General features: G+C 72.1%; 101 protein-coding genes and 1 tRNA gene (2 of these 102 running past the window's edge). 57 read left to right on the forward strand and 45 right to left on the reverse strand.

Annotation, left to right across the window (positions count from 1 at the left end; translation table 11 throughout):
• Together ACFE7H_RS06610 and ACFE7H_RS06615 are read left to right on the forward strand one after the other, a co-directional pair.
• Positions 1-840 carry the 3' end of a transglycosylase domain-containing protein gene (locus ACFE7H_RS06610; RefSeq protein WP_375400432.1) on the forward strand. It extends 1,542 nt beyond the left edge of the window, so only the last 840 of its 2,382 coding nucleotides appear in the window; its start codon lies off the left edge, out of view; the stop codon is at positions 838-840.
• A 41-nt stretch (positions 841-881) separates the two neighbouring features.
• On the forward strand, positions 882-1,724 hold the full coding sequence (locus ACFE7H_RS06615) for an NAD(P)H-binding protein (RefSeq protein WP_375400433.1): 843 nt from the start codon (positions 882-884) through the stop codon (positions 1,722-1,724).
• Between the two features lie 18 nt (positions 1,725-1,742).
• On the opposite strand, the gene ACFE7H_RS06620 is transcribed toward ACFE7H_RS06615, so the two are convergent.
• Complete coding sequence (locus ACFE7H_RS06620) at positions 1,743-2,624, reverse strand: transposase (protein ID WP_375400434.1); 882 nt, start codon at positions 2,622-2,624, stop codon at positions 1,743-1,745.
• A 155-nt stretch (positions 2,625-2,779) separates the two neighbouring features.
• Between ACFE7H_RS06620 and ACFE7H_RS06625 the strand changes: the two genes are divergently transcribed.
• The 3 genes from ACFE7H_RS06625 to ACFE7H_RS06635 all read left to right on the forward strand — a co-directional run bounded on the left by ACFE7H_RS06625 (position 2,780) and on the right by ACFE7H_RS06635 (position 5,553).
• On the forward strand, positions 2,780-4,012 hold the full coding sequence (locus ACFE7H_RS06625) for a CAP domain-containing protein (protein WP_375400435.1): 1,233 nt from the start codon (positions 2,780-2,782) through the stop codon (positions 4,010-4,012).
• A gap of 128 nt (positions 4,013-4,140) precedes the next feature.
• On the forward strand, positions 4,141-4,407 hold the full coding sequence (locus ACFE7H_RS06630; RefSeq protein WP_375400436.1) for a hypothetical protein: 267 nt from the start codon (positions 4,141-4,143) through the stop codon (positions 4,405-4,407).
• Positions 4,408-4,485: 78 nt separating this feature from the next.
• The gene (locus ACFE7H_RS06635) at positions 4,486-5,553 is read left to right on the forward strand and encodes an aromatic acid exporter family protein (protein ID WP_375400437.1); all 1,068 of its coding nucleotides are present in this window, start codon (positions 4,486-4,488) and stop codon (positions 5,551-5,553) included.
• A 24-nt stretch (positions 5,554-5,577) separates the two neighbouring features.
• Here ACFE7H_RS06635 and ACFE7H_RS06640 read toward each other — a convergent pair whose 3' ends face one another.
• Genes ACFE7H_RS06640 through ACFE7H_RS06655 form a run of 4 tightly spaced genes read right to left on the reverse strand, consistent with a single transcriptional unit; the run spans position 5,578 to position 11,916 of the window.
• The gene (locus tag ACFE7H_RS06640) at positions 5,578-6,255 is read right to left on the reverse strand and encodes a response regulator (protein WP_375400438.1); all 678 of its coding nucleotides are present in this window, start codon (positions 6,253-6,255) and stop codon (positions 5,578-5,580) included.
• Entirely contained in the window at positions 6,252-7,502 is a 1,251-nt protein-coding gene (locus ACFE7H_RS06645) for a sensor histidine kinase (RefSeq protein WP_375400439.1), read from the reverse strand. Before ACFE7H_RS06645 ends, ACFE7H_RS06640 begins: the two co-directional genes overlap by 4 nt.
• Positions 7,499-8,233, reverse strand: coding sequence for an HAD-IA family hydrolase (locus ACFE7H_RS06650; protein WP_375400440.1), 735 nt, complete (start codon positions 8,231-8,233; stop codon positions 7,499-7,501). The genes ACFE7H_RS06645 and ACFE7H_RS06650 overlap by 4 nt, the downstream gene beginning before the upstream one ends.
• 5 nt (positions 8,234-8,238) lie before the next feature.
• The gene (locus ACFE7H_RS06655; RefSeq protein WP_375400441.1) at positions 8,239-11,916 is read right to left on the reverse strand and encodes a TM0106 family RecB-like putative nuclease; all 3,678 of its coding nucleotides are present in this window, start codon (positions 11,914-11,916) and stop codon (positions 8,239-8,241) included.
• 113 nt (positions 11,917-12,029) lie between these two features.
• Here ACFE7H_RS06655 and ACFE7H_RS06660 point away from each other — a divergent pair, with 113 nt between their 5' ends.
• Both ACFE7H_RS06660 and ACFE7H_RS06665 read left to right on the forward strand, forming a co-directional pair.
• Positions 12,030-15,461 (forward strand): SNF2-related protein, encoded by a 3,432-nt coding sequence (locus tag ACFE7H_RS06660; protein ID WP_375400442.1) that lies wholly within the window; start codon positions 12,030-12,032, stop codon positions 15,459-15,461.
• 2 nt (positions 15,462-15,463) lie between these two features.
• Complete coding sequence (locus tag ACFE7H_RS06665; RefSeq protein ID WP_375400443.1) at positions 15,464-16,354, forward strand: EI24 domain-containing protein; 891 nt, start codon at positions 15,464-15,466, stop codon at positions 16,352-16,354.
• On the opposite strand, the gene ACFE7H_RS06670 is transcribed toward ACFE7H_RS06665, so the two are convergent.
• Entirely contained in the window at positions 16,320-16,964 is a 645-nt protein-coding gene (locus ACFE7H_RS06670; RefSeq protein ID WP_375400444.1) for a hypothetical protein, read from the reverse strand. The two genes, ACFE7H_RS06665 and ACFE7H_RS06670, sit on opposite strands and share 35 nt — an antisense overlap.
• A 65-nt stretch (positions 16,965-17,029) precedes the next feature.
• Here ACFE7H_RS06670 and ACFE7H_RS06675 point away from each other — a divergent pair, with 65 nt between their 5' ends.
• Positions 17,030-18,571, forward strand: a complete 1,542-nt coding sequence (locus ACFE7H_RS06675; protein WP_375400445.1) for a carboxylesterase/lipase family protein — start codon at positions 17,030-17,032, stop codon at positions 18,569-18,571.
• A gap of 13 nt (positions 18,572-18,584) precedes the next feature.
• Here ACFE7H_RS06675 and ACFE7H_RS06680 read toward each other — a convergent pair whose 3' ends face one another.
• Together ACFE7H_RS06680 and ACFE7H_RS06685 are read right to left on the reverse strand one after the other, a co-directional pair.
• Positions 18,585-19,676, reverse strand: a complete 1,092-nt coding sequence (locus ACFE7H_RS06680) for a Gfo/Idh/MocA family protein (RefSeq protein WP_375400446.1) — start codon at positions 19,674-19,676, stop codon at positions 18,585-18,587.
• A 7-nt stretch (positions 19,677-19,683) separates the two neighbouring features.
• Positions 19,684-20,916 carry an MFS transporter gene (locus ACFE7H_RS06685; RefSeq protein ID WP_375400447.1) on the reverse strand — a complete coding sequence of 411 codons (1,233 nt, stop codon included), beginning with the start codon at positions 20,914-20,916 and terminating at the stop codon, positions 19,684-19,686.
• Positions 20,917-21,133: 217 nt separating this feature from the next.
• On the opposite strand from ACFE7H_RS06685, the gene ACFE7H_RS06690 reads away from it, so the two are divergent.
• From ACFE7H_RS06690 to ACFE7H_RS06705, 4 genes are all read left to right on the forward strand, one after another.
• Positions 21,134-22,693, forward strand: a complete 1,560-nt coding sequence (locus tag ACFE7H_RS06690; RefSeq protein WP_375400448.1) for a hypothetical protein — start codon at positions 21,134-21,136, stop codon at positions 22,691-22,693.
• A 96-nt stretch (positions 22,694-22,789) separates the two neighbouring features.
• Positions 22,790-24,460, forward strand: a complete 1,671-nt coding sequence (locus tag ACFE7H_RS06695) for a carboxylesterase/lipase family protein (RefSeq protein WP_375400449.1) — start codon at positions 22,790-22,792, stop codon at positions 24,458-24,460.
• 212 nt (positions 24,461-24,672) lie between these two features.
• The gene (locus tag ACFE7H_RS06700; RefSeq protein WP_375400450.1) at positions 24,673-24,906 is read left to right on the forward strand and encodes a hypothetical protein; all 234 of its coding nucleotides are present in this window, start codon (positions 24,673-24,675) and stop codon (positions 24,904-24,906) included.
• An 84-nt stretch (positions 24,907-24,990) separates the two neighbouring features.
• Positions 24,991-25,980 (forward strand): aldo/keto reductase, encoded by a 990-nt coding sequence (locus tag ACFE7H_RS06705; protein WP_375400451.1) that lies wholly within the window; start codon positions 24,991-24,993, stop codon positions 25,978-25,980.
• 45 nt (positions 25,981-26,025) lie between these two features.
• Here the strand turns inward: ACFE7H_RS06705 and ACFE7H_RS06710 are convergent, their stop codons facing one another.
• Positions 26,026-27,558 carry an MFS transporter gene (locus tag ACFE7H_RS06710; protein ID WP_375400452.1) on the reverse strand — a complete coding sequence of 511 codons (1,533 nt, stop codon included), beginning with the start codon at positions 27,556-27,558 and terminating at the stop codon, positions 26,026-26,028.
• A 103-nt stretch (positions 27,559-27,661) separates the two neighbouring features.
• On the opposite strand from ACFE7H_RS06710, the gene ACFE7H_RS06715 reads away from it, so the two are divergent.
• Positions 27,662-28,366, forward strand: coding sequence for a TetR/AcrR family transcriptional regulator (locus ACFE7H_RS06715; protein WP_375400453.1), 705 nt, complete (start codon positions 27,662-27,664; stop codon positions 28,364-28,366).
• A 171-nt stretch (positions 28,367-28,537) separates the two neighbouring features.
• Here the strand turns inward: ACFE7H_RS06715 and ACFE7H_RS06720 are convergent, their stop codons facing one another.
• The 4 genes from ACFE7H_RS06720 to ACFE7H_RS06735 form a co-directional block, all read right to left on the reverse strand.
• Positions 28,538-30,139: a DUF222 domain-containing protein gene (locus ACFE7H_RS06720; protein ID WP_375400454.1), complete on the reverse strand. Its 1,602-nt coding sequence runs from the start codon at positions 30,137-30,139 to the stop codon at positions 28,538-28,540.
• Positions 30,140-30,251: 112 nt separating this feature from the next.
• A complete protein-coding gene (locus tag ACFE7H_RS06725) occupies positions 30,252-30,599 on the reverse strand; it encodes a hypothetical protein (RefSeq protein WP_375400455.1) in 348 nt (115 codons plus the stop codon).
• A 112-nt stretch (positions 30,600-30,711) separates the two neighbouring features.
• Positions 30,712-31,077: a PIN domain-containing protein gene (locus ACFE7H_RS06730; RefSeq protein ID WP_375400456.1), complete on the reverse strand. Its 366-nt coding sequence runs from the start codon at positions 31,075-31,077 to the stop codon at positions 30,712-30,714.
• Complete coding sequence (locus tag ACFE7H_RS06735) at positions 31,074-31,322, reverse strand: AbrB/MazE/SpoVT family DNA-binding domain-containing protein (RefSeq protein ID WP_375400457.1); 249 nt, start codon at positions 31,320-31,322, stop codon at positions 31,074-31,076. The genes ACFE7H_RS06730 and ACFE7H_RS06735 overlap by 4 nt, the downstream gene beginning before the upstream one ends.
• 197 nt (positions 31,323-31,519) lie before the next feature.
• Between ACFE7H_RS06735 and ACFE7H_RS06740 the strand changes: the two genes are divergently transcribed.
• Positions 31,520-31,981, forward strand: coding sequence for a phage tail protein (locus ACFE7H_RS06740; protein ID WP_375400578.1), 462 nt, complete (start codon positions 31,520-31,522; stop codon positions 31,979-31,981).
• Between the two features lie 12 nt (positions 31,982-31,993).
• Here ACFE7H_RS06740 and ACFE7H_RS06745 read toward each other — a convergent pair whose 3' ends face one another.
• The 3 genes from ACFE7H_RS06745 to ACFE7H_RS06755 form a co-directional block, all read right to left on the reverse strand.
• Positions 31,994-32,905, reverse strand: a complete 912-nt coding sequence (locus ACFE7H_RS06745; RefSeq protein WP_375400458.1) for a 5'-3' exonuclease H3TH domain-containing protein — start codon at positions 32,903-32,905, stop codon at positions 31,994-31,996.
• Positions 32,906-33,004: 99 nt separating this feature from the next.
• The gene (locus tag ACFE7H_RS06750) at positions 33,005-33,196 is read right to left on the reverse strand and encodes a type II toxin-antitoxin system VapC family toxin (RefSeq protein ID WP_375400579.1); all 192 of its coding nucleotides are present in this window, start codon (positions 33,194-33,196) and stop codon (positions 33,005-33,007) included.
• Between the two features lie 3 nt (positions 33,197-33,199).
• The gene (locus ACFE7H_RS06755; protein ID WP_375400459.1) at positions 33,200-33,451 is read right to left on the reverse strand and encodes a hypothetical protein; all 252 of its coding nucleotides are present in this window, start codon (positions 33,449-33,451) and stop codon (positions 33,200-33,202) included.
• 78 nt (positions 33,452-33,529) lie between these two features.
• Here ACFE7H_RS06755 and ACFE7H_RS06760 point away from each other — a divergent pair, with 78 nt between their 5' ends.
• From ACFE7H_RS06760 to ACFE7H_RS06790, 7 genes are all read left to right on the forward strand, one after another.
• On the forward strand, positions 33,530-33,760 hold the full coding sequence (locus ACFE7H_RS06760; RefSeq protein ID WP_375400460.1) for a type II toxin-antitoxin system CcdA family antitoxin: 231 nt from the start codon (positions 33,530-33,532) through the stop codon (positions 33,758-33,760).
• Entirely contained in the window at positions 33,753-34,139 is a 387-nt protein-coding gene (locus ACFE7H_RS06765) for a type II toxin-antitoxin system VapC family toxin (RefSeq protein ID WP_375400461.1), read from the forward strand. The genes ACFE7H_RS06760 and ACFE7H_RS06765 overlap by 8 nt, the downstream gene beginning before the upstream one ends.
• Before the next feature lie 102 nt (positions 34,140-34,241).
• Positions 34,242-36,908 carry a phosphoenolpyruvate carboxylase gene (locus ACFE7H_RS06770; RefSeq protein WP_375400462.1) on the forward strand — a complete coding sequence of 889 codons (2,667 nt, stop codon included), beginning with the start codon at positions 34,242-34,244 and terminating at the stop codon, positions 36,906-36,908.
• A gap of 33 nt (positions 36,909-36,941) precedes the next feature.
• Positions 36,942-37,430: a hypothetical protein gene (locus ACFE7H_RS06775; protein ID WP_375400463.1), complete on the forward strand. Its 489-nt coding sequence runs from the start codon at positions 36,942-36,944 to the stop codon at positions 37,428-37,430.
• 307 nt (positions 37,431-37,737) lie between these two features.
• Complete coding sequence (locus tag ACFE7H_RS06780) at positions 37,738-39,150, forward strand: DUF222 domain-containing protein (RefSeq protein ID WP_375400464.1); 1,413 nt, start codon at positions 37,738-37,740, stop codon at positions 39,148-39,150.
• A gap of 194 nt (positions 39,151-39,344) precedes the next feature.
• Entirely contained in the window at positions 39,345-39,641 is a 297-nt protein-coding gene (locus ACFE7H_RS06785) for a hypothetical protein (RefSeq protein ID WP_375400465.1), read from the forward strand.
• Positions 39,641-40,234: a YbaK/EbsC family protein gene (locus tag ACFE7H_RS06790; RefSeq protein WP_375400466.1), complete on the forward strand. Its 594-nt coding sequence runs from the start codon at positions 39,641-39,643 to the stop codon at positions 40,232-40,234. The genes ACFE7H_RS06785 and ACFE7H_RS06790 overlap by 1 nt, the downstream gene beginning before the upstream one ends.
• A 52-nt stretch (positions 40,235-40,286) precedes the next feature.
• Here the strand turns inward: ACFE7H_RS06790 and ACFE7H_RS06795 are convergent, their stop codons facing one another.
• The gene (locus ACFE7H_RS06795) at positions 40,287-40,982 is read right to left on the reverse strand and encodes a response regulator (protein ID WP_375400467.1); all 696 of its coding nucleotides are present in this window, start codon (positions 40,980-40,982) and stop codon (positions 40,287-40,289) included.
• Complete coding sequence (locus tag ACFE7H_RS06800) at positions 40,979-42,187, reverse strand: sensor histidine kinase (protein ID WP_375400468.1); 1,209 nt, start codon at positions 42,185-42,187, stop codon at positions 40,979-40,981. The genes ACFE7H_RS06795 and ACFE7H_RS06800 overlap by 4 nt, the downstream gene beginning before the upstream one ends.
• A 191-nt stretch (positions 42,188-42,378) precedes the next feature.
• Here ACFE7H_RS06800 and ACFE7H_RS06805 point away from each other — a divergent pair, with 191 nt between their 5' ends.
• Positions 42,379-42,903, forward strand: a complete 525-nt coding sequence (locus ACFE7H_RS06805) for a hypothetical protein (RefSeq protein ID WP_375400469.1) — start codon at positions 42,379-42,381, stop codon at positions 42,901-42,903.
• A 60-nt stretch (positions 42,904-42,963) separates the two neighbouring features.
• Here ACFE7H_RS06805 and ACFE7H_RS06810 read toward each other — a convergent pair whose 3' ends face one another.
• The 4 genes from ACFE7H_RS06810 to ACFE7H_RS06825 are packed head-to-tail and all read right to left on the reverse strand — an operon-like array spanning position 42,964 to position 45,262.
• The gene (locus ACFE7H_RS06810; RefSeq protein WP_375400470.1) at positions 42,964-43,311 is read right to left on the reverse strand and encodes a type II toxin-antitoxin system PemK/MazF family toxin; all 348 of its coding nucleotides are present in this window, start codon (positions 43,309-43,311) and stop codon (positions 42,964-42,966) included.
• Positions 43,298-43,537, reverse strand: a complete 240-nt coding sequence (locus tag ACFE7H_RS06815) for a hypothetical protein (protein ID WP_375400471.1) — start codon at positions 43,535-43,537, stop codon at positions 43,298-43,300. The genes ACFE7H_RS06810 and ACFE7H_RS06815 overlap by 14 nt, the downstream gene beginning before the upstream one ends.
• Positions 43,538-43,566: 29 nt before the next feature.
• The gene (locus ACFE7H_RS06820) at positions 43,567-44,757 is read right to left on the reverse strand and encodes an MFS transporter (RefSeq protein ID WP_375400472.1); all 1,191 of its coding nucleotides are present in this window, start codon (positions 44,755-44,757) and stop codon (positions 43,567-43,569) included.
• Between the two features lie 58 nt (positions 44,758-44,815).
• Positions 44,816-45,262: a hypothetical protein gene (locus ACFE7H_RS06825; RefSeq protein ID WP_375400473.1), complete on the reverse strand. Its 447-nt coding sequence runs from the start codon at positions 45,260-45,262 to the stop codon at positions 44,816-44,818.
• Between the two features lie 179 nt (positions 45,263-45,441).
• Here ACFE7H_RS06825 and ACFE7H_RS06830 point away from each other — a divergent pair, with 179 nt between their 5' ends.
• Both ACFE7H_RS06830 and ACFE7H_RS06835 read left to right on the forward strand, forming a co-directional pair.
• Entirely contained in the window at positions 45,442-46,644 is a 1,203-nt protein-coding gene (locus ACFE7H_RS06830; RefSeq protein ID WP_375400474.1) for a sensor histidine kinase, read from the forward strand.
• A 98-nt stretch (positions 46,645-46,742) separates the two neighbouring features.
• On the forward strand, positions 46,743-47,384 hold the full coding sequence (locus ACFE7H_RS06835; protein ID WP_375400475.1) for a response regulator: 642 nt from the start codon (positions 46,743-46,745) through the stop codon (positions 47,382-47,384).
• A gap of 39 nt (positions 47,385-47,423) precedes the next feature.
• Here the strand turns inward: ACFE7H_RS06835 and ACFE7H_RS06840 are convergent, their stop codons facing one another.
• From ACFE7H_RS06840 to ACFE7H_RS06855, 4 genes are read right to left on the reverse strand one after another with little or no spacing between them, the layout of a single operon-like run.
• Positions 47,424-48,677 carry an alpha-hydroxy-acid oxidizing protein gene (locus ACFE7H_RS06840; protein WP_375400476.1) on the reverse strand — a complete coding sequence of 418 codons (1,254 nt, stop codon included), beginning with the start codon at positions 48,675-48,677 and terminating at the stop codon, positions 47,424-47,426.
• 13 nt (positions 48,678-48,690) lie between these two features.
• Positions 48,691-50,727, reverse strand: a complete 2,037-nt coding sequence (locus ACFE7H_RS06845) for a bifunctional aldolase/short-chain dehydrogenase (RefSeq protein ID WP_375400477.1) — start codon at positions 50,725-50,727, stop codon at positions 48,691-48,693.
• Positions 50,724-51,596 carry a class II aldolase/adducin family protein gene (locus tag ACFE7H_RS06850; RefSeq protein ID WP_375400478.1) on the reverse strand — a complete coding sequence of 291 codons (873 nt, stop codon included), beginning with the start codon at positions 51,594-51,596 and terminating at the stop codon, positions 50,724-50,726. The genes ACFE7H_RS06845 and ACFE7H_RS06850 overlap by 4 nt, the downstream gene beginning before the upstream one ends.
• Positions 51,593-53,170: a rhamnulokinase family protein gene (locus ACFE7H_RS06855; protein ID WP_375400479.1), complete on the reverse strand. Its 1,578-nt coding sequence runs from the start codon at positions 53,168-53,170 to the stop codon at positions 51,593-51,595. The genes ACFE7H_RS06850 and ACFE7H_RS06855 overlap by 4 nt, the downstream gene beginning before the upstream one ends.
• A 109-nt stretch (positions 53,171-53,279) precedes the next feature.
• Between ACFE7H_RS06855 and ACFE7H_RS06860 the strand changes: the two genes are divergently transcribed.
• The gene (locus ACFE7H_RS06860; protein WP_375400480.1) at positions 53,280-54,041 is read left to right on the forward strand and encodes a DeoR/GlpR family DNA-binding transcription regulator; all 762 of its coding nucleotides are present in this window, start codon (positions 53,280-53,282) and stop codon (positions 54,039-54,041) included.
• A 15-nt stretch (positions 54,042-54,056) separates the two neighbouring features.
• On the opposite strand, the gene ACFE7H_RS06865 is transcribed toward ACFE7H_RS06860, so the two are convergent.
• A complete protein-coding gene (locus tag ACFE7H_RS06865; RefSeq protein WP_375400481.1) occupies positions 54,057-54,827 on the reverse strand; it encodes an SDR family oxidoreductase in 771 nt (256 codons plus the stop codon).
• Between the two features lie 307 nt (positions 54,828-55,134).
• On the opposite strand from ACFE7H_RS06865, the gene ACFE7H_RS06870 reads away from it, so the two are divergent.
• From ACFE7H_RS06870 to ACFE7H_RS06895, 6 genes are all read left to right on the forward strand, one after another.
• The gene (locus tag ACFE7H_RS06870) at positions 55,135-56,796 is read left to right on the forward strand and encodes an APC family permease (RefSeq protein WP_375400482.1); all 1,662 of its coding nucleotides are present in this window, start codon (positions 55,135-55,137) and stop codon (positions 56,794-56,796) included.
• Positions 56,793-57,626 (forward strand): urea amidolyase associated protein UAAP1, encoded by an 834-nt coding sequence (locus ACFE7H_RS06875; protein WP_375400483.1) that lies wholly within the window; start codon positions 56,793-56,795, stop codon positions 57,624-57,626. The genes ACFE7H_RS06870 and ACFE7H_RS06875 overlap by 4 nt, the downstream gene beginning before the upstream one ends.
• Positions 57,627-57,633: 7 nt before the next feature.
• Positions 57,634-58,320, forward strand: coding sequence for an urea amidolyase associated protein UAAP2 (locus tag ACFE7H_RS06880; protein WP_375400484.1), 687 nt, complete (start codon positions 57,634-57,636; stop codon positions 58,318-58,320).
• A 142-nt stretch (positions 58,321-58,462) separates the two neighbouring features.
• Positions 58,463-62,179: an urea carboxylase gene (gene uca, locus ACFE7H_RS06885; protein ID WP_375400485.1), complete on the forward strand. Its 3,717-nt coding sequence runs from the start codon at positions 58,463-58,465 to the stop codon at positions 62,177-62,179.
• Complete coding sequence (locus tag ACFE7H_RS06890) at positions 62,176-63,876, forward strand: allophanate hydrolase (protein ID WP_375400486.1); 1,701 nt, start codon at positions 62,176-62,178, stop codon at positions 63,874-63,876. The genes uca and ACFE7H_RS06890 overlap by 4 nt, the downstream gene beginning before the upstream one ends.
• Positions 63,873-64,499: a TetR/AcrR family transcriptional regulator gene (locus ACFE7H_RS06895; RefSeq protein ID WP_375400487.1), complete on the forward strand. Its 627-nt coding sequence runs from the start codon at positions 63,873-63,875 to the stop codon at positions 64,497-64,499. The genes ACFE7H_RS06890 and ACFE7H_RS06895 overlap by 4 nt, the downstream gene beginning before the upstream one ends.
• 166 nt (positions 64,500-64,665) lie before the next feature.
• On the opposite strand, the gene ACFE7H_RS06900 is transcribed toward ACFE7H_RS06895, so the two are convergent.
• Genes ACFE7H_RS06900 through ACFE7H_RS06910 form a run of 3 tightly spaced genes read right to left on the reverse strand, consistent with a single transcriptional unit; the run spans position 64,666 to position 68,177 of the window.
• Positions 64,666-65,325, reverse strand: a complete 660-nt coding sequence (locus ACFE7H_RS06900; protein WP_375400488.1) for a response regulator — start codon at positions 65,323-65,325, stop codon at positions 64,666-64,668.
• 49 nt (positions 65,326-65,374) lie between these two features.
• Positions 65,375-67,399 carry a sensor histidine kinase gene (locus ACFE7H_RS06905; RefSeq protein ID WP_375400489.1) on the reverse strand — a complete coding sequence of 675 codons (2,025 nt, stop codon included), beginning with the start codon at positions 67,397-67,399 and terminating at the stop codon, positions 65,375-65,377.
• Between the two features lie 31 nt (positions 67,400-67,430).
• Positions 67,431-68,177 (reverse strand): hypothetical protein, encoded by a 747-nt coding sequence (locus ACFE7H_RS06910; RefSeq protein WP_375400490.1) that lies wholly within the window; start codon positions 68,175-68,177, stop codon positions 67,431-67,433.
• A 133-nt stretch (positions 68,178-68,310) separates the two neighbouring features.
• Between ACFE7H_RS06910 and ACFE7H_RS06915 the strand changes: the two genes are divergently transcribed.
• The 5 genes from ACFE7H_RS06915 to ACFE7H_RS06935 all read left to right on the forward strand — a co-directional run bounded on the left by ACFE7H_RS06915 (position 68,311) and on the right by ACFE7H_RS06935 (position 75,377).
• Positions 68,311-69,369 (forward strand): ROK family protein, encoded by a 1,059-nt coding sequence (locus ACFE7H_RS06915; RefSeq protein ID WP_375400491.1) that lies wholly within the window; start codon positions 68,311-68,313, stop codon positions 69,367-69,369.
• Positions 69,366-72,170, forward strand: coding sequence for an alpha-mannosidase (locus ACFE7H_RS06920; protein ID WP_375400492.1), 2,805 nt, complete (start codon positions 69,366-69,368; stop codon positions 72,168-72,170). Before ACFE7H_RS06915 ends, ACFE7H_RS06920 begins: the two co-directional genes overlap by 4 nt.
• Before the next feature lie 149 nt (positions 72,171-72,319).
• Positions 72,320-73,882, forward strand: a complete 1,563-nt coding sequence (locus ACFE7H_RS06925) for an APC family permease (RefSeq protein ID WP_375400493.1) — start codon at positions 72,320-72,322, stop codon at positions 73,880-73,882.
• A 7-nt stretch (positions 73,883-73,889) separates the two neighbouring features.
• The gene (locus tag ACFE7H_RS06930; protein ID WP_375400494.1) at positions 73,890-74,672 is read left to right on the forward strand and encodes an MBL fold metallo-hydrolase; all 783 of its coding nucleotides are present in this window, start codon (positions 73,890-73,892) and stop codon (positions 74,670-74,672) included.
• A 312-nt stretch (positions 74,673-74,984) separates the two neighbouring features.
• Positions 74,985-75,377, forward strand: a complete 393-nt coding sequence (locus ACFE7H_RS06935) for a RidA family protein (RefSeq protein ID WP_375400495.1) — start codon at positions 74,985-74,987, stop codon at positions 75,375-75,377.
• A gap of 36 nt (positions 75,378-75,413) precedes the next feature.
• Here the strand turns inward: ACFE7H_RS06935 and ACFE7H_RS06940 are convergent, their stop codons facing one another.
• From ACFE7H_RS06940 to ACFE7H_RS06950, 3 genes are read right to left on the reverse strand one after another with little or no spacing between them, the layout of a single operon-like run.
• Positions 75,414-76,343 (reverse strand): hypothetical protein, encoded by a 930-nt coding sequence (locus ACFE7H_RS06940; protein ID WP_375400496.1) that lies wholly within the window; start codon positions 76,341-76,343, stop codon positions 75,414-75,416.
• Positions 76,344-76,387: 44 nt separating this feature from the next.
• A complete protein-coding gene (locus ACFE7H_RS06945) occupies positions 76,388-77,008 on the reverse strand; it encodes a TetR/AcrR family transcriptional regulator (RefSeq protein WP_375400497.1) in 621 nt (206 codons plus the stop codon).
• A complete protein-coding gene (locus ACFE7H_RS06950; protein ID WP_375400498.1) occupies positions 77,005-77,943 on the reverse strand; it encodes a hypothetical protein in 939 nt (312 codons plus the stop codon). The genes ACFE7H_RS06945 and ACFE7H_RS06950 overlap by 4 nt, the downstream gene beginning before the upstream one ends.
• Before the next feature lie 174 nt (positions 77,944-78,117).
• Between ACFE7H_RS06950 and ACFE7H_RS06955 the strand changes: the two genes are divergently transcribed.
• The 5 genes from ACFE7H_RS06955 to ACFE7H_RS06975 all read left to right on the forward strand — a co-directional run bounded on the left by ACFE7H_RS06955 (position 78,118) and on the right by ACFE7H_RS06975 (position 84,609).
• Positions 78,118-78,861: an SDR family oxidoreductase gene (locus ACFE7H_RS06955; RefSeq protein WP_375400499.1), complete on the forward strand. Its 744-nt coding sequence runs from the start codon at positions 78,118-78,120 to the stop codon at positions 78,859-78,861.
• A gap of 75 nt (positions 78,862-78,936) precedes the next feature.
• On the forward strand, positions 78,937-81,669 hold the full coding sequence (locus ACFE7H_RS06960) for an alpha/beta fold hydrolase (RefSeq protein WP_375400500.1): 2,733 nt from the start codon (positions 78,937-78,939) through the stop codon (positions 81,667-81,669).
• A 239-nt stretch (positions 81,670-81,908) separates the two neighbouring features.
• Positions 81,909-82,064, forward strand: a complete 156-nt coding sequence (locus ACFE7H_RS06965; protein WP_375400501.1) for a hypothetical protein — start codon at positions 81,909-81,911, stop codon at positions 82,062-82,064.
• On the forward strand, positions 82,061-82,960 hold the full coding sequence (locus ACFE7H_RS06970) for an ABC transporter permease (protein WP_375400502.1): 900 nt from the start codon (positions 82,061-82,063) through the stop codon (positions 82,958-82,960). The genes ACFE7H_RS06965 and ACFE7H_RS06970 overlap by 4 nt, the downstream gene beginning before the upstream one ends.
• Before the next feature lie 155 nt (positions 82,961-83,115).
• Entirely contained in the window at positions 83,116-84,609 is a 1,494-nt protein-coding gene (locus ACFE7H_RS06975) for a carotenoid oxygenase family protein (protein ID WP_375400503.1), read from the forward strand.
• A 58-nt stretch (positions 84,610-84,667) separates the two neighbouring features.
• Here ACFE7H_RS06975 and ACFE7H_RS06980 read toward each other — a convergent pair whose 3' ends face one another.
• The gene (locus tag ACFE7H_RS06980; RefSeq protein ID WP_375400504.1) at positions 84,668-85,363 is read right to left on the reverse strand and encodes a thymidylate synthase; all 696 of its coding nucleotides are present in this window, start codon (positions 85,361-85,363) and stop codon (positions 84,668-84,670) included.
• A gap of 87 nt (positions 85,364-85,450) precedes the next feature.
• The gene (gene pdxH / locus ACFE7H_RS06985) at positions 85,451-86,089 is read right to left on the reverse strand and encodes a pyridoxamine 5'-phosphate oxidase (RefSeq protein WP_375400505.1); all 639 of its coding nucleotides are present in this window, start codon (positions 86,087-86,089) and stop codon (positions 85,451-85,453) included.
• Between the two features lie 95 nt (positions 86,090-86,184).
• Between pdxH and ACFE7H_RS06990 the strand changes: the two genes are divergently transcribed.
• A complete protein-coding gene (locus ACFE7H_RS06990) occupies positions 86,185-87,504 on the forward strand; it encodes a GNAT family N-acetyltransferase (protein ID WP_375400506.1) in 1,320 nt (439 codons plus the stop codon).
• A 100-nt stretch (positions 87,505-87,604) separates the two neighbouring features.
• Here ACFE7H_RS06990 and ACFE7H_RS06995 read toward each other — a convergent pair whose 3' ends face one another.
• The 3 genes from ACFE7H_RS06995 to ACFE7H_RS07005 form a co-directional block, all read right to left on the reverse strand.
• On the reverse strand, positions 87,605-87,943 hold the full coding sequence (locus ACFE7H_RS06995) for a hypothetical protein (RefSeq protein ID WP_375400507.1): 339 nt from the start codon (positions 87,941-87,943) through the stop codon (positions 87,605-87,607).
• A gap of 98 nt (positions 87,944-88,041) precedes the next feature.
• Complete coding sequence (locus ACFE7H_RS07000) at positions 88,042-89,091, reverse strand: NYN domain-containing protein (RefSeq protein ID WP_375400508.1); 1,050 nt, start codon at positions 89,089-89,091, stop codon at positions 88,042-88,044.
• An 87-nt stretch (positions 89,092-89,178) separates the two neighbouring features.
• On the reverse strand, positions 89,179-89,550 hold the full coding sequence (locus tag ACFE7H_RS07005; protein WP_375400509.1) for a hypothetical protein: 372 nt from the start codon (positions 89,548-89,550) through the stop codon (positions 89,179-89,181).
• A gap of 148 nt (positions 89,551-89,698) precedes the next feature.
• Between ACFE7H_RS07005 and ACFE7H_RS07010 the strand changes: the two genes are divergently transcribed.
• The 3 genes from ACFE7H_RS07010 to ACFE7H_RS07020 all read left to right on the forward strand — a co-directional run bounded on the left by ACFE7H_RS07010 (position 89,699) and on the right by ACFE7H_RS07020 (position 93,022).
• Positions 89,699-90,298 carry a PadR family transcriptional regulator gene (locus tag ACFE7H_RS07010; protein WP_375400510.1) on the forward strand — a complete coding sequence of 200 codons (600 nt, stop codon included), beginning with the start codon at positions 89,699-89,701 and terminating at the stop codon, positions 90,296-90,298.
• A gap of 2 nt (positions 90,299-90,300) precedes the next feature.
• Positions 90,301-91,821: an MFS transporter gene (locus ACFE7H_RS07015; protein WP_375400511.1), complete on the forward strand. Its 1,521-nt coding sequence runs from the start codon at positions 90,301-90,303 to the stop codon at positions 91,819-91,821.
• A 247-nt stretch (positions 91,822-92,068) separates the two neighbouring features.
• Positions 92,069-93,022, forward strand: coding sequence for a hypothetical protein (locus ACFE7H_RS07020; RefSeq protein WP_375400512.1), 954 nt, complete (start codon positions 92,069-92,071; stop codon positions 93,020-93,022).
• Positions 93,023-93,086: 64 nt separating this feature from the next.
• On the opposite strand, the gene ACFE7H_RS07025 is transcribed toward ACFE7H_RS07020, so the two are convergent.
• From ACFE7H_RS07025 to ACFE7H_RS07035, 3 genes are all read right to left on the reverse strand, one after another.
• Positions 93,087-93,401: a hypothetical protein gene (locus ACFE7H_RS07025; protein ID WP_375400513.1), complete on the reverse strand. Its 315-nt coding sequence runs from the start codon at positions 93,399-93,401 to the stop codon at positions 93,087-93,089.
• A gap of 158 nt (positions 93,402-93,559) precedes the next feature.
• A complete protein-coding gene (locus ACFE7H_RS07030) occupies positions 93,560-94,981 on the reverse strand; it encodes an amidohydrolase family protein (protein WP_375400514.1) in 1,422 nt (473 codons plus the stop codon).
• Between the two features lie 100 nt (positions 94,982-95,081).
• A complete protein-coding gene (locus ACFE7H_RS07035) occupies positions 95,082-96,050 on the reverse strand; it encodes a hypothetical protein (RefSeq protein WP_375400515.1) in 969 nt (322 codons plus the stop codon).
• Positions 96,051-96,328: 278 nt separating this feature from the next.
• Between ACFE7H_RS07035 and ACFE7H_RS07040 the strand changes: the two genes are divergently transcribed.
• Together ACFE7H_RS07040 and ACFE7H_RS07045 are read left to right on the forward strand one after the other, a co-directional pair.
• A complete protein-coding gene (locus tag ACFE7H_RS07040) occupies positions 96,329-97,732 on the forward strand; it encodes a DUF222 domain-containing protein (RefSeq protein WP_375400516.1) in 1,404 nt (467 codons plus the stop codon).
• 103 nt (positions 97,733-97,835) lie between these two features.
• Complete coding sequence (locus tag ACFE7H_RS07045) at positions 97,836-99,239, forward strand: arginine deiminase (protein WP_375400517.1); 1,404 nt, start codon at positions 97,836-97,838, stop codon at positions 99,237-99,239.
• A gap of 268 nt (positions 99,240-99,507) precedes the next feature.
• Here the strand turns inward: ACFE7H_RS07045 and ACFE7H_RS07050 are convergent, their stop codons facing one another.
• Both ACFE7H_RS07050 and pta read right to left on the reverse strand, forming a co-directional pair.
• On the reverse strand, positions 99,508-100,662 hold the full coding sequence (locus tag ACFE7H_RS07050) for an acetate/propionate family kinase (RefSeq protein WP_375400518.1): 1,155 nt from the start codon (positions 100,660-100,662) through the stop codon (positions 99,508-99,510).
• Entirely contained in the window at positions 100,659-102,878 is a 2,220-nt protein-coding gene (pta, locus tag ACFE7H_RS07055; RefSeq protein WP_375400519.1) for a phosphate acetyltransferase, read from the reverse strand. Before pta ends, ACFE7H_RS07050 begins: the two co-directional genes overlap by 4 nt.
• A 251-nt stretch (positions 102,879-103,129) precedes the next feature.
• Here pta and ACFE7H_RS07060 point away from each other — a divergent pair, with 251 nt between their 5' ends.
• From ACFE7H_RS07060 to ACFE7H_RS07070, 3 genes are all read left to right on the forward strand, one after another.
• Complete coding sequence (locus ACFE7H_RS07060) at positions 103,130-104,041, forward strand: DnaJ domain-containing protein (protein ID WP_375400520.1); 912 nt, start codon at positions 103,130-103,132, stop codon at positions 104,039-104,041.
• Positions 104,042-104,188: 147 nt separating this feature from the next.
• Complete coding sequence (locus ACFE7H_RS07065; protein ID WP_375400521.1) at positions 104,189-105,061, forward strand: SDR family oxidoreductase; 873 nt, start codon at positions 104,189-104,191, stop codon at positions 105,059-105,061.
• Between the two features lie 13 nt (positions 105,062-105,074).
• Positions 105,075-105,605: a DUF1810 domain-containing protein gene (locus ACFE7H_RS07070; RefSeq protein WP_375400522.1), complete on the forward strand. Its 531-nt coding sequence runs from the start codon at positions 105,075-105,077 to the stop codon at positions 105,603-105,605.
• A 72-nt stretch (positions 105,606-105,677) separates the two neighbouring features.
• Here the strand turns inward: ACFE7H_RS07070 and ACFE7H_RS07075 are convergent.
• A tRNA-Leu gene (locus tag ACFE7H_RS07075) sits at positions 105,678-105,765 on the reverse strand.
• An 88-nt stretch (positions 105,766-105,853) separates the two neighbouring features.
• Between ACFE7H_RS07075 and mgrA the strand changes: the two genes are divergently transcribed.
• From mgrA to ACFE7H_RS07095, 4 genes are all read left to right on the forward strand, one after another.
• A complete protein-coding gene (mgrA, locus tag ACFE7H_RS07080; protein ID WP_375400523.1) occupies positions 105,854-106,882 on the forward strand; it encodes an L-glyceraldehyde 3-phosphate reductase in 1,029 nt (342 codons plus the stop codon).
• An 8-nt stretch (positions 106,883-106,890) separates the two neighbouring features.
• Positions 106,891-108,186, forward strand: a complete 1,296-nt coding sequence (locus ACFE7H_RS07085) for a M20/M25/M40 family metallo-hydrolase (protein ID WP_375400524.1) — start codon at positions 106,891-106,893, stop codon at positions 108,184-108,186.
• A gap of 60 nt (positions 108,187-108,246) precedes the next feature.
• Positions 108,247-109,302: a pirin family protein gene (locus tag ACFE7H_RS07090; protein WP_375400525.1), complete on the forward strand. Its 1,056-nt coding sequence runs from the start codon at positions 108,247-108,249 to the stop codon at positions 109,300-109,302.
• A 158-nt stretch (positions 109,303-109,460) separates the two neighbouring features.
• A complete protein-coding gene (locus tag ACFE7H_RS07095; RefSeq protein ID WP_375400526.1) occupies positions 109,461-110,336 on the forward strand; it encodes an undecaprenyl-diphosphate phosphatase in 876 nt (291 codons plus the stop codon).
• 166 nt (positions 110,337-110,502) lie between these two features.
• On the opposite strand, the gene ACFE7H_RS07100 is transcribed toward ACFE7H_RS07095, so the two are convergent.
• Positions 110,503-111,462, reverse strand: coding sequence for a PAC2 family protein (locus ACFE7H_RS07100; protein WP_375400527.1), 960 nt, complete (start codon positions 111,460-111,462; stop codon positions 110,503-110,505).
• Between the two features lie 238 nt (positions 111,463-111,700).
• Here ACFE7H_RS07100 and ACFE7H_RS07105 point away from each other — a divergent pair, with 238 nt between their 5' ends.
• The 3 genes in view from ACFE7H_RS07105 to ACFE7H_RS07115 are tightly spaced (at most 4 nt apart) and all read left to right on the forward strand, a layout consistent with a single transcriptional unit that may run on beyond the window.
• The gene (locus tag ACFE7H_RS07105; protein ID WP_375400580.1) at positions 111,701-112,339 is read left to right on the forward strand and encodes an HAD family hydrolase; all 639 of its coding nucleotides are present in this window, start codon (positions 111,701-111,703) and stop codon (positions 112,337-112,339) included.
• Positions 112,336-113,337, forward strand: a complete 1,002-nt coding sequence (locus ACFE7H_RS07110) for a tRNA (adenine-N1)-methyltransferase (protein ID WP_375400528.1) — start codon at positions 112,336-112,338, stop codon at positions 113,335-113,337. Before ACFE7H_RS07105 ends, ACFE7H_RS07110 begins: the two co-directional genes overlap by 4 nt.
• A 4-nt stretch (positions 113,338-113,341) precedes the next feature.
• On the forward strand, positions 113,342-114,235 hold the 5' portion of the coding sequence (locus ACFE7H_RS07115; protein WP_375400529.1) for an FKBP-type peptidyl-prolyl cis-trans isomerase. Its footprint extends 75 nt past the window's final position; 894 of the gene's 969 nt are visible here — the first part of the coding sequence; it begins with the start codon at positions 113,342-113,344; the stop codon falls past the right edge of the window.

Consider the following 114,235-nt stretch of genomic DNA (forward strand, 5'->3'; position numbering starts at 1 on the left):
TGTGACATCAGGGACATGGCGGCAGCGTTCGACGTCCATCCAGCCGGCGGCGGCAAACTCACGCCGCGACCATCGATGGTCATCGGGGCTTCCGATCTGATCTCTCCGCTCACCATGACGACGGCGTATGCCGGCATGGGGAATCAGGGGAAGACCTGTACTGCGATCGCGATCGACAGGGTGATCGACAGGGCAGGCAATTCGATCGCGGTACCGAAGACGTCGTGCAAGCAGTCCGTGGACAAGCAGGTCGCCATCGCGGCCGCCTACGCGTTGCGCGGAGTGATCACCAGCGGAACCGCTGCCGGTGATCAGACCTCCGACGGGATCTACGAGTTCGGTAAGACGGGTACGACGGACAACGCGAAGCAGACGTGGTTCGTCGCCACCACGAACAAGGTCGCGACGGGTGTCTGGATCGGCAACATCAAGGGCGACGTGGATATGTACCACAACTTCAGCCTCCCGTACTGCCCGGTGAAGGGCTCGAATCAGGCATCCCTCGAACGGCACTGCGTGTGGCGAGGCATCCAGACCGAGGTCAACAAGATCTATGGCGGCGCGACGAGCTGGCCGCAGCCCGAGCCGCAGTACCTGGGTGGCGGGGGAAGCTTCGCTCCCACCCCGAACGACCCGTCGAATGACGGGACGGTCCCGACCGTGACCGGGCAGAGCGAGGGTTCGGCGATCGCTGCGATCACCGGCCAGGGCATGAGCTACGTGATCGCAGGCGCCGTGAAGTCGGGCAAGCCGCGCGGCACCATCGTCAGGCAGTCGCCGTCGGGCGGCTCGAAGGCGAACGGCCACGTGACGGTGACCATCTACCCCAGCCGCGGCTGACCCGCGGGAACAGCAACCGCGCACGGGCGATTGCACCGCGCATGAGTGTGCTCGCAGTCACCGGTTCCTCCGGCGCCGTCGGCGGTGCCGTCGCGCGGGCCCTCGGGTCCGCCGTCGATCGGCTGGTGCTGCGCGATCCGGCGAAGGCGCCCGCGCTAGCCGGAGCCTCGCCCGCGGTCGTCACGGCCGCGTACGGCGACCACGTCGCCTCCGTCGCCGCCCTGACCGGCGTCGACCTGCTCTTCATGGTGTCGGGCGCGGAGGCGCCGGACCGTCGGGCGCAGCACCGCGACTTCATCGCCGCCGCCGCCGAGGCCGGCGTGCAGCACATCGTCTACACGAGCTTCAGCGGTGCCGCGCCGGACGCCGTGTTCACCCTGGGCCGCGACCATTTCGACGCCGAGCAGGCGATCCGCGACAGCGGCATGACCTTCACCCTGCTGCGCGACCAGCTGTACAGCGACTTCTTCCCCCTGCTCGCGGACGATGAAGGTGTGATCCGCGGGCCCGCGGGCTCCGGCCGGGTGGCAGGCGTCGCGCGGGCGGACGTCGCGGATGCCGCGGCCGCGGTGCTGCGCGACTCGGCCGCGCACGCCGGCGCGGTCTACACCCTCACGGGCCCGGAGGCGATCACCCTGACCGAGGCGGCAGCGAGGATGTCCGCGGCGCTCGGCCGGCCCTTCTCGTTCGTCGACCAGACCGAGGACGAGGCGTATGCCTCGCGCCGCGTGTTCACCACGGAGCAGTGGCAGTTGGACGCCTGGGTCAGCACCTACACCGCGATCCGCGACGGCACCGCGAGCGCGGTCTCCGCCGACGTCCCGCGCCTCACCGGCCACCCCGCCCGGATGCTGGAGCAGGCGATCCGCCCACCCGCAGCCTGAAGCGCGCGCACGTCCAGGTCACACCGCGCGGGCCTGCTCGGCGGCATCGGTGGCGCGGTCGGCCTCGCGGCGGGCGGCGCGCAGCGTTGTGCGGGCCGCGTCCAGGTCGTCCTCCGCCGCGTCGGCGGCCGCCTCCGCTGCGCCCAGCCGACGACGCAGGTCGGCCACCTGCCGGCGCAGGTCGTCGGCAGCCGCGAGCCGATTCGCCGAGGTCTGCTCCGCTTCGGCCACCGCCGTCTCGGCCTGCGCCAGTTCCTGCCGTGCGGCCTCCGCCTGTTGATCGGCCTGCCGGGCCAGCTCCTCGGCCCGGCGCCGCTCCGCCGACACCCGCATGGGCGCCGCTGGCGCGGACGGAGTCGCCGCCGCGGGAGAGTCCGCGTCGACCGCGACCGCACCGGCGACATCGGCGGGCTCGATCCCATCCGCCGACACTCCACGGACCAGCCGGCCGGAGCGCACTGCGGACGCCGCGGCACCGTCGAGCACCGCGGCGGTCAGGGTGCGCTCCACCTCGTCGAGCACCGACTGACCCGGCGCGCGATCCCCGCCGAGCGCCGCGGCGCGCTGGACCAGCTCGGCGACCAGGTGGCGGCGGTCGGCGGCGAGCGTTCGCAGCAGGGCGGCATCGCCCTCGTCCTGCGCCGCGCGCAGGCGGTCGCCCAGCGCGACGAGCGCCTCCACGCCCGCCTCGCGGACCACCGCGTTCACGAGTGCCGCCGCGGCGGTCGGGCGAGCCAGTCTTCCGACGGCGTCGGCAAGCGGACGGTCCCCGCCGTCGCGGATCTCCCGGACGCGGGCCGTCCGCTCGGCGATGAAGCCGGCTGCCGGGAGCGCATACAGCTCGTCGGCGATGGCGCGCAGGCGGGCTGCGGGGTCGGTCGGGGCCGCTGCTGCGCTCATCGTCACCGATTCTCGCGGTTCGCATTCGGCCTGCGCGGCACGCCGTGCAATGGCCGAAACGCGGCGCGGCGACGACGGCAGAGTGACACCACCCGATCCGACCGCGACCCCGACGGGGTTCGCGACGGAACGCGGGTTCACGAAGGAGGCGCTCGATGCGGATCCGCCCACTCGTCCTGACCGCCGCGATCGCCGCCGCGTTCGGGCTGATCGTCCCCACGGCGACCGCCGCCCTGGCCCAGCCGCCCTCGGGCGCGACCGCACCCGCCGCGGTGATCGACCGCAGCAGCCGCGGCGCCGTCGCCCATGAGTACCGGGCGCACTACGCCCCGGCGATGCGCGTGCCCATCGGCTGGACCGGATCGATCGCCGGCTGCCGCGCCGGCACCGACTCGGCCGCTCAGGCCGCCGCGACCCAGTCGGCGATCAACTTCGCCCGTCGCCTGGCCGGCCTCAGTCCCGCCACGCTGCGTGACTCCTACTCGGCCAAGGCGCAGCAGGCGGCGCTCGTGTACGCCGCGAACCGCGCCCTGACGCACAGCATCCCGTCGTCCTGGAAGTGCTTCACGAAAGCCGCGAAGCAAGCGGGGGCATCGTCGGACATCGCGCTCGGCGTGGCGGGAGCGAAGGCGATCGGCGCGTACCTGGGCGATGCCGGCGACAACAACCGCGTCGCCGGGCACCGGCGCTGGATCCTCTACCCGTCCGCGCGCGTGTTCGGCAGCGGATCCACCGCCACCTCGAACGCGCTGTGGGTGCTGGGAGACCGGGCGGCCGCGGGGCACTACCGGGATCCGGCATGGGTGGCGTGGCCGAGCGCCGGCTACTTCCCGAGCCAGCTGGAACCGGCCGGCCGCTGGTCGCTGACGAGCGACCGGTACGGCGACGACTTCCGCGCCGCGACCGTGACGGTCACCACGGCGACCGGAACCGTCCTGCCCGTGCACCTGGAGAAACCGGTCACCGGCTACGGCAACGCGACCCTGGTCTGGGAGATCCGCGCCCCGGTGAAGCCCGCGTCGTGGCACACCCGGTCCATCACCGTGCAGGTGTCGAACATCCACCGCGGGACGACCGTGCTCGGCCACCGCTACACGGTGCGGCTGTTCAACCCGATGGCACTGAAGCCCGCCACGGCGGCCACCGTGACCGGCACCGCGACGGTCGGCTCGACACTGACGGCGGTACCCGGCCGCTTCTCGCCCGCCGCCACCGGCTTCGGCTACCAGTGGTATCGGGGCGCGACCGCGATCGCCGGAGCTACCCAGGCGACCTACACGCCCGTACCGGAGGACGCCGGGCAACCCCTGAAGGTGAAGGTCACCGGCATGCGGACCCACTACCGCGTCGCGGGATCCATCGCGCTCACGGCCGTCGTGCAGCCGTAAGCCGCAGCCGCAGACCCGCCGGGTACCCGACGGACTCACAGCCAGGTCAGGGCCGACGGATACCGCTCGTGCGGCTTCGTCCGGGGCGTGTCGGTCAGGCTGGGGTCCTCGAACAAGCCGGAGCCCCCATGACCGCCACCCGAGCACAGCAGCGCGATCCGGATCCCGACCCGCTGCGGCCCGCGCCACTGCTGCCCGTCGCCCTCCGCCCGGGGTTCTCCCTCGGGCAGGGTGTCGCCGCACTCGTGATGGCGGTCGGAATGTTCCTGCTGCTCGGTTCCGACGCCCGCGTGCAGCCACTCGGCGTCGTACTGCTCACCGCAGGGATCGTTGCGCTCGCCGCCGTCGAGACCGTCCGGGTGATGCGTCGCCGCGCGCTGCTGCGCGCGAACTAGGCGGCCCCCGCTCGCCGCGGCACCGCGCAGCGCCGGCCGAGCCCTCCCGCCGCCTCCGCCGTCCATGAAGATGGCGGAGTGCCCCTGATCCCGACGCCGATCACCGCCCGGTTCCTCACCGCCGGGCCGCTCACCGCCGCCGTGCGCGCCCCGCAGCGCACGGCGCTGCTGCAGGTGGCCAAGACCGGCGCCGCGGTCGCACTGTCGTGGTTCATCGCCGGGGCCGCACTGCGGGTGGAGCTGCCGATCTTCGGCGCCATCGCCGCACTGCTCGTGGTGCAACCGAGCGTGAACCAGTCGTTCGGCCGGGCCGTGGAGCGGAGTCTCGGAGTGATCGCCGGCGTGCTCGTGGCGCTCGGTCTGTCCCTGCTCTTCGGCCGACCGGGATGGCTGCTGCTCGTCGCGGTGCTCGTCGTCCTGCTCGGCGCTTGGGCTGTGCGACTCAACCCCGCCGCAGCCAACCAGGCCGCGATCAGCGCCCTGCTCGTACTGGCCCTGGGCGCGACGACCCCGCAGTACGCCCTCGACCGGATTCTGGAAACCCTGATCGGCGCCGTCATCGGTGTGGTGATCAACCTGGCGATCGCACCGCCGGTGCTGCTGGTCCCCGCGCACCGCGCCTCCGCCCGCCTGGCCGGCGAACTGGCCGACGCGCTGGACCGCCTCGCGGGGGCCTTCGCGGCGACTCCTCCGCCCGGCGACCTGCTGACGCAGGCGCGCTCGCTGCGGCAGGGGAGCCACGCTGCGAAGACCGCGCTGCAAGCGGGCCGAGACAGCCTGACGTTCAACCCGCGGCGCCGGCGGCTGGACGAGAAGCTGCGGGCGGACGACGACCTCTATGCGCGGCTGGAACCGATCGTCACGCAGGTCATCGGGATGACCCGCACCGTGCACGACCACGGCGTGACGGCGCTCGCCGACGGTCCGCTCGGCGCCCGGATCGCCGAGGAATGTCGGCGGGCCGCCCACGATCTGCGGCTGCTGGCCGACCGGGCGCCGGGAGCGTCCGCGCCGCCGGCCGCCGATCTGAGCCTGACCAGCCCGATCGCGGTCCTCGACGTACCGCCAGCGGAGTGGGTGGTGGCAGGAGCGCTTCTGGAGGATCTGCGCCGTGTCCGCGAGGAGATCGTCGCCGATACGCCCTGATCAGGGACGTGTTCAGGGGCGGGTTCAGCCCGTCCCGGAGGAGGGTGTGGGCACGACCAGGCCGCTCTCGTACGCGACGATCACGGCCTGCGCCCGGTCGCGCAGCCCGAGTTTGCCGAGCACGCGGCTGACGTGCGTCTTCACGGTCTGCTCGGCGATGGTCAGCACGGCGGCGATCTCGGTGTTGCTGCGGCCCCGGGCGACCTCCACCAGCACCTCGCGTTCCCGTTGGGTCAGCGACGCCAGCGCCGGTGGCGGTGCCGTGCGCTGTTCGGGTGTCGTGGCGACCCGTTCGAGCAGGCGGCGGGTGACGCTCGGCGCGAGCAGGGCGTCACCGCGGTGAACGACCCGCACCGCCGCCACCAGGTCGGCGGGCGGGGCGTCCTTCAGCAGGAACCCGCTGGCTCCGGCTCGGATCGCCTCCAGCACGTACTCGTCGATGTCGAACGTCGTCAGCATCACGACGCGCGTCGCCGAGCCGGGCACGGCCAGGATCTGCCGCGCCGCCGCCAATCCGTCGAGCACCGGCATGCGCACGTCCATCAGCACGACGTCCGGAGTCGTCTCTGCGGTCAGCGCGACCGCCTGCTCGCCGTTCTCCGCCTCGCCGACCACCTGGATGTCGGGCTGGGCCGTGAGGAGCGCCGCGAAGCCGGCGCGCACCATCCCCTGGTCGTCCGCGATCAGCACCCGGATGGTCATCGCAGCGCTCCAGGGCGGGCGGCGGTGTCCTGCAGCGGACCGCCGGTGAGCGGATGCAGGGGCAGTACCGCGTGCACGGCGAACCCCCCGTCGGCCGTCGCGGCCGCGGTGACGGAGCCGCCGACGCTGGCTGCCCGCTCGCGCATGCCGATCAGGCCGTGTCCGATATCGGTGCTCGGCGCAGCGTGGGCGGCGGGTGTCGTCGCCGGCCGCTCGTTCCGCACGTCGACGGTCACGCAGTCGCCGTCGCGGATGCAGGCGACCTGCACCGCAGCGCCGGGAGCGTGCCGGATCGCGTTGCTGAGCGCCTCCTGCACGATGCGATAGACGGCGAGCCCGGTCACATCGGCCATCTGGGCGTCCGGGTTCTGCGGCGCTTGGAGCGACACGACCATGCCGGCTCGCTCCGCCTGCGCCATCAGGTCGGGCAGGTCGGTGAAGCCCGGCTGCGGAGTGCGGGGCGCGGCGTCGTCGCCGTCGCGCAGCACGCCGAGCAGTCCGCGCATCTCGTCGAGTGCCTGCCGCGACAGTTCGCCGAGCTGCTCGAACTCGGCGATCGCCTGCTCCCCGAAGTCCGGGTGCCGGAACCGTGCGGTCGTCGACTGCACGGTGATGATCGACATGCTGTGCGCGATCACGTCGTGCAGTTCCCGCGCGATGCGCGCCCGCTCCTCCATGAGCACCCGGCGCGAGGCCTCGCCGGCACTGACCTGGCGCTCGCGGATCAGCAGGGCGCGGATGCGATGCCACTGCGCCAGCACGACCGCCACGGCGATGGCGGCGCCGGCGACGCCGCCGAAGATCACGACGTTCACCGCGGGCGCTCCGGCGTCTTCGGGCCGCAGCACGGCGGCGAGCACCGCGGACGCCCCTATCGCGGTGAGCCAGTAGAGCAGGGTGAGCGGCACGCTGGCGAGCAGGCCGACGACGAAGAACACCGTGGTCTGGGTGACGATCGTGATGACCCACCACGGCCAGGGCGAGGAGGTGCCGGAGGTCAATGCCTGCAGTGTCGCCGCCGCGCCGATGGACAGCACCGCGGCCAGGTTCGGCCGCACCACGGCCAGCGGGACGCAGCCGGCGTGCACCAGTGCCAGGCCGAACACGACAGCGACCGGCAGCCCGTAGGCGCCGGCACCCATGGGCGTCTCGATGAACAGCAGCGTGACGCCGGCGAGCATCGCCACGACGATTCCGGCGGCCCGCAGGTGCACGCGGCCGAACACGGACAGGACGCGAGGAATCACACTCCCTCCTGCGCGCTGGAGCTCGGAGCAACCCGGGCGGTCGCGGAAGCGGCGTGGTCGTCGATCCGCACCGAGACCCGCAGGCCGTCGGGGCCGGCCACCACGCTCACGTCCTCGAGCGATGCTGCGACGGCATCGGCCTGCAACACCCCGTGGCCGAGGGTGCCGATCACGCCCAGGGTCGCGCAGCCGGCCGCGCGCCCCGCCTGCAGTCCCGCGGCGGCGTCCTCGACGACCAGGCAGTTCCGCGGCGCGAAGCCGAGTCGGGCGGCGGCAGCCAGGTAGGGGGCCGGGTCGGGCTTGCCGCGCTCCGTGTCCGAGGCCGTCACGAGTACGCCTGGTCGGATGTCGACGACGCTGAGCCGCGCTGCGGCGAGGGGCGCGCTGCACGAGGTCACGACCGCCCATCGGTCGGCGGGCAGCGATGCGAGCAGCTGCGGCACGCCCGCCAGGCGGACGATGCCGGCGGTGTCGGCCACCTCGGTCGCCTCGATGTCGGCGAACGCGGCATCGACCTGCGCTGCGGGCAGGTGTTCCCGCACGATGTCGCGGGCGGGACGACCCTGCTGCGCCGGGGGAGTGGCGAAGTGCACGCCCCACCGCTCCGCCCAGGTGGCCCAGGACCGCTCCACCGCCGGGGTGGAGTCGATCAGGGTGCCGTCCATGTCGAAGAGCACTGCCTGCACGCTGAAGGTGTGGACGGTGTGAATACGGGTGGTCTCGTCGGGCACGGCCCTCACGGTAGGGCCTGGGTCGCGCCCCGGCCGTCGCGGCCGACGAGTCGCAGGAAGGCGCTCAGATCCGCCAGGGCCGGCGCCGTGGTCGGCAGGGTGTCGGCGAGGGCGGGGGAGTGGATCAGGTACGCGGCCCACTTGGCGCGGGAGATCGCGACGTTCAGGCGGTTGCGCAGCAGCACGAAGCCGATGCCGCGCGGCACCTCGGCGGCCGACGAGGCGGTCAGCGAGACGATCGCGATGACCGCCTCACGGCCCTGGAACTTGTCGACCGTACCGACCTCGATGTCGGGGTAGCCGGCGGCGGCCAGGTGGGTGCGGATCAGGGCGACCTGCGCGTTGTACGGCGCGACGACGATCAGATCCGCCTGGGTCAGCGAATCGCGGCTGCGGGGACCGTCCGACCAGGGCAGCCCCAGGTGCGCAGTCACCAGGCGCACGACCTCGGCCGCCTCCGCAGTCGACTCGCTGGCGTCACCCGCATGGACGACGGGGACCGGATGCACCCCCGGGGCGATACCGGGCAGGTCGCGGTCGGTCGTCTCCGGCAGCTTGGACCGCAGCCGGCCCTCGTAGGAGAGGTCGGAGACCGCGGCGCAGAGCGCCGGGTGCATGCGCCAGCTTTGCGCGAGGAAGAACCCGAGCGGCGCCGGCAGCACATCGTGACCGGCGGAGAGCCAGCCGAGGGCGGAGGCGTCGACCGGCTCGGGATGCCGCCCCTGGCTGACCTGGGGCAGCTGTTGCGGATCGCCGAGCAGCAGCAGGCGGCGGGCGGACACCGCGACGGCGACCGTGTTCGCCAGCGAGTACTGGCCCGCCTCGTCGATCACCAGCAGGTCGAGGGCGCCGCGGGGGACCTTGGTCGCGTTCGCGAAGTCCCACCCGGTACCGCCGAGGACGCAGCCGCTCTCGGCGTGCTGCGCCAGGAACGGCCGCACGTCGCTGTTGCGATGCAGCGCCGTCCACGCCGGGCCAGCAGGCGGCTCGGCCGTCGGGTCGGCCGCCTCGATCTGCTGCGCCTGCTGCGGCCGCTTGCCGACGAGTGCTGGATCCAAACCGGCATCGATCACCCGCTGCAGCAGGTTCTCGACCACGGCGTGAGACTGCGCGACCACGCCGATGCGCCAGTGGTACCGCTGCACGAGCTGCACGATCACGTGCGCGCCGACCGTCGTCTTGCCCGAGCCGGGCGGCCCCTGCACCGCGACGTAGGAGTCGTCGAGCCGCGACACCGCGGCCACGATGGCCGCCGCCGGATCGGCCCTACCCGGATCGGCTCCGGCCGGCCCGTGCAGTGCTGCCCCGCCACGCAGCCGGGGCGGGGAGCGGCGCAGCACGTCGAGGACCGCGTCGTCCCCGCCGCCGGGCGTTCCACCCGCACCGAGTGCACCCGCCACCCCCTCGCCCCAGTCCAGGATCGCCTCGCGCTGCGCGGCGGTGCGGATCGGGGGAGGGGGAGTGAGGGCGACGGGCAGCTGCTGCCACCCTTCGAGCGGCCCGTGCTCGTCCTGGCCGGCGACCTCCTGCAGGACCACCTCGAGCCGGCCGTCGGCGAGCAGAGCGACCTCGCGGACGATTCCGCGGCCGTGCTCGCCGCGCTGCCCGCTCGGCACGGGGTCGCAGCCGGCCGGCACCGGTTCGTCGTACATGACCGAGCGCGTGTCGCCAGGAGCCAGCGTGCTCCCCGTTGCGAGCCGGCCGACGAGCACCACCACTCGGCTGTCGGAGCGGCGCCCGGGCTCGCGGGCCCACTCCGTGCGAACCGCGGCGTACTCGACGATCAGCACGTCGCGCTGCTCGGCCCACTCGTCCAGCGGGCTGATCTGCCGGTTGAAGTGCTCCCACCAGTACGACTTGGCCTCGCGCCGGTGGTACTCGATGGCCGCCGCGGCCAGGGCGATCGCCGTCTGGTCGGCGGTGCGGTCGGCGGCGTCCACGCCCTCGATCGCCGCCAGCAGCGCGTCGCGGGCGGCGTCCTCCCGGCGCGCGATCGTCTGCTCGGCGGCGTCGCGGGCCGGGGGAGCGATGCGCCGCGGCACGCCGTGCTCGTCGGCGCGGGCCAGCAGCCAGTCGCGTAGCCGCAGGGTCGAGACGCAGTCGTACCGGTTGTAATCGGCGATCTCGGCCAGCAGCGCATCGGCCTCGGCGGTGCGGCCCGCGCCGCGCAGCTCGGTGACGCTGACGTAGGCGTCGACCGACCCGGCTCCGGTGGTCACCTCGCTCTGCCGCAACTCGCCGCCCATGTACAGCGGCTCCAGCTTCTTCAGCGAATAGGAGCGGTCGGAGATGCGGATGCTGCGCGTGACGATCGGGTACAGGTCGACCAGCACATGCTCGCTGAGCAGCTCGTCGAGGATCGCCTCGCCCACCCCGTATCGCGCGCACAGTTGCTGCAGGTGGCTGCGCTCGTAGTCGGCGTAGTGGTAGACGTGCAGACCGGGGTGACGATTCCGGCGATCGGCGACGTAGTGCAGGAAGTCGAGCAGCGCCTGCCGCTCGCCGCTGCGGTCGTGCGCCCAGAACGGCCGGAAGTGCTCGCGCCGCTCATTTCGATGCGCGCGGTCCTGGTCCGACACGTCGTGATCGACCACGCCGAACAGGTAGTCGAGTCCCCATGTGGTGTCGTCGTCGGTCCAGAGCGGGTCGCCCTCGAAGTCGAAGAAGATGTCGCCGGCGTCCGGCGCGGGCAGCGCGGCGAGCCCCGACGCGTCGCGCACCTCGGCCAGCACCCGGTGCGGCGCTCCGGGAACGTCGGGCGGCGCGGCGAGCTGCATGCGGGCCTGGCCCTGCAGCGAGCGGAGAGTCGCGTCCGGCAATCCCTCGACCGGTCCGGCCGCGATCGCAAGCCGGTCGATCGTGGTGATGCCGGCGGCCAGCAGCCGATCGCGCTGGTGGACCGTGAGTCGGCCGACCAGCAGCACGTCGCGGGTCGCCTCGATCTGCACGGCGCACTCGGCGCAGCGGGAGCAGGCGCGCACCGACGGGTCGTCCCAGGCGATCGGCCCGGTCGCCGCCAGACGCTCGGCGATCAGATCGTCCAGGCGCTGCTGCCGCAGGGCGTGCACGGGCACGATGTCGGTCAGCCGGTGGGTGCTGACGGTGCCGTCGCCCAGCATCAGGTCGGCCTGCGGCGCGACGGGGACCCCCAGCCGGCGCAACTGCTGCGCGTAGGCGGCGATCTGCAGCAGCGCGGTCACCTTCGCGCGGCGGGCCAGCTTGGTGTCGACGACGCGCCAGCGGTCGCCGTCGGTGTCCCCGTCGGTGTCGGTGTCTCGCATCAGGAAGTCGGCGAAGCCCAGGAACGCGCCGTCGAAGAAGGTGCCCTGGAAGACCACGTCCGCGCCGTCGTGGATGGCGTCCAAGGTCTGCTGCTGCGCCGCGGAGAGCGCCGCCGGATCGGTGGAGTCAGCCGGCCTGGCGATCTGCGCGACGCCGCCGGGCGATCCGGGCACATGGTCGCCGTGCAGCGCCACGAGCCGCCGCAGTTCGCGCAACTCGTGCTCGTCGCCCAGCAGGGCCGCGCGCCGGTTCAGCGCATCCTCCGGCTCCTCGACCGCCGTGACGCGGCCGAGCTTGGCATCGAGCCGCCGCATCAGCCCCCACTCGCACTCCACCGACGCCTTCAGGTCGGAGGCGCTGCGCACCACCCGCGGAGCCGCGGGCGCATCGAGGACGAACACGATCCCGCAGTGTGCCCCACCCCTCCGACACCCGCCGGAGGGTGCACCCCGGACCGGTATCCTGGTTGGTTCCGCCTCGACGAAAGGGCCCGTCCATCTACTCCGAGTCCGGTGTGGCCCAGTTCGTCGGCCTGTCCACGTTCACGCGGGCCGACGCGTACCAGCGGCAGGGTCGGGTCTCGGACACCCGCTGGAGCACGGACCGCACCATCCTGACCGGCTCGGTCAAAGGCGCCGGCCGCTCGCCCTACTCCGCTCGGGTGCGCATGCGGGTCGCCGGCGGCGGGCCGGAGCCGATCACCGGCCTCTGCAACTGCCCGGTCGGCGACCGCTGCAAGCACGTCGGCGCCCTGCTGCTGGAGGCGGTGCGCACGCCGGTCCCGACGGTCCGGCCGGCGGTCAGCGCGCCGTGGCGCCGCGCGCTCGACCCGATCCTGGAGGGTCTGGACCCGCGCGACACCGGCGCGGCGCTGGGCCTGCAGTTCGAGTTGCAGCCGGACGGCATGCTGCGCCCCGCGCCCGGCAGGTTCGCCCGGTCGCAGCCCCGCACCCCGACGCCGACCGTCGCGGTGCGTCCCGTGCAGCTGGGTCCGAGTGGTCGGTGGCGCCGCACCGGCATCTCGTGGCGCGAGATCGCCAGCCCCACCAACCTGCGCGACTACGACGACCGGCAGGCCGCCCTGTTGCGCGAGCTGCACCTGCTGCTCTCCGACGCGTCCACGCAGTTCAGCCCGGACACGTGGCTGTCGCTGGACAAGTGCCGCAGCGCCGGACTGTGGGCGCTGCTGGAGCAGGCGGGTCAGGAGGGGGTCGGCCTCGTGACCGGCGGCCGCACGCAGACCGCCCTGACGATCGCCGCGCAGCCGATCACGCCGGCGATCGACTTCTCCCGCACCGGCGACGAGCTGGTGCTGCGCCGCCTGCTCGCCACCGGCGGCCTCCACGGCCTCCCGACCGGCAGCCCCACGGGTACCCCGCTCGCGACCCCGTTCGCCCTGATCGGCGACCCCGCGATCGGGCTGGCGACCTGGCAGGCGGTGGCCGGCGCACCGCTGGCCGACGCGGTGCTCACCCTGGCGCCCTTCCCGGCGCCGGTCGCCGCCTCCGCCCGGGCGTTCCTGCGGCTGGACGAGCCCATCCGCGTGCCGAAGGCCGAGGAGGCGGTGTTCCTCACTGAGCACTACCGGCGCCTGGCGACACTGCTGCCGATCGTCTCGCGCGACGGCTCCTTCGTGCCGCCGCGGGCGCCGGTCGCCACCCTGGGCCTGACCGTGCAGCACGGCGCCGACGCCGCCGTCACGGGCTCCTGGTGGTGGCGCTACACGGTCGACGTGCCGGACGGCGCGCCCGGCGACGCCCGCCCGCAGCGCGTCCCGTTCGAATCGGACGCCGCCGGCCGGTTCCGCGACGCCGCCCAGGAGCGGGCGTTGCTGTCCGCGCTGCCCGCCGTCGGCATCACGCCGTCCGGCACGCCCGACCTGCTGGTGCCGGCCGCCACGCGGCTGCGCGAGCATTTCGAACTGACCGGCATGGCCGCCATCCACTTCGTCAGCGAGGTGCTGCCCGCGCTCCGCGAACTGACCGGACTGGAGTTGGAGGAGCGGGGCGTGGCCGCCGAGTACCGGCCCGCCGACTCCGCCCCCGTCGTGTCGGTCGGCACCGTCGCCCGCGCCGGCGACCGCGACTGGTTCGACCTGCAGATCGACGTCCGCGTCGGCGACGAGGCGGTCCCCATCGCCGACGTCATCCGCGCCCTCGCACGCGGCGACGACTACATGATCCTGCCCGGCGGTGTCTACTTCCCGCTGGAGGACGACGCCTTCGCGAAGCTGCGCGACCTGATCGCGGAGTCGCGCGAGCTGGCCGAAGGGCCCGGGGAGTCCCTGCGCATCTCGAGGTTCCAGAGCTCCCTGTGGGAGGAACTGGCCGAGCTCGGCATCGTCGCCAAGCAGGCGGAGGCGTGGCGCAGCATCGTCGCCGGGCTGACCGCCGCCGGCACCGAGGCGGGACTGCCCGAGCGTGCCTTGCCGGCCTGCTTCACCGTGCAGCTGCGCCCGTACCAGCAGGCCGGCTACGACTGGCTGTGCTTCCTCTACGACAACGGCCTGGGGGGCGTGCTCGCCGACGAGATGGGCCTCGGCAAGACCGTGCAGTCCCTGGCCCTGATCGCCCGCGTGGTCGAAGAGGCGGCCGGGCGAGCAGCTGAGCAAGTGGCTGAGCAGACGGCTGAGCAGACGGCTGAGCAGTCAGCCGGGCAGGCCGCCGAGCAAGCAGCCGCCCCCGATGGCAGCGCCGCCGCCACGCACCCCCGGTTCCTCGTGGTCGCGCCCACCAGCGTCGTGCCCAACTGGGTCGCCGAGGCCCAGCGCTTCGTCCCCGGCGTGCGGACGGTCGGCATCACCGAAACGACTCGCAAGAGCGGCCGCACCCTGCGCGACACGATCGGCGACGCCGACCTCGTCGTCACCTCCTACGCCCTGTTCCGGCTGGACGCGCCCGCCTACGAGCAGCTCGGCTGGGCCGGGATGCTGCTCGACGAGGCCCAGTTCGTGAAGAACCGCACCTCCGCCACCCACCAACGGGTCCGCGCCATCGACGTGCCGTTCAAGCTGGCGATCACGGGGACGCCGATGGAGAACTCCCTGATGGACCTGTGGTCCGTGTTCTCGATCGCCGCGCCGGGCCTCTTCCCGTCGCCGACCGGCTTCGCGGAGTTCTACCAGCGGCCGATCAGCCGCGACGGCGACGCGGACCGGCTCGCCCAGCTGCGCCGGCGCATCCGCCCGCTGATGCTGCGCCGCACCAAGGACCTGGTCGCCGCCGAGTTGCCGCCCAAGCTGGAGCAGACCCTGGAGGTGGAGCTGAGCCCCCGTCAGCGCGCCGTCTACGACCGCTACCTGGCGCGTGAGCGGCAGCGGGTGCTCGGGCTGATCGGCGACTTCGGCAGCAACCGGTTCACGATCTTCCAGGCCCTCACCACGCTGCGGCAGGCGGCGCTCGACGCCGCCCTCGTCGATCCGCAGTACGAGGGGGTGCCCTCCACCAAGCTCGACCTGCTCGACGAACTGCTCTCCGACGCCCTGGCCGAGGGGCACCGGGTGCTGGTGTTCAGCCAGTTCACGCGCCTGCTGCAGCGGGTGCGCCGACGCCTCGATACCGCCGACATCGGCTACGCCTACCTGGACGGCAGCACGCGCAGGCGGGGCGAGGCGGTCGACCGGTTCCGCTCCGGCGACGCCGACGTGTTCCTGATTTCGCTGAAGGCCGGCGGCTTCGGGTTGAACCTGGCCGAGGCGGACATCTGCATCCTGCTCGACCCCTGGTGGAACCCGGCGGCGGAGGCGCAGGCCATCGACCGCGCACACCGCATCGGACAGACCCGCCAGGTGTACGTGTACCGGCTGGTGGCGAAGGACACGATCGAGGAGAAGGTGATGGCGTTGAAGGCGTCCAAGGCCGAGCTGTTCGACGCCGTCATGAGCGACGCGGGCGCCGCGGCGACCGCCGGCATCAGCGCCGACGACGTGCGCGAGCTGCTCGGCTGAGCATGCGCACGGCCCGGGGCAGCACTCATCGACGCAGCGCCGCCCGCCGGGCTGCCGCGGGTGTGGGCGACCTGCTGCGCGGGTTCCGGCTGTGGGGCGGGTCGCCGAGGCTGATGCTGCTGGGCGCGGTTCCGGCGCTGCTCGTCGCCGCGCTGGCCGCCGGCGTGCTGATCGTGGTCGTGCTGGCACTGCCGACGCTCGGCGGGGCCGTCACCCCGTTCGCGGCCACCTGGGTCGAGCCGTGGCGGGGCGCGGTCCGCGTGCTCGCGAGCGCGGTGATCCTCGTCACGACGGTCGTTCTCACGGTCCTGACCTTCACCGCGGTCACCCTGACCGTCGGCGACCCCTTCTACGAGCGGATCTCCCGCCGCACGGAGGAGCGATTGGGCGACGCGCCGCCCGATCGGCACGACCCGGCGCTGGCCGGGCTGCTGCGCGCGGTCGGCGACGGCCTGAGGCTGTTCGTCGGCGGCCTGCTGGTCGCCGCGCTGGCGGTCGCGCTCGGGCTGATCCCGGTCGTCGGCACGATCGCCGGGGTGGTCGTCTCGGCGGTGCTCGGCGGCCGGCTGCTCGCAATCGAGTTGACGGCGCACGCGTTCGATGCGCGCGGGCTCGGACCCCGAGAGCGTCGCCGCATGCTCGCCACCGACCGCGCCCGCAGCATCGGCTTCGGCGCCGCCGCCTACCTGCTGTTCCTGGTGCCGTTCGCGGCCATCGTCGCGATGCCCGCCGCCGTCGCCGGAGCGACGATGCTGGCCCGCGCCGTACTGGCCGACGCCGCCCTGCTGACCCGCTCTGCCCTGCCGACCGACTCTGCCGTGCTGACCGACTCCGTCGCGCTGACCGACGCCGATGGGCTCACTCCGGCGCCCGGCACGCCGACACCGTCGTGATCACGCCGTTGACGGCGTAGCGGATGGAGGCGACCGGGCCGCCGTCGCCCGTCACCGCCGCGAAGGTGCCGGTCGGATCGCTGACCGTCGCCCGCTCCGTCGTCAGCCCGAGCGCCTGCCAGTACGAGTCGAGCGTCGCCAGGTCGGTGTTCGGCGAGACGCTGGCCGGCCCCTCGTCGGTCCACTCGGATTGCAGTCCCAGCCCGCCGCCGGCCACGGTGCAGGAGCGTCCCCGCAGGACGGTGGTCAGCTTCCACGGAGTCGACCCCAGCCGCCGCTCGCTGTCCGCCCTCAGCGCCTCCGCCCGCCGCACCGCCGCCGCGTCTTCGCTCGGGCCGGCCGACGGCGTCGACGCCGCGCTCGATCCGGACGGTGTCGGCGTCGCACCCGTCTCGGATTCAGAAGACTGCGCCGCCGGTCCCGCCGCCGGCCCACTCGCGGAATCAGCCCGGCCCGCGGCCCGCAACCCGACCACGACCAGCACCGCGACGACCACGAGGAGCACGCCGAGGATCCACCACACGGCAGCGGACCGACCCGGACCCGGGTTACGGTCCGGCCCACGGTCGCCGGGCTCGCGGTCGCCGGGGGAGAGGTGCCGGGCCGCCATCGCACGAATCGTAGGGCCGCACGCCGCTCAGGTTCACCCAGAAGGTGATGGCGCAGGCTGATGCCGTGCCTGCGACGCCCGTTCACCCGGACGACCGGACGGTCGTGGCGACGACGCTCGGCCGCGTCCGCGGTCGCCGTGAACACGGGATGCTCGCCTGGCGAGGCATCCCGTACGCCGCCCCGCCGGTCGGCGACCTGCGGCTGCGCGCGCCACGGCCCGCCACGCCGTGGGACGGTATCCGCGACGCGACGACCGCAGGCGCGGTGCCGCCGCAGCCCCGCACGTCCACCGCGTCCGGCGCGGGATTCGCCACCCGGATGGACGAGGACTGCCTGACGATCGGAGTGCTGCGCCGCGCGACGCCCCCCGCCGCACCCCGACCCGTGATGGTCTTCATCTACGGAGGCGCCTTCGCGATCGGCAGTGCCGCGGCCACCGCCTACGACGGCGCCCGCCTGGTCGCGGACGGCGACGTGGTCTTCGTCGGCTTCAACTACCGGCTCGGTGCCCTGGGCTGGCTGGACCTCTCCCGCTACGGCACCGCGGCGCGACCGATCGACAGCAACCTGGGGCTGCGCGACCAGCTGGCGGCCCTCCGCTGGGTGCACGACAACATCGCCGCGTTCGGCGGCGACCCGGACAACGTCACCCTGTTCGGGGAGTCCGCCGGAGGCACCTCCGTCGCGACGCTGCTGACCGTGCCCGACGCCCGCGGGCTGTTCGCGCGGGCGATCGTGCAGAGCAGCGGCATCGGCTCGGTCGCGGGTCCGCAGCGCACCGCCGCGTGGGCCGAACGGTTCGTCACCCTGCTCGGTCCTCCTGAAGCGAGTGCTCCTGAAGCGAGTGCTGCGGACAGGCTGCTCTCCGCGACCCCCGACGAGTTGGTGCGCGCGCTGGCCCTGCTGGAGGCGGAGGTCACCGACGACCAGCCGGGCGCGCGGGTCCTGGGCCCGGTCGTCGACGGCGTGCTGCTGCCGACGCATCCGCTCGACGCGTTCCGCGACGGCGACTCCCTACCCGTGCCGCTGATCATCGGCACGAACGCCGACGAGGGCACCCTGTTCCAACTGGTGGTGCGGGCGCTCGCGGGGACGCCGGCGCGGGTCGATCGGCTGTTCGCGCTGACCGATCCGGGCGCGCGGCCGGGCGTGCTGGCCGGCTACCCCGGCTACCCGCGCCGACGCTCCATCGCAGAGCTCGTCACCGACCTGGTCTTCTGGCATCCGAGCGTCACCGCCGCCGCCGGTCATGCACAGGTCGCGCCGACCTGGATGTACCGGTTCGACTTCGCCCCGCCGCTCGTGCGCCTGCTCGGCCTGGGCGCGACGCACGCCGCCGAGTTGGACTTCGTGTTCGGCCGCCCCGACTCCCTGCTGCAGCGGCTCGGCGGCCTGCTCGGCGGTCGACGCGCCGCGCGTGCGGTGACCGTCCGGATGCACGGCCGATGGCTGGCCTTCGCGCGCCGCGGCGTGGTGGCCGAGGACTGGCCGCAGTACGACGGCGAGCGAAGGCTGACCCTGATCATCGACGAGTCCGACCGGGTCGAGGCCGATCCGCGCGGCGAGATCCGGCCGGCCTGGGACAGCTGGACGCCCTACCGCTGATCGGCCGTACCCGTCAGGCCCTGCTGTTCAGCCACGGCCGCTCGGCACCGGTGACCGGCCCCTCGGCGGCGACCGCCCGGCCGACCAGCTCGGTCAGATAGAGGTCCTCCGCCGCATCGGCGATCCCGTAGAACGGAGCTCCGCCGCAGACGAAGGCCGCCATCGCGCGCAGCACGCCCGCGACGGCGATCTCGTCGTCCGCCAGCCGAGCGGGCGCGACCCTGCTCCGCCATACCGTCTCGCCGCCCAGCCGCACCGCCCGCAGTGTGAAGCCCTGCAGATCGCCGTCCACCCCGGTCTGCTCGCGGGTGAGGGGCAGGGTGACGGGCTCGCCCGGCCGGTCGATGACGTGCACGCGGTCGTCGACCAGTTCGCCGTGCGTACCCCGGATCGCGATGTGCCGGGTGCGGATGGGGGAGAAGTACTGCTCGCCGGCGAAGTCGTAGGTGGCGGTCAGGTCGCGGTCCGTCCACTGCAGCTGCGCGACCGTGCGGGTATCGGTGCCGACGGTCAGGTCGGCCGACCAGCCGTCCCGCCCGAGCGGCTGCACCGCCCGATCGATCGTCTCGGCGGCCCGGACCGTGACCGGCTCGAAGCCGATCCGCAGCACCTCCCGGATCACGCTGAAGGCGTGATAGTCGTGGGCGAACGACGCAGTGACGTGGTGCACCTGACCGATCCGGCCGGAGCGGGCGACAGCGATGCGGGCGGCGTGCATCGGCTGCAGCCGGTACTGCTCGGCGCTCTGCAGCGGCGCGTCCAGCCCGTATCGGGCGACGAAGGGCGCCAGCTCTCCCGTGTGCGCGGCGATCGGCGTCTCGCCGAGTACGGGCAGCCCGGCGTCGAGCAGCGCTCCGGCCAGGGGCAGCGCGGAGTCGCGCGGCACGGACAGCAGCACGAAGTCGAGGGGGCCCTGAGCGAGGAACGTCGCCATCGAGGTGCTCGCGGGGATGCCGCGCTCGGCGCCGATCCGGGCCGCCGACTGCTCGGAGCGGGTCAGGGCGGCGACGACCTCGAACTCGCCGGGCAGCGCGTCGACCACCGTCAGGTAGGGCGTCAGCCGCCAGCCGGTGCCCACCAGGCCGATCCGCGTCGTCCGGGTCATGCGCGCATCACGCCCGGACCGGCCCGGCGACGGGCCGCGGCTGCAGTCGGTGGGCGCCGATCAGCGCCGCGACCGCGCCCAGGCAGGCGGCGGTGACCGGCACCAGGAAGCCCGCCCGCGCCCCTGCGGCGTCGATGAGCAGCCCGGCGACGGCGGCGGAGACCGCGTAGGTCAGGCTGAGGGCGGTGCTGGTCCACGCCAGGCCCTCGGTCAGCCGGTCGGCCGGCACGAGCTGCTCGATGAGCGACGAGCCCGCCGTGATCACCGGCGCGATCGCCACTCCGGCCACCAGGAAGACGACCGCCAGCAGCGGGACGGTCGGCACGAGCACCATCGGCACGGTCAGCACCGCCATCAGCAGGACCGCGACGACGAAACGCCGCCCCAGCCCGCCGCGCCAGCGGATCGAGCCGTACACCAGGCCGGAGAGCATGCTGCCGAACGCCCAGAGCGCCAGCACCAGACCGGCGGCGGCCGGCACTCCGGCCTGCTTGGTGAACGCGGCGACCGTCACCTCCGCGGATCCGAAGATGCCGCCGGCGGCGAGGAATACCAGTACGAGCACCAGCACGCCCCGCTTCCTCAGCACGCCGGTCGACCGCGCACGCGGCTCCAACCCCGCCGCCGACGCCGATACCGATGCCGCGGACTCCGGCTCCGTGCGGCGCTGCGCCGCGAGCAGGAAAGCGCCGGAGAGGGCGGTGACCGCGGCGAGGATCAGGCCGACCGCCGGATGGATCAAGGTCGCGATCAGCGTGATCACGACCGGACCGATGATGAACACGACCTCGTCCAGCACCGACTCCAGCGCGAAGGCGACCTGCAGCCCGTCGTCGCGGCCCACGGTGTTCGCCCATCGTGCCCGCACCAGCGAGCCGACCGATACCTGGGTGACCCCGGCGAGCGCGGCGGCGACGAAGAGGACGGCGATGGGCGCCCCCAGCATGGCGACGAGCACGAGCGCACCGATCGCCACGGCGTGCACCACCGCGGCGGGCCGCAGCACGCGGGCCTGCCCCAGCCGGTCCGTGAGGCGGGCGATCGACGGCGAGATCACCGCTGCGGCGACGCCGAGCGTGGCCGCGACGGCACCGGCCAGCGCGTACGACCCGGTCGTCCGCTGCACCAGCAGCACCGAGCCCAGGCTCAGCATCGCGATCTCCAGCCGCGCGTACAGCCCCGTCGCGCTGAAGGCGAGCGCACCGGGCCTGGCGAGGATGCGGCGGTAGGGCGACAGCACCGCCCGACGCTACCGCCGGTCAGGTCCGTGCCCGCTGCGCGCACCTGGTCAGCGCCACCCCTCCGCCACCCCCTCCACACCCCCGATCCGCGCGGCACCTGAAGGGGGTCTGTCCCCCGAACCGCTGTCTGCCTACCGTTTTCCCATCGCCATCAGGAGAAGCGTGCCATCACCGGGGGACAGCGCCCACACGAGAAACGCGGATCGGGGTCGGACCATGCACAGGTCGCTGACCCGACCCGTCCGCGTCGTCGGCGTGGCCACGGCGCTCGTGCTGACCCTGGCCGCCGCGCGGATCGAGTTCTCTGGCGGATTCTCTGGCGGCCAGACCGGGGCCACACTCGCGGTCGACCACCCCTGCGCAACGCCCTCCGCGGGGCACGCCTCCTGCCTGCTGCAGGTCGTGCCCGCTGCGACGTCGTCCGCCACGATCGCGGGGCTCACCCCCGCCGCGATCGCGTCGGCCTACGGACTGAACGGTGGCGGCAGCGGCACGATCGCCGTCGTCGACGCGTACGACAACCCGAACCTCGAATCCGACCTCGCCGTGTACCGCAGCACGTGGGGACTGCCGGCCTGCACGACCGCGAACGGCTGCTTCCGCAAGGTCGGGCAGACCGGCAGCGCCACCGACCTGCCGAGGGCGGACGCCTCGTGGGGCGAGGAGACGTCGCTCGACGTGGATGCCGCCTCCGCCGCCTGCCCCGCCTGCCGGCTGCTCGTCGTCGAGGCGAGGAACGACTCGATGTCGTCGCTCGGCACGGCCGTGAACACGGCGGTCTCCCTGGGTGCGACCGCGGTCTCGAACAGTTACGGCGGTCCCGAGAACGGCGCCGCGAGCGCCTACAGCAGTGCGTATTTCACCCACGCGGGCGTCCCGGTGGTCGCGTCGACGGGTGACGACGGATACCAGCCGGTTGCGACGATCCCCGCCGCACTGCCGAACGTCATCGCGGTCGGCGGCACGACGCTCACGCGTACCTCGGCCGCGCCCGCCGTCCGCTCGGCCGCCGCCGCCCGCGTGGTACTCGGGTCGACCGCGGTCTCCACCCGGGTCGATCGGGACATCGCCGCGGTGAACGCGCTGAAGAAGGCGCTGAAGAAGGCGACCGCCACCCTGCAGCACCGTCGCGCGTCGCACTGCACGTCGAAGGCCTGCAGACGCGCCCTGAGCAGCGCGACGACGACGGTTCACCGGCTTACCAAGTCCCTGGCCACGGCCAGGAAGACCCTCGCCGCCGACCGGCGCAAGGCACGCACGCCGACACCCGCTCCGGTGCCCGTGCAGCCGCCCACGCCCGTCTCTGCGCCCACGACCGGTCCGGCTCCGACGGTGCCACCGACGACCTCCGCGCGGGGCTGGGCCGAAACGGTCTGGTCCGGAGCGGGCAGCGGCTGCTCCGCGCAGGTGGCCCGGCCCGCATGGCAGTCGGGCGCGGTATGTACGGGCCGCTCGATCGCCGACGTCGCCGCGGTGGCCGACCCCGCGACCGGCCTCGCCGTGTACGACACCTACGGGACGAGCCAGGTCACGCGCACCGGCTGGCTGGTCGCCGGCGGTACCAGCCTGGCGGCGCCCCTGATCACGGGGATGCTCGTCCGGTCCGGAGCCGCCGCCACCTACTCCGACGCCTCGCCCTTCTACGCGCACGCAGGCCGCTTCACCGACGTGACCGCCGGCAGCAACGGCACCTGCGGCACGGCGCTCTGCAACGGCACGGTCGGCTACGACGGCCCCACCGGCGTCGGTACGCCGTCGTCGCTCGCCTCGTTCTGACTCTGCGGAAGGCCGGTCTTTGCGAGCGCGCTCGCCGCCCGGCGCCGACCTGTCAAGTCCGCGCGATCCTGCCGGCCGGCTCGTATCGTTGAGTCCTTGACCATCGGAACCCGCGAATTCGAGCCACCGCGCCCGGACGCCAGTCCGTCGCTCGACGTGCGCGTGACCGGCGGCGTGGTGCGGGGCCTGCGGGACTCCGGCCAGACCTCCTGGCTCGGCATCCCCTACGCACGCGCCCCTGTCGGCGACCTACGCTTCCGCGCACCGCAGCCCGCCGAGCCGTGGGCCGGCGTGCGCGACGCCACCCGCTTCGGCCGAGTCGCCACGCAGGCGTACCACGGCCAATTCCGCGGCGTCGGCCCGGGCGTGCCGTCCGGCGAGGACTGCCTGAACCTGAATGTGACCGTGCCGAACGAGCCGCGCGCGCCCGCAGCCGGACTGCCGGTGATGGTCTGGATCCACGGCGGCGGCTACAGCGCGGGCTCGTCGCAGGACTTCGCGGGGCGTGGTGACAGCTTCGTCGCCAGCGGCCGGGTGGCGTTCGTCAGCCTGAACTACCGGCTGAGCGCGCTCGGCTACCTCGACTTCAGCCGCCACGGCACCGCCGAACGCCCGATCGACAGCAACTTGGGGCTGCGCGATCAGCTCGCGGCTCTGCAGTGGGTGCACGAGAACATTGCGGCCTTCGGAGGCGACCCCGACACCGTGACCGTGTTCGGGGAGTCGGCGGGCGGCAACGCGATCACCGCTCTGCTGGCCATGCCGGCGGCGAAGGGGCTGTTCGCGCGGGCGATCGCCCAGAGCCCGCCGGCGAGCGCGTTCTACTCCCCGGACCTCGCCGCGGCGTGGGCGGACCAGTACCTGCAGATCCTGCGCGAGCAGATCGCCGGCGAGCAGGCCGGTGGCAGGGCGGCGGGTTCCAGGCAGATCGGCGGCACGCGTCTCGGTGGCACGCACTTCGGGAGCAGAGCGGGCCGTCACCCGCATGGTGACCGCAGCACCGCATCCGCGCTCGAGCTGCTGACCACAACGCCGGCCACCGACCTGGTCACAGCCTCGGTGACCCTGCAGATCCGCACGCCGGCCACATATCCGGGCACCTTCTGCCTGGCGCCCGTGGTCGACGGCGACCTGCTGCCGGAGCCGCCGCTGACGGCGCTGCGCGAGGGGCGCGGCCTGCCCGTGCCGCTGGTGGTCGGCACGAACGAGCGCGAGGGGTCCATCTTCCGCGGCAAGCTCGACATCCTGCCCCGCTCCCCGGAGCGGATGCGGGTGGTGTTCGGGCAGGCGCCGCCGGAGTCGCGGCAGCCGATGCGCGACGCCTATCCCGGTCTGCCCGGCCGTCGGCCGGCCGGCGACTTCGCGGGGGAGTACGGCTTCTGGTTCCCGAGCGTGCGGCTGGCGGACCACCAGTCGCGGACCGCGCCCGTGTACGCCTATCGCTTCGACGCGGCGCCCCGCCTGCTGCGCGTCACGGGCCTGGACGCGACGCACGGCGTGGAAGTGCCGGTGCTGTTCGACCAGGGCGAGTCGCCGCTTGTGCGGGCGATGTCGCTGCTCGGCGGCCGGGAGCCGTTCGCGGCGGCGGGCACCCGGATGCGCCGGTACTGGCTGGAGTTCGCGACCACCGGCGCGATGCCCGACTCCTGGCCGGCGTATACGCAGGACGAGCGCTCCACCCTGATCATCGACGACACCGACCGCATCGAGCGCAACCCGCGCGGCGACAAGCGAGCGGTCTGGGAGCGCTTCCTCCCGCAGCTCTGACCCTCGGTGCTGCCGGGTCGGCGCCACCCGGGATCACCGACCTGAGAGTGCTGCTGGTGGATGCGCTGTCAGACCCCTCGGTGATCATCGTCGCCTGAGGTCGGACGGCCTCGGCGAGGAGACGGAAGTGGGATGGACAACCAGATCGGTGGCTCAGCCGGGCCCGATGCAGCGCGCGTCGAACAACCGGCTCCGACGGGAAGGCGTGACCCATGAGTGCCGGCGCGAACCTGCTCGTGCTGCTGGTGTTCGTCCTGGCCGTGGGCGCGATCGGCGGCATCGTCATCGGGGTGCCGATCCTCTTGCTCCGATCTGTCGCCCGGTCCGCTCGCGCCCAACCCCCGCCCGGACGACCTCCGACCACACGGCCGTGGACGAGCGACGATGAGATCGAGGCCCGCCTCCACCACGACGGAGAGTCGCCGATCGACGGATACGACCCGTGATCGCGGAGTTGCGCACCCACTCCGCTCGCTCCGCGTTCCCTGGAAGTCGGAAGCGGGTCGTGTGAGCGGGGGTTGGCTACCCGTATGAAGCAGCGCGCACTGGGCCGGCAGGGCCTGACGGTCTCGGAACTCGGACTCGGCACCATGGGGATGACGATGGCCTACGGGCCGGGCGGCGATCGCGACGCGGGGATCGCTACCATCCGCCGCGCCCACGACCTGGGCGTCACGTTCTTCGACACCGCCGAGCTGTATGGGATGGGCACGGGCCTGAACGAGCAGATCGTCGGGGAGGCCGTCGAGGCGTTCCGCGACGAGGTCGTGATCGCGACGAAATTCGGCTTCACCTTCGGGCCCGACGGCCGCCCGAACGGCAACGACAGCCACCCGGACCACATCCGCCAGGTTGCCGAGCACAGCCTGCAGTACCTGCGCACGGACGTGATCGACGTGCTGTACCAGCACCGGGTCGACCCGACCGTGCCGATCGAGGACGTCGCGGGCGCCGTGAAGGCGCTGATCGAGCAGGGCAAGGTGCGGTATTTCGGCATGAGCGAGGCCGGCCCCGAGACGATCCGCCGTGCGCATGCCGTGCAGCCGGTGTCCGTGCTGCAGACCGAGTACTCGGTGTTCGAGCGCGAGGTGGAGGCGGACGTGCTGCCGGTCGTTCGGGAGCTCGGCATCGGCTTCGTGCCCTACTCGCCGCTCGGCCGCGGCTTTCTCACCTCGGCGGTGAAGCCGGCGGAGGAGTACGACCAGTCGGACATGCGGCGCACCGATCCGCGCTGGCAGGGTGAGAACTACGAGCGGAACAAGCGGGCGATCGACCAGCTCGGCGACTTGGCCGCGTCGAAGGGGATCACCACGCCGCAGCTGGCACTCGCGTGGCTGCTGGCGCAGGGCGACGACATCGTTCCGATCCCGGGCACGCGCAGCATCACGCGGCTGGAGGAGAACGTCGGCGCCGCCGAAGTGACGCTGAGCGACGCGGACCTGGAACGCATCCACGAGATCGCACCCGACGGCGCATTCGGCGCCCGGTACGCGGAAGGCCGCATGCCCGTCTGGACCTGACGGGCATGCGGCTCAGGCGGCAGGGCGCTCGGCCCCGACGGTGACTCAGGCCCCGACGGTGACCGCGTCCTCACGGACGGGAGACGCCGCCTGCGGCGACGCCGCGTGTGCCGTGGAGAGCGAGAGTCCCTGATCGCGGCGGCGGAACCCGACCGCGGCCAGCACGGCACCCGCCCCGAAGAACGCGGCGCACCACCAGTACGCGGTGCTGTAGCTCTGCACGGCGGCGGCCGCTGCAACCGCAGCGGTCATCGGGGTGTGTGACGCCAGGTAGCCCGTCGCCGCTGTCGCGGCCAGCGTATTCAGCAGCGCGGTGCCGATCGATCCGCCCACCTGCTGGCTGGTGTTCACCATCGCGCCGGCCACGCCGGCGTACTGCCGGTCGACCCCGAGCGTCGCCGTCTGCATCGACGCGGGCATGATCGAGCCCATCCCGGCGCCCATGAACATCAGCGGCACCAGCACATCAGGCGCGTAGGAGCTGTCGACGCCCAGCCGGGTCAGCAGCACCATGCTGGTCGCGGCCAGCGCCATGCCGATCGGCACCATCACCTTCGGGCCGAACCGCGGGACGAACACGTTGGTCGACAGCTGTGCCGCCAGCACGAGCATCCCGATCATCGGCAGGAACGAGACGCCGGTCTGGATCGGGGAGTAGTGCAACGTCTGCTGCACGTAGTACGTGACGAAGAGGAAGACGCCGAACATCCCGACCGCTGCGATCATCACGGAGCTGTACGCGGTGCTGCGGTTGCGGTCCTTCAGGATCGCGAGGGGCAGCAGGGGATGCGAGGCACGGCGCTGCCAGAGCACGAACGCGGTCAGCAGCACGACGGAGCCGGCCAGGAAGCCCCACGTGGCGGGGGAGTCCCAGCCGTCCTTCTCCGCGTTCGAGAACCCGTAGACCAGGCCGAACAGGGCGCCGGAGACGAGCAGCGTGCCGGGAACGTCGAGCTTCGGTCGCGGTCCGGTGCGCCGCAGGTTCGGCACCAGGAAGATCGCGCCGACCAGTGCGACGAGCGCGATCACGTCGTTGATGTAGAGGTTCCAGCGCCAGTCGAAGTTCTGGGTGAGCACGCCGCCGAGCAGCAGCCCGACCGCGCCGCCGGCACCGGCCAGGGCGCCGAAGACCCCGAAGGCGCGGGCGCGCTCCTTGGGGATGGTGAAGGTCGTCGTCAGCACCGCCAGGGCGGTCGGAGCGAGCAGCGCGCCGAACACGCCCTGCAGCGCGCGAGCCGCGACCAGCAGGCCGAACGTGCCTGCGGCGCCGCCGAGCGCGGAGGCGCCGGCGAATCCGATCAGGCCGATGATGAACATCCGCTTGCGGCCGACCAGGTCGGAGAGGCGGCCGCCCAGCAGCAGCAGGCTGCCGAAGGCGAGGGAGTAGGCGGTGACGACCCACTGCCGGTCGGCGTTCGAGAAGCCGAGGTCGGCCTGCGCCGACGGCAGGGCGATGTTCACGACCGTGGCATCGAGTACCACCATCAGCTGCGCGAGCGCGACGACGGCGAGTGTCCACCAGCGGTGGGAGGAGTGCGGAGTCTCCGACGGGACGGTCGACGAGGCGAGAGAAGTCATGCGAGCAGCATATACGAAACCAGACAGTTCCGGATCTACTCTGTTCCAGAACTTGAAGGTGTCGTATAGTCGGACGCGAGCACACGAGGAGGAGACGGCTGCGATGACGCTGCACGATCTGGTCCGCGACGATTCCGTTCACGACGAGCCGATCCACGAGGCCGACCCGAAGCCGGTCGCGGACGGCGAGGACGCCGACCAGCGCGCGAAGCTGGGGCGCAAGCGCGACCACACGCGCGACCCCGAGATCTTGGACGCGGCGATCGAGGTGCTGGCCGAGAGCGGCTACGACGGCATGACGATCGACATGGTCGCCGCGCGAGCCAAGGCCGGCAAGGCCACCCTGTATCGCCGGTGGCCGTCCAAGGCGGAACTGGTGATCGAGGCGGTCGCCTGCATGAAGCGCAGCGAGTTCTCGCTGGACGACCTGCCGGACACCGGCACGCTGCGGGGCGATCTGGTCGCGATGCTCCGCCCGCACTCCCTCGAAGACGCCGAGCGCAAGCTGCAGGTGATGGGCGGCCTGGTCTCGATGCTGTCGCGCGACCCGCAGCTGGCGGACACGGTGAACCAGGCCATCACGGAGCCGCGCGTCGCGGTCAACCGCATCCTGATGCAGCGGGCGATCGACCGCGGCGAGGTGCGGCCCGACGCCGACATCGAGACGGTCTCCCACATCGTCCCGTCGATGGTCGCCTACCGCACGCTGGTGCAGCGCAAGACGGTCGATCGGGACTTCCTGATCTCGATGATCGACGGCGTCGTGCTGCCGGCCCTCGGAGTCGCCCCCGTCGCGGCTCACCGCTGATGTGGCACGACTCGTTCGTCGAGCACTAGGCGACTGCGTTCGCCGAGTGGGAGCAATCCGATGACGCAGCGCTGTGGGATGGAGTAGCGGCGGACGGGCTGGACAATGCCGGCCGCCTTCACATAGGCCTGAACTGACGAGCCTCGGGTCGACGGGTGCCGATGCGCCGATTCAGAAGGGGCAGTCGAGTTCGTCGTCGGCCCAGCGGGCTTCGTCGGGCGGCGGGTCGGCATCCGTCGAGGGTGGATGCAGGTACTGGTCGGGTACGGGTGTGGGTTCGGGGGGTTGGACGGTGGTGATGATGCGGGTGCCGTAGAAGCTGGTCCAGGCCAGGTCGCGGCCTTCGCGTAACTCGATGTCCCACAAGCCCGAGGTTTTGATCGTGTGATCGCGGCGGGACAACAGGACGAGGTTGTCGAGCGCGGTCTGTCCGCGGGCGAAGCCTTGATGGAAGGGGGTGACGTGGTCGGCGTCGGTCTGTCCGGGTGGGCGTCGACAGTTCGGTCCGCGTCCGCCGCCGTCGAGCAGGCCGAGCAGGGTGCGCATGTCGGCGGTCGGTTTGTACTTCTTCCGCCCGATGGTCATCACCGCCCCGGTGACGGGGTCGGTGAGGACCCGGATCCAGGACTTCGCGTTGCCCGCCAGCCGTTTTGCGGTGTCCATGTCGATGGGTCCGTAGCCCTGCAGCGTCGCTGGGCACTCCGAGACACCGAGGGCGGTCATCGCGGGGATGAGGACGGCGATCTTCGCCTGCACCCCACGACGGGCCGGGACGGTGACGCCGTTCTTCTCGGTGGCGTCGTGGCGGGCGCCTTCGACCCACAGGTCGGTGAGGATGTCGGACCGCAACTGCTGAACGCTCCGTGTCTCGCCCTCGGTCCCATGGGCGGCGATGGCTGCTGTGGAGAGGGCGTGGTCGATGGCGATGGCTTCGGGGGCGGGCATCAGGTTCGACAGCCACGCCATCCCATCCGCCGCCGGCTCCAACGTCACCTGCCGGCCCTGCAACGCCTTGGCGTGCCGGTCCACCGCAGTGACGGCTTGGAGACGCTCCCGGATGACATGCAACCGGTCCCGCAGCTTCGGCATCGCCACCCGGGTCACCGCATCGGAGGCCTTCGCGTCGAACGCGGGTAGGAACTGCGGGTCGAGGCCGTCGATGGCGGCGTGCACCATCTGCATCCCCCGCCACGGCACCCCACCGGCCACGAACCGGGCCCACGTCAATGGCAGGTCGCTCTCCAAATCCTCCGCGGTGTGCACCAGTTCGGATGCGGTCTGCTCAGCGATCTGCAGTGACGTCGCCAGTTGCAGCATCACCGCCTTCTGGACCATCCCGTTCACCATCGCATCCGGCGTCCCCGTCACCGACGCCACCGCGACCCGCCACGTGCCGAGCGCTGCGAGGACCCGCTCGGCCTCCGCCTCACGCAGTGCCCGCTGCCGCAGCTCGACCCGCTCCATCGCGATGTTGATGGGATGCACCTCCGGTAACACCTCATCCGCACCCGGCAGGGCGGCGAGCTCATCCGGGTCGATCAGATCCACGTCGAACGGATCCAACTCCGTCACCGACGCGACCCAGTCCTCCGGATCCAACCGCAGGGCCGCCAGCTGCTCATCACTCCACGACGCATACTCACCCGCAGTCGGATACCGGGGCACATCGCCCACCTCCACCCGCCGCCGGACCGAGAGCCCGAGCAGCTTCCACTCATCCGTCTCCGGATCCACCACCAGACGCCGCGCCACCCGCTCGCCCACACCCCGCATCACTCGAACATACTATCGAAACTCGTGGGCATTCGCAACCAGAGAAGCGTGATCAATCAGGCTGCTTGACCACCTCGCGGAGCACCTGTCGAGCGGCGGCGGAGCCCGCGGGCTACTCGCCAGCTGGGCGCTGCTGCAGTTCCGCTGGGCTCGGCAGGTAGACCAAATTGCCCTGCGCGTCATAGGTCGTGCTGCCGATCGCATCGTTGAACAGCACGGGAAGGCTGCCGGTCTCGCTGCGGCGCAGGCGCGCTGTCGGAACCGACTCTCCTGACGCCCGCAGCGCCTCTGCCTCGGCCCGGAAGTACAGCCGCACCTCCTCCGCGGCTCGCGCGTTCAGATGCCAGTTGTCGGTGTACCCCGGCAGGTTGCCGTAGCGCTGCCGCAGGTGATGGCGGATGCGTCGCTGGTCGATGCCCAGCTCGCGCTCGAGGTCCGAAGGGGTGGTGTCGTCCGCCACACATCGACTCTACCGAGCAGCTCAGTGAGAAGAAGGTGCATCCCTGTCATCCGCCCGCGGGCCTGCGGCCAGCACCGCGTACACGGATCAGGCGCCTCCGACAGGCCTGGCTTCAGCGGATGAGGGTCACTCGCGGGTGGTCGGCCCACGCCCGATCGGCGGTGAGCACCTCGGCGTCGAGTCGGGCTCCGAGCGCGAGGCAGAGGCGGTCGGCGAGCGAGAGGTGCGATGCGGCCGGCCAGAGTGCGGCGGCGGCTTCGGCATCTGCACGAGTCACCGGCTCGACCACCAGGTCGAAGGAGAGCAGCACGTCCCGCGCGATCGGCCAGGCGGTGGGCTCGGTCGCCACCTTCTGCGCGACTTCGGACCAGTTCGCGGCGCCGACCCGGCCGCCGGAGGTCAGGTTGTGCTCGACCACGTCACTGCCGGGTTCTTCACGGAGGAACGCGAGCAATGCGGAGGCGTCGAACACCGTCATTGATCGGCGAGGTCGGCCGCGACGGCGGCCCGACGTTCCGCCAGAAGTTCATCCACGAGCGGACGACCGGCCAGCTTCTCGCGGATCACCTTCAGCGCCGTGTCCCGTTCGGTGAGGAGCAGGCCATCGGGCGTCTCGACGAGGATCAAGGTGGTCCCCTGCTTCCAGTGACGGCGTTCACGAACTTCCGAGGGGACGACGATCCGCCCTTTGTCTCCAAGAACGACGCTCGATGATCCACTCATAAGCAAAAGATACCACCGGTCGTAGGTTGTGCCACTGGCACTCTTCGCGTACCACCGTCGCAAGCGCGGGCACGCTGACCGCGAGCAGCATCGCCGAGCGACCGCCTCGTTCACGACGCCGGCGTCGTCACGCACCCGCCCGTCGCCGACTCCGGATGAGTAGCGTCGGAAGCCGCATCGAGCTGGAGGAGCGCGCAGTGTCCTACATCGTGGATTTCGTCGAAGTATCGACCGTCGGGTTGGAGTCGTCGCCGGTCGCAGCCGCATTGGCCGGCCTGCGCGCCAACGAGGCGCGGTACTACAAGAACAAGTACGACCACGTCTTCACCGTCGAGGCGGCGAGCGAAGCGGCGGACTCCGTCGACCGGGTGCACCGCGTGCTGCTGACGGAGCGCAGCATCGTGATCGGGTCCCGGCCGCTCGAGGCGACGGACTTCGAGGTCGACGGCATCCGCATGACCTACGTCTTCTACGAGAGCGGACTGTCCATCAACGTGATGTACACGATCGCCGATGCGGGCAAGCGGGCCATGGGCTTCAAGCTCTCCGAGGGCATGGAGGTGCCGGAGGAGCTCTCCACGTTCAAGTTCGCGCGCCAGAAATCGAAGCTGGCCGGCACCATTCGCGGCTCCTACTTCGTCATCAAGGGCGAGTACTGACCCCGGTCGTTCCTACTCGGTCGTGAGGGCCGCGATCGCGCGGTCCATCGAGCGGCCGAGACCCCAGCGTCGGGCGAGATCGGCTCCGGTCCGTCGGCGCTCGTCGGTCATCCTGATCACGCCGTCGAACTGCGGCAGGGACAGATCCCGCACGACCCGGACCGCCGGGGCCGCTCGCCGCGCGTACTCCGCTCCGGCCCGCAGCTTGGCCGCCTGACCCACCGGGATGCCGCTGCCGACCTTCGACGCCGCGGCGAGCACGCCCTCCAGGTCGCCGAACCTCGAAAGCAGCGTCGCGGCGGACTTCTCGCCGATGCCGGTGACGCCGGGCAGGCCGTCGGAGGGGTCCCCGCGCAGCGTCGCGAAGTCGGCGTACTGCGCGGCACCGACCCCGTACTTGGTGCGGATCACGGCGTCGGTGACGAGCTCGAGGTCGCGCATGCCCCGAGCGGTGGAGACGACTCGCACCTGCCGGGCGTCGTCGACGACCTGGAACAGGTCGCGGTCACTCGTGACGACGTCGACCGGCATCGTCGCGGTCGCGGCGAGCGTGCCGATGACGTCGTCGGCCTCGTGGTCGTCTGCGCCCACCCGCGCGACGCCGAGCGCATCCAGCACCTGCGCGATGATCGGCACCTGCGCGGTCAGGGCGTCGGGGACGATCTCGCGGGCGGGCCGGGCGCCGTCGGCCGGCTCGGCGACGCGGTGCGCCTTATAGGAGGAGATCAACTCCACCCGCCAGGCCGGTCGCCACGCGACGTCCCAGCAGGCGACGAGGTCGGTCGGCGCGAACTCGCCGACGAGCCGGGCGACGATGTCGAGCAACCCGCGGACCGCGTTCACCGGTGTGCCGTCCGGGGCGGTGATCGTCTCGGGCAGCCCGTGGAACGCGCGGAAGTAGAGCGCGGCCGTGTCGAGCAGCATGAGGCGTCGTTCCGGCACAGTTGCAGTATCGCGAACCGGAGCCCGCCGGCGATGCGCCGCCGTCGCACGGCGGGCCACGCACGGGCGTGTTGCCGGCCGTCAGGGGACGACGATGGGACAGCGCGGTCCGGACGCGGCGGCGAGCCGGCGGTCCAGCGTGACGAGCGTGCCGCCGAGCGCCTCGGCGAGCGCGACGTACATCGCATCCCAGCTGCGCACGGCGTCACGAAGCTGCCATGCGCGGTCGAGCAGCAGTGTGTGGCCGAAGCGCTCCGCAGGCCAGGCCTCAATGCGTCAGGCCGCCGGATCCGCGTCGGGCCAAGCTCCCCGGAGCTCGTCGAGCGCTGCCAGGGTGTCCGCTGCTCCCCGGTCGGAGCGCCGCACACCGGTCCCCGCCAGCCAGGTGGCCATCGACGGTCGCGCAGCGATGCGGGCCGCCTCCGACCGCAACAGCTCCGGCACCGAGACGCCGGCTTCGGCCGCTCGCAGGACAAGACCGGCGTACACCGCATCGTCGAGATCACGGATCTGGACGGTCTTCGGCATACGCGACAGTGTCGCGCAGACGCATGATCACATGCGAGTCTGCATGCCTGATCGGGAACCCGTGTGTATGGTGTGTGTATGCCCCGTGTGAACGTGTACCTGCCCGATGACCTGGCGGACGGTGCGAGGCGGGCCGGCCTCAACGTCTCCGCACTCGTGCAGGATGCCATCCGTCAGGCACTCGGCGCGCAGGAGACCAACCGGTGGCTCACCGGACTGCCGAAGGAGTCGGCGCACGCGGTATCGCACGAGCTGACGCTGCAGGCGCTCGATGCTGCACGCGACGAGGCGCCCACCCGGCATGCCTGACGTGATCGTCGATGCGTCGGCCCTGGTCGATCTGCTCGTCGGGAACGAACTCGGCCAGGCGGTCGCAGCACGCCTGCTGAACGTGCGCCTTCGGGCCCCGGCACACATCGACAGCGAGGTCCTGTCGGCGCTCGGACGGATGCACCGCGGGGGTCTGCTGACCGCGCGACAGGTCGACGCGAAGCTCCGTTCGTTGGCGGCAGCGCCGCTCGTCCGGCACGAACTCACCGATCTGCTCGCTGGAGCCTGGGCCCGCCGGGATCGCGTGCGGATCGTCGACGCCCTGTATCTCGAACTGGCCGGGCGGCTCGGTGTTCCGCTCATCACGACCGACCTTCGACTGCGGCACGAACCGGGCGTCGAGACCGTCGAGCTCTGATCGACCGGTCGGACCGGGTCGGCGGCGCCGGTCGCGTCTCACGGGGCCGGTTGCCCCCACGGGCACCGCGTTTCGAAACACGCGATCCGTACGGTGGAGACCATGACCGACGTGCAGGAGCCGGACGCCATCGAAGTGGTCGGCCGATACGAGGCCGAGCAGCGCATCCCCGAGCGGATGCGGGCCGACGTGCGGCTGCTCGGCGGGCTGCTCGGCCGCGTGCTGCGGGAGAGCGGGTCGCCCGGCCTGTACGACGACGTGGAGCGGCTGCGCGTCGCGACCATCGAGGCCTACACCGACGAGACCGAGCGCGCCTTCGCCGCGGCTGCCGCGATCGCCGACGGGCTCGCCGTCCCGCGAGCGGACGAGGTGGCGCGCGCCTTCACCGCCTACTTCCACCTCGTGAACCTGGCGGAGGAGCACCAGCGGGTCCGCGCCCTTCGCGAGCGCGAGGGCCGAGCTGCTCCCGAGCCGGCCGACTCCGTGGGAAGCGCCTACGCGCACCTCATCGACGAGGTCGGGCCGCAGGAGGCACTGCGGCGCCTCCAGGCGATGCGGTTCCATCCGGTGTTCACCGCCCACCCGACGGAGGCGCGGCGGCGCGCGGTGTCGACCTGCATCCGGCGACTCGCCACACTGCTGATCCAGCACGACGACGCGGCGAGCGCGGCGGGGTCCGTCCGGGCCGAGCGCGGGATGCTGGAGGAGATCGACGTGCTGTGGCGGACGGCGCCGCTGCGCGCGCAGAAGCCGTCGCCGGTCGACGAGGTCCGCTCCGTGATGACGGTGTTCGACGAGACCCTCTACACCGCGGTGCCGGCCGTCTATCAGCGGATCGAGGAGGTCGTGCACGGCGACGCGGCCGGCGGCACCGCTCCGCTGGTCCATCCCTTCCTACGGTTCGGCACCTGGGTGGGCGGCGACCGCGACGGCAACCCGTTCGTCACCGCATCGGTGACGCGGCAGGCCGCGGCGATCGCGAGCGAGCACGTGCTGCTCGGGCTGGAGCGCACCGCGATCCGGGTCGGCCGCATCCTGACCCTGGACGCCGCCATCACGCCGCCGACGGACGGGCTGCTCGCGCTCTGGCAGCGGCTGAAGTCCGCCGACGAGGAGGCGGCGGGCGAGATCGCGGAGCGCTCACCCGACGAGCCGCACCGCCGGGTCGTGCTGCTGCTTGCTCGGCGCATCGCCGCGACCCGCACGCGGGACGCCGACCTGGCATACCGCGACCCGGAGCAGCTGCTCGCCGACCTCGCCGTCGTGCAGCAGTCGCTGGTTGCCGCCCGGGCGCCTCGGCAGGCGTACGGGCCGCTGCAGCAGTTGATCTGGCAGGTGCGCACCTTCGGGTTCCACCTGGCCGAGCTGGAGGTGCGGCAGCACTCCGCCGTGCACGCCGCGGTGCTCGCGGAGATCGAGGCCGGCGGCCCGCTCGGCGAGCAGGCGCAGGAGGCGCTGCAGGTCGTCCGCACGATCGCGTGGATCCAGCAGCGGTACGGGCCGCAGGCCGCCGGCCGGTACATCGTGTCGTTCACGCGGTCGGCCGACGACCTGGCCGCGGTGCACCGCCTCGCCCGCGCCGCGGTCGGTCCGGACGGCACGCCGCCGGTGCTCGACGTCGTCCCGCTCTTCGAGACCTTCGCGGACCTGCAGGCGGCGCCGCGCATCCTGGACGAGATCATCCGGCACCCCGAGTTCGCCGACCGGCTCGCGGCGACCGGCCGCCGGCTGGAGGTGATGCTCGGCTACTCCGACTCCTCCAAGGACGTGGGGCCCGTCGCGGCGACCCTCGCCCTGTACGAGGCGCAGCGGCGGATCGCGGTCTGGGCTCGCGAGCACGACATCGTGCTGACGCTCTTCCACGGCCGGGGCGGGGCGCTCGGGCGGGGCGGGGGACCGGCGAACTCGGCGATCCTGGCCCAGCCGCCGCACTCCGTCGACGGCCGGTTCAAGCTGACGGAGCAGGGCGAGGTGATCTTCGCCCGGTACGGCGACCGCGAGATCGCGGTGCGGCACATCGACCAGGTGGCCGCGGCGATGCTGCTCGCCTCCGCACCGTCGACCGAGACGCGCAACGAGCAGGCGGCGGAGCGGTTCGCAGGCGTGGCGGCGACGCTCGACACCGTGTCCCGCGAGCGCTTCTTCGCCCTCGTGCATGCGCCGGGGTTCGCTCCCTGGTTCGCCACCGTGACGCCGATGGAGGAGATCGGGCTGCTCGCGCTCGGCAGCCGCCCGGCGCGGCGCGGCCTGTCCGTGGAGTCGCTGGAGGACCTGCGGGCGATCCCGTGGGTGTTCTCCTGGACGCAGGCGCGAATCAATCTGACCGGCTGGTTCGGTCTGGGGAGCGCACTCGAGGCCGTCGGCGACGAGACGCTGCTGCGCCGCGCGTACCGCGACTGGCCGCTGTTCGGCACGATGCTCGACAACGTCGCGATGAGCCTCGCGAAGGCCGACGGCCGCATCGCCCGCCGGTACCTGGCGCTCGGCGACCGGGACGATCTGGCGCAGGCGGTCCTGACCGAGATGGACCTGACTCGCGGCTGGGTCGTGCGGATCACCGGCGGCGGCGAGGTGCTGGCGAACAATCCTGTGCTGCAGCGGGCGGTCAAGATGCGCAGCCCCTACGTGGATGCGCTGTCTCTGCTGCAGCTGCGGGCGCTCCGCGCGCTGCGCGCGTCGCCTGCGGAGCAGCCGGCTGATCCCGAGTTGCAGCGCCTGCTGCTGCTGTCCGTCAGCGGCGTCGCGGCGGGCCTGCAGAACACGGGCTGAGGCGGTGTCGGAGCCTTGCGCAACAGTCGGGGCATGGAAATTCGAGACGACGAAGACGAGGACGAGGAGCGGGAGGAGGACCGGCCGGTACGGCGGGTGGATGAGGTGCTGCGCATCCTCGTCGACCGGCTGCGCGCCGACGTGGCGGGCCGGCGTCTGGAGCAGGTCGACCGCGCCGAGATCGACCTGCGCCGCTGCATCGAGCAGAACGCCGCCGGCTTGTTCACCGATCCCGAGTTGGCGCTGCTGCCGCTCGAGCAGCAGCTCGATCCGGTCGGTGCGGTCGCGCGGGTCGCGTCGGCGGACGTCCTGCTGCTCGTCTTGCCGATCTTCCTCGACGACGCCCGATGGCATGGTGTCGACGACGAGGACCGCCGCCTGCGCGTTCGGTTCGTGGTCGCGCTGAGTCGGGCCGCGGTCCGACTGCCGGAGCTGCAGCCGTACTCGTCCGGCTGCGCGATCTGGGACATCGAGGCGGCCGTGCAGCGCGCCCATGCCGACCTGCGGCGGAGGCGAGAGTGATCGGCGCAGGCCTGAGTGCCGATCCCGGGCGCCCTCACGTACGACGACGAGCAGGCGGACGCCGCGCGGTCGGCCGGGCTGCGCGTGCTGCAGCCCACACGAAGGAATGGGTGTCCGAATCGGGTTCATTCGGCATGGTCTGACCCCTCCGCCTTGACCGGTCACTGCCTGCTCACCCTGTGCACAACCACGTGCTGAAGGGGGTTGTGGAGGAGTGGACGCGCCGGTACCTGTGACTCGAGAGTCCTGATCGGTTGCTGATTCGGGTCCTGGAGCCACTGTCGGTGGTGGGTGGTTGAGTGCAGGTATGCACACCACCGCAGCCGCGACCCGCGAGGCGCTCGACAGCGCGCTCGCCGCGGTGCTCGCTGCGCCGATGCTGCCGCGGAACGCGACGGATGCGGAGGTGCTTGCGGCGGTGGAGGGGTGGGAGGCGATCGGTCGGGTCGTCGATGCCCGCCGTATCCGTGCCGCCGCGGAAGTCGAGTGGCGGTCCCGGGTCCAGCTCAGCCCGAATGGTCTCGCCGAGCAGTACGACGCCCGCGACGGGACCGACCTGGTCTCCACGGTCGCGCGGATCGGGACGAAGGAAGCCAAACGCCGCATCGGAGTCGGGACGGCGCTGCTGCCCCGCCTCGGGTTGACGGGCGATGAGCTACCCGGCCGGTACCCGGTGATGACCGCCGCGGTGAACGCCGGCGAGGTCGGTGTCGAGTCGGCCCGACTGGTGGTGGAGACCTTGAACTCGGTGCGGAAGCGGACCTCGGTCGAGAACCTGGAGATCGCGGAAGCCGAACTGACCGAAGCCGCCGGGATTTTGACTCCGGACCTGCTGCATGTGCAGACCGCGACGTGGGCGGAGTACCTCGATCCCGACGGGACCGAACCCGCCGATGAGGCACGACGACAGAAACGCGCGTTCCGGCTCGGACGACTCGGCGTCGACGGGTTGACGTCCTTCACCGGACGCGCGACTCCGGAAGTGGCCGCACTCCTCCGGGAAGCGTTACAAGCCCACCGGCGGGGCGTGCGGATGACCTACCAGCCTCCCGGCGGCGAGGATGCCGAAGACCTGGAATCCACGTGGCGGGAAACCGACGGCGACCAGCGCACCACGACGCAGTACGACTTCGACACCTTCGCCGCGATCGTGACGGCGGGAGTGCAAGCCGAACACGACGGAACCGTCGGGACGAAGGCCATCCACGAGGTCGTCGTCCACGTCACCGCCACCGACCTGGAACACCGCACCGGTGGTGGCTGGCCGGAGGGGATCCTCACCCGACTCCCCATCCCCACCGTGGAGAGGATCGCCTGCGACGGACGGACACGACTCCTCGTCACCGGGGAGCAGGGCGAACCGCTGTACCTGGGTCTCTCGAACCGACTCTTCACGCCGGCGCAGAAGAAAGCCCTCGCCGCGAGGGATGGTGGCTGCGCCTGGCCGGGATGTACGGCACCGGTCGCGTGGACTGACGCGCACCACATCGCCTGGTGGCACCGCGACCAGGGACCCACCGACATCGACAACGGCGTCCTGCTCTGCAGCCACCACCATCACCTGATCCACAACACCGACCGACACGAGATCCGACTCCACGCGAAGCAGCCACACCTCGTCCCGAAAGGCTGGAAGGGACCACCACTACCCCGACACCGCATGCAACGACACCCCATCAACCACCTCCGCGCCGGGTGCCAAGACGGATATAGGACGTGAATCGGCTGGAGAACGACGAGGAACGGGAGCTCGCGACGCGCGGAGTCCGCGCACGTTCGAGCGTCCTATGGCGAACGGATCTCGACCCGAGTGCCGGGTGCGCGTGCCAGCCGACGATCGAGGGTCGCGAGCGGGGCATCGAGCGCCTCAGCAAGTGCGACATAGCTCGCGTCGTACGCCGTCAGGTCGTACCGATGCGCACGAACGCCGTCCGCCAGCAACTCGAACGACCAGAGCTCGATCCGGACCGCGAGCAGATCGTCGTGGGCCTGCGCGTCGAGGTCGTGTCGAGCACCCCTGTCCGCTCGAACCTGTTCAGCACGCTCGCGCACTCGAACGGGAGCAGCGCCGGCGCGACGAGGTCCTCGTCCATGCACATCCGTACCGCCCACTCGCCGTCGGGGCCGCTGTCCGTCAGCAGAGCGACGATGGTCGAGCTGTCACAGACCAGCATCAGCGGCGGTGTGTCGTGCCTTGGCAGGATGGCGTGATGGCGACGTTCGAGCTCGGCGGGTTGATCGGTGTCGCGGCGAGCGAGCGGCCGGAGCTGCTCGCCGATCCCACCCGCGCGGCGCTCGAGGAGCTCGGACTGATGGGTGCGGTGGGCGTCGTCGAGATCGATCCCGACGTCTCCGACACCGCAGCGACGCAGCAGGTCTACGGCCTGCACGCGGCACAGCTCGTGAACTGCGTGCTGGTCGGCGGCCGCCGGGATGGAGTCGAGCGGGTGGCGGCCTGCCTCGTCCCCGCCGACAAGCGGGCAGACGTGAACGGCTTCGTCCGGCGCCGGCTCGACGTGCGCAAGGCATCCCTCCTGCCGCGCGACACCGCAATCGAAGCCTCGGGGATGGAGTATGGCGGGATCACCCCGATCGGGCTGCCCGCGGCCTGGCCCGTGCTGCTCGACGCGGACGCGGCGCAGGCGGCGCTCGTCGTGATCGGCTCGGGCGTGCGGCGGTCGAAGCTGCTGGTGCCGGGCGCCGTGCTCGCGCACCTGCCGAACGTCGAGGTGACGAGCGACGTGGCCCGGCCCGTGGCTACCGCAGCCGTCGAGCCCGCTTCGGGCGAGCCGACTTCGGCGTGATGAAGCCGCCCCTTCGCAGAGCTTCGCAGTGCTCGATGGTGGTGCGAGCAGGTCAGGTGCTCGGCGTGACGACGCCGCTCTCGTAGGCGGCGATCACGGCCTGCGCGCGGTCGCGCACCCCCAGCTTCTCGAAGACGCGGCCGATGTGGGTCTTCACCGTCGCCTCGCTGAGGAACAGGTCGGCGGCGATCTCGGGGTTGGAGCGGCCCCGCGCGACGGACGTCAACACCTCCCGCTCGCGCGGGGTCAACAGTGCGACGGCACTCGAACCGGCACCCGACCCTTCACTCGACGCTTCAGTCGACGATGCGACCGGACGCCGGGGTGCTGTCAGGACGAAATGGGCGATGAGCCGCGCCGTGATCGCCGGGGCCAGCATCGCGCTGCCTGCCGCGACCGTTCGGATCGCGGCGAACAGGTCATCGGCGGGGATGTCCTTCAGCACGAATCCGCTCGCGCCGGCTCGCAGCGCCGCGAAGACGAGCTCGTCGGTGTCGAAGGTCGTCAGCACGATCACCCGCGGTCCGTCGTCGCGCGCTCGCAGGAGTGCGGTCGCCTCCACGCCGTCCAGCACGGGCATCCGGATGTCCATCAGCACGACGTCCGGATGCGTGCGCGCACAGACGGCGAGGCCCTGGCGTCCGTCGGCCGCGTCGCCCACGACGGTCAGGTCGTCCTCCGCGTCGACGAGCACGCGAAGGCCGGCCCGCACCAGGTGCTGGTCGTCCACGATGACGACTCGGATCATCCGTGCACCCGCACGGCGGCACCGTCGAGGGGCCCGGCATGGTGGGGCACGGCGTCGAGGGGTACCGTCGCGCGGACGACGAACTCGGCGCCCTGCGGCCCCGTCGTCAGGGTGCCGCCCACGAGCCGCAGCCGCTCCCGCATCCCGATCAACCCGCGCGCCGATCCGGGCACCGCCCCGGCCTGATCCCCGGCGGCGTTCTGCACGGTCACCTCGACCTGGCCGTGCTCGTCGTCCCGTCGGATGCGGACCCGAACCGGTTTGCCCGGGGCGTGCTTCAGGGAGTTGGTGAGCGCCTCCTGCACCGTGCGATGGATCGCCAGCTCGGTCGCGGCGGGCAGGGGAGGCAGCTCGTCCTGCCCGACGTCCACGGCGAGGCCGACCGCCCGCAACCGGTCGACGACATCGGCGAGGTTGGCGACGGAGGGGGTCGGCGCGGTCGCGTCGGCCTGCTCGCCGCCGTCGAGCACGGTGAGCAGGCGACGAAGTTCGGTCAGCGCGGCCCGGCCGCTCGACTCGATGGTCCGCAACGCCTCGCTCGCGCGGCCCGGCTCGTCCGGCAGCATGCGGCGGCCGACCTGCGCCTCGATCACGACGATCGAGATGGCGTGCGCCACGATGTCGTGCAGCTCACCGGCGATCGCCGCCCGCTCGGCCGCGGTCGCGGCTGCCACCTCCGCGGCGTGCAGGCGGCGAAGCTCCTGCTCCTGCCGCGTGAGACGGTCGATCTGCTCATGCCGCAACCGCACCGCTCGCCCGAGCACGATCGCGAGTGCGGTGAGTCCCGCGAAGAAGACCAGGTCGCCGACACCCGTGATCGCGCCGGGGCGAGTGCCGACGACCACGACCAGCACCGCTGCCGCCGTGAGGGACGGCCAGGCCCGCCTGATGTGCGCGGCGCCCGAGTACAGGATCACCACCAGCAGCACGAACGCGACGCCGGACTGCACGTCACCGAGCAGCAGCAGCACTGAGGCGAGCAGCGCGGACAGCAGCGCCAACGCGAGCCGTGGCCGCACTCGGCGCAGCACGACCGGCGCGATCAGGACCACTACCGCCACGCTCGTGACCGCCCGCGGTCCGGGCCATACCGGGACGTGCTCGTACGTGGCGCCCGTCGCGATCTCGATCTCGGCGACCGCGATCATCGCGCACCCGAGCAGCACGTCGAAGGCCAGCCAGAACCTCGGGCCGATACGGGGCACGAGGTGAATGTACGACCGCCGCGCCACGCCGCGCACTCCTCCTGCGGGTGGATGCTGCGCAGTCCGTCCACCCGTGGGGGGACCTGCGAGATCGGACTCCGCTCCGACGCGGTCGGCGACGGGCGTCTCCTACCGTCGGCGCTGCCACAGCCCGTGTCGCGCTCAGCGCCGTTCCATCGACAGGAGTCACCATGCCCATGCGTACCGCCTCGATCGCCGCCCTCGTCGCCGGGATCGCGTCTGCAGCCGACTGGCTCGTGCAACTGCGGCACACGCAGCCCGACTCCCACTGGCAGGGAATCGACGTGCTGATCGAGATCGTCTTCGCCCTCTCGCTGATCGCGACGGCGGTGGCGCTGCAGGGCTTCCCGCGATGGCTCGGTGCCGGCCGCGTCGGGCGGGTCGGCGCGATCGTCGCCCAGGCGGGGTTCCTGCTGCTGTTCATCAGTGCCGTCGCCAGTGCGATCGCGGGTGGGAACACACTCGGTCCCGCGTTTTCGCTCGGGCTGCTGCTCGCGCTACTCGGTCAGCTGGTGCTCGCCGTCGCCGGACTCGTCCGATCGAGGCGTCGCTCCGCGGCCGCGGTCCCGTTCGCCGGACTGCTGCTGTCGGTTCTGGCCGCCCCGTTCGGCGGCCAGCTGCTGCTCGGAGTGGCCTGGCTCACGCTCGGGTGGGCGATGGGCGCTCGCTCCGCCCGGTCTGCCGTTCTCGCCTGACCGTCGGCCCGTCGGCCCGTCAGCCCGTCAACCCGTCAGCCCATCAGCGCGGAGCGACCATCAGCGGAAACCGAGAAAGTCGCGCAGGTGCAGACGAATCAGGTCGATGCACGGTTCGTCCACCGAGCCCGCACGATCGACGAGCCGCGTCCGGCTGATCGTGACGATCTGTTCCGTCATCGCCCAGCTCGGCCGGGACAGCCCGGTCGCTCCGGTGAGACGCACGTGATTCGGCCAGCCGCGCTCCGTCGTCGTGACCGGGACGATCATCGCCAGCGTGGTCACGATCTCCAGGTAGGTGTTCGAGGCGATCACCACCACCGGGCGGCGACCGGTCTGCTCTCGCCCGTGCGCGCCCTCGAGCACAGCCCAGGCGACCTGACCGGTGCGGAGGTCACGAATCGGCATCGCCTTGGCGGCCGGCGAGATCGGCGACGGCGGCCGCCTCCCAGGCGTCGTGCTCGGGTGATGACCAGTCGCTGACCGCGCGCAGTGCCGCGAACCGGGCGGCCCGCTCATCCTGCTCGACCAGATACTCGACGACCTGGCCCAGCGTGCGTCGATCCCGCAGGGCGCGTTCCTGGAGTAGGTCACGTACCTGACGGGACACTTTGATCGTGGTGACATCGCTCATCGGACGAGTATACGTGCGGTATACGAGCGTCAGCCGGAGCCGGCGGGTGCGCGGAGTGCGGCGAGGGCGCCGGCGAGCAGGCACGCGAATCCGATGATCGGCGTCCAGAGCAGGATCGCGTCGGTGACGTCGCTCGTCGTGGCGGAGCTGCCGACGGCGACCGCGGTCAGTCCCTGGACGAGGTAGGCGACCAGATACACGAACGAGAGCGTTCCGGCGCGGCGCTCAGCGGGCGCGTGCCCGTTGACGATTGCCAGGCCGCCGAGGAAGAGCAGTCCATACCCGCTGCCGCTCACCACCGATGCGACGAGGAGCAACAGCAGCGACTCCATCGCGCCGGCCGGGATGAGGGCGAGCAGCCCGGCGAAGGAGAGGACTCCGCCGATCACGGTCGCGGTGCGTGGGCGCAGCCGCCGTGCCGCCCACGAGCTGGGGATGATCACCAGCGCCCAGCTGGCGAGAACGGCAGCCGATGCGAAGGCGTTGGCGCTGCCGATGAACTCCTTCGCGATCTGGCCGCCCAGCGCGAGGAACACCGCTCCCATCGCGAAGCTCGCTGTGATCGAGGCGGTGCCGATGAGCACGACCCATCGGATGCCGGAGGGGACCGTCGGTGGTCGTGGGCGCCACGGCGACGACATCCGTCCGGCGGCAGCGGGGAAGAACCAGAGCGCGACCAGGACGCAGAGGATCGCGGCGAACAGGACCCAGAACGGCAGTCGGGTCGGTGCGGGTGCGTACTGGACGAGCGCTCCGCCGAGCAGGATCGCGACGACGGTCCCGCCCGCGGTGGCGGCGGTGTTCACCACGCTCGCGCGTCCGGAGCCACCCTCGCGGCTGAACTCGACGAGCGAGGCGCTCGCGGGGCTGAGCGCAAGACCAACGCCCGCGCCCTGGACGACTCGGCCGGCGACGAGCCAGCCAGAATCCGACGCGATCGCGAAGAGCAGGGTGCCGGCGGCGACGATCGCCACGCCGGCCAAAAGCACCGGTCGGCGCCCCACGTGGTCGGAGACGGTGCCGAACGTCGTCAGAACCAGGGCCAGGCTGACCGGGTAGGCCGCGAAGACCGTCGTGGTCGCCAGCGCGGTCAGGCCCCAGTCCGCCGTGTACACCGGATAGACCATCGCCGGCGCTCCGCTGACCCAGAGGGCCATGACGATGACCGCGGCGGCCGCCGCGAATGCTCCGCGCGGTGCGAGGGAGAGCCGAGTCGTCACACCAGACCGTAGCGGCCACCGGAACGCGGTCGAACTCGCGCGATCAGCGGTTCAGCGCTCAGTGGGTCACGGCGTCGAGGATGTAGATCGACGCGTAGCCGACGACGCCGAGCACGCCGAGCACGAGGGCCGCGATCGCGGTACCCGCACCGCGATCGGCGCGCCGGCCGGCCAGTCCGAGCAGGGCTGCGGCGGACCCCATCAGCAGCGGCAGCCCGCTCCAGAAGGCGGGCACGACCAGCAGCACCGCGATGACGCCCAGGACGATGCCGCGGCCGCCGGCGCTCGGCTTTCGGAGGCCGCGGGGCAGGACCAGGGCGAACAGGAGGCCGCCGGCGACGAGTTCGACCGCGACCTCGACGATCCGTTCGGGGTTCGAGTTCGCCTCGAGCACGGACAGCGTGATCGCGATGGCGGTCGCGACGAGTGCGACCGGAAGCAGCGCGCGGCGGACGGCCACGTGGTCGTCGTCGACGGCGGAGGAGGACGGGGCGGTGATGGTCATGACGGTCCTTTCGGGTCGGAGCTGCCCGTTCGGTGGGAGCTGCGGAACGAGCCCAGCGTGACGGCCGCCGGCACCGCGGTACGTCACCGATCGGAGCGACCGGATCGTCCTCACGAGCGACGTGCTCCGTCGTCCTCACGGGTGATGCGCACGGACCGCGTGCGGCCTACGGTGGCGCCGTGAAGCTCCGGCCGCTCATCGCTCGGTGGGGCGATCTCGTACTCGCGGTCGGCATCGCGGCGGCGTACGCGATCGAGGTCGCCGGCTACCCCCGCGCGCACCTACCGGCGGCGGCGCTGCTCGCGGCTGCCACCGGCCTGGTCCTCGCAGGCCGGCGGCGCGTCCCGCTCGTCGTGTTCGTCCTCATGATCGGTGGGACGGTCGGGGTGATCGCGGAGGCGCCGTTGTTCGAAGGACACTCGGTGTTCCTCAGCCTCGCGTTCATGCTCGCGCTGTACTCGGTCGGCAGACACACCCACGGGATCGAGGCGTGGCTGGGCGCCCCCGCCGTGGTGGTTGCGGTGGTGATGCTGGAAGTCAGTTCGCAGGACCTCAGCCCGTCCGGCATCGTGTTCTACCTGCTCTTCGCCGGCCTGCCGTGGGGAGCCGGACTCGCGATCCGCCTGAGGATCGAGCGGGTGCGCGACCTGCAGGCCCGGAACGCCGCGCTTGCGGAACAGGCCCGTCGTGCGGTCGCCGACGAGCGCGCCCGGATCGCTCGCGAGCTGCACGACGTCGTCTCGCACGCCATCGCGGTCACCGTGCTGCAGGCGCGCGGCAGCCGCCGACTCGTCGGGCGCGACGATGCGGCCGTCCGGCAGGCGCTGACCGCGATCGAGGGCACGAACACGGCCGCGCTCGCCGACATGCGCCGACTGTTGTCCCTGCTGCGCAACACCGAAGACATCGAGAACACCGAGGAGGCCGATTCCGCCCTGGAGCCACTGCCGACGCTCGACCGGCTCGGCGACCTCATCGAGCAGGTGCGCGCCGCCGGCGTTCCGGTCGACCTCGCGGTGGACGGCGAACGCCTGCCCGTGACTCCCGGCATCGACCTGTCCGCCTACCGCATCGTGCAGGAGGCGCTGACGAACGTGTTGAAACACAGCGGACCGGGAGCCCGGGCGAGCGTGCGGGTGCACTACGACATCGACGACCTGCGGATCGAGGTCGACAGCAGCAGTGCCCGCCCGCCGGGGTCGACGGGACCGGCGGGACCGGGCGGGCCGGCAGGCACGGGCGGCCACGGGCTGGCGGGCATCCGCGAGCGCGTCATGGTCACCGGCGGCACCGTCCAGGCCGGGCCCACCGGCGGCGGCTGGCGGGTACACGCCTCGATGCCCTATCTCGCACGCGACCGACGAGTCGCGGACCCGAGTTGATCCTCGTCGTCGTGGCAGACCCGAGTTGATCCGCGTCGTCTTGGCATACCCGAGTTGATCCGCGTCGTCTTGGCAGACCCGAGTTGATCCGCGTCGTCTTGGCAGACGACCAACCCCTGGTGCGGTCGGGACTGCGGATGATCATCGGCGATGTGGCGGACGTCACCGTGGTCGGGGAGGCCGCCGACGGGGAGGCGGCCGTTCGGCTCGCCGCCGAACGCGCACCCGATGTCGTGCTCATGGATGTGCGCATGCCCCGCTTGGACGGGATCGCGGCGACCCGTGCGATCGTCGCCGCGGGCGGACCACGCGTGCTCGTACTCACCACGTTCGACATCGACGACGTGGTCTACGAGGCGCTGAAGGCCGGCGCGAGCGGCTTCCTCACGAAGGACGCGCCTGAGGAACGCCTGATCGAGGCGATCCGCGTCATCGCCGAGGGCGGCTCCCTGTTCGCGCCCGCCGCGACCAGGCGGCTCGTGGAGGCGTTCGCGACCGCACGCCCCCCGTCCTCGACTTCCTCGGCGCTGGCTCACTCCGGGCTGACCGACCGTGAGACCGAAGTGCTGCTGCTCGTCGCGCAGGGCCGGTCGAACGCCGAGATCGGCCGGGCGCTGCACGTCACCGAGAACACCGTCAAGACGCATGTCGCCCGCTTGCTGATGAAACTCGGCCTGCGCGATCGGGTGCACGCCGTCGTCTGGAGCTACGAGACCGGTCTCATCCGCCCGTCGCGCTGAGCCCCGCTGAGACCGCTGTCACGCGCGGCAGACCGACCGTCAGGGGCGGGGGCGCGGGGCGAGGCGCTCCAGCTGGGTGACGTGCCCGGGATGCAGCTGCTCCAGCGAGTTGACGCCCAGTAGGCGCATCGTGCGCTCGATCTCGCCGCGCAGGATGTCGATCGCGCGATCGACGCCCTCTCTGCCGCCGGCCATCAGGCCGTACAGGTAGGCGCGGCCCACCAGGGTGAAGCGGGCGCCCAGCGCGATCGCCGCGACGATGTCGGCACCGGACAGGATGCCCGTGTCGACCCACAGCTCGGGACGGTCCCGGCCCAGCTCGGCGACGACTTCGGGCAGCAGGTGGAACGGGATCGGCGCCCGGTCCAGCTGCCGCCCGCCGTGGTTCGAGAGCAGGATGCCGTCGACCCCGAGCTCCGCCAGCTTGACCGCGTCGTCCAGGTTCTGGACGCCCTTGACCACGAACTTGCCGGGCCACTGCCCGCGGATCCATTCGAGGTCGTCGAACGTGACCGTGGGGTCGAACATCGTGTCGAGCAGCTCGGCGACGGTGCCCGACCACCGGTCGAGCGAGGCGAACGCGAGCGGCGGTGTGGTGAGGAAGTCGATCCACCACCACGGCCGCGGCAGCGCGTCGACGACGGTGCCGAGGGAGAGGGCGGGCGGGATCGTCATGCCGTTGCGCTTGTCGCGCAGGCGGGCGCCCGCTACAGGGACGTCGACGGTGACGAGCAGGGTGTCGTAGCCCGCCCTCGCCGCTCGGTCCACGAGCGCCATCGACCGGTCGCGGTCCTTCCACATGTACAGCTGGAACCAGGTCCGTGCAGTCGGCGAGGCCGCTCTCGCGGCCGCGGCGACGTCCTCCACCGAAGCGGTGCCCATCGTGGAGAGACTGAACGGGATGCCCGCCTCTGCCGCGGCGGTGGCGCCGGCGATCTCACCCTCGGTCTGCATCATCCGGGTGAAGCCGGTCGGCGCGATGCCGAACGGCAGGGCGACCGGCGCCCCCAGCACGTCCCAGCCGGTGGACACCTGCGCCACGTCGCGCAGGATCGACGGGTGGAACTCGACGTCCCGCCACGCTTGCCGGGCCCGGCGGATCGAGATCTCCGCCTCCGCCGAACCGTCGGTGTAGTCGAACGGCGCGGTCGGCGTGCGCCGCTTCGCGATCCGGCGCAGGTCCTCGATCGTCAACGCCGCCTGCAGGCGTCGCTGCTTGAGATCGAACTGCGGCCTCTTGAACTGCAGCAGGGGCGCGAGGTCGCGCACGTTCGGGATCTGCCGCTGCACCACGGTCGTCAGCCTTTCATCGCAGGAAGGCGGCGGCGACGCCGGCGTCCACGGGGATGTGCAGCCCGGTCGTGTGACTGAGGTCCGGGCCGGTGAGTACCGCGACCGCGTTCGCCACGTGCTCGGGCAGCACCTCGCGCTTCAGGATGGTGCGCTGCGCATAGAACGCGCCCAGGTCCTGCTCCTCGATGCCGTAGGTCTTCGCGCGGTTCGCGCCCCAGCCGGAGGCGAAGATGCCGGAGCCGCGCACGACGCCGTCGGGATTGATCCCGTTGACCTTGACGCCGTGCTCGCCCAGCTCGACCGCCAGCAGCCGCACCTGGTGCGCCTGGTCGGCCTTGGTGGCGGAGTAGGCGATGTTGTTCGGGCCGGCGAACACGGCGTTCTTGCTGGAGATGTAGATCACGTCGCCGCCCAGGCCCTGCTCGATCAGCACCCGTGCGGCGGCCTTCGAGACCAGGAACGAACCCTTCGCCATCACGTCGTGCTGCAGATCCCAGTCGGCCGCGGTCGTCTGCAGCAGCGGCTTGGACAGGGAGAGTCCGGCGTTGTTGACGATCAGGTCCAGCCCGCCGAACGCGAGCACGGTCGCGTCGATCGCCGCCTGCACCTGGGCTTCGTCGGTGACGTTCGCGGCGATGCCGACGGCGACATCCGTGCCCCCCAACTCGGCGGCGGCGGCCTGCGCCTTGGCCAGGTCGAGGTCGGCGATCACAACGCAGGCGCCCTTGGCGGCCAGCCGCGTCGCGACCGCCTTGCCGATGCCGGAGGCGGCCCCGGTGACGAGCGCGATGCGGGTCGCGTGGCTCTTCGGCTTCGGCAGCCGCTGCAGCTTCGCCTCCTCCAGCGCCCAGTACTCGATGCGGAACTTCTCGGCCTCCTCGATCGGTGCGTACGTCGAGAGCGCCTCCGCGCCGCGCATCACGGCGATCGTGTTGAGGTAGAAGCCGCCGGCGATACGGGCGGTCTGCTTGTTCGCGCCGTAGCTGAACATGCCGACCCCCGGCACGAGCACGATCGCGGGATCCGCGCCGCGGATGGCGGGGGAGTCGGCGGTCGCGTGCCGGTCGTAATAGGCCTGGTAGTCGGCGCGATAGGCCTGGTGCAGTTCGCGCAGGCGCTCGAGCTGCTGCTCGACGGTCGCGGTGGCCGGCACGTCCAGCACCAGCGGTGCCACCTTGGTGCGCAGGAAGTGGTCCGGGCAGCAGGTGCCGAGCCCGGCCAGGCGGGGATGCTCGGCGCGCGAGAGGAAGTCGAGCACCTCGGGTACGTCGGTGAAGTGGCCGACCACGGGCCGGTCGGTGGCGGCGAGCCCGCGGATCGTGGGCGCGAGCGCGGCGGCGCGCGCGAGCCGCTCCGCGCGAGGGAGCGGCCCGTAGCCGTCGAGGACCGGACCGAACGGCTCCGGCTCGCCGTGCTCGGCGATGTACGCCTCGATGGTCGCGATGATCTTGAGCGAGTTCGCCTCCGCCGCCTCGCTCGTCTCGCCCCACGCCGTGATGCCGTGGCCGCCGAGGATCGTGCCGATCGCGTCCGGGTGCCGTGCCCGGATCGCCGCGATGTCGAGCCCGAGCTGGAATCCGGGCCGCCGCCACGGCACCCAGACGACCTCGTCACCGAAGATCGCCGCCGTCAGCGCCTCCCCGTCGGCGGCGGTCGCGATCGCGAGCCCGGCGTCGGGATGCAGGTGGTCGACGTGCGCCGCGTCGACCAGCCCGTGCATGGCGGTGTCGATGGACGGTGCGGCGCCGCCCTTGCCGAACAGCACGTGGTCCAACGCGGCGACCATCTCGTCCTCGCGCTCGACGCCGGGATAGACGTCCCGCAGCGCGCGCAGGCGGTTCAGGCGCAGGACCGCGAGCCCCGACTCGGTCAGGGTGCCGAGGTCGCCGCCGGAGCCCTTCACCCACAGCAGCTCGACCGGTCGGCCGGTGACCGGATCGATCGCCGAGGCCTTGGCGGAGGTGTTACCGCCGGCGTAGTTGGTGTTCCGCGGATCGGAGCCGAGCCGATTGGAGCGCTCCAGCAGCTCGGTGACTGTCTGATCGGTCATGGCGTTGCCTGCTGATCGTGCTCGTACTGATCGAGCCCCTGCTGATCGCGCTCGTATCGATCGTGCTCGGTGGGCCTCACGAGCTCGGCGGCGAGCAGCCGGCGGCGGTGCTCCTCGTCCGGGCGGGTGTCGATGCGTTCCTCGTGCTCGGCCGACAGATAGGACGGTCCGCCGAGCGCGACGGCTCCGGCGACCACCCAGGCCGCCTTGACCGCCATCTGCGTGATCCGCAGCACCTCGTCGGCGGTCGCTCCGAGCGCGAACATGCCGTGGTTCGCCAGGTAGACGACCTTGGGCTGCCCGAACCGCTCCACGTGCTCGGGTAGCCGGGCTGCGACGAAGCGGGCGAGCGTCAGGCCCGGGTCGAGGTAGGGGATCAGCAGGGGACGGCGACCGAGGACCACGATCTGGTCGGGGAACAGACTGCCGACCAGCAGCTCGGGGTGGGCGGAGCAGAGGACCGCGTTCACCGCCGTCGGGTGGGTGTGCGCGGCGACCTGCACGCCGGGCAGCGCGAGGCAGACGGCGTGCAGCAGCGACTCGACCGAGGGTCGCTTCGTGCCGACGACGACGGCCGCCTGCAGCCGCTCGGCGACCTGGGCGTCCGAGACGTCGCCGCCGGCGAGCAGGGCCGTGTAGGCGTTCAGGTCGACCTCGACGAAGTCGTCCTCGTCCGCGGTGCGCAGGGCGGCGCCGGTCGCCTTCACCAGCATGCGATCGCCGGGGGTGCGGATCGACGTGTTGCCCTCGGCCAGGATGACCAGGTCGGCTTCGGGGCGCCCGATGGTTCGGGAGAGCTGCACGATGTCCTCGAGCGCCGCCGCGCGAGTCGGGACGGGCGTCGAAGTGGGCGTGGGCGTGGCTGTCATCGGACCTCCTGGCGGGTGGTGACCCTGCTCGGTTCGAAGCGTTCGACCTCGGTGCCGTCGCCGGTGAGGTGGTCGTAGTACGCGGTGATGCTGCCGGGGTTGCCGCCGTCGATGTCGCTGCCGCCACCGCTCGCCCGGGCTTGCACGGCGATGTTGCCGATGCTCGACGCCTCCGCAGGTCCGGCGAGCACGGGAAGCCCCGTGGCGTCGGCCGTCAGCTGACAGAGCAGCCGGTTCCTGGAGCCGCCGCCGAGGATGCGCACCCGGGTGCGGCGCGTCCCCGTCAGCTGCTCCAGGGCCATGATCGACCGGGCATAGGCGACGGCGAGACTGTCGAGGATCGCGCGGACGATCTGGCTCCGCGACTCCGGAGCCGGCCGGCCCGCCTCGACGGCGAGAGCGGTGACGCGTCCGACCATGTCGCCCGACGCCAGCAGCGACCGGCTCGCGACATCGAACGTGCGGTCGTCCCGCCCGGCACGCTCCGCCTCCGCGAGCAGCCCGGCCAACTCGGGCGGGCGGCCGTCGTGTTCCGACCATTCGCGCAGGCACTCCTGCAGGATCCACATCCCGTTCAGGTTCTGCACCAGCAGCGTGCCCTCGACGCCGCACTCGTTGACGAAGCCGCTCTCGCGCGCTCGCTCACTGCGGATCGGCTCGGCCACGCAGGCCCCGACGATCGACCAGGTGCCGCTGGAGATCAGGGCGTCTCTGTGGTGTCCGTCCGGGATTCGATCGTCGGGGATTCGATCGTCGGGCGCCGCGAAGGCGAACGCGCTCGCGGTGTCGTGGCCGGCCACGCGGAACACTGGCACGGGTGCGTCCGAGCCGAGTCGAGCAGTGATCGCCGGGGTCGTGCGCCCGGCCATCGTTCCCGGCGGCTGCAGGCTCGGCAGGTGCAGCGCGTCGATCCCACCCGCCGCGACGACGTCGCCGGCCCAGGTCTGCGAGGCGGGATCGAGCAGCTGACTCGTCGAGGCGATCGTCGGATCCGTGCCCGCCGGATCCGTGCCCGTCGGATCCGTGCCGGTCGGATCCGTGCCGGTCGCGCCCGCCAGCAGGTGCACCCACAGGTCGGGGACGAAGAGCACCCGCTGATCGCGGGCGATGCCCGCGACGGCCAGGTCGGACAGCCGCAGCGACGTGTTGATCGGGTGGTCGGGCACGCCCGTGCGCTCGTAGACCTGCTGCGGGGACATCCGGCGGCGGCGGATGGCGGGCGTGGCGTCGGCCGCAGCGCGATGATGCAGAACGGGACCCGTCACACGGCCCGCGTCGTCGAGCAGCGCGAAATCGACGCCCCACGAGTCCACGCCGATGCCCCGCAGCTGCGCCCCCTGCGCGGACGCCGATCGAACCGCTGCGGCCAGCCCCGCGAGCGTCTGGCTGAAGAGCTGGTCCACATCCCATTGCAGTCGGCCGTCGACGGAGAGCGGCCGGTTCTCGAACCGGTGGACCTCGGCGATGTGCAGCTGCCGGCCGCGCAGCAGCCCCAGCACGACCCGTCCGCTGGACGCGCCCAGATCCACGGCGGCGAATGCGACCGGCTGGTGCTCTGGACTTCGTTGGCTCATGGATCACCTCCGCGCGCAGGGTGGAAGTGTTACTTCCTGTAAGAAGTACCACGAACTCTCAGATTTTTGACCGTAGCACAGGGACGACCGGGGACGGAGGGGCATCGCGATGACGGTGATCGGGACGCTCGACGCGGAGGCGCGCAGGACGGCGATGCTGCGCCTGCTCGAGGAGCGCGGGGCGCTGCACCTGCACGAATCCGCCGAGTCGTGGCACGTGCATCCGATGACGGTGCGCCGCGACTTCGACGAGCTGGTCGCCAGTGGCGCAGCGCGTCGCGTGCGCGGCGGCATCGTGACCCTGGGTGGCGACGCCTTCGCCCAGCGCCGGTACCGGCATGCCGACGCGAAGCGCCGCATCGCCGAGAAGCTGCGCGACCTGGTGGCCCCCGGATCGCTCATCGCGATGGACTCCTCGACCACGGTGCACCGGCTGGCCGACTCCATCGCGGGCATCGACGATGTGGCGGTGCTGACCAACGGACTCGCGGCCTTCCAGTCGCTCCACGGGCGGGAGGGCGTCACCGCCTACCTCACCGGTGGCGAGCGCGACGAGGAGAACCTGAGCCTGGTCGGACCGCTGGCCGTGCTCAGCGTGCGGCAGTTCACGTTCGACACGTGCTTCCTGTCCGCGAGAAACGTCGACTCGGAGTTCGGGACGAGCGAGACCACGCTGCATCAGGTGGCGGTCAAGCAGGCGATGGTCGACACCGCGCGACGCTGCGTGCTGGCCGTCGATTCGAGCAAACTCGAGACGCGTGCGCGCATCCGGTCGGTTCCACTCCCGCGATTCGATGTGCTCGTGACGGAGTTGGAGCCCGAGGATCCGCGGCTGGATCCCTACCGGCACCTGGTGCCGAGCCTCCTCTGACCGCGAAGAGCCAGGTCAGAGCGCCGTGTAGCCGCCGTCGATCACCAGGTTCTGGGCCGTGAGATAGGACGAAACGTCGGAGGCGAGCAGCAGGACCAGCCCGTCCAGATCGTGGGGCTCACCCATGCGGCCGGCGGGGATGCGCGCGATCCACTCCGCGGCGAGCTGGGGGTTCTGCTCCGTGAAATGCCGGGTCATGTCGGAGAGGAAGTAGCCGGGGGAGATGGCGTTCACCCGGATGCCGTGCGGCGCCCACTCCACGGCCAGCGCCCTGGCCAGTTGCGCCACCGCGGCCTTGGACGCGCTGTACGAGGCCTGGTGCTGCGGCACGTTCACGATGAGCCCCGACATCGACGAGACGAACACCGCGCTGCCGGGCAGGCCGGCGTCGATCAATCCACGCCCGAAGGCCTGGGCGGCGAAGAACGTGCCGTCCAGGTTGACGCTCATCACGCGCCGCCACTCCGCTGCCGGGACGTCGACGCTGTCGTTCCAGACCGTGATTCCCGCTGCCGTGACCAGGATCTGCGGTACCCCCAGCACCTCGCCCACCCGGTCGACGGCGGCTTGGACGGAGTCGGGATCGGTGACATCTGTGACCAGGCCGACGGTCTCCACGTGCTGCTCGGCGGCGAGCCGGTCGGCCGACACCGTGACCGTGTCGAGCACGTCGAGCAGCGCGACCGTGCAGCCTTGACCGGCGAGCGCCGTCGCCAGGGAGTAGCCGAGGCCGCGGGCGCCACCGGTGACGAGCGCGACCTTGCCGGCAAGATCGTCGAACCGCATCGGCACTCCCTTGTGGCTCGGTCTGAGTCTTGATGTGAGTCGTCTCACCGAAGCACACGCCGACGGACTTTGTCCACCGCCCAGCGGCCTCACGCGCACCGAGCTCAAGCGGGCGGTGCTGCGCGGTAGCCCGGAGCGGGCGCCGCGGGTTCGCGAGCTGCTCTGAGGCCGGGGTCGCGGATCGCACGGCGGCAATGCACTCTTCACGGCCGGGCAACACGACCGAAACAGGGTGGCGCCAGGTTGGGAGGCATGTACCTGTCGCTTGACAGGTAAGGGTGCTCCACCGACCAGAAGGCCACGCGCGATGCCCGCCAGCAGCTCCGTCGCTCCACCCGACTCCACTCCCTCGTCCACGCACCCGTCCACTCACTCGGACTCGACCCGCAGCACCGGCACCGAGCACCACGACCTCGGCGCCTTCGGCTACGCGCAGGAGCTGCACCGCGGGGTCGGGCGGTTCGCCTCGTTCGCGGCCGGCTTCTCGTTCGTGTCGATCCTGACCACGGTCTTCCAGCTGTTCGGGCTCGGCTTCAGCTTCGGCGGAGCGGCGTTCTTCTGGACCTGGCCCGTCGTCTTCCTCGGCCAACTGCTCGTGGCGCTCTGCTTCGCCGAGTTGGCGGCGCGCTATCCGATCTCCGGCGCGATCTTCCAGTGGTCGTCACGGCTCGCCGGCACGACCTTCGGGTGGTTCACCGGCTGGGTGATGGTGATCGGGCAGATCCTGACTGTCGCCGCCGCGGCGATCGCGCTGCAGGCCGTGCTGCCCGCGATCTGGACCGGGTTCCAGCTGATCGGCGGACCGGAGGCCGACTCCGCGCCGCTCAGTGCGACCGGCGCCCAGAACGCGGTCGTGCTCGGGCTGATCCTGCTGGTGATCACCACCGTCATCAACGTGATCGGGGTGCGCCTGATGGCGGTCATCACGTCGGCCGGCGTCGTGATCGAGATCCTCGGGGTGATCGCGCTCGTCATCGCCCTGTTCTTCCGCGGCGAGCGCGGGCCCGGCGTCGTCCTCACCCTGGACGGCTTCGATCCCAAGCTCGGCGCCTACCTGCCCGCCTGGATCATCTCCTCCGTCATGGCCGCCTACGTGATGGTCGGCTTCGACTCCGCGGGGGAGCTGTCGGAGGAGACCCACGCGCCCCGCCACACGACGCCGCGCACCATCATCCGGGCGCTGACGGTCTCAGGCGTTGGCGGCCTGCTGCTGATCCTCGCCGGCCTGGTCGCCGCGCCGAGCCTGACCGACGGCAGCCTGGTCAGCGGCGGATTCGCCTCCATCCTGCCGGCGCGGCTGGGCGATACCGGCGGGCGCATCCTGCTCGTCGCCGTGGCTGTCGCGGTGACCGTGTGCACGCTCGCGGTGCAGACGTCCGCCAGCCGGATGATGTTCTCCATGGCGCGGGAGCGAACCCTGCCGTTCTCGGGGGTGCTCGGCGCGGTCTCCAAGCGCACGGGTACGCCGATCGCTACCACGATCGTCGTCGGGGTCGGCGCTGCGATCGCGCTGGCGGTCAACTGGAACGAGAGCGGCGTGTTCCTGGCGCTCTCCTCCCTGTGCATCGCGATGCTCTACCTGGCATACCTAGGCGTGACCGTGCCGCTGTTCATCCGGCGCCTTCGGGGCGGGCTGCCCGGTGGCACGGACGAGTTCGGCAAGCCGCTGTTCTCCCTGGGCCGGGCGGGGATCGTCGTCAACGGCGTCGCGATCGTGTACCAGATCGCGATGGCGGTGAACCTGGCGTGGCCCCGCGTGGAGATCTACGACCCTGCTGGCACGACCTGGTGGCTGCAGTGGAGCGCCCCGTTGTTCATCCTGCTGGTGCTGCTGGTCGGCGTGCTCGTGCACTGGCGCAACCGCACGCGGCACGGCGGCACGATCGTGCTCGGGGCGCGGTCGCGGTCCGCCGGGGTCGACGCGCCCGGCGAACCGGCGGAGGCCGTCGCGGCCGCACCCGCCTCGTGACGCGGGACACCGCCAGCGTCCTCGCCGCCCGCAGCGACGCCCGATCGCAGGGCGACGGCGTCGCCGACTGGATGGCGTACCTGCCGGCATCGTCGACGCCGTACCCGCCGCAGGGCGTCGAGCCGGCCGACCTGACCTGGGCGGAGACGGTCGGCCCGGGCGGCTACACGCACGCCCGAGTGGCACGCGGTACGCGGATCCGCCTCGAGGACGTGACCGGGGACGCCTGCGCGAACCTGCTGGTGTTCAACGCGGTCGAGCCGTGGGAGCGGTTGAACGTGGCGGACACGCAGAAGATCCCGTGGCAGGCGTATCTGGGCGAGGGGCATCCGCTGCTCTCCGGGGACGGACGCGTGCTCGCCACCGTGGTCGCGGACACCTCCGGGCAGCACGACGCCTTCTGCGGCACGTCGTCGGATACCTGGAACGAGCGGAAGTACGGCGGGAGCGCTCCGTTCGGGCCGACGCCGTCCGGGCGGGGGCTGCTGACGCTGGCGGCTGCGAAGCACGGGCTCGCCCCCCGCGACCTGGCGCCGTCGGTGTCGTTCTTCCAGGGCGTGCGGGTGGAGGCGGACGGGGCGTTCCGCTGGCTCGGCTCGGCCGGCGCGGGTGCCTCCGTCGACCTGCTCGCCGAGCTGCCGCTGATCGTGCTGGTCGCGAACGTGCCGCATCCGCTCGACCCGCGGCCCGACTACGCGGTGGGGCCGCTGCGGGTGCACGCCTGGCGCAGCGCGCCGACCTCGCCCACTGACGCCCGCTTCGACGCGTCGCCCGAGCGGCGGCGGGCCTACCTGAACACCCTCGGGTACGCGGCCGCGGCCGGGTTGTGATGCGGCGATGACGATCACCTCGACGGTGCCGGTCGGTGCCTCCTTCACAGCGGGGTCGGTGCTCGACTGGAGCGAGCCGCTCGTGCCGGGCCGCGTCGTGCTCGACGAGCGGGTGGCGCCGCGCGCGCCGTGGTCCGCGCTGGTGGCCGCGGGCGATTTGCTGACGATCGTGGACGTCGGCGGCAACCAGTCCGCGGACTGCCTGATCTTCAACGCGCACGAGACCGACGAGCGGTACAGCGTGCCCGACACCCTCGCCTGGCAGGGCAACGCCTACGTTCGGGAGGGCACGGTGCTGCGCAGCACGCTCGGCCGGCCGCTGATGACCGTGGTCGGCAACGAGGTGGCGCGACAGGACACGATCGGCGGCGCCTGCGGCAAGGAGTCGAACACACTGCGGTACGGGCACCACACCGCGTTCCAGCACGGGTGCCGCGAGAACTTCCTCGCCGAGGCGACCAGGCGGGGGCTGGGCGTGCGCGACCTGGTGTCGAACCTGAACTGGTTCATGAACGTGCCGGTGGAGCAGGACGGATCGCTCGGCATCGTCGACGGCATCTCGGCGCCCGGCAAGCGGGTCGCCGTGCGCGCCGACATGGACGTGCTCGTGATCGTCTCCAACTGCCCGCAGCTGAACAACCCCTGCAACGACTTCAACCCCACCCCGCTGCGCATGCTCGTGACGCGCCCGTGAGCCGCCCCCGCGCCCTCCGCCGGCAGCCCATCACCGACAAGCAGGTCAGCAGGAAGCACGTCAGCAGGACGATGTCGCTTGAGCAGGACCACAGCGGCCCGATCGTCCTGCCGAAGGGACCCTGTCCTGCTGTCGTGCTCGGGTGGCGTCGGCTCGGGTGGGATTGAACGCCGTGTTCGACACGCTGCTGGTCGCCAATCGGGGGGAGATCGCGCGCCGCATCATCCGATCGGCTCGGGATCTGGGGCTGCGGACGGTCGCCGTCTACTCCGATGCTGACCGGGCCGCGCCCCACGTGCGGGAGGCGGACACCGCCGTGCGGCTCGGGCCGGCGCCGGCGCGCGACTCCTATCTGCGTGCCGATGCGGTGATCGAGGCCGCGATCGCCCAGGGCGCCGGCGCGATCCACCCCGGGTACGGGTTCCTCAGCGAGAACGCGGCGTTCGCGCGGGCGGCGGAGGCGGCGGGGCTCGCGTTCGTCGGGCCGACGCCCGCGCAGATCGAGGCGTTCGGCGCCAAGCACACCGCCCGCGACCTGGCCGCGAAGGCCGGCGTGCCCATGCTCGCGGGGACCGGCCTGCTCGCCTCCGCCGACGAGGCCGTCGCCGAAGCGGAGCGGATCGGGCTGCCCGTCATGCTGAAGGCGACCGGCGGCGGCGGCGGCATCGGCATGCAGGAGTGTGAGACGGGCGACGAGGTGCGCGTCGCGTACGACCGGGTCGTGCGGCAGGCGCAGGCGAGCTTCGGCTCCGGCGGCGTCTTCCTGGAGCGGCTCGTGCGGCCGGCGCGGCACGTGGAGGTGCAGCTGTTCGGCGACGGCGCGGGTCGTATCGCCGCGATCGGCGACCGCGACTGCTCGTTGCAGCGCCGCAACCAGAAGGTGATCGAGGAGGCGCCCGCACCCGCACTGCCCGCGCCGGTGCGCGAACAGATCGCCGCGACGGCCCGGCAGCTGGCCGCCTCCGTCGACTATCGCTCGGCCGGCACCGTGGAGTTCGTCTACGACCCGGTGCGTGAGGAGGCGTCGTTCCTGGAGGTGAACACCCGGCTGCAGGTGGAGCACCCCGTCACCGAGCTGGCCTACGGCGTCGACCTGGTGACCCTGATGCTGACGCTCGCGCGAGACGGCGCCGACGCGCTCGATCCGGATCTCTTCACCCGCGACTGGACCCCCTCCGCATTCGCGGTGGAGGCCCGGGTGTACGCGGAGGACCCGGCGAAGCAGAGCGCGCCGTCGAGCGGGCTCGTCACCAGGGCGGTATTTCCTAATGAGCAGAGCCCGAATGAGCAGAGCCCGAATGAGCAGAGCCCTGGCGATGGCACCCCGGCGATGAGCGGCGTGCGGGTCGACGGCTGGATCGAGACAGGCTTGGAGGTGTCGCCCTACTACGACCCGATGCTCGCGAAGGTGATTGCCGCCGGCCCCAGCCGCGACGCCGCCCTGGACCTGCTGCGCGAGGCGCTCGACGCCTCCCGGGTCGACGGAGTCGTCACCAACGTGGGGCTGCTGCGGGAGCTGGTCGATGACGTGCCGCTGCGCAGCGCCACCCACTCGACCTCGACGCTCAGCGTCACCGCCGACCCGGATCCGCGGATCGACGTGCTCGAACCCGGCACGATGACGACGGTGCAGGACCTGCCCGGCCGCCTCGGGTACTGGCAGGTCGGCGTGCCGCCGTCCGGGCCGATGGACCCGGTGTCGCTGCGCGAGGCGAACCTGGCGGTCGGCAATCCGGCGAGCGCGCCGGGGCTCGAGATCACGCTCGCCGGCCCGACCCTGCGCTTCTCGGCCCCCGCCGTCGTCTGCGTCACCGGCGCGCCCGCTCCGGTGACGGTCGACGGCGAGGCCGCGCCGATGTGGGAGCCGCTCGATGTGCCCGCTGGCGGGGTACTGGCGATCGGCACCGCACCCGGTCCAGGGTTGCGCCTGGCCCTGGCCGTGCGAGGCGGGTTCGACGTTCCCCGCTACCTCGGCAGCGCGGCCACCTTCACGCTCGGCGGCTTCGGCGGGCACGGGGGCCGCGCCCTGGTCGCGGGCGACGTGCTGCGGCCCGGCTCGGACGACTCCGCGGCACCCCACGAGCACTTCGGCGACGGCGCCGTGCTGACCCGGATCGGCGGCCCGACCCCGCCCGAGCGCCGCCCGGCACTGACGGACGCGTGGGAGCTCGGCGTGACGGAGGGGCCGCATGCGGCGCCGGAGTTCTTCACCCGCGAGGACTTGGACACCCTGTACGACACCGCGTACGAGGTGCATTTCAACTCGGCGCGGACGGGCGTGCGGCTGATCGGGCCGAAGCCGGCCTGGGCGCGCACCGACGGGGGCGAGGCGGGCCTGCACCCCTCGAACATCCACGACACCCCGTACGCCGTCGGGGCGCTCGACTTCACCGGCGACACCCCGATCCTGCTCGGGCCGGACGGGCCCAGCCTGGGCGGATTCGTCTGTCCGGTGGTCGTCGCGAGCGGCGAGCTGTGGAAGCTCGGGCAGCTGCGGCCCGGCGACACCGTGCGATTCGTCGCCGTGCGGGAGGCGCAGGCGGCGGGGCTCGACGCCGCCCGGTCGGTCGCCCGGCTGCCGCGGACCGGCGGCGACGGCGACGACGGGGTGATCGGGCGGCTGGCGGAGGTCGGCGCCGACCGGCCGGCGGTCACCTATCGCCGTGACGGCGACGACAACGTGCTCGTCGAGTACGGGGCGCAGGAGCTGGACCTGGGCCTGCGGATGCGGGTGCACGCGCTGATGCAGCGACTGCAGCAGGAGGCGCCCCCGGGGATCCTGGACGTGACCCCGGGCATCCGCTCGCTGCAGGTGCACACCGACGCCGCCGTGACGAAGGCGACGGCGATGGCGTCGCTGCTCGCCGAGCTGGAGCAGGACCTGCCGGCGACGCGCGAGCTGGTCGTCCCGTCCCGACGCGTGCGGCTGCCGCTGTCGTGGGACGACCCGGCGACCCGGCTCGCGATCGAGCGGTACATGGCCGGCGTGCGCGACGACGCCCCCTGGACGCCCTGGAACATCGAGTTCATCCGCCGCATCAACGGCCTCGACTCGGTCGACGACGTGCTGCGCACCGTGTTCGACGCCTCCTACCTGGTGCTGGGCCTCGGCGACGTCTACCTCGGCGCGCCGGTCGCGACGCCGCTCGACCCGCGCCACCGGCTCGTGACCACCAAGTACAACCCGGCGCGCACCTGGACCGCCGAGAACTCGGTCGGCATCGGCGGTGCATACCTGTGCATCTATGGGATGGAGGGACCGGGCGGATACCAGTTCGTCGGCCGCACCGTGCAGATCTGGAATCGGTTCCGCCGCGGCGGGCTGTTCGCCGAGCACCCGTGGGCGCTGCGGTTCTTCGACCGGATCGAGTGGTATCCCGTCTCCGCCGAGGAGCTGCTGGAGTTGCGCGCCGAGACCGATGCCGGACGCGGCATATTCGAGACTGAGGACGGCGAGTTCGCGCTCGCGGACCACGAGCGGTTCCTGACGGACAACGCCGACTCGATCGCGGCGTTCCGCAGTCGGCAGGCGGCGGCGTTCGATGCCGAGAAGGCGCGGTGGCGCGCGTCCGGCGAGTTCGACCGCGCCGCAGAGCCGGAGCCGGCGGTCGCCGCCGCCGCGGTGGAGCTGCCTGCGGGCGCGACCGCGGTCACGGCGCCGTTCGTCTCGACCGTGTGGCAGGTGTCGGTGCAGGCGGGCGACCGAGTGGGCACCGGCGACCGAATCCTGGCCCTGGAGGCGATGAAGATGGAAACCCCGGTAGCCGCCCCGCACGGCGGCGAGGTGCTGGCGGTCTACGTGCGTGCGGGCGAGCAGGTCGCCCCCGGCCAGGTGCTCGCCGCGGTGGGCGCATCGTGAGCGGGCTGAGCGACCGGGGCGCCGTCCGGCGGGTCGAGGCGGCGCTGGCACAGATCGACGAGGTCGAGCGGCCGGAGGTCTGGATCGCGCTGCGCGGGCGGGAGGCGCTGCTCGCGGAGGCGGCGGCGATCGATACTCGCGTCGCCGCGGGGGAGCTGCTGCCGCTGGCTGGACTCGTCGCAGCGGTCAAGGACAACATCGACGTCGCCGGGCTGCCGACCACCGCCGGCTCCCGCTCCTACGCCTACGAACCCGACGCGGACTCGACGGCCGTCGCCCGCCTGCGCGCCGCGGGCGCGATCGTGCTCGGCAAGACGAACCTCGACCAGTTCGCCACCGGCCTGGTCGGCACCCGCAGCCCCTTCGGCGCCGTGCGGAACGCCTGGGATCCGACCCGCATCTCCGGCGGCAGTTCCTCCGGCTCCGCCGTCGCCGTCGCGCTCGGGATCGCGGATATCTCCCTCGGCACCGACACCGCCGGGTCCGGACGCGTGCCCGCGGCGTTGAACGGGATCGTCGGGGTGAAGCCGACCTTCGGCCTGATCCCGACCACCGGCGTCGTCCCCGCGTGCCGGACCATCGACTGCGTCAGCGTCTTCGCGCGGGAACTGGGGCTCGCCACCCGCGTCGCCGAACTGCTGCGGGGCCCGGACGGCGTCGATCCGCTGGCCCGCACGCCGCGGCCGGGGCCGGCGCTGTCCGCCGCTCCGCGCGTCGCCGTACCGACGGGCGAGCACCTGGCCGGCCTGGCGGAGGGGTGGGCGGAGGCGTTCGCCGGCGTGGTCGAGCGGCTGGCGGCGACCGGGGTCGAGATCGTCGAGGTGGACATCGCCCCGCTGCTGCAGGCCGCCACCCTGCTGTACGGCGGTGCGTTCGTCGCCGAGCGGACCGCCGCGGTCGGCGACCACATCGCGGCTCACCCGGAGCTCGTCGGTACCGACTTGGATGCGACTGTCGCCGCGATCGTGCTCGGCGGCCGTGAGGCGACCGCGGTGCAGTATTTCCGGGACCGTGAGCGGCTGGAGCGGCTCGGCGCCGCCGGACTCGCGCGGCTCGCGGGCACAGATGCCCTGCTCACCCCGACCACGACCTGGCACCCGACACTCGACCAGGTCGCTGAAGATCCGGTCGGGGCGAACAGCCGCATGGGCCGCTTCACGAACTTCGCGAACCTGCTCGACCGGTCCGCCCTGGCCGTGCCGGCAGGCCGGGTGGGCGGGCTGCCGTTCGGGGTGATGCTGACCGGCGCGCCGTTCGCCGACCGGTCGATCGCCGAGCTGGCCCGCCGTGTCCAGGACCCTCCGCTCGACCTGCTGGTCGTCGGGGCGCACCTGTCCGGGCAGCCGTTGAACCATCAGCTCGTCGCCGTCGGCGCGTCGTTGGTCGGCGCGGTCCAGACCGCGGCCACCTATCGGTTGGTCGCGCTTGCGACCGTGCCGCCGAAGCCGGGTCTCGTGCGCGTCGCACAGGGTGGCACTCCGATCGAGGGGGAGGTGTGGCGGATGCCGGCCTCAGGACTGGGCGCCTTCGTCGCCGCGCTGCCCGCGCCCATGGCGGTCGGTTCGGTCGAACTGGCGGACGGCCGAGCGGTCGCCGGATTCCTGGTCGAGCCCCTGGCGGCCTCGGTCGGGACCGACATCAGCGAGTACGGCGGCTGGCGGACCTACCTGGCCGCGGCGGCAGAATCGGCAGAGTGAGCGAGTCCACCCGCCTCGGCCGCCCGAGGACGAACCCGTCGTCGTCGACCGCCAGCGCGCGCGAGGAGATCCTGGACGCCGCGGCGGCGCTGTTCGCGGAGCGCGGCTATGCGGGCACCTCGACCCGCTCGATCGCGGAGCGGGTCGGCATCCGGCAGGCGTCGCTCTACTACCACTTCGCGGGCAAGGACGAGATCCTGCTCGAGCTGCTGGAGACCAGCGTGCGCCCCAGCCTCGACTTCGTGGAACGCCTGCGCGATACGCCCGATCCGGCCGCCGCGTTGTACGCGCTGGCCGCGATCGACGTGGGCACACTGCTCGCGACGCACCACAACATCGGTTCGCTCTACCTCGCGCACGAGGTGCAGGAGCCGCGGTTCGAGAGTTTCCGGCAGCACCGCGCGCAGCTGCAGCAGGCGTATGTCGACCTGGCGGCCGCGGTCCGGCCGCAGGGCGACGCCGCCTTCCTCGGCGCCTGCTGCATGCAGTTGGTCGAGATGGTGATCCCGATGCGGCGCGACGCGGAACCGGATGCCGATATCGCTCGCAGCATCGCGAGCGCCTGCCTGCGCGTCGTCGGCGCCGAGGCGGCGGCGGAGGCGGGGGCCGCGCTGCTCGCCTAGCCACGGAAACCAGCCGCGGACGCCGGCGCAGTGCGATCCGCCGTCCCGTCAGCAGGACAGGGTCCCGATCGCAGGCTGCTGGTCGACCAGTGACCTGCGATCGAGACCTGGTCCTGCTGTCGAGACACGGGACGCGGGACGCGGGACGCGTACGCGGGAAGGGCGTTCAGGTGGTCGGGGCGTTCGTGTCCGCCAGCCGGCGCAGGCCCGCGCGGTCGGTGGCGCCCGTCTTGGCGAGGATCGCGGTCACGTTGTTGCGCACCGTCTTCTCGGCGAGGAACAGGCGCCGGCCGATCTCGGCGTTCGAACAGCCTGCCGCGATCAGCTCGACGATCTGCACCTCGCGCGGGCTCAGGCCCCGGATCGACCCGTCGGAGACGCCCGTCGGTGGTGTCAGCAGGGCGGGAAGCCGTGCCGCGAACCGGGCGCCGAGTACCAGGTCGCCGTGCAGCACCGTGCGGATCGCCGCTCCGATCGTCTCGGCGGCGGCCTCTTTCAGCAGGTACCCGCGGGCGCCGGCTCGGAGCGCGGCGACCACGGTGGCGTCCGCGCTGTCCATCGTCAGCACCAGCACCCGGGACTCCGGCGCCGCGACGAGCACCTGCCGCGTGGCCTCGACTCCGGAGCGATCGGGCAGGTGCAGGTCCATCACCACCACGTCGGGCCGGTGCCGCTGCACCAGGGCGAGGCCCTCCGTAGCAGACCCCGCCGAACCGACCACCCGTGCGCCGTCCTCGGTCAACAGTGCGGCGAGGCCGTGCCGGAAGACCGGATGGTCGTCGATCAGGACCACGGTCGGGTCGCCCGTCACGTCCCCTGCCGTCACCCCTCCTGCCGTTACTTCTTCGCCCGTCACTCCTCCGCTCCTCCGCCCGTCACTGCTCCTCCCGCCGGTCCGCGGTGAGCATGGGCGCATCGTCCAGGGGCAGGCGCGCGGTGACCGTGGTACCGGCGCCCGTACGGGCGCCCGTTGCAACGCCCGTGACCACCCGCAGGGTCCCGCCCAACTCCTCTGCGCGGGCGCGCATCGATGCGATACCGACGCCGCCGCGTCGATCGAGGGCGGTCGCTCGGCCGTCGTCCGACACCTCGATGAGGATCGCCGACGCGTCCGAGGCGCTGCGGATGCACACCCGGGCGTGGCCGGCGCCGGAGTGCCGTACGACGTTCGCGAGCGACTCCGCCACGATCCGGTACGCCGCCTGCTCCGTCGCGGCCGGTAGCGGCGGCAGCGGACCGACCTGCACGTCGACCGTCACGGCATCGCCGCCGATGGACGCGGCCAGATCGGTGACGGATCCGGCCAGTCCGAGTTCGTCGAGCGCCCGCGGACCGAGAGCGTCCACGACCTGGCGCAGGTCGGCTCCCGCGCGCTCGACCGTGGTGCGGACGACCTGCAGGGCGGCCGCCGCACCCTGTTCGTCGTGCCGCTCGAGTCGCTTGCGCGCCGTCGCCGCCTGCATCGAGACGGCCGCGAGGGACGGTCCGATGTCGTCGTGCAACTGCTCGCGGACGCGCCGGCGCTCCTCCTCGCGCGCCACGGCCAGTCGGCTGCGCGCCGCCCGCAGGTCGTCCTGCGCGGCGACCGCGGCAACGGCGGCGGCGAGCGGCGGCGCGACGCTCATCAGCAGCCGCTCGTCTGCCGGTGAGTAGCGCTCGCCGGGCGAGCGGGCAAGCACCTCCAGTCGGCCGACCTCCAGCGCGCCCAGGCGTAGGGGCACCGACACCGCGGCCGGCCCGTCCCGGCGTCCGACGAGCACCACGCCGCTGCGGACGATCCGGGCGCCGGGGCAGCGCAGCACCCGGGCGAGTTCGTCGACCGCCCGTTCGAGCGCGGGTCGCGGGTCGACGCCGCCGGCGAGCACGCGGGTCGTCGCCGCCAGCGCCGCCGCCGGGTCGCCACGTGCCCCGTACAGCCAGCGGCTCACCAGCCGCTGCAGACCGTCGCGCGCGGGCGCGAAGGCGAACGCCACCGCGGCCGTCGCGAGCACGGACGCGGGTAATCCGGGCACGCGCAGCAGGCGGCCCGACGCCTGCACGATCACCACATAGCCCCCGACGAGCAGCGCGGCCAGCGCCACCCAGACGACCGACCGGCCGATCACCACCTCCAGGTCGTAGAGGCGCAGGCGCAGCACGGAGACCAGGCAGGCGACGGGCACGAGCAGCACGGCCAGGTCCTGCAGCACGACACCGCCGACGCCGAGCGGCGGAGCGATACCCACGCAGAACAGCACGACGACTCCGGCGGCGAGCAGTGGCAGCAGTCGCCGGCGCTGCTCGGGGCTTCGCACGATCCGCCGGACGAGCACCGCGACGGCGATCGCGCTCACGGCCGCGCAGACCACGAGCGCTCCGGAGGCGATCGCGTCGCCGGGCGCCAGGGCGAAGGGATTGCGCACGGAGGTGCGGGGCCCGGAGGCGAGCCGCTCGGCGGTGGCGGAGCCGAGCGTCCATGCGACGATGCCGCCGAGGCCGACGGCGAGCAGCGTCCGCTCGAACCGGCCTCGCACCCCCTCCGGGACGACGAGGGGCAGCACGCCGACGAGCAGACCGAGACCCGGCTGCCACGTCCACTCCGCGGCCCACAGCGCGAGCACGTCGTCGGGCCGAGCCAACTGCAGGCCGGAGGCGAGCAGGGCGACGCCGTCCGCGATCCCGACCGCGGCGAAGAGCCGGCCGACGGGCTGCCGCGGGATCCTGCTCAGGATGAGGGCACCCACGAATGCCGCGACGACGGTCACGGCCGCGTCACCGAGCACGTGCCCCTGGACGAGGTTCGCAACCGTCGGCCGGGCGCAGGCGAGGGTGATTCCGACTGCGGCCAAGACCACCGAGCACACGGCGACGGCGGAGGGGGTGAGCCGCCGGCCGCCCGGTGCGATCGAGCCCACCGTCATCGCTGCAGTGTCCGCGTCGTGCCCGACCGGGTCAAGGGCGCGCGCTGCGATCCGCCAGCAGGGCCGTGGCGATGGCGCCCACTGCACCAACGACGCCGAGCAGGGCGAGCGGCCCGGTCGGCACGAGGGCGCTGATCACAGCTCCGACGATCGCCACGACGGGTGCCCACAGCGGCACGACGCGGTGCGCGCGCAGCACGCCGATCCAGAGCACGATGCCGCCGAGCACCGCCACCGGGATGGCCAGCCACGAGACGGGCAGGGCGGCGGGCGCGGCGTCGAGCACGTCGAACAGTCGCGCCTCGATCGCCGGCGGCACGTGTGCGACGGCGCCGGCCCACGCCGCATAGCCGTCGAGCACCTCGCCGAGCGCATTGCTGATGAACCCGGCCATCGCCACGACGCCGCCGATCAGGCGGAGCACCGAACCGACCTTCGCCGGGATGCGCAGGGTGACGAGCACTGTCACCACATACGCGAGCGAGCCCGCCGTGTTCAGCAGGTGCGCGGTCAGCAGCTGGTCGGCCACGGCCGGCACGTTGGCGAGCACCTGCGCATTGGTGCCGCCCAGGTCGGGGCTCGCGACGGTGCCGGCGAGGAGCAGGATCGGACCGAGCACGGCCAGCCCGAGCGCGACCCGGTGCCGCGCGACATCCGCGGCGAGAGGGCGAGCAACGACCTCGGCGGGGTCCAGAACAGTCGGGGTGGGGGCAGTCGGGTCGGGGTTGGTCGGATGTGAGGCGGTCGGGTCGGGGGCGGAGGGAACAGTTGCGGTCATGGGATGTCCTTCGGTGTCGGTCGGGGCGGATACGCCGAGCCTCGACCTCCCGACGTCCCGGGTGACAGGGACAACACGTCCCGAATGGAAGGCAGGCGGCTGCTCGGCTGCGCCGTGACAGGCTGAGCGCAGGATGACGAGCGCGACCAGTACCACCGGCGGCGCTTCGGGTAGCAGCAACGGCTCGGAGGTGGCGCTCGCCCTCGACATCGGCGCGACCAAGCTCGCCGCGGCCCTCGTAGACGAGACCGGACGCGCGGTCCGGTGGTCGAGCCGCCCGACGCTGCGGGACGAGGGACCGGATCGGGTCGTCCGCCGACTGCTCGAACTCGGCGAGCGGACCGTCGCGAACGACACGATCGCCACGGTCGGTATCGCCTGCGGCGGCCCGCTCGACGCGGACGCCGGTCTGCTGCTCGGTCCGCTGCACCTGCCCGGCTGGGATCACGTGCCGATCGGCCCGCTGGCGTCGGAGCGATACGAGGTTCCCGCGACTCTCGTCAACGACGGATCGGCGGGCGCGTGGGGCGAGTTCCGCTGGGGCGCCGCGCGAGGCACCGGCTCGATGGTCTACGTCACGATCTCGAGCGGCATGGGCGGCGGAGCCGTGCTCGACGGGCGGCTGCTACGCGGCGCCACCACGAACGGCGGCGAGTTCGGCCACGTGCTCGCCCGGCCCGGAGGGCGGCGCTGCACGTGCGGGAGGGTCGGCTGCGTCGAGGCGTACGTCGCCGGCACGCAGCTGGCGAAGCGTGCCCATGAGCTCATGGCGGAGGGACGCGCCTCCGCGCTGTCGGACCTCGAGCCGGTCACCGCCGAGCGGATCGCCGACCTGGTCGGGACGGACGACCTCGCCACCGAGCTCTGGCAGGACGGGATGGACTGCCTCGGCGCCGCCCTCACCGATCTTGTGAATGTGCTCGAACCCGAGATCGTCGTGCTGGGCGGCGGCCTGACCCGCTCCGGAGACCTGCTGCTCGAACCCGTCCGCCGCACGATCGCACAGGACGCCATGCGCCCGGTCGCCCGGACCGTTCAGGTGCGGCTCGCCGCCCTGGGTGACACCGCGCCGGCAGTCGGCGCCGGATCGCTCGCGCTCGACCGACTGCGCGCGATCGAGCAGCTCTCTCCCTCCGACCGGGGCCGCTCCGACCACCCATTGCTGCAGCGACCGAAGGAGCACACACCGTGACCGACGCCCCGAATACCGACGCGCCGATCGCGAATGCGCCGCAGCACTTCGAGCCCGACGACGTGCCCTTCGTGCCCCGGCCGGCCGCGGCGCCCGACATGACGGTGCACATGATCGGCAACGCCCACATCGACGTCGTGTGGCTCTGGCCGTGGCAGGAGGGGTACCAGGAGGCGCGGGCGACCTTCGCCTCCATCCTCGACCGGATGGACGAGTATCCCGACTTCGTCTTCACCTGCGACCAGGTGCTGCTGCTCGCCTGGGTCGAGGAGCAGGACCCCGCGCTGTTCGCGCGCATCCGGCAGCGGGTGGCCGAGGGCCGCTGGGTGAACACCGGCGGCTGGTGGGTGGAGGCCGACTGCAACCTGCCCGCGGGGGAGTCGTTCGTGCGGCAGGGCCTCTACGGCCAGCGATTTCTGCAGCAGCGGTTCGGCCGCATCGCGTCGGTCGGCATGAACGTGGACCCTTTCGGGCACCACGCGATGCTGCCCGCGATCCTGACCGGCCAGCGGATGAACGCCTACTGCTTCCTGCGGCCGATGGCGTCCGAGAAGGCCCTGCCGCAGAACCTGTTCCGCTGGCGGTCGCCCGACGGCAGCGAGGTGCTGGCGTTCCGCATCCCGTTCGAGTACCAGTCCAGTCGCGAGTCCGTCGACCGGCACCTGGAGAAGGCGCTCGCGGAGTTCGACCCGTCGGTCACCGAATCCATGGTCTTCTACGGCGTCGGCAACCACGGCGGCGGGCCGACGGTGCGGCAGATCGAGACGATCCACCGCTTCGACCGCATGGGCTCGTTCGGGGCGCTGCCGATGTCGAGTCCGCAGGCCTATTTCGATGTCGTGCGGCAGCGCGGGGCCGGCGACCTGCCCGTGGTCGACGGCGGCCTGCAGCACCACGCGGCCGGCTGCTACTCCGCGCACTCCGGCATCACGCAGTGGCAGCGGCGCGCCCACACCGCGCTGCTGGTCGCCGAACGGTGGGCCGTCGTCGCCGCGGCCCGGGACGGCGTCGCCTACCCCAGGGAGGACCTGGAGCGCGCCTGGAAGCAGGTGCTGCTGAACCAGGTGCACGACGTGCTGCCGGGCTCGGCGATCGAGGCGGCCTACGACGATGCCCGCGACCAGCTGGGCGAGGCGGTCGCGGTGGCGAAGCGGATCACCGCCCGGTCCCACGCCGCCGTCGCGCGCCGGGTGGATGTGCCGTTGGACCCGAGCACACAGCCGGTGCTCGTCTTCAACCATCACCCGTGGCCGGTCACCGCCTCGATCGAAGTGCACCTGGGGCCGGGGATGGAGGTGGACCCGGCGCGGGTGACCGATGCGGCCGGGGCGCTCGTGCCGAGCCAGGCGATCGCGTCGCGCTCGCAGGTGGGCCGTCGCGCGGGCGCCGCCCTGGTGTTCCGGGCCGAGCTGCCGCCGTTCGGCGTCCGCCGCTACGCGCTGCACGCCGCCGGGGGTGGGCGGTTCGGGGGCGGCGGGTTCGGGGCCGGCGGCGTCGGCAACACCCCTCGGCAGGTCGCTCCTGCGCCTCCGCGGCCCGATGCTGCGGGCGATTCGCTGGCGGCGCCGGTCGCGCCCCCGGTCGCCGCCCCGATCGCGACTCGGGGCGAGCACGAGACGGTGCTGGAGAACGACCTGATCCGGGCCGTCATCGACCACCGCACCGGCTGGTTCTCCAGCCTGCTCGACCGCCGCACCGGCGTCGACCTGCTGCGCGGCGCGCGCGGCGAGCACCTGCAGATCTGCCGCGATCCGACCGACACGTGGGGCCATCGCGTGGTGTCCTACGCCTGGCCGGGCGCGTCGATGGAGACCGCCCGGATCGTGCTGCGCGAGAACGGGCCGTACCGAGCGGCGGTGCGCGTGGAGCGACGCTGGCACCGCTCGCGGATGGCGGAGGAGTTCCTGCTCACGCGCGACGGCGACGCGATCGAGGTGCGCGTGGAACTGGACTGGCAGGAGCGCGCCCACCTGCTGAAGCTGCGCGTCCCCGTGGCGCTCACCGAACCGGCGGGACGCATCGAGATCCCGTTCGGCTCGATCGAGTGCCCGGTGAACGGCGCGGAGGAGCCGGGCCAGTCCTGGATCGACCTGACCGGAACGGCGCAGGACGCCGCCGGCCGGGATGTGCGCGTCGGGCTCGCGCTGGTGAACGACGCCAAGCACGGCTACGACCTGTCGCCGGGCGACGCCGGATCGGCGGATGGCGCCGACACCGGGCCAGCGGGTGATAGGTCGAGTCCGAGTACCGGCGTGACCGTGGTCCGCAGCCCGGTCTTCGCCTGGCACGACCCGACGGTGCTCGACCCGGAGGGCGTCTACAGCTACCAGGACCAGGGATTCCAGCGCTTCACCTATGCGCTCGTTCCGCACGGCGGTGATCGGCACGGCGCCGACCTCCGCCAGACCGAGCTGCATCGACGCGCGACCGAGTTGACGATGCGCCCGCGGGCGATGCTCGAGAGCTTCCACCCCGGCGACCTGGGCGACACGGCTTCGTGGGCGTCGATCACTCCGTCGACCGTGCTCGTCACGGCGATCAAGGGAACGGAAGACGTGAGCGAGGGGTCCGGTGGGACGGAGTTGATCATCCGCGCCGTCGAGACCGCGGGGGAGCGCACCGAGGCCGTGATCGACATCCCGCTGACGGGCCACCGGATCGAGACGGTCTTCGAGCCGAACCGCATCCGCACCTGGCGCATCCCCCTCGACTCGTCCGCCGCCCCGGAGGAGGTCGACCTGCTGGAATCACCACCCCAGCCAGCACTTCAGCAGGACAGCGTCCCGACAGCAGGCTCGTAGTCGACCACGGACCTGCTGTCGGGACCGTGACCTGCTGATGTGCAGGGCGACGGCCGTGCCGACCAGTCGAAACGCCGCCGAAACCCATCCGGAACATGCAGCGGCGACGATGACCGCGGTGGCCGCTCGGCCAGGACGGGAGGCACCTCATGGCCGTCGCGATGAATGTGGGCACGGCGCCCGCGCTGCTGGAGTCGAGCAAGCTGCAGCGGCATTTCGGCCGCTTCGACATCCTGTTCTTCTTGATCTGCACGATCGTCGGGGTGGACACGATCGCGTCGGTGGCGTCCTCCGGCGGTGAGGCGTTCACCTGGATGCTGGTGCTGGCGGTCGTGTTCTTCGTGCCGCAGGCGCTCCTGTTCGCCGAGCTCGGCACCGCGTTCCCGCAGGAGGGCGGTCCCTACCTGTGGACGCGGATGGCGTTCGGGCACCTGGCGGGCGCCATCAACAACTTCATGTACTGGGTCACCAACCCCGTGTGGCTGGGCGGCACACTGGCGATCACCGCGGTCGCGGCGCTGCAGACGTTCTTCAACAGCGGCACCGCGTATCCGACGGTCTGGGTGTACGTCATCTCGATCGTCTTCATCTGGGTCGCCGTGCTCGCCGCGGTGCTGTCGTTCAAGATCGGCAAGTGGATCACCACGGTCGGCGCGTTCGCACGGTTCGCGCTGCTCGGGCTGTTCACCGTCTCGGTCGCGCTCTACGGCGCGCAGCACGGCGTGCACGGGCTCGGCGGCAGCGATTTCATTCCGACGGCCGGCGGATTCGTGGCGCTCGTGGGGGTGCTCCTGTTCAACTACGTCGGCTTCGAGCTGCCGAACAGTGCCGGCGAGGAGATGAAGGACCCCGGCCGCGACGTGCCGTTCGCGATCCTGCGGTCCTCGATCGCCTCCTTTCTGCTCTACGCGATCCCGATCCTCGGCATCCTGCTCGTGTTGCCGCTCGGCCAGGTCACGAACTTCGGTGGGCTCGGCGACGCGCTGAAGACGGTCTTCACCGTCTACGGCGGCACCGTGAGCGCCGGCACCCCGACCCTGACCGGCGCCGGTCTGGTGCTCGGCGACCTGGGTGCCCTGCTGCTCGTGCTCTGCCTGTTGACCAGCGGCGTCACTTGGATCATGGGCTCCGACCGCGCGCTCGCGGTCTCCGGCTACGACGGGGCGGCTCCGCGTTTCTTCGGTGTGCTGCATTCGACGCTCGGCACCCCGGTGCGGGTCAACATCTTCAGCGGCATCATCTCCACGATCGTGCTGGTGCTCGCCCAGGTGATCACCCAGGGCGACGCCGCCAAGTTCTTCGGCGCCGTGCTGGGTGTCACCATCTCGACGACGCTGATCAGCTACCTGCTGATCTACCCGGCGCTCTGGAAGCTGCGCCGCTCGCATCCGGACACGCCGCGGCCCTACCGGATGCCGTTGTATCGGGTGCTCACCGTCGTGCTGATGCTGCTGCTCGCGTTCACCGTGGTGCAGCTGGTCGCACCTGGCGCCGGCTTCGACTGGTTCGGCGCCGACTTCCGGCCGAGCGGCTGGAAGGCGTCGGAGGGCTGGCTGTACTTCGGGACCGAACTGATCCCGGTGCTGGTCTTCGTCGCCATCGGCGCGCTGTTCTGGCGGCTGGGGCGCCCCACCCGCATCGAAAACGCGCTTGCTGGCATCACCGCAGAGGACGCTGCCGTGGCGGGTGCCGCAGCGGACGCGGCTCGATGATGGAGGAGTGAGCGCACCGGAGCGACTGCGCCCGGTCGCGCCGGGCGTGCTGATCGCGACCAGCCGGCGCGATGCGATTAACACTGTCGTCGTGCTGGGGCCGCGCGGCGCCGTGCTGCTGGTCGACCCGGCGTGGACGCCCGACGAACTCGACGGACTCGCCCGCGAGTTGCGGGCACGACACCTGCGCCCGACGGCCGGCTTCGCCACGCACGCCCACTTCGACCACCTGCTCTGGCATCGGGGATTCGGCGACGGGCCCCGTTGGGCGACGGCGGAGACGGCGCGGCGGGCTCGAGCGGACCGCGCGGCCCTGCTCACCGAATTGGGCCCCGGCCACGACCGGCAGGTGCTGGACCGCCTGGGTGCCGTGATCCCGGTCGTCGGGGACACGGTGCCGTGGGACGGCCCCGTCGTCCGGGTGATCCCGCACGACGCGCACGTTCCCGGGCACGCGGCACTGTGGCTCCCCTCGCACCGGGTTCTGATCGCCGGCGACATGCTGAGCGACATCGAGGCGCCGCTGCTCGACCCGAGCGATGCGGCCGGCGACACCTACGCGGCGGGACTCGACACCCTGGCTCCGTTCGCGGAGCGCGCCCTGATCGTGGTCCCGGGACACGGCCGTCCGGGCCGCGACGGCGTCGCCCGCCTGCAGGCCGACCGCCGCTTCCTCGCCGCACTCCGCACCGGCGCGCCCCCATCCGACCCGCGACTCCCAGCACGTCAGCAGGACAGGGTCCCGACAGCAGGCTCGTGGTCGACGGGGGACCTGCTGTCCGGACCGTGACCTGCTGATGTGCTGAGTCGACAGCTGGAGGGAGGGAGGCTGCGCAGGAACGTGGCCGAACCTGGCCGGGCCGCATCTGCTTCGGTATCCGCCTCGCTCTGCTTCGGTATTCGCCTCGCCGCCACGATGACCCTGCGCCCGCAGGGCGACGCCACCAGCACGACGGCAGGACAGGGTCCCAACAGCAGGTCCGTGTTCGACCATGGACCTGCTGTCGAGACCTGGTCCTGCTGGTGTGGCCACTGCCGGTGCCCGCCACCCGGTGCTCACTACCGGTGCTCACTACCGGTGCTGACTACTACTCTCGGCCGCATGCAGCAGCCGGTGATGCCCGACGAGTTGGGCGATCCGCCCGCCCACTACGCCCACGCCGTACTGGTGACGCAGGCATCGCGGTGGCTGCACAGCGCCGGCGTCGTGCCGGTCGACCGGGACGGCGCGGTTCCGGAGGGCGTGCCGCAGCAGGCGACGCTCATCTGGCGGAACATCGCCACGATCCTGGCCGAAGCCGACATGACCGCGGCCGACATCGTCAGCGTCACCACCTACGTCGTCGCCTCGGCGATGGAGCGGGGCCTCGGCCAGGCGATGGCGGAGCGCGACGCCTTTCTCGGCGGCCGGCTCATCGCGAGCACCCTGGTCACCGTGCCGGCGCTCGCGCAGCCCGCGTGGCTGATCGAGATCGCGGTCGTCGCTGCACGCTGACGGTCCGCTGGTTCCAGCCCGATCAGTCGGATCCGCTCAGTCGGTGAGGACCATCTCGGCGCCCCACTGCACCCCGCGCGGCACGACGATCAGCAGTCGATCCGGCCCGCCCTGCGTCGTGGTGGGGAACGTCGCCGTCGTCGGGATCCCCGCCTGCTGGTCGCCGCTGCGCGTCGCCAGGACAACGAGGCGCATGCGTCCCACACCGTCGCGGCTCGTCCGGACCGCCGACCACTCGGCGTGCGCACCTGTCGCGAGCACCAGCAGGACGGTCACCCGCCCGTGCTGGCCGGATGCGGACGGCGTGGTGATCGTGCGGGACCCCTTCCCGCGCCACTCGGTGGTGACGAACCGGGTCGCGGTGCGCAGGGCGGACAGGCTGGAGTGGGTCAGCAGGTAGGCGCTGATACCGGCGACCTTGCCGGCGGCCAGGTTCTGCAGCAACTCTGAGCGCTCGGGCGCGTCGACCCGGACCGTCGCCGGCGCTGTGTCCCGGGGGCCGGCGGCGCGGGGGAACCCGACCACGACCGCCACGGCGGCGACCACCAGCAGGAGCACCCCGACGGTCGCCTGCCTGAGGCGCCGACGCCGGGGAGGAGGCGGAGGGGGAGGCGGAGGGGCCGCAGACTGATCGAGCGACGGGTCCGGCGTCTGCGGCAGTGCGGCGCTCGCGTACCGATCCCGGTACTCGACAGCGGCACGGTACCGGGCACGATCCTCCTCGGAGGCGTCCGGCTCGTAGACGCGGCGGCGCAGCTCCTCGAAGAGAGCGGTTCGGCCGGCCTCCGACGGCTCGACCGGATCGGGGCTGACGGTGGGCACCTGCCCACTCTGCTCCACGACCGAACGCATCGCGTGCCGCACGTCCATGTGCGGCGGCCACCGGCAGTCAGACGGCGAAGTGACGAAGTGGAACGGCGCGGGGCCGCGGCAGAACGACAGGGAACCGGTGAAGGCCAGGTCCATGCCGGGACCGTAGTGAGCGGGCGGGCGCCGCTTCGACCCATCGCTCAGGGGACGCGCAGTCCGGCGAGCACCAACTGAAGCAGGCGGTGATGCCGGCTCTCCCAGTCGTCGTCCAGATCGATCCGCCAGAGGAAGCCGACGAGCAGCAGCAGATCTTGCGCATCCACATCCGCCAGCAACACACCGGCGCGCTGGTTGGGCTCGAGCAGCAGGGTGATCGCACCGAGGATCGGTCCGTATCCCTCGCCTTCGAGCTGCGCGCGGTCGACCCCGTGCAGCGCGCCCGCGAGTCCGTGCTTGATGCGCCCGTAGGCGGCGAGACGTTCGAGCCACAGCTGCAGGGCACGAAGCGGCGGGTGCTGCTCGAGCAGCAGCGGTGCGACCTGCACGAGCTCGGCGACGTCCTGGCGGTGGACCGCCATGATGAGCGCCTCGCGGCTTCGGAAGTGCCGGTAGAGCGTCCCCTGACCGACACCGGCCCGCCGCGCAATCGCCGACATCGAGAACGGCTTGTGCTGCTTCAGTGCGGCCCGCGCAACCTCGAGGATGGCCTCCCGGTTCCGCTGCGCGTCCGCGCGCAACGCTGCGGCTTCGACAACCGCCGGCCCCGCAGACACAACTGGATCGTAGTCAGCCCCGCCGGCACAGTGGATCGGCGAGGTCAATCCTTCGGCAGTACAGACTTGGCTCGCGCAACCTGGTCATCGATCTCGGGCCTCATCGCAGCGAATTGTGTGGCGTGAGTGCGGATGAACTTCTTCTGCCATGCGGATGCGACTGCGACGCGAAGTCCTGTCAGGTTCGTCGTCACCTTGCAACTGACGTCCGCTGTTGCCGCGCGTTTCTCGACTGCAGTCACGATGTTCCCGTTCCAGTCGTTATTGGCTTCCGTCGGATTCGCATACGAGAATCCCGCCTTCTGCATGCACGCACTCCACGAGGCGAATGCCTTGATGACCCGGGGATCGGCGTTCGACTGGCTCAGGCCGTAGCCGATGGCTTCTTCCTTGAGGTTCAGGATCTTCGAGGAATCACCCAGCTTCGACCTCGCCGCGCCGATGCACCCGCCCGGTGGCACAGTCCGGCCGTTCACGACACGACCGGGTGGATCGCCCATGACGACGGCGAGATAGTTCGGCGCTGATTCGGACGGGTTCTCCGTGACTCCGGGTTGCGGCGCCGCCTCGCCGTCGCTCAGCAGCCTCTCGCCAGTGTGATAACCGTACTTTCGTGCATGGACGAGGTCGAGCAAGCCGAAGAGGCGATAGTAGTCGGAGTTCGTTGCCGGAGTCGTCCACACGGGCGAGTCAAACGTCAGGCCGTATCGAGCCATGCAGGACTTTGTCAATTGATACTCCGCCGTGAGCACGGTATTGCGCGCCGCCGAACTCTCTCTGAAGGAGTCGACTGGGAGAGAAATCTCCCGCCAACTCGTGATGCTCGGGATCGGGCCGAGAGCCAACTCGGGCACGGCGGTCGGAGGGGATGCCCACGACGTTGCTGCCGACCTGAAGACGCCGGCGACCTGGGCAACTGCGACGGTGAACCCGGCCGCGGTCAAGCCGAAGCCGGCCAGCCCCGTCGCAAGCAAGGCACTCAACCTCGCAACTCGCCCTTTCCGTTTCAGAACCGGCACCCTGGCAAAGTATCAGGCTTCGCACTGCAAAAACGGACGACTGTCCGTTAATTTCGTATCCGCGATGCGCCGCCGGTCATCTGCTCCGCGGAACCCACTCCATGACGGACGACTCGCGTCGCTTCGGAGGAGCGGACCATGGCGGACATCGGCAATTCGGTGGTGGCGATCACCGGCGCCAGCAGCGGCATCGGCGCGGCGACCGCGCAGTTGCTCGCCGCTCGTGGAGCACGGGTGGTGCTGGGCGCCCGCAGCGTCGAACCTCTGCGGCGGTTGGCCCGGACGATCACGGAATGCGGCGGATCGGCGGTCTCGGCACCGACCGATGTGACCCGCCGCGAGGACCTGCTGGGCCTCGTGGCGACTGCGCGCGAGCACTACGGGCGGCTGGACGCGATCGTGAACAACGCCGGCATCATGCCCGTCTCGCCGCTCTCGGATCTGAAGGTCGACGAGTGGGAGGCGATGGTGGACGTGAACCTGAAGGGCGTGCTGTTCGGCATCGCGGCCGCGCTGCCGGTCTTCCTTCAGCAGGGCTCCGGCCACATCGTGACCGTGGCGTCGACCGCGGCGCTCACCCCGCTGCCGACGACGTCGATCTACGCCGCCACGAAGGCCGCGCTGCGCACCATGTCGGACGGGATGCGACAGGAGCTCGACGGTACGGTCCGGGTCACCACGATCGTGCCGGGGAGGACCCGCACCAACTTCTCCTCCACCACGACGAACCAGCAGGTGAAGGCGCAGCTCGAGCAGCGGAGGGACGCCCGCAGCATGCCCCCGGAAGCCGTCGCGGAGGCCATCGCCTACGCGCTCAGCCAGCCGGACGGCGTCGACATCGGCGAGATCGTCGTGCGGCCGGGCACACCGCGCGCCGCGTAGGGCCTGAGGGGGAGGGGCACGCACCCCGCTGCCTCGGCTGGCACGAACGTCGAGCCGGGGCAGGGACAATCTTCTATGCCGACCGCGCGCGCCACCGTTCCGGCCCGGCACGCGGTCGCTCGGATCGCGCGGGTCCTCGTCGCCGCGATGGTCGGTCTGCTGCTGGTCGGCGCCGCGCCCACAGAGGTCACGGCGAAGAACACCACGAGCGTGCGCTCCTTCTTCGTGCCGGTCGCGGAATCGCCCGGCAGCACCGCGCGCATCCGGCTGGACGTCGACCTGTACACCCCGGCCACCACTCCGGCGCCGGCCGTGCTGCTCGCGCACGGGTTCGGTCAGACGAAGACCGACCTGATACCGGAGGCGAAGCGGCTGCAGGCCGCCGGGTACGTGGTCCTCGCGTACACCGCGCGGGGCTTCGGTCGCTCCGGGGGCTCGATCGGGCTCGACTCCCTGGACGGCGAGGTGCCGGATGCGCGGGCGCTTACCGACGTGCTCGCCCGCAGCCCCGCGGTCCAGAAGCAAGGCGGCGACCCGGTCGTGGGCGCGGTCGGCGGGTCGTACGGCGGCGCGCTAGCGCTGATGCTCGGCGCGACCGATCCGCGCATCGACACCGTGGTCGCCGCGATCACCTGGAACGATCTCGCCGATGCACTGGTCCCCGCCTCGGCCGGCCGCGTCGCCGGCTCCACGGCGACGCCCGAGCGGGACTTCAAGTCCGGTTGGGCCTCCCGCCTCTTCGGAGCGGGCATCACCGCCGCATCGAATCCGTGCGGGCGCTTCACGCCGCGGTTCTGCGCCCTGTACGACAACCTCGTCACCGGCGGCACCCTGGGCGCCGCGGACCTGGCGCTGCTGCGCCGGTCGTCGCCGTCGACCGTGCTGGCAGGCATGCACGCCCCGACTCTGCTGCTACAGGGGCTGCAGGACTCGCTGTTCGGCCTGGACCAGTCGGATGCGAACGCCCGCGCGATTGCGCGCGCCGGAGCGCCGGTGCAGGTGCGCTGGTTCGACGGCGGCCACGACGGCGGCGGCATCGTCGGCACCGACGCGGTGATCCGATCGTGGCTCGCGGCGCACCTGCAGGCGCACACTTCGGTGCCGGCCACGTTCAGCTACGCCGTACCGGCGAGCGCGACCGGGTTCGGCCAGGTCGTCACGGCCGCGCGCTATCCAGGCCTGTCAGGCGCGGGTCCGGTGCGCCGCATCCCGCTCGCCGGCCCCGCTGCGACGGTCGTCAATCCGCCCGGCGGACAGCCCGCCTCCGTCACCGGCCTGCCCGGGCTCGGGACCGGCAGTGCCGTCGGCCGTGCCGCCGCCGGACTGCTCGGCCGTGCCAACCCGCCCGCGGAGCAGGCGCAGTTCGTCTCCGCTCCACTCACCTCGCCGGTCGTGCTGGCCGGCGCCGCCACCGTGCACATCCGCGTGCAGCCGGTGTCGGGCGGCACGTCGGCCGCGGACGCACTGCTCTACGCCCAGCTGAGCGTGCGCACCGGCGATGCTGACCGCGTGCTGCCCGGCGGCGTCGCACCCATCCGCGTCACGCTGCCTGCCGGCGGTACCGACCTCACCGCGACGCTGCCCGGCACCGCCTGGAGCTTCAGCCCCGGCGATCGGCTCACGCTCACCCTGCGCACCAGCGACTCCCAGTTCCAGGGCAGTACCACGCCGACCGCCTACCGGGTGTCGCTCGACGGACCGATCGCCCTGCCCACGGTGACCCCGGTCGCGACCGACCGCACCGCGGGCCGGCCGTCACTCGGCGTGCTGATCGGCATCGGGGCGACGCTGCTGGCCGCCCTGCTGCTGATCGCCGTGGCGCTGATCCGGGGTCGGCGCGCCGCGCGGCGCCCGGGTGCGGGGCCGGATGCGAAGGAGGAGATGCAGGTGCAGGAGGGCCCGCCGCTCGAGATCCGCGGCCTGACCAAGCGCTTCCGCTCCGGGTTCCTGGCGGTCGACGACGTGTCGTTCACAGTGGAGCGCGGCCAGGTGCTGGGCCTGCTCGGCGAGAACGGCGCCGGCAAGACGACCACCCTGCGCATGGTCGCCGGCCTGATCCGGCCCGACAGCGGTACTGCTACGGCGTTCGGCGCGACGATCGTCCCCGGCTCGCCCGTGCTCGCGCGTCTGGGCTGCTTCATCGAGGGTCCGGGCTTTCTGCCCCACCTCTCCGGCCGCCGCAACCTGCAGCTGTACTGGGCCGCCACCGGCCGCCCGCGACGAGAGGCCCACTTCGATGAGGCGCTGGCCGTCGCCGACCTGGGCGGCGCGCTCGCGAAGAAGGTCCGCGGCTACAGCCAGGGCATGCGGCAGCGCCTGGCGATCGCGCAGGCGATGCTCGGGATGCCCGACCTGCTGGTGCTCGACGAGCCGACCAACGGCCTCGACCCTCCGCAGATCACCGCCCTGCGCGGTGTGCTGCGCCGGTACGCGGAGGGGGGTCGCACGGTGATCGTGTCGTCGCACCTGCTGGGCGAGGTGGAACGCACCTGCTCCCACGTGGTCGTCATGTCCCACGGCCGGGTCGTCGCCACCGGCGAGGTGGGCGAGGTCGCCGGCGACGCCACCGAGCTGGTCATCGGCGTCACCGACATCCAGGCTGCGCTGACCGCGGTCCACGTACTGGGCGTCGAGCGGGTCGAGCCGCACGAACCGGACGGGATCCGCGTCGCCCCGGGCGACCATCCGGTGCAGGCCGTCGTCGCCGCACTGGTGAGCGCCGGCGTCGGCGTGACCGACCTGCAGCGCGGCCGCCGCTTGGAGGAGGCGTTCCTGGACCTGATCGGCGCCACGGAGCCGTCGGCGTGAGATCCGCCCCGTCCGCATGAGAATCAACGCCAGGCATCGTGGCGATCCGCGCGGCCGCTGCTGGGACCACGTCCTCGCGCGGTAGGCCGACCATGACGCGGTAGGTGTACCTACCGCGTGATGGTGACGACTACCGCGAACCCTGCAGCGATCGGGGCGCGGTCGAGCAGCCGCACGCACGTTGAGCGAAGGCCGGTCAGGAGCGCATGGGTGCAGAGGCTGAGCGTTACGGTCGGTCGATGTCCTCCATCCCGTGGAACACCCTTTCGGCTTCACCGCATCGGTGGGTCGGCGGACCCGCGCTCGACACGCTCTGGAACACTCATGCACCGGTCGGCCCTGAGGCAGATCTTGAGCGTTTCGGCGGCGGCCTCATCGACCCGTACGACGCGTGAGCAGTACCTCGGCCGTGCAGTCCACGTCGGTTCGGCGAGCAGGGAAGAACGATCCCGCGGACACCGTGGAACGTCGCCGCGGCGTACTGCCGTTCCGCGTGGAGCTGGCTCGGCAGTTGAGCCAGTGGCGGGTGCGGATCGTGCTGATCATCCTGGTGGTGCTGCCCGTGGTCGTGCGGATCGCGCTGCTGGTGGGCGGCCCGCCGCCGTCCAGCAGCTCCAGCACGACCAGCCTGGTCGCGCTGGCGCAGGTGAGCGGCGGCACGTTCGCGGCCTTCGTGCTCGTGCTGACGGAGGGGTTCCTCGTGACCCTGATCGCGGCGCTGCTGTTCGGCGACCTGATCGCCGGCGAGGCGTCGCGGTCGACCCTGAAGTACCTGCTGACCGTCCCCGTACCGCGGATGCGGCTGCTCGCCGTGAAGGTCGCGGTCGCGTCGGCGATCCTGCTCGCCGGGCTCGTCGCGCTGACCGCGGTCTCGCTGCTGGTAGGCGTGCTCTCCTACGGCGCCGACGGCATCCAGGTGCCGGGCGGGCCGCGACTCGGGCTCGGCGACTCCGTCATCCGTCTGGCGCTCACGACGGCGGTCGGCGCGGTCGGCCTGCTCTGGGCGGCCGCACTCGGCACCCTGCTGACGGTGGTCGCGGACAGCCCGCTCGCCGCGGCGGGCGGCGTGGTGCTGGCGTCGATCCTGTCCCGCATCCTCGACTCGATCCCCGCGCTCGGCGACCTGCGCGTCGCGCTGCCGACCCACTACTCCAGGGCGTTCCAGCAGTTCCTGTTCGTCCCGGTCGACCTGGCCCCGGTCGCGAACTCGCTGCTCTCGGGCCTGCTCTGGACGCTGATCCTGGGTACCGTCGCCGCGTGGTGGTTCAGCCGCAAAGACGTCTCGGGCTGAGCGGCCGAGTCCGCAGACCCGCCTGACCGCACGACTCTGCGCGGTAGGTGTGGCCTTCGCGCGGTAGGTGGGCCTACCGCGCGAAGGCACAGGTACCGCGCGAGGCGCTTCCAGGGGAGCAGCGCAGGCTGGCGCCGAATCCCAGAAGGAGCACGATGACGACGACCGAGTCGACCCCCACCGCGGCCGCAGCCCCCATGACCGAGCTGCTGGCCGGCGGCGCCTACGACCCGGTACAGGCCGAGGAGACCATCACCGCGCTGCGGGTCACCGGCACGATCCCGGAATATCTCGACGGCCGGTACGTGCGCAACGGGCCGAATCCGATCGGGCCGGTGGACGCCGCCACGTTCCACTACTTCATGGGCGACGGCATGGTGCACGGCGTCCGGCTGCGCGGCGGGCGGGCGGAGTGGTACCGCAACCGCTGGGTGCGCTCCACCGACTCCGCGAAGGCGCTCGGGGAGCCCGCGCCCGCGTCGTCGGGCGTCAGCGTGGCGGCGAACACGACCGTCATCCAGCACGCGGGCGCCACGCTGGCACTCGTGGAGGCCGGTGGCTCCGCCTACGCCCTCACCGACGAGCTGGAGACGGTCGGGGTCTGGAACTTCCAGGGCACGCTGCCCGGCGGCTACACGGCGCATCCGAAGCTCGACCGGGCGACGGGGGAGCTGCACGCCATCTCGTACCGGTTCGACCGGCCCGGACGCGTGCAGTACTCGGTCGTGGATCCGCGGGGCCGAGCCCGACGCGTGGTCGACGTGCCGGTGCACGGCAGCCCGATGGTGCACGACATGGGGCTCACGCAGGGGCACGTGGTGGTCCTCGACCTGCCGATCGAATTCGACCTGGGCCGCGCGATGCGCGCCGTCGGCGTGCCGCCGCGCATCATCGGGCCGGCGACTCGGGTCGCCTCCCGCATGATCGGGCGGGTGCCGATGAACGGCCGGCTGGCCGACCTGGCGGCGAGCAGGTTGCGGAACGGCGACATGCCGTACAGCTGGGCGCCGCAGCATCCGAGCCGCCTGGGCGTGCTGCCGCGTGAGGGGTCGGGCGTGAACGTGCGCTGGTTCGAGATCGACCAGTGCTTCATCTTCCACGTGCTCGGCGCCTACGACGAGGTGGACGAGGACGGCCGCGTGCGCGCGGTGATCGTCGACGGCGTGCGCTACGACAGCGTCTTCGACGACGACGCGCACGGTCCGGAGGGGCTGACCACTCGCCTGGCGCGCTGGCGGCTGGATCTCGTCACCGGGAAGGCGACGGATTCGACGGTCGACGACCGGCCGCAGGAGTTCCCGCGCATCGACGAGCGCCTGCTGGGGAACGTATACCGCTACGGGTATGCAACGGGCCTGGCGCCGGACACCGGCTTCATCGACGGCCGCATCGTCCGCTACGACTTCCAGACCGGCCAGGCGACCTGGCACAGCCTGGGGAGCCGCGTCGAAGTGGGCGAGCTGGTGTTCGTGCCGTCCGGTCCGGACGCCGCCGAGGACGACGGGGTGCTGATGGGCTTCGTGCACGACGGCGAGACCGGCGCCGACCGGCTGGAGCTGCTGGACGCGGCGACGCTGGAGTCGGTCGCGCAGGTGCACCTGCCGGTGCGCGTGCCGCACGGCTTCCACGGCAACTGGCTGCCCTCTTGAGACCGGGCGACGGAGCGGGATACGCGTGGACCAATGTGGGTTCCGCGCGACACCACCGCTACCGCGCGGGATCGTCTGGATCGGCGCGGTCCGGGAAGTCGGCTGCGTCGAGGATCCCGTGCATGAGGGTCAGTTCCGGGTCGTAGATGTGGGCGGACTTGATCGTCACCGTCAGCCTGCCCACCGGCACTCCCACCTGGTCGGCGACGCGGCGCTGCAGCTGCGCCAGCTCGACCAGGTTGGCGTAGCCCTTCGTGCCGAAGTCGATGCTGTGGGCGGTCACGACCAGGTGGAGCGCGCCGTCGGGGATCCAGAAGTCGAGCATCGCCACACACGGGATGTAGGCGGTGTCGGTGAGCGGCTCGAATGTGGTGATCACCGCGTCGCGGCGCTCGGGGTCGGCGCGCAGGCGGTCGATCACCCACTGCACCTGGTCACGGCCTGAGCGGGCGTAGTCGAACAGGCGGCTTGCATAGCTGGCCGCGTCGCCGAGGGCGGTGACCCGGCGGAAGTCGGTGAAGTTGGCATGCATCCAGGCAAGGCGCTCCGGATCGGCGAACCGCGCGATCACCTGGTCGTCCGGCGAGGGCGTCGCCACGTCCAGGGTGACGTTCCGCACCTCGAGGATCGGCTGCCCGTCCCAGTGCGCGGGAATCCCGTCGTGCAGAATGCGGGACGCGATCCCCAGCCATGCAGCGCCGATCGTGGTCGCCGCAAGCACGCTCGGCGCACTGGTGGACGTGGTTGCCTGCATCGGGTTCCCTCACTGGCCGGTCGTGCCGTCACGCGTACCGTCCGATTCTCCCAGCCGACGCGAGCAGCCGCCGTGACTCGGCGGCGCCTACGGCTGCAACCGCTCGATGCGCCAGTCGTCGCCGTCCGGCGAATAGACGATCCGGTCGTGCAGCCGCGAGGGGCGCCCCTGCCAGAACTCGATTCGCACCGGGCGCACCAGCCAGGCGCCCCAGTGCGGCGGTCGGGGGATGTCGGTCACGCCGGCGAACCGCTCCTCCGCCGCGCGCGCCTGCCGCTCCAGCTCGGCACGGCTCAACACCGGCGCGGACTGGTCGCTCGCCCACGCGCTCACCTGTGAGCCGCGCGGCCGGCTCGACCAGTACCGGTCGCTCAGCTCGGCGGGCGCGCGCACCACGTCGCCGTCGATCAGCGCCTGACGCTGCAACGGGTACCAGGGGAACGCCAGCGCGACCCGCGCTTCGTGCGTGAGGGCCCGACCCTTGCGGGAGCCGTCGTTCGTGACGAACTCGAATCGGCCCTCGACGATGCCCTTCAGGAGCACGGTGCGCGACGTCGGCCGCCCGTCCTCGCTCACGGTGGACAGCACCATCGCGTTCGGCTCCGGCACCCCGGCGACCTCGGCGGCGGTCAACCACGCCCTGAACTGCACGAGCGGATCCGGATCCACGTCGCCGATATCGAGGGTGTCGCGGTCATAGTCGTCATGCCGGGCGAAGGAGTCCACGCGGACGAGTCTGCTCCCAGCCTCGCGCGAGGGAGGGAAGCGCTGCGCGGCGGCGGACCGGAGCGCCGACCCGGGCAGTCCAATAGCCTCGCAGGATGGGTCGGAATCCGCTGCAGCTACCGATCGATGCGCGGTCCCGCAGCGCGCTCGCCGCATCGGGACTGCGGCTGGCGCTGGTCGATCCCTCCGATGACGCTCAGGTTCGGGCCTGGTTCGAGGCCGAGTCGCGCGGCTTCCTCAGCCCGGCACCGACGGACGAGACCTTCGCCGAGTCGCGCGTCGCATTCACCGAGCGGCGCAGCACCGGCGTCTGGGACGACTCGCTGGCCGAGCCCGCGACACCGGTCGGCACCATCACCTGCTGGCCCGCCGACCTGTCGCTGCCGGGGGAACGGATCCTTGCCTCCTGGGCGATCAGCGGCGTCACCGTCTCGCCGACACATCGGCGGCGCGGTATCGCCCGCGCGCTGCTCGAGGCGGAGTTGCGGACGGCGCATGCCGCGGGCCTGCCGGTGGCCGTGCTGACGGTCTCGGAGGCCACCATCTACGGCCGCTTCGGCTTCGGGCCGGCGACGGAGGCGACGGAGCTGTCGATCGACACACGGCGCGCCGGCTGGCGGGGCGGGCCGGTCGCGGGTCGCGTGCAGTACGTCTCCCGCGAGCAGCTGCTGCGCGACGCGCCCGCCATCTGGGCCGGCGCCCGCCGCTCGACCCCGGGGGCGGTCGCGCTGTCCGGGCTGGTGTTCACCCGGATCTTCGGGCGCGCGTCGGACGACGACGACCTGCGCGCCCGGCGTTTCGCCCGCTACGACGACGCGCACGGCGCGCCCACCGGCTATCTCGTCTACACAGCCGCCGAGAACGAGTCCGACTTCGCCGCCAGCTCCGCACAGGTCGTGCACCTGGTCGCCGCGACGCCGGATGCCTACTCGGCGCTCTGGCGGTTCGTGCTGCAACTGGACCTGATCGGGACGGTGACCGCCCGCCTGCGGTCCACCGACGAAGCGCTGAAGTGGCTCGTCGCCAACCCGCGTGCGGTGCGAACCACCTCCGTCAGCGATCACCTGTGGTTGCGGATCCTCGACCCGGTCGTCACCCTGCAGGCGCGCGCCTACGCCGGTCCCGCGCGCATCGCGCTCGCCGTCGACGACCCCCTCGACTACGCCGCGGGCCGGTTCTTGCTCGCGGTCGACGATCACGGCTTCGCAACCGTCACGCGAATCGACGACGCGGAAGAGCCGGATGTCCCCGCTGTCCGGCTCGGCGTGGCTGTACTCGGCTCGCTGCTGTTGGGCGGCGTGTCCGCGGTCACGCTGCAGCGTGCCGGGCTGGTCGGCGGGTCGACGGAGTCGGTGGCGCTGCTGGACCGGGCGTTCCGGTCGCCGACCGTCCCGTGGCTCGACGTCTGGTTCTGACCGCCGCGCACGAGCCCAGCACGTCAGCAGGACAGGGTCCCGACAGCAGGTCGCCAGTCGACCAGCAGCCTGCTTTCGAGACCTGGTCCTGCTGACGTGCTCAGGATTCGAAGTCGTCGGGGTCGCGCAGTTCCCAGGGAATCCGGCCGATTAGCACGACGGGCTCTTCCGGCGGCAGGTCGAACTCGCCGGGCAGGTCGAAGCCGCCGGTGGTGCTGACCCGGCCCAGACGGTGCACGGTGGAGTGGCGGTGGTCGCCGGTCAGGGCGGGCTCATCGCCCAGGTGATGCGGAGCGGTGTGGGGCACGTCGTGGCCTTCCCGGAACGACGCCGACGAGAACGGCTCCGACTCGAAGGTTCTTGTCGATGCGGATGTGCCCGACGCGGAGCGTCCTGAGGTGGAGTTCCTCGATGCGCGTGCCGTGCTGAAGAAGCTCATGCGCCGTTCTTACGCCGGCATCGACACGCGGACGCCGCGGCTCACGCTCTACTCGGGGATCGTACGGTTGTCGCCCAGCATTCTCACGGTGGAGAGGTTCACGGCTGGGGTCGCTCGGCCAATCGAACCAGGCGGGCGGTACTGCTCTCATCCAGGTCGACCAGTTCGTCGCGGGAGCGCAGAAAGTCGGAGAACGACCGGAAGCCCAGCGCGCGCTCGCTGAACGACGGATCCATCCGCTTCATCTGCGTCTTGACGGCGGAGTTGTGCAGCCAGTCGTCGTCGTCCTTGCCCTGCCCCAGGCGCAGCGCCCGCTCCAGCAGGTCGGTGGCGACCGCCTGGGGATCCTCGGGCGGGTCGTCGTCGAGTCGCTGATCCGGCAGCGGCTGATTCGGGTCGCCGTGCTCCGGCTCGAGCGGCGGCTGCTGATCCAGGCCCGGCTCGGACCGGCGACGCCGACGACCGCGCTGCGGCCCAGCCGCCGCCTCCGCCTCCGTCGCCGCCTCCGCCTCCGCCTGATCGTCAACCGCCGGTGCAGGAGTCGTCACGCTGGGCGAGACGGCGCCGACGACGGCGGCGATTCCGGGCAGGTCGTCGTAGGTGACCAACTCGTCGCAGGCCGCGGCGAGCGACCGGCTGGTCGACCCGGCCACGCCGATCCCGACCACGTAGCGGCCGAGGCGCCGGCACCGCTGGGCCAGTGCGATGTAGTCGGAGTCGCCCGCGACGATCACCACGTGGGACAGGTCGGGCAGCCGGAACATGTCCTCCACGGCGTCGACGGCCAGCCGGATGTCGGCACCGTTCTTGGCGTAGGCCGCCGTCGGGAACAGCTGCACCAGATCGACGGCGCGACTGACCAGCTGCCCGCGGTACGCCGCGTTCACCGAGGCGGACCAGTCGGCGTACGCCCGGGTCAGCACCAGGGTGCCGAACGACGACGCGAAGTCGATGACGGCTCCGATGTCGACTGTCGCGGCCTGCAGCCGGGCGGCGAAGGCGGGGTCGACCACCCGCTCCGCCGTACTCGCGCCCCGCGCGCGGTCGCGCTGGAACGAGTTGCGCCCGTGCACCTGGTCGTACCGGGAGATGACGATGTTGTCGAAGTCCAGATAGACGGCGACCCGTGTCTCGCCCTGCTCAGCCATGCCCATCCCGTCCGTCGGTGACGCCAGTCTGACGTGCCGCAGCGACAGTGCGGGCCACAGGACATTCCGCCGAGTTGCCACAGCCCGTCAACCGGCGGACGGCAGCCCGTCGCCGGGGAACGCGTGCACCCGGTGCGCCTCGAACAGCAGGACCCCGGCCCGGACCGCCGGGTCGCTCGCCATCAGCCGGCGGGTCTGCTCCAGGTCCAGATCGAACACACAGACTCCGGCCAGCGGGGAGGTATCAGCAACTCGGGCTACCACGCGCAACCAACCGCCCTTGCGCAATCGCAACGTGCGCACCCCGTGCTGCTGCACCAGCTCGGACGCCTCCGGCGCCTGGCGATTGGGGCCCGCCCGCAGCACGACCATCGTGTAATCCCGCGAGGTGGCGAGCAGCGACTCCACCTCGGCATCGCCGACCGGCGGCAGTTGGGCGTCGAAGGGATCGCCGACCATGGCGAATCGTCGCACGAAGCGCGGGCGGATCCGCAGTGACTGGCGGGGGAGTGGAGGAGCGGGCGGGGACGCGGAGAGGAGGAGCGAGCGGACGGGAGCGGGGCAGGGCCGGGCGGGCGTACCGGGTCCACACTCCGACCCGACGCATTTGCTCCTGCGCGACTACTCATGTAAAAGTAATCCGGTGTCCTCGATCCGCCTCTACATCCTCGGCTCCCTCGCCGAGCGGGGTCCGATGCACGGCCACCAGCTGCGGCTGCTGGCGGAGCAGGAGCACACCCACCTGTGGACCGATATCACCGTCGGCGGGATCTACGGCGCCATGAAGCGCCTGGCCGACGAGGGCAAGATCGGCCAGGTGCGCACCGAGCGCGCCGGGCACCGGCCCGAGCGGCAGATCTACGACATCACCACCGCCGGCCGCGAGGCGCTTCGGTCCATGAGTTCGGAGACCTTGCGCAGCTTCGCGCTGCGGCCCGATCCGTTCGACCTGGCACTGACCCGCCTGGATCCGGCGTCGCTGCCGGCGCTGGAGATGACGCTGCATGCCCGACGCGACGCGATCATCGCGGCGATGTCGGCGCATCGGGCCAACCTGTCCCGGGCCGCTCCGCATCTCACTGTCGCGGAAACCCACACCATGACCCACCAGCGGTTCCGATTGCAGGCGGAGCTCGACTCGCTCGACGCCGTCCTCAACGATCTGCCCGCCATTCTCACCGACGAACACTCCCGAAAGGCGTCTTGACCGTGACCTCCACTGCTCCAGCCCCCGGCGGTATCACCATCGAACCGCGGCGCGCCTGGCTGGCCTTCGTGGTGCTGCTCATCGGCATCTCGATGTCGCTGCTCGACGCGACGATCGTCAACGTCGCGCTGCCCACCATCCGCACCAGCCTGAACGCGTCGGAGTCGACCCTCTCGTGGGTCGTCTCCGGCTACTCGCTGGCCTTCGGCCTGGTCCTCATCCCGGCGGGCCGGCTCGGCGACAAGTACGGCCACAAATGGGTCTTCTTCGGAGGCCTGGCGGGCTTCACCGCCGCCAGCGTCGCCTGTGGTCTCGCCCAGAGCGATGCGCAGCTGATCGTCGCCCGGGTCGTGCAGGGCCTCGCCGCGGGCATGTACCTGCCGGCCGTCAACGCCTACATCCAGCTGCTGTTCCAGGGGCGGGTGCGCGGTCGCGCCTTCGCGATCCTCGGCGCCGTCATCGGTGTTGCGTCCGCCCTGGGGCCACTCGTCGGAGGCCTGCTGATCCAGGCGTTCGGAGAGAAGAACGGTTGGCGGTTGGTCTTCGGCGTGAATCTGCCGATCGGGCTCGTCGCCCTGATCGGGTGCGTCGTCCTGGTGCCGAACCGCGTCGGCGATCTGCGGCGCACCACCGGGGGCTTCGACGTGATCGGCCTGGTGATCGTCGCCGCCGGGCTCTCCGCCATCCTGGTGCCGCTGATCGAGGGCCAGGACCAAAGCTGGCCCGCCTGGACCTTCGTGACGCTGATCGCCGGCGTCGCCTTCCTCGTCGCGTTCGCGATCTGGGAACGGAGCGTCGCCCGCCGCCAGGGATCACCCCTGGTGCCGCCACACCTCTACTCGCATGCCGCCTTCACCGGCGGCACGATTCTGGCGCTCGTCTACTTCGCGGCGTTCACCAGCATCTTCTTCACGCTGTCGCTGCTGTGGCAGGCCGGCCTCGGCCACTCCGCGCTCGAGACAGGACTGCTCTCCCTGCCGTTCGCGATCGGCAGCATCCTCGGCGCGTCGCAGAGCAGCCGCCTCGCGGCGATGATCGGACGTCGGGTGCTCATCATCGGCACCGCCTGCGTCTCGCTCGGCCTGATCGGCCTCTGGCTCGTGCTGCAGCTCGTCCCCACGGCGGACCTGACCACGTGGGCGCTGCTCGGACCCCTCGCGCTCGGCGGGATCGGCAGCGGACTCTTCATCGCACCGAACGTGCAGTTCATCACCGCGACGGTCGACCCCGCCGAGGCGGGCGCGGCCAGCGGCGTGATCTCCACCATGCAGCGCCTCGGCTCGGCGATCGGCATCGCGGTCATCAGCAGCACGCTGTTCGGCGCCCTGCCGGTGTTCCACGGCCGACCGACGCCCGCCCAACTGGCGGACGGCTTCGGCACCGCCGCGGCCGCGGCCCTGGCAGTCAGTGCGGGCTTCGCGATCCTCTCGTTCCTGCTGGTCTTCGCGCTGCCCAGACGGGTGGCGCAGCGGGGTGGGCCGGCGCAGCGGCCGGCCGAGCAGGCGGAGCCGGTCGGGGCCTGAGCGCGGCGTCACCCGGCGCGGCGGCGCTCGGCGCGGGACGGCTGCGGGAGTCGAGCCGCTGCCTACGCTGGTTCTCCGATCGATGGGGCGGTGACGGATGCGGCGTGGCCGGACGACAACGACCTCGCGCGCATCGCGACGGGCCGGTTCGACTCGCAGTTCGTCGCGCACCCCGGCGTCCCGGCCCTCGTCGCCGGGGTCTGGACGCACTCGCGTGCCGGACCGGCGTCGGGGCACCGCACGGCGGGTGACAGTCCGCCCGGCGCAGACCGCCTCCACTACTCGCCGTTCGGCCGGACGTCGCGCGGGCCTCGGCGGGCTGTGGGTGCTGCTGCTGCTCACCGTCGCGCTGATGGCATACAGCGCCATCAGCGGTATGGGCGACCTGACGCGTGAACCCGCTCCGGCGCCACGGCCGGTGCTGCCGCCGACCGCGCTGGGCGTGGACGCCTCCTGGCCCACCTGTGCGCACCCCAACGAGCCGGCCGGTCCCGCGTTCGCGATCGTGGGGATCAACAACGGCACGCCGGGAACGCGCAACCCGTGCCTCACTGCGCAACTGCGCTGGGCCGCCGGCGCCGTCGGCGGGTCCGCCCAACCCTCGACCGCCTTCTACGTGATGGCCGCCGACCCCTTCCGCGCATGGGAGCGCAAGTACACGAAACCCGTGTGGCCCCACTCGGCGACCGCGCACGGCGTGCGCGTCGCAGTCCCCTCGGCGTACGGCACGGCCTGCCACGGCGCCCATACCTCCGCCGCCTGCGCCTACGTCTTCGGCTGGTCCGCCGGCTATCGCAGCGCCCACCTGCACGGCATCACCGACGCGGCGGCGCACCGGTACTGGATCGACGTGGAGATGCTCCGCGATTGGAGTCATCACACCCGCTTCAACCAGGCGATCATCGAGGGCATGGCCGCCTATCTCGGCGGGCCGACGGCCGCGGGCGGGCTGGGCGCCGAGGTCGGGCTCTACTCCAACGACCAGTTCTGGTCCGCGATCGTCGGCGAGCTGCGCACCGGCAGCCCCCTGGTCGGTCTGGACGAGTGGCAGCCGATCGGGCCGGCGACCAGGCAGCAAGCCGCCGCGTCGCTGGCCTCCGCCACCCCGTTTCACACGGGCGGCCGGGTGCGCATCGTGCAGTACGTGGCGGACGGAGTCGATATGAACGTCGCGCCGCTGGCGGGCGCGGCGGCGAACTGACCGGCAGTTGGAACTGACCGACAGTGGGGCCGGTGGCTCGGGCGTCCGACCGCCGGTCAGCCGGTCAGCCGGACCGCTTGGCCGCCAGGGCGTCCTCGCTCGGATAGCCGACGACGTGCACGTCGCGCTGGTCGAGCCCGGAGACGAGCTCGGTCAGCACGCTGACGAGCGCGAGCACGGCGTCGCCCAGCTCGCGCACGCTGCTCTCCAGGTGCTCCAGCCGCTCCGTCTTGGTCCCCGCGGGCTGCTCGATCCGCGAGAAGGCCTGCAGCGCCCGGTTGCGGGCCTGCGCCACGTGCGCGTAGTCGACCGAGACGCTCTGCTTCTCCACGGCGTGCAGTGGGGCGGATCCGGCGTCCGAGACCTTCAGATAGTCCATGACCGAACGCTACGGGGTAGCCGCCTGAACAGCGCAACCCGACCTGAACACTCCTGGCCGGCGCCCCGAACACTCCTGGAACTGTGAGCGACCGGGCGGTGCCGGCCGGGTCACGACGGCATCACCAGGCGGCGCGGGATGACCGTGATGGCGCGGCATCACCGCGGGGGTCGGCCGGTCCGTTCGGCTGCGATCGGCATCAGCCGATGCACGGCCGCGGATGCGTCCGCGGCGAGCGGGTTCAGCGAGACCCCGTCTTCGGCCACGAGTTCGCCGCCGATGTAGACCTGCTTCAGGTTGCGCTGCCCGCAGGCCAGCACATAGCTGCGCACCGGACGCCAGAGCGGTCCGACGTCGGGGGAGCGGGGATCCACGACCAGGAAGTCGGCGTGAGCGCCGGTGGTGAGCGCGCCCACCTGCCCGGCGAGCCCCAGGATCCGCGCCGAGCCCTCGGTGTGCAGCCGCAGCACCTGCTCGGGCAGCATCGACGCGGGCCTCCCGGTCGCAGCGCGCACGAGCGCCATCCCCATCCGCATGTTCTGCCACGGGTCGGCGATGTCGGTGCAGGCCTGATCGTCGAGGCCCATCCCCACCGGCATGCCGGCGGCGAGGATCGCCGGCAGGTCCGCGACGCCGGAGGCGAGACGACCGTTGGACGCGGGCTGCCACGACATCGACGCGCCACCCGCGGCGGCAGTCGCGATGATCTGCGGAGTCGTCTGGATGAAGTGGCCGAAGATCAGGTCGGGGCCGAGCGCGCCGGCCTGCTCGTAGGCGGCGAACTTCGTTCGCTGCGCCTCGACCGCCTCGCGGGTCTCCAAGAAGTGGGCCTGGTTGATCACGCCGTACCGGCGCATCGCAGCCACCTCCAGCGCCGCGGCGTTCGGCCGGTCGGACCACTGCACGGCGCCCATGATCGCGGCGTCGAGCGCGAACGACCGGTCCAGGGAGCGGGTGTACTCCACCATCGCGCCGAACCGTTCCAGCACCTCGTCGTCGGTGCCGATCGCGTCGTCCAGCGACGCCGCGTTCAGAAAGCGGATACCGGCAGCCGCCTTGCCGTCGATCTGAGCGAGCTGATGCTGCAGCGGGCGCAGCTCCGGTTCGCTCGGCGCGACCGCATCCGCAGCGTCGGCGCTCCGATCGACGCCGTCCCGCACGAACCGGGGGGAACCGTCGCGGTCCCACGAGATGCGGGGGTCGGTGAAGTCGAATGCGGTCGTGGTGCCGCCCGCGATGAAGTCGAGGGCTCCGTGCAGGGTGGTCCAGTAGTAGGTCTCGGGCGTGGCACCGCCCATCAGCCCGAGCATCTCGTCGCACCAGCCGTACAGGGTCTCGTCGGCGCCCAGGCCTCGGGCGCCGCTCGTGAACAGGTGGCTGTGGGCGGAGACGAAGCCCGGCGCGACGAAGGCGCCGCCGACGTCCAGCACCCGGGCTCCGGGGACGGCGGGCGGGTCGCCCGCGCCGGTCGCCGTGATGCGCCCATGCTCGACAAGCATCCAGCCGTCCGGCAGCAGGCCGCAGTCGGCGACGCCGGGCGCCATGGTGATCAGGTGGGCACGGGTCACGAGCAGGGCCATGCGGTCAGTGTGCCCGGCCGATGCCGAGCGTGCTCGATCGAGCCGTCGGGCACGCCCGAGTCACGCCCCGGGCTCAGTGCATTCGGCTCAGTGCGTCCGCTCAGTGCGCCGCGGCGAAACCGGCCGGTGCGAGCGCGGATGCGTGCGGTGGCACGGGCGAGGTCACCGAGGTCGGCACGGGTGACGTCGCGGACGCGGACGGTACGGGCGCCGGCACGGGTCCGGATACCTGCACGGGCAGGATCGGCAGGCAGGAGACGTCAGCGTCGTAGGCGCCGTCGATGAACTGCACCATCGACAGTCGCCCGCCCGGCGTGAGCGGGCTCACCGAGCACGCCTCCTGGGCGGCCCGGCTGGACACCGTCCCAGCCGCGATCCAGCTGGGCAGCCCGTTCAGCGGACTGCCCGTCGGCAGGGTGCCGACGATCCAGTTCCACTGCTGCCGGGACGAGTAGATACCCGCCTCGGCACCGACCGCGGCGAAGGCCGCGACCATGCCCTCGAGCACGGCGGCGTTGGGTCGGGTGTCGAAGCTCCAGCTGTTGCTCGTCTCCACGTCCAGCCACCAGCGGTAGTCGGCCGCGTGCGCGGGGTCGATTCCACGGATGTGCGTGTCGTCGTAGGCGACGGAGTAGCCGTAGACGTACGAGCAGGGCGCTCCCACGGTGTGGGCGCAGGTGCCGTAAGGGTTCGCGATCGCGTCGCCGGCGCGGGTGCGGTTCTCGGACGGCCACCAGTCCGCCTGCAGCCCCGGATTCGCCGTGTTCACGTACAGGGCGGTGCCGGGCTGCGCGGTGACCCCGGTCGAGGTGCTGGCCCACAGCAGTTGCTCCGTCAGGCACGGATTCGTCGTGGTCGCAAGTCCGTCGTTGACGCCGATCACGGCGAAGGCCTGCCCCAGGGGCAGGAATCCGTCGCACTGCGGGAACGACACGTCGGCGCCCTGGGTGCTGGGCAGCAGCGGCGGCCCGGCCGGAGGGGTGGCCGCCTGCGCGCCGAGCGGCGCGGCGAGCACGGCGACGACGGTCGCCATGGCGCCGAGCGCGATCGAGAAGGCCCCCCTGGACATCAGGTCAGTATGCGGCCCTGTGGGCGTTTCCGCAGGGACCCAGTGCCGGGGGTATCCGCCGCCGCGCACCCCGCGCGGTAGCTGTGACTTGCCGCGGTAGGCACACCTACCGCGCGCAAGCCACAGGTACCGCGCGAAGCTTTTAGGCCTGTGGAGAAGCGACTGTGCGGGCGGCTTGTGGAGGAGTCGACGCGCCGTTTACTGAGGTGTGGTTCCGCTGATCGAGGTGCTGTCTCGGTCCCGGAGGGAGTGTCGGTGGTGGGTGGTTGAGTGCAGGTATGCAGTCAATCGCCGGTACCAGCGAAGCGCTCGACCGCGCGTTCGCCGCGGTGCTCGCTGCACCCGTGCTGCCGCGGACCGCAACGGACGCCGAGGTGCTGGCTGCGGTGGCGGGGTGGGAGGCGATCGGCCGGGTCGTCGACGCCCGCCGAGTCCGTGCCGCCGCGGAAGTCGAATGGCGCTCCCGGGTGCAGCTCAGCCCGAACGGCCTCGCCGAGCAGTACGACGCCCGCGACGGAGCGGACCTGGTCTCCACGGTCGCGCGCATCGGTACCAAAGAAGCGAAGCGTCGGATCGGGGTCGGCACCGCCCTAATGCCCCGCCTCGGCCTGACCGGGGATGAACTGCCCGGCCGGTACCCGACCATGACCGCTGCGGTGAACGCCGGTGAGGTCGGCGTCGAGTCGGCCCGGCTGGTGGTGGAGACCCTCAACTCGGTGCGGAAGCGGACCACGGTCGAGAACCTGGAGATCGCGGAAGCCGAACTGACCGAAGCCGCCGGGATTTTGACTCCGGACCTGCTGTCTGTGCAGACCGCGACGTGGGCGGAGTACCTCGACCCCGACGGCACCGAACCCGCCGATGAAGCACGACGGCAGAAACGTGCGTTCCGGCTCGGACGGCTCGGGGTCGACGGGTTGACGTCGTTCACCGGCCGCGCGACCCCCGAAGTCGCCGCCCTCCTCCGCGAAGCACTCCAAGCCCACCGCCGTGGGGTGCGGATGACCTACCAGCCACCCGGCGGTGAGGACGCCGAGGACCTGGAATCCACCTGGCGGGAAACCGACGGAGACCAACGCACCACGACCCAGTACGACTTCGACACCTTCGCCGCGATCATCATCGCAGGCGTGCAAGCCGAACACGACGGAACCGTCGGCACGAAGGCCATCCACGAGGTCGTCGTCCACGTCACCGCAACCGACCTGGAACAGCGCACCGGTGGTGGCTGGCCGGAGGGGATCCTCACCCGACTCCCCATCCCGACGGTGGAGCGGATCGCCTGCGACGGACGCACACGACTGCTGGTCACCGGGGAGCAGGGCGAACCGCTCTACCTGGGGCTCTCGAATCGACTCTTCACGCCCGCACAGAAGAAAGCCCTCGCCGCACGGGATGGTGGATGCGTCTGGCCGGGCTGCACTGCCCCGGTCGCCTGGACCGACGCGCACCACATCGCCTGGTGGCACCGCGATCAGGGGCCCACCGACATCGACAACGGGGTCCTGCTCTGCAGCCACCACCACCACCTCATCCACAACACCGGTCGACACGAGATACGACTCCATCAGAAGCAGCCACACCTCGTCCCAAAGGGCTGGCGCGGGCCGCCCCTACCCCGACACCGCATGCAACGACACCCGATCACTCAGGGCATCCGCGGAACGCCTAAGCGGATGTAGGTGTGACGTCGCGAACGATCGACTCCGTCGACGAAGGAGTGGCTGCCAGACTGGCGGCCGGTACATCAGCGAGGCCGGTGAATCAGCAAGGGGGGGACTCGACGTGTCTGAAACGGCACCTGGGCCCAGCTCCGCTATCTCCGCCGCCGCGCCCGCCACCGGCTCCTCCGCCGCCTCCTCCTCCGCCGCCGCCGCTGGCGCGTTCGGCGTGCACTCCGAGGTCGGCCGCCTGCGCCGGGTACTCGTCTGCGAGCCCGGCCTGGCCCACCAGCGGCTGACCCCCACCAATGCCGGCGGGCTGCTCTTCGACGACGTGCTGTGGGTGGAGAGCGCCCAGCGCGACCACCGGGCGTTCGTCGCCGAGTTGAGACGGCAGCAGGTGGAGGTGCTGGAGTTGCACACGGTCCTGACCGAGACGCTCGCGGATCCGACCGCCAAGGCGTGGCTGCTCGACCGCAAGGTGATCGCCAACGAGGTGGGCACCCTGCTCGTGGAGCCGACCCGAGCGCACCTCGAGTCGCTCAGCGAGGCGGACCTGGCGACCGCGCTGATCGGCGGACTCGCGATGGACGAGCTACCGGAAGCCGGCAGGCGAGGAACGGGCCGGCTGGAAACGGACCGACAGGAAACCGGCCGACAGGAAACCGGCTGGCTGAACAGCCTGCGCACGCGCGGCCTGGGCGTCGGCGGTCCCGCCCGCCGTCCCGCGGATTACCTGATGCCGCCGCTGCCCAACATGCTCTACACCCGCGACACCACCTGCTGGATCAACGGCGCCCTCACCCTGAACCCCCTCTTCTACGGCGCCCGCCGCGACGAGACCCTGCTGATGAAGGCCGTCTATCGCTTCCATCCCTCGTTCTCCGGCGCGTTCGAGCGGATCGTCTGGGGCGACCCCGAGCAGCAGTGGGGCTCCGCGACGCTGGAGGGCGGCGACGTCATGCCGCTCGGCCGTGGCGTGGTGCTGATCGGGATGGGGGAGCGCAGCTCCCGGCAGGCGATCGGCCAGGTCGCCGCGGCTCTATTCGACCGCGGCGAGGCGGAGCGGGTGATCGTCGCGGGCATGCCCAAGCTGCGCGCCGCGATGCACCTGGACACCGTGTTCACGTTCGCCGCCGAGGACTGCGTGACGGTGTACCGGGCGATCGTCGACGGGATCACCCCGTTCACGCTGCGTCCCGGCCGGCCCGGCCGTGCCCACGTGACGGCCGAGACCGCGCCGTTCCTGGACGTGGTGCGCGACGCCCTGGGCCTCGACTCGCTGCGCGTGGTCAACACCGGCGGCGACGACTTCGCCGCCGAGCGGCAGCAGTGGGACAGCGCCAACAACGTCATCGCGGTCCGGCCCGGGCAGGTCTTCGCCTACGACCGCAACACCCACACCAACGACCTGCTCACCCAGGCCGGCGTGGAAGTGCTGAGCATCACCGGCGCAGAACTCGGCCGCGGCCGCGGCGGCGGCCACTGCATGACCTGCCCACTGCTGCGCGATCCGGTCACCTATTGAGTCGACTCGACTGACTCGAGCCGGATGCGGTCGGTGGTGTTGCGTCAGTGGTGCTCCGTCAGTGGTGCTTCGGAGGGGCGTATCGCACGAGTGAGACGAGCGCGCCCAGTGTGCCGATGCCGCCGACCACGACGATGCCGGCGATGACCACCAGCCAGATGTCCCCGCTGTCCATGCGCTCCTCCTGGTCGTACCCGACCTGCTCGAATCCGCCGCTCCGACCCTAAACGGTCCGGCCCGGCCGAGCCGGCGGACCAGGTGGGTGCGATCAGGCCGCGGCCACTGCGGCGACGGACTGCCGAGCGATCTCCAACTCCTCGTCGGTGGGGACGACCAGCACGGCGATCGGTGCGCGGTCCGGCGAGATGCGCCGGGCGCCGGTCGCCGTCGCGGCATTGCGCTGCGGGTCCACCCGGATGCCCAGCCCTTCGAGCCCGGCCAGGCTCTCGGCGCGCGTGGCCGCGTCGTTCTCCCCGACCCCCGCGGTGAACACCACCGCGTCGAGCGCCCCCAGCTGGGCCAGGTACGCGCCCACGTAGTGGCGGATGCGGTGGGCGTAGGTGTCGAGCGCGATTCGCGCGGCGATGTCGCCCCCGGCCGCGGCGGCCCGCACGTCGCGCATGTCGCCGGATCCGGTCAGGCCTTTCAGGCCGCTGCCGGAGTTCAGCATCCGCTCCAGTTCGTCGAAGCCCAGGCCGGCCTGGCGATGCAGGTGGAACAGGACCGCGGGATCCAGGTCGCCGGAGCGGGTGCCCATCACCAGGCCCTCCAGCGGCGTGATGCCCATCGACGTCTCCACCGACACTCCGCCGTCGACCGCGCACGCAGATGCGCCGTTGCCCAGGTGCAGCACGATCAGTTTCGTCGCCTGCACCGGCCGGCCAAGGAACGCGGCGGCGGCGCGCGAGACGTACCGGTGCGAGGTGCCGTGGAAGCCGTACCGGCGCACCCCGTACCGCGCCGCCAGGTCGGCGTCGATGGCGTAGGTGGCCGCCGCGGCCGGCAGCGTGCGGTGGAACGCGGTGTCGAACACCGCCACCTGCGGCAGGTCGGGCAGTGCCTCCCGCGCGGCCCGGATGCCGGCCAGGTTCGCGGGGTTGTGCAGCGGCGCCAGGGCGGACAGGTCGTCGATCGCCTGCTCCACAGAATCGTCGATCACGGTGGCGGCGTCGAAGCGGTCCCCGCCGTGCACGACGCGATGACCGACCACGGCCGGAGTGACGCCGGCCTGCTCGCGCAGCTGCTCGAGCGCCTGCCGCACAGCCGTGCCCGCATCCGGCACGTCACTGCCCTGCTCGCCGATGCGCTCGATGGTGCCCGCGGCCGACGACTCGCCGGTGGCGGCATCCACCAGCCGGTACTTCAGCGACGACGACCCCGCGTTCAGCACGAAGACGGGGCCGGAGGAAGTCGATTCGCTCACGAGTGAAGGTCCTTCTGAGAATGGGCGGGCGGTGCGGCTGCGGGCGATGCGGCCGGGGTCGATTCGGCCGAGGTCGATTCGGCCGCGGGCGATGCCGCCGGGGGCGATGCGGCCGGACCCGCGGCGGCGGGCCGCGACTGGGCCTGGATCGCGGTGATCGCGATGGTGTTGACGATGTCGCGCACCAGCGCCCCGCGGGACAGGTCGTTGATCGGTCTGTTCAGACCCTGCAGCACCGGCCCGATCGCCAGCGCGTTGGAGGAGCGTTGCACCGCCTTGTAGGTGTTGTTGCCGGTGTTCAGGTCGGGGAACACGAACACGGTCGCCCGCCCGGCGACGGGGGAGTCGGGCATCTTCGCGGCGGCGACCGCGGGGTCGGCGGCGGCGTCGTACTGGATGGGCCCTTCCGCAAGCAGCAGAGGCGCCCGCTCGTGCACCAGGGCGGTCGCCTCGCGCACCTTGTCCACATCCGCCCCGCTGCCGGAGGTACCGGTGGAGTAACTGAGCATCGCGACTCGCGGCTCGATGCCGAACCGCGAGGCCGTGTCCGCCGCCGAGATCGCGATGTCGGCCAGCTGTTCGGCCGTCGGCACGGGGATGATCGCGCAGTCGCCGTAGACGAGCACGCGGTCGGCGAGCGCCATCAGAAAGACGCTGGAGACGACCTTCACCCCGGGCGCGGTCTTCACCAACTCGAACGCGGGCCGGATGGTGTGCGCGGTCGTGTGGGTGGCGCCGGAGACCATGCCATCTGCGAGGCCCAGGTGCACCATCAGGGTGCCGAAGTACGACACGTCGGTGACGGTGTCGCGCGCCAGCTCCAGGGAGACGCCCCGGTGCGCCCGCTCGGTCGCGTACGCCTCCGCGAACCGCTGCCGCTGCGGCTCCGCGAGCGGGTCGATCACGTCGGCGTCGGCCAGGTCGATGCCCAGCCCGGCGGCGCGCGCCCGCACCTGCGCCGGGACGCCCAGGATCGTCAGCCGGGCCACGCCGCGGCGCAGCACGATCCCGGCGGCCTCGAGCACGCGGTCGTCGTCACCCTCCGGCAGCACGATGTGCCTCGGGTCGGCGGCGGCACGGGACAGCAGGTCGTACTCGAACATCAACGGCGTGACCACGGAGGAGCGGTGCACGTCCAGCGCGCCGAGCAGCGCTGCCGCGTCCACGTGGGCGTCGAACAGGGCGACCGCGCGGGCGTACTTCTGCGGCGACTCCGCCGCCAGCCGGCCGCGCACGGCCGCCACACGGCCGGCCGTCTCGAATGTGCCGAGCTCGGTGCGCGCGATCGGCAGCCGGACACCCAGCCCGTCGATCAACCGTTGGGTGTGGTGGGCGGGAGTGAGTCCGCCGGTCAGCAGCACCCCGGCGAGGGCGGGGAAGGTGTCGCCGGCGTGGGCCAGCAGCACGCCGAGCAGCGTGTCCGTGCGGTCGCCGGGCATCACCACGAGTGTGCCCTCGGCCAGCCGCGGCAGCAGGTTCTCCAGGGTCATCGCCGCGACGACGGTGTGGACCACATCGCGCTCCAGCAGCGCAGGATCGCCGACGGCCAGCACGCCCTCGGCCTGGGCGAGCACGGTGGCGAGGCTCGGCGCCACCAGACCCGGGTCCTCCGGGATCGCGAAGACGCCGGTGTCCGGGGGCAGCAGGGCCGCGACGGCGGCGGCGATCTCGGCCACCTGGCCCGGGTCGCACCGGTTGACGACCACGCCGAGCAGGGCGGCGTGCTCGCCGCGGAACTCCGCGAGGGCGATCTCGGCCACCTGCGCCACCTCGGAGGCCGTGCGTGCCTCGGGTCCCTCCCCGCGCCGTCCGCCGAGCGCCAGCACGACCGCCGCGCCCAGGTTCGCCGCGACCCGGGCGTTGAAGCGCAGCTCGGTGGGCGTGCCGACGTCGGTGTAGTCGGAGCCGACGATCACCACCGCATCGCAGGCCGCGGCCATCGCGCGATAGTCGGCCAGGATCTCAGCCAGCGCGGCGTCCGGATCGTGGTGCACCTGCTCGTAGGTCACGCCGCTGGCGGCGGACTGCCCGACCTGGGCCGTGGTGTGCCGCAGCAGCATCTCCAGCACATAGTCGCTGCCGGTGGAGGTGCGGCTGACCGGCCGGAACACCCCGACCCGGCCGACGCGGCGGTTCAGGGCCTCCACCAGCCCGACCGCGATGGTGGACTTGCCCGTGTTGCCCTCCGCGGACGCCAGATAGATCGCCTCGGCCATGCAGCGGATGCTACGGCTCGGCCCCGAACGGCGGGTCTGCGGAGCCGGGCGCTTCCGGTCCGGCCTGCCTGAATCGTCAGGAATTCAGGAGAAATCGAGGTCTGCAGGCGATCCGGGCCGATCTGAGCCTTCATTTCTCGATTCATCCTGAATTCCTCGCGGGCCGTGCCCGCCGAACGGCATCCGCGGCGCCCCTTCGATGGAGCCGGTATCCTGCGGGGCGACGTGGGCGGTGGGCGGAGGTGCGGGTGATGGCCGACAGTCCCATGTCGGCGTCGCCGTACGAGGTGCTCGGCGTGCCGGCCGCGGCGTCGGAGGAGGAGCTGCGGCGCGCCTACCGCCGGCTGCTGCGGCAGACGCATCCCGACACGGGCGGCGACACGGCCCGCTTCATCGCCGTGCAGGCGGCATGGGACCGGATCGGCACCGCCGACGCCCGGTCGCGCTACGACCGCGGCCGCGAGCCCGACGACGAGCCGACCACCTGGGCGCCCGCGCCGCGCGCCGAGCGCGAGCACACCCGGCCCAAGGCCGCCAGCCACGGGCATCCGGGCGGCTGGCGCCGCGAGCGCTACCTGCGGCTGCTCGGGGAGTGGCTCGGCCGCGGCGAGAGCGTGCCCGACCCGTTCGATCCGGTGCTCGTCCGCCGCGCACCCCGCGAGATCCGTCACCTGCTCGCCGACGCGCTGGCTGAGGAGGCGACGGCGCGCCGCCTGTCGTCGCTCGGCATCGGCTACACCGTCTGGCACGACGTGGCCGCCGGCAGCTCGGAGGAGAAGATCGACCACGTGGTGCTCGGTCCCACCGGCCTGTTCGGCATCCTGTCGGAGGACTACGGCGGCCCCGTCGGGGTGCGCCGCGGCGAGCTGACCGGCGACGCCCTCGCGGGCGAGCGCCCGATGCACGAGCTGGCACAGCGGGCGAAGTGGGTGGCGCGCTCCGCCCGGGTGCGCTTCACCGGCCTGTTGCTGGTGCTGCCCGACGCCGACCTGCAGGAGCCCGCGGAGTCGGTGGGCTCCTCCCGGGGCGCGGAGCAGGTGGTGCTGCGTGCGTCGGTCCTGCTGACCGCCCTGCGGGACGGCCTGCCCGACTCCCGCGCGGTCGGCGGTAACGAGATCTTCGACGTACGCACGCGCCTGCAGGCCGCCATCCGCTTCGCCTGATCGGCACTGCCCGAAGTACGCACCTGACGCGCGTCTGCCCAGAAGCGCGCGCTGCCGGCCGGAGGCGTCTTGCGGGCAGGGCCCCTACGGTGACATTCGAGCGTCGGAGCACTCGATGCGCAAGCGAACGAGCAAGGAGCACATCCCATGGCCATCGTCGTCACCGGTGCGAGCGGCGTGCTCGGCCGCATGATCGTGGATCGTCTGATCGCCCGGGGCGTCTCGGGCGACGACATCCTCGCCACCGGCCGCGACCGGCACCGGCTCTCCAGCGCCGGAGCGCTCGGCGCCCGCACGGTGATCGGCACGTACGACGAGCCGGAGTCGCTCGACCCCCTGCTGGGCAGCGGCGACACGCTGATGTTCATCTCCAGCAGCGAGGTGGGCAAGCGGCACCAGCAGCACCAGAACGTGGTGGAGGCGGCCAAGCGGGCCGGCGTCGGCCGGATCGTCTACACGAGCGCCCCGCACGTGGACGCCTCCACGTTGCCGATGGCGCCCGAGCACTGGGACACCGAGAACATGATCACCGCCTCGGGCATCCCGTTCACGATCCTGCGCAACAACTGGTACACCGAGAACGAGGCGTCCCTGCTGCCCGGCGTCGAGCGCACGAACGAACTGCTCACCGGCTGGAACGAGGGCCGCATCGCTAGCGCGTCCCGCATCGACTACGCCGAGGGCGCCGCGGCGGTGCTGACCGGCGACGGGCACGAGAACGCGATCTACGAGTTCTCCGGCGACACCGCCTGGGACGGCATCGAACTGGCGCAGGCGTTCACGGCGATCCTCGGCCGCACGATCCTGTACCACCACCGCACCTCCGACGAGCAGGAGGTGGACCTGCTGGCCCAGCAGGTGCCCCCGGAGCGGATCCAAGCGCGCATCGCCATCGACACTGCCATCGCCCGCGGCGACCTGGCCGACGCGAACCCCACCCTGTCGCGCCTGATCGGCCGCCCCACCACTCCGCTGCTCGAGGGCCTGAAGGCGGCGCTGGAGCATCCGGCCGCGAGCTGACCTGCATCCACCGATGGCGACTGCAGGCGCGGATGAGCGGCTCGACCCGATCGACGACGCCTACCGTCGTCGGGTGAGTGAGCGGAGCGACGGGATGAGTGAGCGGAGCGCAGGCGACGGCGACGAGCGGTTCGACCTGGAGCGGTTCGTGCGGGCGCAGGACGACGGCGACACGATCGGCACCGCGCTGCGCGAACTGCGGCGGGGCCGCAAGACGAGCCATTGGATGTGGTTCGTCTTTCCCCAGCTGGCCGGACTGGGCATGAGCGCGATGTCCCAGCGCTTCGCCATCGTGTCGCTGGCCGAGGCCCGCGCCTACCTGGCCCACCCGGTGCTCGGGCCGCGCCTGCGCGAGTGCATGACCGTGGTGGCCGAATCGTCCGCGGCGAGCGCCGCGGCGCTGTTCGGGGGCATCGACGCGACCAAGGCCCGCTCATCGGCGACGCTGTTCCTGCGGGCGGCCCCGGACGAGCCGGTGTTCCAGCAGGTGCTCGACCGGTACTTCGACGGCGCCGCCGACTCGGCCACCGACCGCCTGCTGTAGCGGACTGCGCTGATCGCCTGGTCCAGCCGCCTGGTCGAGCCGACGGCGCTGACCGCCTGCTCTGGCTCACACTGGTGTCCGAGGGGGGACTTGAACCCCCACGCCCAATAAAGGGCACTAGCACCTCAAGCTAGCGCGTCTGCCATTCCGCCACCCGGACCGGGCGGGCGCCCGCAGGCGCCGACCGACGACCTTAGCAGCCGGCGGCTCCCCGGCAGCGGTCGGAGGGCCGTGCCAGGCTCGTGCGCATGGCGTACGAACCCGCATCCGATCGATACGACTCCTTCCCCTACCGGCGCACGGGGCGCAGCGGCCTGCTGCTGCCGGCGGTGTCGCTCGGCCTCTGGCAGAACTTCGGCGACGTGAACCCGCTGGAGACGCAGCGTGCGATCCTGCGCCGCGCGTTCGATGCCGGTGTCACCCACTTCGACCTGGCGAACAACTACGGCCCGCCCTACGGCACGGCCGAGACGAACTTCGGCCGCATCTTCAAGGAGGACTTCGCGCCGTTCCGCGACGAGCTGGTCATCTCCAGCAAGGCGGGCTACGACATGTGGCCCGGCCCCTACGGCGACCACGGCTCCCGCAAGTACCTGCTGGCCAGCCTCGACCAGTCGCTGGCGCGCATGGGCCTCGACTACGTCGACATCTTCTATCACCACCGCCCCGACCCCGACACGCCGCTGGAAGAGACGATGGGCGCCCTGCACACGGCCGTGCAGTCGGGCCGCGCCCTCTACGCGGGCATCTCCAGCTACTCGCCGGAGCGCACCCGACGGGCCGCGCAGATCCTGGCCGACCTGGGTACCCCGCTCACCATCCACCAGCCCTCCTACTCCATGCTCAACCGCTGGATCGAGGACGGCCTGCTCGACACGGTCGAGCAACTGGGGGTCGGCGTCATCGCATTCTCGCCGTTGGCGCAGGGCATGCTGACCGACCGCTACCTGGATGGCGTGCCGCAGGATTCGCGCGCGGCACGGGATGGCACGCTCTCCACCTCCCTGATCACCGACGAGGCGCTCACCCACCTGCGTGCCCTGAACGAGATCGCCGGCAGTCGCGGTCAGACCCTGGCGCAGCTCGCGCTGTCGTGGGGGCTGCGCGACCCCCGCGTGACGAGCGTGCTGATCGGCGCCTCCTCGGTCACCCAGCTGGACGACAACCTGGCGGCCGTGCAGAACCTCTCGTTCACGGCCGACGAGCTGACGGCCATCGACGAGCACGCCGTCGACGGCGGCATCGACCTGTGGCGCAGCGCCAGCCGTATCGGGTGAACGCGTCCGTGACCGACTCCCTCAGCCGGACCGCCGAGTTCGCCCGCGACCTGATCCGGTTCCCGAGCGTCAACTGGGGTGAGGGCCGCTCCCACGGCGAGACCGAGGCGACGCAGTACGTCGGCGCCGAGCTGGAGCGGCTCGGCCTCACCACCCACTACTTCGAGCCGGAGCCGGGACGCCTCTCGGTGGTGACCCGGGTGGAGGGGGAGCGCCCCGGTCCCGCGCTCGTGCTGCACGGACACACCGACGTCGTGCCCGTGAACGCCGCGGACTGGGCGGTCGACCCGTTCGCCGGCGAGGTGCGCGACGGCATGCTCTGGGGCCGCGGCGCCGTGGACATGAAAGACATGGACGCGATGATGCTCGCTTCGCTCGGCGAGATCCTCGGCTCCGGTCGCCGCCCCGCCCGCGACCTAGTCGTCGCCTTCTTCGCCGACGAGGAGGCCGGCGGCGTGCTCGGCTCGCACTGGATCGTGGAGCACCACCCCGAGCTGTTCGCCGGCGCGACGGAGGCGATCAGCGAGGTCGGCGGGTACTCCATCGATCTGGCGGGCCGTCGCGCCTACCTGTTGCAGACCGGGGAGAAGGCGTTGATCTGGATTCGGCTGACCGCCCGCGGCCGGGCCGCGCACGGTTCCCGCATGATCCGCGACAACGCCGTCACGCGGCTCGCCGAGGCCGTCGCCGTGCTCGGCCGTCGCGACTGGCCCATCCGCCTCACCGACACCACCCGGGCGCTCGTCGCCGAACTGGCGAGGCTGCTCGACCTGGACGTGGCGACCGCCGGCCCCGATGCGGTCGTCCTGGCCTCCGGCACCGCGTCGGGCTTCATCCGGGCGACGCTCCGCACCACCACGAACCCCACGGCGCTGACCGCCGGCTACAAGCACAACGTGATCCCCGGCGAGGCGAGCGCGCTCATCGACATCCGCACCCTGCCGGGGGAGGAGCAGGCGGTGCTCGCCGAGGTGCGCGACCTGATCGGCGATGATATCGAGATCGAGATCGTGCAGGCCGACATCGGGCTGGAGACGCCGTTCGCCGGCCCGCTCGTCGACCACGTCGTCGACCTGCTGCATCGCCACGACCCCGGCGCGCCCGTGCTGCCGTACCTGATGTCCGGCGGCACCGACAACAAGGCGCTCTCGCTGCTCGGCATCACCGGCTATGGCTTCGCGCCCCTGCAGTTGACACCCGAGCTGGACTTTCCGGCCATGTTCCACGGCGTCGACGAGCGGGTGCCGCTCGCCGCCCTCGACTTCGGCACCCGCGTGCTGACCGACCTGCTGCTGGAGTACTGAGGGCGCGCCCCGCGCTGCTCGGCATCGGCGGCGGGGAATCGCGGCGGGGAGGCGGAGGGGATGGCGGAGGAGGATGGCGGCATGAGCGTCACGGAGCGGGACCCGGCCCTGATCGAGGTCCGTCCAGAAGCGCTCGGTACGCCCATCGGTGCATCCCTCGGTACCCCACGCGGTACCCCACGCGGTGCGCCCCAACTGCTGCTGCCCCGCGAGGTACCGCTTGGCGGCCCGCGCGCGATGCTCGTCAACCGCACGCTGCCGCAGCGCGGGCGGTCGCTGATCGGTGCCTGGTGCTTCATCGACCACTACGGCCCGCACGACCTGGCCGACGGGTCGCCCGGCATGCGCGTTCCCGGGCATCCGCACATCGGACTGCAGACCGTCACGTGGCTGTTCGAGGGTGAGATCGAGCACCGCGATACGACCGGCGCGACCGCGATCGTGCGGCCCGGCGAACTGAACCTGATGACTGCCGGCGACGGGGTCGCGCACTCGGAGCACTCCACGCCACGCACCCGCACGGTGCACGGCGTGCAGCTGTGGGTCGCGCTGCCGGACGGGGCGCGCACCGGTGCGGCCGGCTTCGAGCACCAGGTCCCGCAGCCGTTCGCCTCCGGTGCGGCGACGGTCAGGGTTTTCCTCGGGTCGTGGCTCGGCGCCTCCGTGTCGGCGAGCACCTTCACGACACTGTTCGGGGCGGAGGTGCTGCTCCCGGCGGGTGCGACCTGGCACGCGGCGCTCGACCGCCGGCACGAGACGGGGGTACTGGTCGACCGGGGCGCCGTCACCGTGCAGGGGATCGACGCCGTCCGCACGCAGCTCGTGGCCCTGCCGGCGGGTAACGACTCCATGACCATCCAGGTCGACGCGGACAGCGACGCGCGCCTGATCGTGCTGGGCGGCGAACCGTTCCCGGACCCCGTCGTCATGTGGTGGAACTTCGTCGGCCGCGACCACGACGAGATCGTGCGCGCCCGCGACGACTGGCAGCGGCAGGTGAGCGCGCAGCGCGAGACCGGGACGGCGCAGGGACGCTTCGGCCGGCACCCCGATGAATGGGACGACGTGCTGGCCGCCCCCGAACTGCCGACCGTGCGTCTGAAGCCGCGCAGCTGAGCGCCTCGCGCACTCGACTCCGCTCACACCTCCCGCGCCCCGGCTCGGTCAGCGCCGCGATCCGCGCCGGTCCGGACGCAATGGCGGGCCGACCGGCCGCGGCTCGATAGCCTGCGGATCGCAGGGCGACCTCCTGCCTCGCAACGAGCGGAGGCCACGTGCACCTTCTTCAAGCCCTGGTGCTCGGCCTCATCCAGGGCCTGACCGAGTTCATCCCCGTCTCCTCCAGCGCCCACCTGCGCATCGCCGGCATCGTCGTGCTGGGCGGGACCGACCCGGGCGCCGCGTTCACCGCGATCATCCAGCTGGGCACCGAAGCCGCGGTACTCGTGTACTTCCGACGCGACATCGTGCGCATCGTCTCCCGGTTCGTGCTGGGGCTCAGCGCCGCGAAGGGGCGGGACGGCGCGGTGCGGGTGCCACGCAGCGACCCGGACTACCGGATGGGATGGCTGATCATCATCGGCTCGATCCCGATCATCGTGCTCGGCCTGCTGCTGCAGTCCAGGATCGAGACGACGTTCCGGTCGCTCTGGATCGTCGCCGTCGACCTGATCGTGTTCGGCCTGATCCTGGGCATCGCCGACGCGGTCGGCCGCAAGCGGCGCACGCTGGCGAAGCTCACCGTGCCGCACGGCATCGTCTACGGACTCGCACAGTCGCTGGCGCTCGTGCCGGGCGTCTCCCGCTCGGGCGGCACGATCGCGGCGGGCCTGCTGCTCGGTTACACGCGCGAGGCCGCCGCCCGCTACTCGTTCCTGCTCGCTCTGCCGGCGGTGTTCGGGTCCGGCCTGTTCGAGCTGGCCAAGACCGTCCGGAACCCGTGCGTGGCCGGCGCCGCCTGCACGCCCGAATACTTCACCGGCGTCGAAACCCTGGCCTCGACCCTGGTCGCCTTCGTCGTCGGGCTGCTGCTGATCGCATTCTTCCTGCGGTATATCTCCCACGGCTCCTTCTGGCCGTTCGTCGCCTACCGCGTGGTGCTCGGTGTGCTGCTGATCGGCCTGCTGCAGACCCATCTCATCCAGCCCTGACCTGCCCCCTCCGCCGACCCGACTCGCGCCGACCCGACTCGCGCCGAGCGCAAGAGCAGGACCAGGTCCCGACAGCAGGCTCCTGGTCGACATGCGACCTGCTCAAGGGACCCTGTCCTGCTGTTGTGCTCAGAGGGCGACGGGAGGAGGGGCGGCAGGGGGCGGGTCAGCCCTGCGGGCGCCAGGGCGGGGAGTCGTCGCCGCGGGTGCCGGGGCCGCCGTCGCCGCGGTTGCCGGGGCCCTCGCCGCGGCGCAGGTAGCGCTCGAACTCCTGGGCGATCGCCTCGCCGCTGGCTTCGGGAGAGTCGACCGTGTCGCGCGCCTTCTCCAACTGCTCGATGTAGGCGGCCATGTCCTCGTCCTCCTCGGCGAGCGCGTTGATGCCGCTCTCCCAGGTCGACGCCTCCTCGTCCAGCTCGCCGCGGGGCACCTGCACGCCCAGCACGCCTTCGAGCTTCTCGATGAGCGCCAGCGTCGCCTTGGGCGACGGGGCGTTGTGCACGTAGTGCGGTACGGAGGCCCAAAGGGAGACCGACGGGATGCCGACCCTCGCCGCGGCGTCGCTCAGCACTGACAGGATGCCGATCGGGCCCTCGTACGTGCTGCGCTCCAGGTCCAGTTCGCTGCGCACCTCGGCGTCCTCGCTGGTGGCGAAGGTGCTGATCGGGCGCGTGTGCGGCACGTCGGCCAGCATCGCTCCCAGCATCACGATGCCCTCCACGTCGGCGACGAGCGCCGCGTCGATGATCTCGGCGACGAAGCCCTTCCACGTGCGCGACGGCTCGGTGCCCAGCAGCACGAACAGGTTGCTGCGGTCGATGCGGTGCTCGCGGGCGATCGGAGCGCTCTCGGCCGCGACGCCGCGGGCCCGCGACCGTCGCGCGGGGCCGTACATCGTCGCGCCGGGCCAGGTGAGGCCCCGCTCGCCGTGCTCGTCGGCGCCGACCGTCGGCCGGTTGAACTGGTAGTCGATGTACAGCTCGGGATCCATCTCGAGCACCGGTACGACCGTGAGCGCGTCGCGCACCATCCGCACCGCGTTCGTCGCCGCCTCACCCGCGTCGTTCCAACCCTCGAACGCGACGACCATGATGCGTCCGCGCTGAAAACGGCTGGTGGTGGGCACTGGCGGCTACCTAGGTGGGTCGGCGGGCTGAAGACCGGCACAACGATAGGGGCCGCACCTGCAGGCGCCGGGCGTGTTCGCTCAGCGCGTCCGGGCGGTACCGCCCCGTGGGGTCGGGGTACCGGAAGCTGCTGATCGGCGTCAGTACGCTGAGCCGGTGCGACCCGACGACCTGCCCGGCGCTCACCCCGTCGGCCGGACCGGCGCGCGGCCGTCGCCGCTGCCCGAGGCGTTGCTGATGGATCTGGACGGCACGCTGGTCGACACCGAGCCGCACTGGATCGCCGCCGAGATGGCGCTGGTCACGCGGTTCGGCGGCACATGGAGCCACGAACAGGCGCTGCAGCTGGTCGGGATGGGCCTCGGCGACTCGTCGTTGGTCCTGCAGGCGCAGGGCGTGCAGCTCACCGTGCCCGAGATCGTCGACCTGTTGACCGACGAGGTGACCGAGCGGCTGAGCGGCGGAGTCGCGTGGCGGCCAGGAGCGCTGGAGCTGCTCGCCGAGGTGCGCGAGGCCGGTGTCCCGGCCGCCCTCGTCACGATGTCGGTGCGGCGGATGGCGCAGGTGATCGTCGCCGCGGTGCCGTTCGACGCCTTCGATCTGATCGTCTCCGGCAGCGACGTGACCCGGCCGAAGCCCGACCCGCAGGCCTACCTGACCGCTGCGGAGCAGCTCGGGGTCGACATCACCCGGTCGGTCGCCATCGAGGATTCCCCACCGGGCCTCGCAGCCGCCGTGGCGAGCGGCGCGGTGACCGTCGGCGTGCCGCACCTGCGCGAACTGCCCGCCGGCCCGGGGTGGGAGCTGTGGCCGACCCTGACCGGCCGCACCCTGGCCGACCTGCGGGCCGTCGCCGCGGCCCGCGAGACCGCGTGACGACCTCCGGCCCCTTCGCGCCCGGCGACCGCGTGCAGCTGACCGGCCACAAGGGGCGCCGGCACACCATCACCCTGCAACCCGGCGGCACCTTCTCCACCCACCGCGGGTCCCTCGCCCACGACCTGCTGCTGGGAGCGCCGGACGGCTCCGTCGTCACCGGGTCGGACGGCACCGTCTACCTGGCGCTGAAGCCCCTGCTGACCGACTACGTCATGTCCATGCCGCGCGGCGCGGCCATCGTCTACCCCAAGGATGCGGCCCAGATCGTCGCCGCCGGCGACCTGTTCCCCGGCGCGCGCGTCGTGGAGGCGGGCGTCGGCAGCGGCGCGCTCACCCTCTGGCTGCTGCGCGCGGTCGGCGAGCGCGGCCGCGTGCACTCCGTGGAGCGCCGCGCGGACTTCGCCGAGGTCGCCCACGCGAACGTGGCCGGCTTCTTCGGCGAGCAGCCTCTTGCCTGGACCCTGTCGGTCGGCGACCTGGCCGAAGTGCTGGACGCGGGGCAGGAGGCATCGGTCGACCGCATCGTGCTCGACATGCTGGCGCCCTGGGAATGCGTCGCCGCCGTCGAACGCGCGCTCGTGCCCGGCGGGGTTGTCACCGCGTACATCGCCACCGTCACCCAGCTGTCGCGGGTCACCGAGGCGTTCCGCGGCACGGGCGCGTTCACCGAGCCGCTCGCGACCGAGACGATGCTGCGCGGCTGGCACGTCGACGGGCTCGCGGTGCGCCCCGACCACCGCATGGTCGCCCACACCGGGTTCCTGCTGACCGCCCGTCGGCTCGCGCCCGGGGCGGTGCTGCCCCCGCCGGCGCGGCGCGCGTCGAAGACCGCCTTCGACGACGCGGATGTGGAGGCGTGGACCCCCGGCGCACTGGAGGATCGGATGCAGAGCGACAAGCGCCTGCGCCGCACCGCCCGGCAGGCGACCGCGATCGCCGACGCACGCCTCCGCGCCGAGCACGACGAACCGACGAGCGGCCGGTCGCTACCCTAGAAGCATGGCGCCCCTCTCGACCCGGCTCGCCCTGCGCCTGGCGGGCGGTGCGGTGGCGGTAGCCCTGATCGGCGCCGGATTGACGGGCTGCGCATCCAGCGCGGGAGTCGGCGGCTGCGGCACGGCGCCGTCGGGCGTGCAGTCCGAGTCCGTCACCGCCGCCGCCAAGTTCGGCGTCGCGCCGAACGTCACCTACCCGCTGCCGCTGCACACGAGCGAGACCCAGGTGTCCACGCTCATCCGCGGCTCCGGCGACGGGATCACCTCGCAGCAGGACATCGTCGCCGATCTGACGATCCTGAACGGCACCACCGGCGCGGTCGTCTCCAAGACCGGCTACGGCGCGGTCGCGAGCGCGGCCACCTTCACGGTCGGCAAGGTGCCCCTGAAAGGCATCGCCGCAGCGCTCCGCTGCGCCCAGGTCGGCTCCCGCATCGCCATGGTCATTCCGCCGAAAGACGGCTTCACCGCCGCGACCCGGCCGCCGACGGTGAAGGCCTCCGATTCGCTGGTGGTCGTCGCAGATATCCGGCGCGCCTACCTGGCCCGCGCGAACGGCACGAACCAGGTGATGGCGGCCGGCCTGCCGTCGGTCGTGCTCGCACCGAACGGCCAGCCGGGCATCACCCTGCCGGGCGGTCCGCCTCCGAAGACCCTGCAGGTCGACGACCTGAAGAAGGGGTCCGGCGCGGTCGTCCACATCGGCGACACCGTGATCGTCCACTACACGGGCGTGCTCTGGGACACAGGCGACGTGTTCGACTCCAGTTGGTCGACGGGCAGCCCTGCGGTACTGCCGCTGAAGTCCGGCAGTGTCATCAAGGGATTCCTCACTGCCCTCTCCGGGCAGCGGGTGGGGTCGCAGGTGCTGGCGGTGCTGCCGCCGTCGCAGGCGTAC

Origin of the sequence: uncultured Amnibacterium sp., assembly GCF_964250715.1 — a bacterium.
Taxonomy (GTDB): Bacteria; Actinomycetota; Actinomycetes; order Actinomycetales; family Microbacteriaceae; genus Amnibacterium.

Coding starts and splice junctions, on each gene's coding strand:
- ACFE7H_RS06925 (WP_375400493.1), top strand. CDS start 72,320: ATGGCCGTCGCGATGAATGTGGGCACGGCGCCCGCGCTGCTGGAGTCG.
- ACFE7H_RS06980 (WP_375400504.1), bottom strand. CDS start 85,363: ATGCAGGCAACCACGTCCACCAGTGCGCCGAGCGTGCTTGCGGCGACC.
- ACFE7H_RS07065 (WP_375400521.1), top strand. CDS start 104,189: ATGGCCATCGTCGTCACCGGTGCGAGCGGCGTGCTCGGCCGCATGATC.
- ACFE7H_RS07000 (WP_375400508.1), bottom strand. CDS start 89,091: ATGGCTGAGCAGGGCGAGACACGGGTCGCCGTCTATCTGGACTTCGAC.
- ACFE7H_RS06995 (WP_375400507.1), bottom strand. CDS start 87,943: ATGAGCTTCTTCAGCACGGCACGCGCATCGAGGAACTCCACCTCAGGA.
- ACFE7H_RS06640 (WP_375400438.1), bottom strand. CDS start 6,255: ATGACCATCCGGGTGCTGATCGCGGACGACCAGGGGATGGTGCGCGCC.
- ACFE7H_RS06665 (WP_375400443.1), top strand. CDS start 15,464: ATGCGCACGGCCCGGGGCAGCACTCATCGACGCAGCGCCGCCCGCCGG.
- ACFE7H_RS06960 (WP_375400500.1), top strand. CDS start 78,937: ATGCCGACCGCGCGCGCCACCGTTCCGGCCCGGCACGCGGTCGCTCGG.
- ACFE7H_RS06700 (WP_375400450.1), top strand. CDS start 24,673: ATGAGTGCCGGCGCGAACCTGCTCGTGCTGCTGGTGTTCGTCCTGGCC.
- ACFE7H_RS07070 (WP_375400522.1), top strand. CDS start 105,075: ATGGCGACTGCAGGCGCGGATGAGCGGCTCGACCCGATCGACGACGCC.
- ACFE7H_RS07040 (WP_375400516.1), top strand. CDS start 96,329: ATGCAGTCAATCGCCGGTACCAGCGAAGCGCTCGACCGCGCGTTCGCC.
- ACFE7H_RS06615 (WP_375400433.1), top strand. CDS start 882: ATGAGTGTGCTCGCAGTCACCGGTTCCTCCGGCGCCGTCGGCGGTGCC.
- ACFE7H_RS06625 (WP_375400435.1), top strand. CDS start 2,780: ATGCGGATCCGCCCACTCGTCCTGACCGCCGCGATCGCCGCCGCGTTC.
- ACFE7H_RS06965 (WP_375400501.1), top strand. CDS start 81,909: ATGTCCTCCATCCCGTGGAACACCCTTTCGGCTTCACCGCATCGGTGG.
- ACFE7H_RS06775 (WP_375400463.1), top strand. CDS start 36,942: ATGGAAATTCGAGACGACGAAGACGAGGACGAGGAGCGGGAGGAGGAC.
- ACFE7H_RS06855 (WP_375400479.1), bottom strand. CDS start 53,170: ATGAGCCAACGAAGTCCAGAGCACCAGCCGGTCGCATTCGCCGCCGTG.
- ACFE7H_RS06680 (WP_375400446.1), bottom strand. CDS start 19,676: ATGACCCGGACGACGCGGATCGGCCTGGTGGGCACCGGCTGGCGGCTG.
- ACFE7H_RS06760 (WP_375400460.1), top strand. CDS start 33,530: ATGCCCCGTGTGAACGTGTACCTGCCCGATGACCTGGCGGACGGTGCG.
- ACFE7H_RS06745 (WP_375400458.1), bottom strand. CDS start 32,905: ATGCTGCTCGACACGGCCGCGCTCTACTTCCGCGCGTTCCACGGGCTG.
- ACFE7H_RS07025 (WP_375400513.1), bottom strand. CDS start 93,401: ATGGACTATCTGAAGGTCTCGGACGCCGGATCCGCCCCACTGCACGCC.
- ACFE7H_RS06860 (WP_375400480.1), top strand. CDS start 53,280: ATGACGGTGATCGGGACGCTCGACGCGGAGGCGCGCAGGACGGCGATG.
- ACFE7H_RS06715 (WP_375400453.1), top strand. CDS start 27,662: ATGACGCTGCACGATCTGGTCCGCGACGATTCCGTTCACGACGAGCCG.
- ACFE7H_RS06755 (WP_375400459.1), bottom strand. CDS start 33,451: ATGCCGAAGACCGTCCAGATCCGTGATCTCGACGATGCGGTGTACGCC.
- ACFE7H_RS06720 (WP_375400454.1), bottom strand. CDS start 30,139: ATGCGGGGTGTGGGCGAGCGGGTGGCGCGGCGTCTGGTGGTGGATCCG.
- ACFE7H_RS06940 (WP_375400496.1), bottom strand. CDS start 76,343: ATGGACCTGGCCTTCACCGGTTCCCTGTCGTTCTGCCGCGGCCCCGCG.
- ACFE7H_RS07090 (WP_375400525.1), top strand. CDS start 108,247: ATGGCGGAGGAGGATGGCGGCATGAGCGTCACGGAGCGGGACCCGGCC.
- ACFE7H_RS06910 (WP_375400490.1), bottom strand. CDS start 68,177: ATGACCGCAACTGTTCCCTCCGCCCCCGACCCGACCGCCTCACATCCG.
- ACFE7H_RS06880 (WP_375400484.1), top strand. CDS start 57,634: ATGACGATCACCTCGACGGTGCCGGTCGGTGCCTCCTTCACAGCGGGG.
- ACFE7H_RS06825 (WP_375400473.1), bottom strand. CDS start 45,262: ATGACCATCACCGCCCCGTCCTCCTCCGCCGTCGACGACGACCACGTG.
- pta (WP_375400519.1), bottom strand. CDS start 102,878: ATGGCCGAGGCGATCTATCTGGCGTCCGCGGAGGGCAACACGGGCAAG.
- ACFE7H_RS06780 (WP_375400464.1), top strand. CDS start 37,738: ATGCACACCACCGCAGCCGCGACCCGCGAGGCGCTCGACAGCGCGCTC.
- ACFE7H_RS06670 (WP_375400444.1), bottom strand. CDS start 16,964: ATGGCGGCCCGGCACCTCTCCCCCGGCGACCGCGAGCCCGGCGACCGT.
- ACFE7H_RS06810 (WP_375400470.1), bottom strand. CDS start 43,311: ATGCCGATTCGTGACCTCCGCACCGGTCAGGTCGCCTGGGCTGTGCTC.
- ACFE7H_RS07105 (WP_375400580.1), top strand. CDS start 111,701: ATGGATCTGGACGGCACGCTGGTCGACACCGAGCCGCACTGGATCGCC.
- ACFE7H_RS06865 (WP_375400481.1), bottom strand. CDS start 54,827: ATGCGGTTCGACGATCTTGCCGGCAAGGTCGCGCTCGTCACCGGTGGC.
- ACFE7H_RS06915 (WP_375400491.1), top strand. CDS start 68,311: ATGACGAGCGCGACCAGTACCACCGGCGGCGCTTCGGGTAGCAGCAAC.
- ACFE7H_RS06905 (WP_375400489.1), bottom strand. CDS start 67,399: ATGACGGTGGGCTCGATCGCACCGGGCGGCCGGCGGCTCACCCCCTCC.
- ACFE7H_RS06975 (WP_375400503.1), top strand. CDS start 83,116: ATGACGACGACCGAGTCGACCCCCACCGCGGCCGCAGCCCCCATGACC.
- ACFE7H_RS06955 (WP_375400499.1), top strand. CDS start 78,118: ATGGCGGACATCGGCAATTCGGTGGTGGCGATCACCGGCGCCAGCAGC.
- ACFE7H_RS06770 (WP_375400462.1), top strand. CDS start 34,242: ATGACCGACGTGCAGGAGCCGGACGCCATCGAAGTGGTCGGCCGATAC.
- ACFE7H_RS07035 (WP_375400515.1), bottom strand. CDS start 96,050: ATGTCCAGGGGGGCCTTCTCGATCGCGCTCGGCGCCATGGCGACCGTC.
- ACFE7H_RS06805 (WP_375400469.1), top strand. CDS start 42,379: ATGCCCATGCGTACCGCCTCGATCGCCGCCCTCGTCGCCGGGATCGCG.
- ACFE7H_RS07005 (WP_375400509.1), bottom strand. CDS start 89,550: ATGGTCGGCGATCCCTTCGACGCCCAACTGCCGCCGGTCGGCGATGCC.
- ACFE7H_RS06710 (WP_375400452.1), bottom strand. CDS start 27,558: ATGACTTCTCTCGCCTCGTCGACCGTCCCGTCGGAGACTCCGCACTCC.
- ACFE7H_RS06935 (WP_375400495.1), top strand. CDS start 74,985: ATGCAGCAGCCGGTGATGCCCGACGAGTTGGGCGATCCGCCCGCCCAC.
- ACFE7H_RS06620 (WP_375400434.1), bottom strand. CDS start 2,624: ATGAGCGCAGCAGCGGCCCCGACCGACCCCGCAGCCCGCCTGCGCGCC.
- ACFE7H_RS06850 (WP_375400478.1), bottom strand. CDS start 51,596: ATGACAGCCACGCCCACGCCCACTTCGACGCCCGTCCCGACTCGCGCG.
- mgrA (WP_375400523.1), top strand. CDS start 105,854: ATGGCGTACGAACCCGCATCCGATCGATACGACTCCTTCCCCTACCGG.
- ACFE7H_RS06705 (WP_375400451.1), top strand. CDS start 24,991: ATGAAGCAGCGCGCACTGGGCCGGCAGGGCCTGACGGTCTCGGAACTC.
- ACFE7H_RS06815 (WP_375400471.1), bottom strand. CDS start 43,537: ATGAGCGATGTCACCACGATCAAAGTGTCCCGTCAGGTACGTGACCTA.
- ACFE7H_RS06785 (WP_375400465.1), top strand. CDS start 39,345: ATGCGCACGAACGCCGTCCGCCAGCAACTCGAACGACCAGAGCTCGAT.
- ACFE7H_RS07030 (WP_375400514.1), bottom strand. CDS start 94,981: ATGGCCCTGCTCGTGACCCGTGCCCACCTGATCACCATGGCGCCCGGC.
- ACFE7H_RS06690 (WP_375400448.1), top strand. CDS start 21,134: ATGCACAGGTCGCTGACCCGACCCGTCCGCGTCGTCGGCGTGGCCACG.
- ACFE7H_RS06630 (WP_375400436.1), top strand. CDS start 4,141: ATGACCGCCACCCGAGCACAGCAGCGCGATCCGGATCCCGACCCGCTG.
- ACFE7H_RS06730 (WP_375400456.1), bottom strand. CDS start 31,077: ATGACGGTGTTCGACGCCTCCGCATTGCTCGCGTTCCTCCGTGAAGAA.
- ACFE7H_RS06765 (WP_375400461.1), top strand. CDS start 33,753: ATGCCTGACGTGATCGTCGATGCGTCGGCCCTGGTCGATCTGCTCGTC.
- ACFE7H_RS06845 (WP_375400477.1), bottom strand. CDS start 50,727: ATGACCGATCAGACAGTCACCGAGCTGCTGGAGCGCTCCAATCGGCTC.
- ACFE7H_RS06735 (WP_375400457.1), bottom strand. CDS start 31,322: ATGAGTGGATCATCGAGCGTCGTTCTTGGAGACAAAGGGCGGATCGTC.
- ACFE7H_RS06870 (WP_375400482.1), top strand. CDS start 55,135: ATGCCCGCCAGCAGCTCCGTCGCTCCACCCGACTCCACTCCCTCGTCC.
- ACFE7H_RS06990 (WP_375400506.1), top strand. CDS start 86,185: ATGGGTCGGAATCCGCTGCAGCTACCGATCGATGCGCGGTCCCGCAGC.
- ACFE7H_RS07060 (WP_375400520.1), top strand. CDS start 103,130: ATGGCCGACAGTCCCATGTCGGCGTCGCCGTACGAGGTGCTCGGCGTG.
- ACFE7H_RS06790 (WP_375400466.1), top strand. CDS start 39,641: ATGGCGACGTTCGAGCTCGGCGGGTTGATCGGTGTCGCGGCGAGCGAG.
- ACFE7H_RS06795 (WP_375400467.1), bottom strand. CDS start 40,982: ATGATCCGAGTCGTCATCGTGGACGACCAGCACCTGGTGCGGGCCGGC.